At 32.7% G+C, this 115,343-nt stretch carries 111 protein-coding genes and 1 tRNA gene (1 of these 112 running past the window's edge); 61 read left to right on the top strand and 51 right to left on the bottom strand.

The features are described 5' to 3' along the window. From udk to dnaA, 8 genes are all read right to left on the bottom strand, one after another. Positions 1-197, bottom strand: partial view of a uridine kinase gene (gene udk / locus GKZ88_RS21485; RefSeq protein ID WP_115888988.1) — the start only. 412 nt of this gene lie to the left of the window's left edge; only the first 197 of its 609 coding nucleotides appear in the window; the start codon lies at positions 195-197; the stop codon falls past the left edge of the window. A 273-nt stretch (positions 198-470) separates the two neighbouring features. After that, complete coding sequence (locus tag GKZ88_RS21480) at positions 471-1,352, bottom strand: SDR family oxidoreductase (RefSeq protein ID WP_165768099.1); 882 nt, start codon at positions 1,350-1,352, stop codon at positions 471-473. 74 nt (positions 1,353-1,426) lie between these two features. Further along, on the bottom strand, positions 1,427-2,554 hold the full coding sequence (locus GKZ88_RS21475; RefSeq protein ID WP_155104350.1) for a methionine aminotransferase: 1,128 nt from the start codon (positions 2,552-2,554) through the stop codon (positions 1,427-1,429). 45 nt (positions 2,555-2,599) lie between these two features. Next, positions 2,600-3,034, bottom strand: a complete 435-nt coding sequence (locus tag GKZ88_RS21470; protein WP_155104349.1) for an energy transducer TonB — start codon at positions 3,032-3,034, stop codon at positions 2,600-2,602. Positions 3,035-3,244: 210 nt separating this feature from the next. Beyond that, complete coding sequence (locus tag GKZ88_RS21465) at positions 3,245-3,703, bottom strand: energy transducer TonB (protein WP_155104348.1); 459 nt, start codon at positions 3,701-3,703, stop codon at positions 3,245-3,247. Between the two features lie 19 nt (positions 3,704-3,722). Beyond that, a complete protein-coding gene (locus GKZ88_RS21460; RefSeq protein ID WP_155104347.1) occupies positions 3,723-4,436 on the bottom strand; it encodes an SAM-dependent methyltransferase in 714 nt (237 codons plus the stop codon). A 60-nt stretch (positions 4,437-4,496) separates the two neighbouring features. Next, the gene (locus GKZ88_RS21455) at positions 4,497-4,964 is read right to left on the bottom strand and encodes a low molecular weight protein-tyrosine-phosphatase (protein ID WP_155104346.1); all 468 of its coding nucleotides are present in this window, start codon (positions 4,962-4,964) and stop codon (positions 4,497-4,499) included. A gap of 9 nt (positions 4,965-4,973) precedes the next feature. Beyond that, the gene (gene dnaA, locus GKZ88_RS21450) at positions 4,974-6,401 is read right to left on the bottom strand and encodes a chromosomal replication initiator protein DnaA (protein WP_057116951.1); all 1,428 of its coding nucleotides are present in this window, start codon (positions 6,399-6,401) and stop codon (positions 4,974-4,976) included. A 186-nt stretch (positions 6,402-6,587) separates the two neighbouring features. Here dnaA and GKZ88_RS21445 point away from each other — a divergent pair, with 186 nt between their 5' ends. Further along, positions 6,588-6,992: a thioesterase family protein gene (locus GKZ88_RS21445; RefSeq protein ID WP_133524814.1), complete on the top strand. Its 405-nt coding sequence runs from the start codon at positions 6,588-6,590 to the stop codon at positions 6,990-6,992. A gap of 31 nt (positions 6,993-7,023) precedes the next feature. On the opposite strand, the gene GKZ88_RS21440 is transcribed toward GKZ88_RS21445, so the two are convergent. The 3 genes from GKZ88_RS21440 to ribD are packed head-to-tail and all read right to left on the bottom strand — an operon-like array spanning position 7,024 to position 9,326. Then, positions 7,024-7,656, bottom strand: coding sequence for a YigZ family protein (locus GKZ88_RS21440; RefSeq protein ID WP_155104345.1), 633 nt, complete (start codon positions 7,654-7,656; stop codon positions 7,024-7,026). Between the two features lie 25 nt (positions 7,657-7,681). After that, complete coding sequence (locus tag GKZ88_RS21435; protein WP_155104344.1) at positions 7,682-8,284, bottom strand: HAD-IA family hydrolase; 603 nt, start codon at positions 8,282-8,284, stop codon at positions 7,682-7,684. Beyond that, the gene (ribD, locus tag GKZ88_RS21430) at positions 8,277-9,326 is read right to left on the bottom strand and encodes a bifunctional diaminohydroxyphosphoribosylaminopyrimidine deaminase/5-amino-6-(5-phosphoribosylamino)uracil reductase RibD (protein WP_347343907.1); all 1,050 of its coding nucleotides are present in this window, start codon (positions 9,324-9,326) and stop codon (positions 8,277-8,279) included. Before ribD ends, GKZ88_RS21435 begins: the two co-directional genes overlap by 8 nt. A gap of 110 nt (positions 9,327-9,436) precedes the next feature. Between ribD and GKZ88_RS21425 the strand changes: the two genes are divergently transcribed. Then, on the top strand, positions 9,437-9,922 hold the full coding sequence (locus GKZ88_RS21425; protein WP_155104342.1) for a GNAT family N-acetyltransferase: 486 nt from the start codon (positions 9,437-9,439) through the stop codon (positions 9,920-9,922). A gap of 80 nt (positions 9,923-10,002) precedes the next feature. Further along, positions 10,003-10,857, top strand: coding sequence for a peptide chain release factor N(5)-glutamine methyltransferase (prmC, locus tag GKZ88_RS21420; RefSeq protein WP_155104341.1), 855 nt, complete (start codon positions 10,003-10,005; stop codon positions 10,855-10,857). Between the two features lie 104 nt (positions 10,858-10,961). Here prmC and GKZ88_RS21415 read toward each other — a convergent pair whose 3' ends face one another. Continuing rightward, positions 10,962-12,206, bottom strand: a complete 1,245-nt coding sequence (locus GKZ88_RS21415; protein ID WP_196216506.1) for an ABC transporter permease — start codon at positions 12,204-12,206, stop codon at positions 10,962-10,964. A gap of 243 nt (positions 12,207-12,449) precedes the next feature. Between GKZ88_RS21415 and hisS the strand changes: the two genes are divergently transcribed. The 12 genes from hisS (at position 12,450) to GKZ88_RS21355 (ending at position 23,211) form a co-directional block, all read left to right on the top strand. Continuing rightward, positions 12,450-13,880 (top strand): histidine--tRNA ligase, encoded by a 1,431-nt coding sequence (hisS, locus tag GKZ88_RS21410; RefSeq protein ID WP_155104340.1) that lies wholly within the window; start codon positions 12,450-12,452, stop codon positions 13,878-13,880. Positions 13,881-14,000: 120 nt separating this feature from the next. Beyond that, positions 14,001-14,071, top strand: a tRNA-Trp gene (locus GKZ88_RS21405). A gap of 349 nt (positions 14,072-14,420) precedes the next feature. Beyond that, positions 14,421-14,999 carry a nucleotide exchange factor GrpE gene (locus GKZ88_RS21400; RefSeq protein ID WP_155104339.1) on the top strand — a complete coding sequence of 193 codons (579 nt, stop codon included), beginning with the start codon at positions 14,421-14,423 and terminating at the stop codon, positions 14,997-14,999. An 81-nt stretch (positions 15,000-15,080) separates the two neighbouring features. Continuing rightward, a complete protein-coding gene (dnaJ, locus tag GKZ88_RS21395; RefSeq protein WP_155104338.1) occupies positions 15,081-16,190 on the top strand; it encodes a molecular chaperone DnaJ in 1,110 nt (369 codons plus the stop codon). A gap of 165 nt (positions 16,191-16,355) precedes the next feature. Continuing rightward, positions 16,356-17,285: an ATP-binding cassette domain-containing protein gene (locus GKZ88_RS21390; protein ID WP_155104337.1), complete on the top strand. Its 930-nt coding sequence runs from the start codon at positions 16,356-16,358 to the stop codon at positions 17,283-17,285. Positions 17,286-17,363: 78 nt separating this feature from the next. Further along, on the top strand, positions 17,364-18,680 hold the full coding sequence (locus GKZ88_RS21385) for an ABC transporter permease (protein WP_155104336.1): 1,317 nt from the start codon (positions 17,364-17,366) through the stop codon (positions 18,678-18,680). A 100-nt stretch (positions 18,681-18,780) separates the two neighbouring features. Next, positions 18,781-19,944: a sigma-54 dependent transcriptional regulator gene (locus tag GKZ88_RS21380; RefSeq protein WP_155104335.1), complete on the top strand. Its 1,164-nt coding sequence runs from the start codon at positions 18,781-18,783 to the stop codon at positions 19,942-19,944. A 98-nt stretch (positions 19,945-20,042) separates the two neighbouring features. Then, on the top strand, positions 20,043-20,705 hold the full coding sequence (locus GKZ88_RS21375) for a DEAD/DEAH box helicase (protein ID WP_155104334.1): 663 nt from the start codon (positions 20,043-20,045) through the stop codon (positions 20,703-20,705). 15 nt (positions 20,706-20,720) lie between these two features. After that, positions 20,721-21,536, top strand: a complete 816-nt coding sequence (locus GKZ88_RS21370; protein WP_155104333.1) for an alpha/beta fold hydrolase — start codon at positions 20,721-20,723, stop codon at positions 21,534-21,536. Between the two features lie 20 nt (positions 21,537-21,556). After that, positions 21,557-21,775, top strand: coding sequence for a DUF2007 domain-containing protein (locus GKZ88_RS21365; protein ID WP_026727963.1), 219 nt, complete (start codon positions 21,557-21,559; stop codon positions 21,773-21,775). Positions 21,776-21,869: 94 nt separating this feature from the next. Then, positions 21,870-22,673, top strand: coding sequence for a Cof-type HAD-IIB family hydrolase (locus tag GKZ88_RS21360; protein ID WP_155104332.1), 804 nt, complete (start codon positions 21,870-21,872; stop codon positions 22,671-22,673). Positions 22,674-22,683: 10 nt separating this feature from the next. Continuing rightward, positions 22,684-23,211, top strand: a complete 528-nt coding sequence (locus GKZ88_RS21355) for a GNAT family N-acetyltransferase (protein WP_155104331.1) — start codon at positions 22,684-22,686, stop codon at positions 23,209-23,211. Positions 23,212-23,289: 78 nt separating this feature from the next. Here GKZ88_RS21355 and GKZ88_RS21350 read toward each other — a convergent pair whose 3' ends face one another. Beyond that, positions 23,290-23,808, bottom strand: a complete 519-nt coding sequence (locus GKZ88_RS21350; protein ID WP_155104330.1) for a hypothetical protein — start codon at positions 23,806-23,808, stop codon at positions 23,290-23,292. Between the two features lie 473 nt (positions 23,809-24,281). On the opposite strand from GKZ88_RS21350, the gene mtaB reads away from it, so the two are divergent. Beyond that, the gene (mtaB, locus tag GKZ88_RS21345; RefSeq protein WP_155104329.1) at positions 24,282-25,616 is read left to right on the top strand and encodes a tRNA (N(6)-L-threonylcarbamoyladenosine(37)-C(2))-methylthiotransferase MtaB; all 1,335 of its coding nucleotides are present in this window, start codon (positions 24,282-24,284) and stop codon (positions 25,614-25,616) included. A gap of 169 nt (positions 25,617-25,785) precedes the next feature. Here mtaB and GKZ88_RS21340 read toward each other — a convergent pair whose 3' ends face one another. The 9 genes from GKZ88_RS21340 to GKZ88_RS21300 all read right to left on the bottom strand — a co-directional run bounded on the left by GKZ88_RS21340 (position 25,786) and on the right by GKZ88_RS21300 (position 34,035). Then, positions 25,786-26,292, bottom strand: coding sequence for a hypothetical protein (locus tag GKZ88_RS21340; protein WP_155104328.1), 507 nt, complete (start codon positions 26,290-26,292; stop codon positions 25,786-25,788). An 87-nt stretch (positions 26,293-26,379) separates the two neighbouring features. Further along, complete coding sequence (locus tag GKZ88_RS21335; RefSeq protein WP_155104327.1) at positions 26,380-27,096, bottom strand: 3-ketoacyl-ACP reductase; 717 nt, start codon at positions 27,094-27,096, stop codon at positions 26,380-26,382. Between the two features lie 111 nt (positions 27,097-27,207). Then, positions 27,208-27,795 carry a phospholipid scramblase-related protein gene (locus tag GKZ88_RS21330; RefSeq protein ID WP_155104326.1) on the bottom strand — a complete coding sequence of 196 codons (588 nt, stop codon included), beginning with the start codon at positions 27,793-27,795 and terminating at the stop codon, positions 27,208-27,210. Positions 27,796-27,846: 51 nt separating this feature from the next. Then, on the bottom strand, positions 27,847-30,015 hold the full coding sequence (locus GKZ88_RS21325; RefSeq protein WP_155104325.1) for a VWA domain-containing protein: 2,169 nt from the start codon (positions 30,013-30,015) through the stop codon (positions 27,847-27,849). A 70-nt stretch (positions 30,016-30,085) separates the two neighbouring features. Further along, a complete protein-coding gene (locus tag GKZ88_RS21320) occupies positions 30,086-31,054 on the bottom strand; it encodes a hypothetical protein (RefSeq protein ID WP_155104324.1) in 969 nt (322 codons plus the stop codon). A 2-nt stretch (positions 31,055-31,056) separates the two neighbouring features. Next, positions 31,057-31,557, bottom strand: a complete 501-nt coding sequence (locus GKZ88_RS21315; protein ID WP_155104323.1) for a sigma-70 family RNA polymerase sigma factor — start codon at positions 31,555-31,557, stop codon at positions 31,057-31,059. A 167-nt stretch (positions 31,558-31,724) separates the two neighbouring features. Then, positions 31,725-32,402: a type II CAAX endopeptidase family protein gene (locus GKZ88_RS21310; protein ID WP_155104322.1), complete on the bottom strand. Its 678-nt coding sequence runs from the start codon at positions 32,400-32,402 to the stop codon at positions 31,725-31,727. Positions 32,403-32,479: 77 nt separating this feature from the next. After that, on the bottom strand, positions 32,480-33,157 hold the full coding sequence (locus GKZ88_RS21305; RefSeq protein WP_155104321.1) for a hypothetical protein: 678 nt from the start codon (positions 33,155-33,157) through the stop codon (positions 32,480-32,482). Positions 33,158-33,198: 41 nt separating this feature from the next. Next, on the bottom strand, positions 33,199-34,035 hold the full coding sequence (locus tag GKZ88_RS21300; RefSeq protein WP_155104320.1) for a hypothetical protein: 837 nt from the start codon (positions 34,033-34,035) through the stop codon (positions 33,199-33,201). Between the two features lie 294 nt (positions 34,036-34,329). On the opposite strand from GKZ88_RS21300, the gene GKZ88_RS21295 reads away from it, so the two are divergent. The 3 genes from GKZ88_RS21295 to GKZ88_RS21285 all read left to right on the top strand — a co-directional run bounded on the left by GKZ88_RS21295 (position 34,330) and on the right by GKZ88_RS21285 (position 38,724). Beyond that, entirely contained in the window at positions 34,330-35,211 is an 882-nt protein-coding gene (locus GKZ88_RS21295; protein ID WP_155104319.1) for a PPK2 family polyphosphate kinase, read from the top strand. A 192-nt stretch (positions 35,212-35,403) separates the two neighbouring features. Next, complete coding sequence (locus tag GKZ88_RS21290) at positions 35,404-36,855, top strand: hypothetical protein (protein WP_155104318.1); 1,452 nt, start codon at positions 35,404-35,406, stop codon at positions 36,853-36,855. 96 nt (positions 36,856-36,951) lie between these two features. Next, positions 36,952-38,724, top strand: a complete 1,773-nt coding sequence (locus tag GKZ88_RS21285; protein ID WP_155104317.1) for a cytochrome c peroxidase — start codon at positions 36,952-36,954, stop codon at positions 38,722-38,724. A gap of 215 nt (positions 38,725-38,939) precedes the next feature. Here the strand turns inward: GKZ88_RS21285 and GKZ88_RS21280 are convergent, their stop codons facing one another. Continuing rightward, positions 38,940-39,458 (bottom strand): hypothetical protein, encoded by a 519-nt coding sequence (locus tag GKZ88_RS21280; protein WP_155104316.1) that lies wholly within the window; start codon positions 39,456-39,458, stop codon positions 38,940-38,942. Between the two features lie 190 nt (positions 39,459-39,648). Between GKZ88_RS21280 and GKZ88_RS21275 the strand changes: the two genes are divergently transcribed. From GKZ88_RS21275 to GKZ88_RS21265, 3 genes are all read left to right on the top strand, one after another. After that, positions 39,649-41,034: an MATE family efflux transporter gene (locus GKZ88_RS21275; RefSeq protein WP_347343906.1), complete on the top strand. Its 1,386-nt coding sequence runs from the start codon at positions 39,649-39,651 to the stop codon at positions 41,032-41,034. A gap of 158 nt (positions 41,035-41,192) precedes the next feature. Further along, on the top strand, positions 41,193-41,420 hold the full coding sequence (locus GKZ88_RS21270; RefSeq protein ID WP_056196313.1) for a hypothetical protein: 228 nt from the start codon (positions 41,193-41,195) through the stop codon (positions 41,418-41,420). Positions 41,421-41,691: 271 nt separating this feature from the next. Then, the gene (locus GKZ88_RS21265) at positions 41,692-43,629 is read left to right on the top strand and encodes an LTA synthase family protein (RefSeq protein ID WP_155104315.1); all 1,938 of its coding nucleotides are present in this window, start codon (positions 41,692-41,694) and stop codon (positions 43,627-43,629) included. 76 nt (positions 43,630-43,705) lie between these two features. On the opposite strand, the gene meaB is transcribed toward GKZ88_RS21265, so the two are convergent. The 3 genes from meaB to GKZ88_RS21250 form a co-directional block, all read right to left on the bottom strand. Further along, positions 43,706-44,803, bottom strand: a complete 1,098-nt coding sequence (meaB, locus tag GKZ88_RS21260; RefSeq protein WP_155104314.1) for a methylmalonyl Co-A mutase-associated GTPase MeaB — start codon at positions 44,801-44,803, stop codon at positions 43,706-43,708. A gap of 158 nt (positions 44,804-44,961) precedes the next feature. Further along, positions 44,962-45,603 carry an NAD(P)H-binding protein gene (locus GKZ88_RS21255; RefSeq protein WP_155104313.1) on the bottom strand — a complete coding sequence of 214 codons (642 nt, stop codon included), beginning with the start codon at positions 45,601-45,603 and terminating at the stop codon, positions 44,962-44,964. A 57-nt stretch (positions 45,604-45,660) separates the two neighbouring features. Beyond that, a complete protein-coding gene (locus GKZ88_RS21250) occupies positions 45,661-46,068 on the bottom strand; it encodes an Rrf2 family transcriptional regulator (protein WP_155104312.1) in 408 nt (135 codons plus the stop codon). 117 nt (positions 46,069-46,185) lie between these two features. Between GKZ88_RS21250 and GKZ88_RS21245 the strand changes: the two genes are divergently transcribed. Both GKZ88_RS21245 and GKZ88_RS21240 read left to right on the top strand, forming a co-directional pair. Next, on the top strand, positions 46,186-47,097 hold the full coding sequence (locus tag GKZ88_RS21245) for an AEC family transporter (protein WP_155104311.1): 912 nt from the start codon (positions 46,186-46,188) through the stop codon (positions 47,095-47,097). Positions 47,098-47,208: 111 nt separating this feature from the next. Next, complete coding sequence (locus tag GKZ88_RS21240) at positions 47,209-47,847, top strand: peroxiredoxin (RefSeq protein ID WP_155104310.1); 639 nt, start codon at positions 47,209-47,211, stop codon at positions 47,845-47,847. 145 nt (positions 47,848-47,992) lie between these two features. Here the strand turns inward: GKZ88_RS21240 and GKZ88_RS21235 are convergent, their stop codons facing one another. The 4 genes from GKZ88_RS21235 to GKZ88_RS21220 form a co-directional block, all read right to left on the bottom strand. Further along, a complete protein-coding gene (locus GKZ88_RS21235; RefSeq protein WP_155104309.1) occupies positions 47,993-50,230 on the bottom strand; it encodes a cation:proton antiporter in 2,238 nt (745 codons plus the stop codon). Positions 50,231-50,473: 243 nt separating this feature from the next. Further along, on the bottom strand, positions 50,474-51,820 hold the full coding sequence (gene purB / locus GKZ88_RS21230) for an adenylosuccinate lyase (protein WP_155104308.1): 1,347 nt from the start codon (positions 51,818-51,820) through the stop codon (positions 50,474-50,476). Positions 51,821-51,897: 77 nt separating this feature from the next. Then, on the bottom strand, positions 51,898-52,587 hold the full coding sequence (locus GKZ88_RS21225) for an NAD-dependent deacylase (protein WP_155104307.1): 690 nt from the start codon (positions 52,585-52,587) through the stop codon (positions 51,898-51,900). Between the two features lie 16 nt (positions 52,588-52,603). After that, positions 52,604-53,911, bottom strand: coding sequence for a BNR repeat-containing protein (locus tag GKZ88_RS21220; RefSeq protein ID WP_155104306.1), 1,308 nt, complete (start codon positions 53,909-53,911; stop codon positions 52,604-52,606). Positions 53,912-54,150: 239 nt separating this feature from the next. Here GKZ88_RS21220 and GKZ88_RS21215 point away from each other — a divergent pair, with 239 nt between their 5' ends. Continuing rightward, a complete protein-coding gene (locus GKZ88_RS21215; protein ID WP_155104305.1) occupies positions 54,151-54,813 on the top strand; it encodes an RNA methyltransferase in 663 nt (220 codons plus the stop codon). 176 nt (positions 54,814-54,989) lie between these two features. Here GKZ88_RS21215 and GKZ88_RS21210 read toward each other — a convergent pair whose 3' ends face one another. The 10 genes from GKZ88_RS21210 to GKZ88_RS21165 all read right to left on the bottom strand — a co-directional run bounded on the left by GKZ88_RS21210 (position 54,990) and on the right by GKZ88_RS21165 (position 67,052). Next, positions 54,990-55,910 carry a YARHG domain-containing protein gene (locus tag GKZ88_RS21210; protein WP_155104304.1) on the bottom strand — a complete coding sequence of 307 codons (921 nt, stop codon included), beginning with the start codon at positions 55,908-55,910 and terminating at the stop codon, positions 54,990-54,992. Further along, on the bottom strand, positions 55,907-56,473 hold the full coding sequence (locus GKZ88_RS21205; protein WP_155104364.1) for a DUF2306 domain-containing protein: 567 nt from the start codon (positions 56,471-56,473) through the stop codon (positions 55,907-55,909). The genes GKZ88_RS21210 and GKZ88_RS21205 overlap by 4 nt, the downstream gene beginning before the upstream one ends. Positions 56,474-56,644: 171 nt before the next feature. Continuing rightward, on the bottom strand, positions 56,645-58,243 hold the full coding sequence (locus GKZ88_RS21200) for a PepSY-associated TM helix domain-containing protein (RefSeq protein WP_155104303.1): 1,599 nt from the start codon (positions 58,241-58,243) through the stop codon (positions 56,645-56,647). A 91-nt stretch (positions 58,244-58,334) separates the two neighbouring features. Then, positions 58,335-60,494 carry a TonB-dependent receptor gene (locus tag GKZ88_RS21195; RefSeq protein ID WP_155104302.1) on the bottom strand — a complete coding sequence of 720 codons (2,160 nt, stop codon included), beginning with the start codon at positions 60,492-60,494 and terminating at the stop codon, positions 58,335-58,337. A 94-nt stretch (positions 60,495-60,588) separates the two neighbouring features. After that, a complete protein-coding gene (locus tag GKZ88_RS21190; protein ID WP_230392573.1) occupies positions 60,589-60,966 on the bottom strand; it encodes a hypothetical protein in 378 nt (125 codons plus the stop codon). 240 nt (positions 60,967-61,206) lie between these two features. Continuing rightward, positions 61,207-64,551 carry a preprotein translocase subunit SecA gene (gene secA, locus GKZ88_RS21185; protein ID WP_155104301.1) on the bottom strand — a complete coding sequence of 1,115 codons (3,345 nt, stop codon included), beginning with the start codon at positions 64,549-64,551 and terminating at the stop codon, positions 61,207-61,209. Positions 64,552-64,640: 89 nt separating this feature from the next. Next, entirely contained in the window at positions 64,641-64,862 is a 222-nt protein-coding gene (locus GKZ88_RS21180) for a DUF2795 domain-containing protein (RefSeq protein ID WP_007138072.1), read from the bottom strand. A gap of 283 nt (positions 64,863-65,145) precedes the next feature. Beyond that, positions 65,146-65,715 carry a cob(I)yrinic acid a,c-diamide adenosyltransferase gene (locus GKZ88_RS21175; protein ID WP_155104300.1) on the bottom strand — a complete coding sequence of 190 codons (570 nt, stop codon included), beginning with the start codon at positions 65,713-65,715 and terminating at the stop codon, positions 65,146-65,148. 58 nt (positions 65,716-65,773) lie between these two features. Continuing rightward, positions 65,774-66,337: a hypothetical protein gene (locus GKZ88_RS21170; protein ID WP_155104299.1), complete on the bottom strand. Its 564-nt coding sequence runs from the start codon at positions 66,335-66,337 to the stop codon at positions 65,774-65,776. A 7-nt stretch (positions 66,338-66,344) separates the two neighbouring features. Continuing rightward, positions 66,345-67,052 carry an ABC transporter ATP-binding protein gene (locus tag GKZ88_RS21165; protein WP_155104298.1) on the bottom strand — a complete coding sequence of 236 codons (708 nt, stop codon included), beginning with the start codon at positions 67,050-67,052 and terminating at the stop codon, positions 66,345-66,347. Positions 67,053-67,357: 305 nt separating this feature from the next. Between GKZ88_RS21165 and GKZ88_RS21160 the strand changes: the two genes are divergently transcribed. Continuing rightward, positions 67,358-68,023, top strand: coding sequence for a DUF6565 domain-containing protein (locus GKZ88_RS21160; protein ID WP_155104297.1), 666 nt, complete (start codon positions 67,358-67,360; stop codon positions 68,021-68,023). 53 nt (positions 68,024-68,076) lie between these two features. Here GKZ88_RS21160 and GKZ88_RS21155 read toward each other — a convergent pair whose 3' ends face one another. The 4 genes from GKZ88_RS21155 to GKZ88_RS21140 all read right to left on the bottom strand — a co-directional run bounded on the left by GKZ88_RS21155 (position 68,077) and on the right by GKZ88_RS21140 (position 72,397). Further along, positions 68,077-68,868 carry a class I SAM-dependent methyltransferase gene (locus GKZ88_RS21155; protein WP_155104296.1) on the bottom strand — a complete coding sequence of 264 codons (792 nt, stop codon included), beginning with the start codon at positions 68,866-68,868 and terminating at the stop codon, positions 68,077-68,079. A gap of 23 nt (positions 68,869-68,891) precedes the next feature. After that, the gene (locus tag GKZ88_RS21150; protein ID WP_155104295.1) at positions 68,892-69,362 is read right to left on the bottom strand and encodes an FKBP-type peptidyl-prolyl cis-trans isomerase; all 471 of its coding nucleotides are present in this window, start codon (positions 69,360-69,362) and stop codon (positions 68,892-68,894) included. Positions 69,363-69,475: 113 nt separating this feature from the next. Further along, a complete protein-coding gene (locus GKZ88_RS21145) occupies positions 69,476-71,338 on the bottom strand; it encodes an ABC-F family ATP-binding cassette domain-containing protein (protein ID WP_347343905.1) in 1,863 nt (620 codons plus the stop codon). Positions 71,339-71,431: 93 nt separating this feature from the next. Beyond that, a complete protein-coding gene (locus GKZ88_RS21140) occupies positions 71,432-72,397 on the bottom strand; it encodes a T9SS C-terminal target domain-containing protein (RefSeq protein WP_155104294.1) in 966 nt (321 codons plus the stop codon). Positions 72,398-72,846: 449 nt separating this feature from the next. Here GKZ88_RS21140 and GKZ88_RS21135 point away from each other — a divergent pair, with 449 nt between their 5' ends. From GKZ88_RS21135 to GKZ88_RS21060, 16 genes are all read left to right on the top strand, one after another. Then, a complete protein-coding gene (locus tag GKZ88_RS21135; RefSeq protein WP_155104293.1) occupies positions 72,847-73,272 on the top strand; it encodes an adenylyltransferase/cytidyltransferase family protein in 426 nt (141 codons plus the stop codon). Between the two features lie 77 nt (positions 73,273-73,349). Further along, a complete protein-coding gene (locus tag GKZ88_RS21130) occupies positions 73,350-74,018 on the top strand; it encodes a cytidylyltransferase (RefSeq protein ID WP_155104292.1) in 669 nt (222 codons plus the stop codon). A 7-nt stretch (positions 74,019-74,025) separates the two neighbouring features. After that, positions 74,026-74,706, top strand: a complete 681-nt coding sequence (locus GKZ88_RS21125; protein WP_155104291.1) for an inositol monophosphatase family protein — start codon at positions 74,026-74,028, stop codon at positions 74,704-74,706. Then, positions 74,651-76,228, top strand: coding sequence for an N-acetylneuraminate synthase family protein (locus GKZ88_RS21120; RefSeq protein ID WP_155104290.1), 1,578 nt, complete (start codon positions 74,651-74,653; stop codon positions 76,226-76,228). The genes GKZ88_RS21125 and GKZ88_RS21120 overlap by 56 nt, the downstream gene beginning before the upstream one ends. Before the next feature lie 32 nt (positions 76,229-76,260). Next, complete coding sequence (locus GKZ88_RS21115; RefSeq protein ID WP_155104289.1) at positions 76,261-77,553, top strand: sialidase family protein; 1,293 nt, start codon at positions 76,261-76,263, stop codon at positions 77,551-77,553. Between the two features lie 114 nt (positions 77,554-77,667). Continuing rightward, positions 77,668-78,936 (top strand): hypothetical protein, encoded by a 1,269-nt coding sequence (locus GKZ88_RS21110; RefSeq protein WP_155104288.1) that lies wholly within the window; start codon positions 77,668-77,670, stop codon positions 78,934-78,936. A gap of 69 nt (positions 78,937-79,005) precedes the next feature. Next, positions 79,006-80,253 (top strand): oligosaccharide flippase family protein, encoded by a 1,248-nt coding sequence (locus GKZ88_RS21105; RefSeq protein ID WP_155104287.1) that lies wholly within the window; start codon positions 79,006-79,008, stop codon positions 80,251-80,253. Positions 80,254-80,347: 94 nt separating this feature from the next. Then, positions 80,348-81,712 (top strand): O-antigen ligase family protein, encoded by a 1,365-nt coding sequence (locus GKZ88_RS21100; protein ID WP_155104286.1) that lies wholly within the window; start codon positions 80,348-80,350, stop codon positions 81,710-81,712. Between the two features lie 75 nt (positions 81,713-81,787). Further along, complete coding sequence (locus GKZ88_RS21095; RefSeq protein ID WP_155104285.1) at positions 81,788-82,744, top strand: glycosyltransferase; 957 nt, start codon at positions 81,788-81,790, stop codon at positions 82,742-82,744. Beyond that, complete coding sequence (locus GKZ88_RS21090) at positions 82,741-83,334, top strand: serine acetyltransferase (RefSeq protein ID WP_155104362.1); 594 nt, start codon at positions 82,741-82,743, stop codon at positions 83,332-83,334. Before GKZ88_RS21095 ends, GKZ88_RS21090 begins: the two co-directional genes overlap by 4 nt. Before the next feature lie 3 nt (positions 83,335-83,337). Then, positions 83,338-84,429, top strand: a complete 1,092-nt coding sequence (locus GKZ88_RS21085; RefSeq protein ID WP_155104284.1) for a glycosyltransferase — start codon at positions 83,338-83,340, stop codon at positions 84,427-84,429. Between the two features lie 8 nt (positions 84,430-84,437). Continuing rightward, on the top strand, positions 84,438-85,460 hold the full coding sequence (locus GKZ88_RS21080) for a glycosyltransferase family 4 protein (RefSeq protein WP_155104283.1): 1,023 nt from the start codon (positions 84,438-84,440) through the stop codon (positions 85,458-85,460). Beyond that, positions 85,450-86,196 carry a WecB/TagA/CpsF family glycosyltransferase gene (locus tag GKZ88_RS21075; protein WP_155104282.1) on the top strand — a complete coding sequence of 249 codons (747 nt, stop codon included), beginning with the start codon at positions 85,450-85,452 and terminating at the stop codon, positions 86,194-86,196. The genes GKZ88_RS21080 and GKZ88_RS21075 overlap by 11 nt, the downstream gene beginning before the upstream one ends. Positions 86,197-86,237: 41 nt before the next feature. Beyond that, positions 86,238-87,656: an undecaprenyl-phosphate glucose phosphotransferase gene (locus GKZ88_RS21070; protein ID WP_155104281.1), complete on the top strand. Its 1,419-nt coding sequence runs from the start codon at positions 86,238-86,240 to the stop codon at positions 87,654-87,656. A 143-nt stretch (positions 87,657-87,799) separates the two neighbouring features. Next, the gene (locus GKZ88_RS21065; RefSeq protein WP_230392572.1) at positions 87,800-88,567 is read left to right on the top strand and encodes a polysaccharide biosynthesis/export family protein; all 768 of its coding nucleotides are present in this window, start codon (positions 87,800-87,802) and stop codon (positions 88,565-88,567) included. 14 nt (positions 88,568-88,581) lie between these two features. Next, the gene (locus GKZ88_RS21060; RefSeq protein WP_155104279.1) at positions 88,582-90,966 is read left to right on the top strand and encodes a tyrosine-protein kinase; all 2,385 of its coding nucleotides are present in this window, start codon (positions 88,582-88,584) and stop codon (positions 90,964-90,966) included. Between the two features lie 83 nt (positions 90,967-91,049). Here GKZ88_RS21060 and GKZ88_RS21055 read toward each other — a convergent pair whose 3' ends face one another. After that, positions 91,050-91,793 carry a CpsB/CapC family capsule biosynthesis tyrosine phosphatase gene (locus GKZ88_RS21055; protein ID WP_155104278.1) on the bottom strand — a complete coding sequence of 248 codons (744 nt, stop codon included), beginning with the start codon at positions 91,791-91,793 and terminating at the stop codon, positions 91,050-91,052. A 139-nt stretch (positions 91,794-91,932) separates the two neighbouring features. Between GKZ88_RS21055 and GKZ88_RS21050 the strand changes: the two genes are divergently transcribed. Continuing rightward, positions 91,933-93,123 (top strand): DUF5009 domain-containing protein, encoded by a 1,191-nt coding sequence (locus tag GKZ88_RS21050; RefSeq protein WP_155104277.1) that lies wholly within the window; start codon positions 91,933-91,935, stop codon positions 93,121-93,123. A gap of 79 nt (positions 93,124-93,202) precedes the next feature. Here the strand turns inward: GKZ88_RS21050 and GKZ88_RS21045 are convergent, their stop codons facing one another. Continuing rightward, positions 93,203-93,604 carry a hypothetical protein gene (locus GKZ88_RS21045; protein ID WP_155104276.1) on the bottom strand — a complete coding sequence of 134 codons (402 nt, stop codon included), beginning with the start codon at positions 93,602-93,604 and terminating at the stop codon, positions 93,203-93,205. A 241-nt stretch (positions 93,605-93,845) separates the two neighbouring features. On the opposite strand from GKZ88_RS21045, the gene GKZ88_RS21040 reads away from it, so the two are divergent. The 12 genes from GKZ88_RS21040 (at position 93,846) to GKZ88_RS20985 (ending at position 103,853) form a co-directional block, all read left to right on the top strand. After that, a complete protein-coding gene (locus tag GKZ88_RS21040; RefSeq protein WP_230392571.1) occupies positions 93,846-95,030 on the top strand; it encodes a hypothetical protein in 1,185 nt (394 codons plus the stop codon). Between the two features lie 31 nt (positions 95,031-95,061). Beyond that, entirely contained in the window at positions 95,062-96,225 is a 1,164-nt protein-coding gene (locus GKZ88_RS21035) for a glycosyltransferase family 2 protein (RefSeq protein ID WP_155104275.1), read from the top strand. An 84-nt stretch (positions 96,226-96,309) separates the two neighbouring features. Further along, on the top strand, positions 96,310-97,653 hold the full coding sequence (locus tag GKZ88_RS21030) for a dihydrolipoamide acetyltransferase family protein (RefSeq protein WP_155104274.1): 1,344 nt from the start codon (positions 96,310-96,312) through the stop codon (positions 97,651-97,653). 214 nt (positions 97,654-97,867) lie between these two features. Continuing rightward, positions 97,868-98,638, top strand: coding sequence for a 3'-5' exonuclease (locus GKZ88_RS21025; RefSeq protein WP_155104273.1), 771 nt, complete (start codon positions 97,868-97,870; stop codon positions 98,636-98,638). A 92-nt stretch (positions 98,639-98,730) separates the two neighbouring features. After that, complete coding sequence (locus tag GKZ88_RS21020) at positions 98,731-99,342, top strand: fumarylacetoacetate hydrolase family protein (protein ID WP_133524700.1); 612 nt, start codon at positions 98,731-98,733, stop codon at positions 99,340-99,342. Beyond that, entirely contained in the window at positions 99,342-99,686 is a 345-nt protein-coding gene (locus GKZ88_RS21015) for an Hpt domain-containing protein (protein WP_155104272.1), read from the top strand. Before GKZ88_RS21020 ends, GKZ88_RS21015 begins: the two co-directional genes overlap by 1 nt. A 215-nt stretch (positions 99,687-99,901) precedes the next feature. Then, on the top strand, positions 99,902-101,155 hold the full coding sequence (locus GKZ88_RS21010; protein WP_155104271.1) for a CinA family nicotinamide mononucleotide deamidase-related protein: 1,254 nt from the start codon (positions 99,902-99,904) through the stop codon (positions 101,153-101,155). 71 nt (positions 101,156-101,226) lie between these two features. Beyond that, positions 101,227-101,463, top strand: coding sequence for a 50S ribosomal protein L28 (gene rpmB, locus GKZ88_RS21005; protein ID WP_008468080.1), 237 nt, complete (start codon positions 101,227-101,229; stop codon positions 101,461-101,463). A 27-nt stretch (positions 101,464-101,490) separates the two neighbouring features. Then, entirely contained in the window at positions 101,491-101,673 is a 183-nt protein-coding gene (rpmG, locus tag GKZ88_RS21000; protein WP_008253902.1) for a 50S ribosomal protein L33, read from the top strand. Positions 101,674-101,747: 74 nt separating this feature from the next. After that, complete coding sequence (locus GKZ88_RS20995) at positions 101,748-101,900, top strand: DUF4295 domain-containing protein (RefSeq protein WP_008468081.1); 153 nt, start codon at positions 101,748-101,750, stop codon at positions 101,898-101,900. Between the two features lie 188 nt (positions 101,901-102,088). Then, positions 102,089-103,042 carry a signal recognition particle-docking protein FtsY gene (ftsY, locus tag GKZ88_RS20990; protein WP_155104270.1) on the top strand — a complete coding sequence of 318 codons (954 nt, stop codon included), beginning with the start codon at positions 102,089-102,091 and terminating at the stop codon, positions 103,040-103,042. Between the two features lie 202 nt (positions 103,043-103,244). Further along, complete coding sequence (locus GKZ88_RS20985) at positions 103,245-103,853, top strand: Zn-dependent protease (RefSeq protein ID WP_155104269.1); 609 nt, start codon at positions 103,245-103,247, stop codon at positions 103,851-103,853. A gap of 19 nt (positions 103,854-103,872) precedes the next feature. On the opposite strand, the gene GKZ88_RS20980 is transcribed toward GKZ88_RS20985, so the two are convergent. Beyond that, positions 103,873-104,937, bottom strand: coding sequence for a serine hydrolase (locus GKZ88_RS20980; RefSeq protein ID WP_155104268.1), 1,065 nt, complete (start codon positions 104,935-104,937; stop codon positions 103,873-103,875). 263 nt (positions 104,938-105,200) lie between these two features. Between GKZ88_RS20980 and GKZ88_RS20975 the strand changes: the two genes are divergently transcribed. Further along, a complete protein-coding gene (locus tag GKZ88_RS20975; protein WP_155104267.1) occupies positions 105,201-105,641 on the top strand; it encodes a hypothetical protein in 441 nt (146 codons plus the stop codon). Continuing rightward, on the top strand, positions 105,622-105,918 hold the full coding sequence (locus tag GKZ88_RS20970; RefSeq protein WP_155104266.1) for a DUF721 domain-containing protein: 297 nt from the start codon (positions 105,622-105,624) through the stop codon (positions 105,916-105,918). Before GKZ88_RS20975 ends, GKZ88_RS20970 begins: the two co-directional genes overlap by 20 nt. A gap of 161 nt (positions 105,919-106,079) precedes the next feature. Here the strand turns inward: GKZ88_RS20970 and GKZ88_RS20965 are convergent, their stop codons facing one another. The 3 genes from GKZ88_RS20965 to bshC all read right to left on the bottom strand — a co-directional run bounded on the left by GKZ88_RS20965 (position 106,080) and on the right by bshC (position 109,749). Continuing rightward, positions 106,080-106,499 carry a nucleoside-diphosphate kinase gene (locus GKZ88_RS20965; RefSeq protein ID WP_026984871.1) on the bottom strand — a complete coding sequence of 140 codons (420 nt, stop codon included), beginning with the start codon at positions 106,497-106,499 and terminating at the stop codon, positions 106,080-106,082. A 217-nt stretch (positions 106,500-106,716) separates the two neighbouring features. Beyond that, complete coding sequence (locus tag GKZ88_RS20960; protein WP_155104265.1) at positions 106,717-107,988, bottom strand: DUF5009 domain-containing protein; 1,272 nt, start codon at positions 107,986-107,988, stop codon at positions 106,717-106,719. 171 nt (positions 107,989-108,159) lie between these two features. Continuing rightward, the gene (gene bshC, locus GKZ88_RS20955; RefSeq protein ID WP_155104264.1) at positions 108,160-109,749 is read right to left on the bottom strand and encodes a bacillithiol biosynthesis cysteine-adding enzyme BshC; all 1,590 of its coding nucleotides are present in this window, start codon (positions 109,747-109,749) and stop codon (positions 108,160-108,162) included. A 273-nt stretch (positions 109,750-110,022) separates the two neighbouring features. On the opposite strand from bshC, the gene GKZ88_RS20950 reads away from it, so the two are divergent. The 4 genes from GKZ88_RS20950 (at position 110,023) to GKZ88_RS20935 (ending at position 113,723) form a co-directional block, all read left to right on the top strand. Beyond that, positions 110,023-111,300: an MFS transporter gene (locus GKZ88_RS20950; RefSeq protein ID WP_155104263.1), complete on the top strand. Its 1,278-nt coding sequence runs from the start codon at positions 110,023-110,025 to the stop codon at positions 111,298-111,300. Between the two features lie 99 nt (positions 111,301-111,399). After that, a complete protein-coding gene (locus tag GKZ88_RS20945; RefSeq protein ID WP_155104262.1) occupies positions 111,400-111,654 on the top strand; it encodes an autorepressor SdpR family transcription factor in 255 nt (84 codons plus the stop codon). Positions 111,655-111,657: 3 nt separating this feature from the next. Further along, on the top strand, positions 111,658-112,326 hold the full coding sequence (locus GKZ88_RS20940) for an SdpI family protein (protein WP_155104261.1): 669 nt from the start codon (positions 111,658-111,660) through the stop codon (positions 112,324-112,326). A gap of 32 nt (positions 112,327-112,358) precedes the next feature. Further along, the gene (locus tag GKZ88_RS20935; RefSeq protein ID WP_155104260.1) at positions 112,359-113,723 is read left to right on the top strand and encodes an alpha/beta fold hydrolase; all 1,365 of its coding nucleotides are present in this window, start codon (positions 112,359-112,361) and stop codon (positions 113,721-113,723) included. 80 nt (positions 113,724-113,803) lie between these two features. Here GKZ88_RS20935 and GKZ88_RS20930 read toward each other — a convergent pair. Further along, on the bottom strand, positions 113,804-115,343 hold a 1,540-nt coding region (locus tag GKZ88_RS20930), incomplete at its 5' end, for a T9SS type B sorting domain-containing protein (protein ID WP_155104259.1).

Here is a 115,343-nt window from a genome sequence, read left to right as displayed (position 1 = left end):
AATAATTCAAAATCAATAGATCTTGGATGATCAAAATTAATTAATGCTCTTTCGTCAAATGACAAATTGGTTGTTTCTTTATAATACGAATCTTGAGAAATTACGCCAACTTCAGTGTCTGGTAATTCTGTCATGATTTGGTGTACTACTGTTGTTTTTCCACTTCCTGTTCCTCCTGCAAGTCCAATAATGAGCATAAAATTTTTGTTTGATATTTGTTTGACAAAATTAATAATTAAAGTGAATTGTTAAGCATTTAAAATAATTTAACCATATAAGTAATGTAAGTAAATTTAAGTTGCAAAATGTTTAAGCGACATAATGCTTAATTGAACTTATATCACTTATATGGTTAAAAAACTATTAACTGAATGGTGAAAAACATAAAAAAATCCCGAAAGTAAACCTTCGGGATTTCGTGCAATCAGTATAGATTTAAAAAATATTCTGAATTTAGTAAGCACTTGTAATTATTTATTCTTTTTTGCTTTTATCATCATTTCAAGCTGATCCCAAAGTTCTTCTGGAATTGCTTCTAATAAATTGAATTGTCCTGCGCCTTTTAACCATTCGCCTCCATCAATCGTGATGACATCACCATTCACGTAAGCTGAAAAATCAGAAACTAAATAAGCCGCTAAATTGGCTAGTTCTTGGTGATCTCCAACACGTTTCAAAGGCACTTTTTTGGCCATATCAAACTTTTCAGCAAGATCTCCCGGCAATAATCTGTCCCAAGCTCCTTTTGTAGGGAATGGCCCCGGAGCGATGGCATTAGAACGGATTCCATATTTTGCCCATTCTACAGCAAGACTTCTTGTCATGGCTAAAACTCCTGCTTTTGCAGTTGCACTTGGCACCACATAAGCAGAACCTGTCCAAGCATAAGTTGTTACAATATTTAAAATCGTTGCTGATGTTTGTTTGGTGTCAATCCAATGTTTTCCAAAAGCCAGTGTACAGTTTTTAGAACCTTTAAGTACAATATCGATAACCGTATCAAAAGCATTTGCAGATAAACGTTCTGTTGGCGAAATAAAATTTCCCGCAGCATTATTCAAAAGAACATCTACTTTTCCGAAAACTTTTAAAGTTTCCTGAAGCATATTTTCTACTTCTTCATAATGACGAACGTCGCATTGAAGCGGTAAACATTTTCCGCCTGTTTCACTTTCAAGTTCTGCTGCAGTAGTTTTTAGTTTTTCTAAATCTCTGGAAGTAATTGCTACTTGAGCACCTAATTCTAAGAAATATTTGGTCATTGCTTTTCCTAAACCGCTTCCGCCGCCTGTGACTACTATGACTTTGCCTTTTAAGGCGTCATCGCGCAACATTTTATCTGTATAGCTCATACTTTTCTTTTTTTACAATATTAATTAAAAAAATAGGATGCACGCATAATATTGTTATAAAATTTTGATAAACTTTATATATCACACAGTTTTTTTGCGGCAGCTTCTAAGGTGAAATTATCTTTGGCGAAACAAAAACGTATCAATTTCTGGTCTTTATGATCAGAATAAAAAGTTGAAATTGGAATCGCTGCAACGCCGTGATTGATGATTAGATTTTTGCAGAAAGTAACATCATCTTCATCTGAAATATTAGCATAAGAAGCTACTTGGAAGTAAGTTCCTTCGCATGGTTTTAGTTCAAAGCGGCTATTTTGAAGCAGTTTTTGAAAATAATCTCTTTTTTCCTGATAGAATTTTCCAAGCAAATTGACATCAACAACATCTAAATATTCGCTGATGGCAACTTGAGAAATACTGTTGACGCTGAAAACCAAGAACTGATGTACTTTCTTGATTTCTTTCATTAAATATTCCGGTGCAATCGTGTAGCCAATTTTCCAGCCTGTAATATGGAATGATTTCCCGAAAGAAGAAACCATAATACATCTGTCTAAAAGAAAACTTTTGGTATGTGCCGAAATATGTTTTTCTTCGAAAGTAATGTATTCGTAAACTTCGTCGGATAAAACTAAAAGATCCGGATATTTTGAAAGTATTTTTTCTAATTGAAGAAAATCGGCTTCGTTTAATATTTTTCCTGTTGGATTATGCGGATTATTGATGATAATCATGCGGCTTTTCTCTGAGCAGGCTTTTTCGATGGTGTCCCAATTTGGAGTATAATCATCGTTCAATGCAACCCGAATTGGTTTTGCTTTGCAGAGTAAAACAGGAGATTCATACGAATCATAACTCGGATCGAGAATAATCACTTCGTCATTTTCTTTTACTAAAGCTAAAATTGTAGTAAAAATTCCCTGTGTCGCGCCTGCTGTAACTAAAAGCTCTGTTTCAGGATTAATTGTTCTGTTATAAGAATCCTGAGTTAGTTTCGCAATTTTGTTCATCAATGGCGGATAACCTGCCATTGGTGTATATTGATGGACGTTTTCCTTTGATAACCGGGCAACAATATCCGTTAATCTTTCATCAACAGGAAAATTTGGAAATCCCTGTGAAAGATTTATTGCATTGTATTCAGCTGCCATTTTTGACATTACCGTGAAAATGCTTGTGGTTATGTTTGGGAGTTTACTCATAATAAAGTTTGATTTTAGGGAAACTTGTGAGTGAATAAGATAAACTTAATTTATTATTATCGGCATAGAGTAAAGGACTCTAACGGTTTTATTGTTTTGTTGTCCTGGGCTCCATTTTGGAAATAGTTGTAAAACTCTTATGGCTTCTGCAGCTGTTTCGTATCCAATGTCTCTTAAAATTTTAATACCGCTTAATGATCCGTCTTTTTCAATAACAAACATGGCATATATCTTTCCTTTTAAACCTTCTTTTGGAATTTTGAAATTTTGTTTTATAAAGGCGTTCATTGCTTCTACTCCTCCAGGGAATTCAGGTCTTACATCAATTCCTGCTGTATTGTAAATTTGATTTTCTTCGGAAGTTTCTTTCGCTTGCGTATCTATAGTGAGAACTTCATTTTTTTTCTTTTCAGGAAATACAGTTTGGGAAAACATGTTTTGTCCCGAACAAATCAAAATAAGGAGGATAAACTTTTTCATATGGTGGTTTTAAGGTTAGTTTACATTTTATGAATGATAAAAATCGTAGGTCGATTGTGAAGGTTAAATTTTGATGACTTGCGAAAGATTTATCGAATTGTATTCAGCTCTCATTTTAGAAATTACCGTTAAAATGCTTGTAGTTACGTTTGGGAGTTTACTCATGATAAAGTTTGATTTTGGAGAAACTTATGTGAGAGATTAAAGATATTAATTTATAACGATAGGAATGGCATAAAATACCCTCACTTCTTTTCCTTTTAATTTTGCCGGAGACCATTTAGGACATAGTTGTAAAACGCGAATAGCTTCATTTCCTGTCCCGAAGCCAATGTCTTTTGATATTTTTGCTTCATTTAGTGAGCCGTCTTTTTCAATAACAAAAGTAGCGTGCACCTTTCCTTTTACAAAAAATGGTTTTTCTTTTGGGACAATATAATTTTTGCTGATGAATTTATAAAATTCGTTCATTCCTCCAGGAAATTGAGGTATGACATCTACTCCTGAAGTATTGTAAACTTGATCGTCATCTTCATTAACAGCTTGCGTATTTGACGGAACATATTCAGCTGGGGCTTCTGTTTTTTGAGTTGATTTGCCTTTCGGAATGGTTTGTGAAAAAACATTTTGGAAGAAGCAAATGACAATAACGATTAACAACTTTTTCATATAGTGGTTTAAACTTAGTTTACATTTTATGAATAATGAAAATCGTCGGTCGATTATGTAAATCTACTTTTAATTTTTTCCAATCAGAAATTTTCATTGTTTTAATGAATTCTGTTGGTAATGTAATGTCGGTCGCAATACAAAGATGTGTTGATGGATTTAGAATCTGCAAAAGATCTTCTACCAATTTGTTATTTCTATATGGAGTTTCTATAAAAAGCTGTGATTGATTTTTGTCTTGAGATAATTTTTCAAAATACTTTAATGCCGATTTTTTCTCGTCTTTGTCAATTGGCAAATAACCGTTAAAAGTAAAACTCTGGCCGTTCATTCCAGAAGCCATCATGGCTAATAAAATAGAAGAAGGGCCAACTAAAGGAACAACTTGAATTCCTTTTTCATGCGCTAATTTTACAATTACGGCACCAGGATCTGCAACGCCCGGACAGCCGGCTTCGCTCATTAATCCCATATTTTTTCCTTCTAATAAAGGTTTTATAAAATCTAAATGTTCGCTTGGTTGAGTACGTTTATTAAGAGTAAAAAGCACCAATTCAGATTGCTTTTTTTCGGGATAAACTGCTTTTATTGATTTTCTGGCTGTTTTATCGTTTTCAACAATATAATGGTCGATAAGCTCGATGGTTCTTCTTACCGTTTGCGGTAAAACATCCATCGGATCGCTTTCGCCCATTGTAGTTGGAATAAGATATAATTTTCCGAGAAGTTTCATGTGTATTTGTTTAAAATTAAAAAATTCAACTATCTCTCTTTTAGAAACAATTGAATTGAATTAAGAATGTTTTTTTAGAAGTTGATCAGCAATTAAATCCGTTGCTTCATCCAGCATCTGGTAAACGTTGTCGAAACCATTTGCAGAACCATAATAAGGATCCGGAACATCGACATTTTCATCTGGGAATAATTCGTTTAAAATCAAACGAACTTTATTTTTATGTTCAGGAGTTTTAGCTAAATGAACTACATCGCGAAAATTCGAGTTATCCATTACATAGATATAATCGAATTCATCAAAATCAGCAGGTTTAATTTGTCTGCCTTTTTGCTCGCTTATGTTGATTCCGTTTTTGCGGGCAACATCTATAGAACGCTTGTCAGGACAATGTCCAATATGCCATGATCCTGTTCCTGCAGAATCAACAATAAATTTGTCTGTGGGCAATTTTGATGCTAAAATACCTTCTGCTAAAGGAGATCTGCAAATATTTCCCAAACAAACCATTAAAATTTTTACTGGCATGATTCGCGTTTATAGCGTTAATTTTTTGTTGATGTCTTCGACAAATTTTTTGAATTGTTTGTCTGTAGAAACTAAATTATCAACAGTTTTACAAGCATGTAAAACGGTAGCGTGATCGCGGTCTCCAATTTGTGAACCAATGTTTGCCAAAGAAGCTTTAGTAAATTTCTTTGCAAAAAACATGGCCAATTGTCTTGCCTGAACAACGTGCCTTTTTCTTGTTTTTGATTGAAGTGTTTCGATATCTAATTGGAAATAATCAGAAACAATTTTTTGAATATAATCGATAGAGATTTCTCTCTTTACGTTTTTAACAAATTTCTCTACAACACTTTTTGCCAACTCAATCGTAACTTCTTTTTTGTTGAAAGAAGACTGAGCGATTAACGAAATAATTGCTCCTTCAAGTTCACGAACGTTAGTTTTGATATTGCGTGCAACATATTCTAAAATGTCTTCTGGCATTTCAACACCATCTCGGTACAAAATGTTTTTTAAGATTGAAATACGTGTTTCGTAATCAGGCTGGTGCAATTCTGCAGACAATCCCCATTTAAAACGAGATAATAATCTTTGTTCAATATCCTGCATATCAACAGGCGCTTTGTCTGAAGTTAAAATTACCTGCTTTCCGTTTTGGTGCAGATAATTAAAAATATGGAAAAACACGTCCTGCGTTCCAGATTTTCCAGAAAGAAACTGAACGTCATCAATAATCAAAACGTCGATTAATTGGTAAAAGTGAATGAAATCATTACGATTGTTCTTTTTTACCGAATCAATATATTGTTGTGTGAAAATTTCGGCAGAAATATATAAAACCGTTTTTTCAGGATATTTGTCTTTTACTTCAACACCAATAGCGTGTGCTAAGTGCGTTTTTCCTAAACCAACTCCACCAAAAATCAACAATGGATTAAATGAAGTTCCTCCAGGTTTATTAGCAACAGCCATACCTGCAGAACGCGCCAAACGGTTTGAATCTCCTTCAAGGAAATTATCAAAACTGTAATTTGGATTTAATTGCGACTCAATTTTTAAATTTCTGATACCAGGAATTACAAACGGATTTTTTAGCTCTGGATTTAAGTTTTTAAACGGAGCGTCAACCTCTTGCGGTTTCATAGGCACTCTGTTGGAACTTGGCAGCTGTTCGGTAAACGGCTGTTTGTTTCCATAAGTGTTCTCCATTTTAATTTTATAGAGTAACTTTGCGTTTTTTCCCAGTTCTTTGGTAAGCGCAACTTTCAATAATTTAACGTAATGTTCTTCTAACCATTCGTAGAAAAATTTACTAGGTACCTGAATATATAATGCGTTGTCGGTTAGCTCAACTGATTTGATTGGTTCGAACCAAGTTTTGTAAGCTTGATCTTGAATATTGTCTTTTATAAAGGACAAACAGTTTTCCCATACCGATTGAGCAGTTTTAGTCATAGATTCAGATAAGTTTTTTATTATTGATAAAGATTCTCCTAATAAAAAAGGAGCAAAATTTCTCCGTATTTCGGGATAACAAATATGTGAACAAATTTCTGTAAAAAAAAATATTTTGGTGTCTAATTTTATAAAAAAATGTTGTAAGAGTTATTTTTAGAATTAATTATTTTTAATATATAAAGAATGAAAAATCATCAAACGCAAGTGCGTGTCCGTTACTCCGAAACTGATCAAATGGGAGTAGTTTATCACGGAAATTATGTGCCTTATTTTGAGATCGGACGCGTGGAATGGCTTAGAAACAAAGGGATTTCGTATGCGAGCATGGAAGAAAGCGGGATTGGCCTGCCAATTGTTTCGATGCAAATAAATTATAAAAAATCAGCGCGTTATGATGAACTTCTTACAATTCATACAACCTTCAAAAGTCAGTCTTCTGTAAAGATCGAATTCGACTGTGAGATCTTTAACGAAGCGGGTGAGTTATTAACAACGGCTGTGTTTATTTTAGTATTTATTTCGTTAAAAACGGGCCGCCCAACAGCGCCTCCAGATTACATTTTAGAATTATTTAAAACACTGGTATAATTGTTAAAATGAGCTATGTTTTAGTGTTAATTTATATAATTTTAATGTCGATTTCAAACATTAAATCAAAAATGTCGAATACAGATTCGGCATTTTTTTTTCGCGTTTTTGTGATTATTTTGCCAATTGGAATATCGGAATTTTCCTCTATTTCCATTTCTTGAGAAATAATTTCCAGCTTTTTTTCTTTAATAACCCGCATTACTTTATTCATATTTTTATAATCAAAAGAGATTAAAAAATGAACATCAATTGTTTTTTCAACAATTTCGCAAATTTCAAGTGTCATTTGCGCAGTTGTTCGGTAAGCAGCGATTAAACCGCCAACTCCTAATTTTACACCGCCAAAAATACGAACCACGACTACAAGAATATTCGTTAATCCGAAAGACTGAATTTGACCATAAATGGGTGCGCCGGCAGTATTGCTGGGTTCTCCGTCGTCATTTGCCCTGTATGATATTTTCGGAGCTGTTCCTAATTGATAAGCATAACAGTAATGCACGGCATGCGGATGCAGTTTTTTTAGGTTTTCAATAATGGGTTTTACTTCGTCTTCGTTTTCAATAGGAAAAGCGTAGCCAAAGAATTTGCTTCCTTTTTCTTTAAAAAGAATCTCTTCAGATTCAAATGCAATGGTTTGATAAGTGTCGCTGTATTCCAAAATTAAAATCTAAATGGCTAATTTTTTATAATATTCCTTTGCTAAATAAATCGACAACATCTTCTTGTCCAACTTGCAAATTCCATACATGAAGGCCTAAAGCAACAGCAGCATCTGTGTTTTCTTTTTTGTCGTCAACAAATAAAGTCTGTTCTGGGATTAAATGATGTTCATCAATTAAATGCTGATAAGAATTTGCATTGGGTTTACGTTTTCTAATTTCAAACGAAAAATGAACTTTTTCAAAACAGTTATAAAAGTCAGTATAAAAAGGAATGCCGACTGTTTTTTCAAAAGTGGCAATATGAATAGCATCTGTATTGCTCAAAAGAAACAAACGATATTTTTTTGAAAGCTCCTTTAAGAACTCAAGTCGGTACGCTGGAAAATCGGCTAAAACGGCATTCCAAGCTTTTAAAATTTCTTCAACTGAAGCATTTGGAAGTTCTTTTTGAAATCCGCCTAAAAAATCTTCGTACGAAACATCGCCAGTTTCATATAATAAATTCAAACGATCCATTTCTGAATTCCATTCGGTCATGCCTAATTTTTGCAATCCTGAAATGGTTCCTTGTTTGTTTAAATTGATGAAAATATCGCCAAAGTCAAAAATTATCGTATCAATCATGGTTTGTAATATAAAGTAATTCGTCGTTCTGAATATTGGTTTTGATTGTGTTTTTCTTTTGGATAATCGGTGCTTTTATGCCTTTTTCAAAATGAGTTGCTCCTATGAAAATTCGGGCTTCATCCCATAAATCTTCATCAATAAAAGATTGTAAAGTTTGTCTTCCGCCTTCAATAATTATAGACTGAATTTGATGCTGATACAAAACGTTTAAAATCTGAGAAATTAGATTTTCATTAAAATCAATCTTTTCAAAAATGGTGTTTTCAGTTGAGGAATTGTTTCCGTCTTTTGAAAATACAATTGTTTTTACACTGTTGTCAAAAACAAAACTGTCTTTTGAAATTCGGTTATTCTGATCTAAAACCACTCGTACAGGATTATTTCCTGACCAATCTCTAGTGTTTAATTTAGGATTGTCTTCAATGACAGTTTGAGTTCCTACTAAAATTGCCTGTTCTTCACTTCGCCATTTATGAACCAATTGTCTTGAATATTGATTGGTAATCCAAACCGGTTTGCGTTCCTGATTCATTTCTTTTTCTGGTGCTAAAAATCCGTCTTGACTTTCGGCCCATTTTAAAATGATATAAGGACGTTTTTTTTGATGAAAAGTAAAAAAGCGTTTATTAAGTTCGTTGCATTCGTCTTCAAGAACACCAACCGTAACATTTGCACCAGCTTCAAGCAGTTTTTTAATTCCTTTTCCTGCGACTTTTTCATTAGGATCAACAGTTCCAACAACAACATTCGGAATTTTATTGGCAATAATTAAATCACAGCAAGGAGGTGTTTTGCCAAAATGAGAGCAAGGTTCTAAACTAACGTAAATTGTTGCTTTTTTTAATAGCGATTTATCTTTCACAGATCGAACCGCATTCACTTCGGCGTGCGGTTCGCCAGCTTTTTTATGCCAGCCTTCACCGATAATTTGGTCTTCATAAACAATTACACTGCCCACCATCGGATTTGGATAAGTTGTTCCAAAACCATTTTGGGCAAGTTCGATACAGCGTTTTATGTACTTCTCATGTATATTCACTGTGCAAAAGTAATTAATTTTGACTTTAGTCTCAATAGTTAACAGGATTGTTGGGAAACTATCGAAAAAGTATTTTTACTTTTGTAAATATTACATGAATAAAAAGAATTATGAAAAATTGCATAATTAGAGCAATTAAAAAAGAGGACAATAAAGCAGTTGCTGAATTAATACGTTCTGTTTTTGATGAAATGGAAATTCCTAAAGTAGGTACAGCATACGCAGATCCATATCTGGATTTAATGTTTGAAGAATATAATAAACCGAAATCAGTTTATTTTGTTGTTGAAAATGAAGGTGAAATCGTGGGTTGTTGCGGTATTGCACCTTTAGAAAATGGCGATCCAGAAATTTGTGAACTGCAAAAGATGTATTTTTTGCCAAAAACACGAGGTTTAGGGATAGGAGGCCAAATGATGGAAAAATGTCTGAATGAAGCAAGGAATTTTGGCTTTAAAAAATGCTATATTGAAACGATGCCATTTATGCATGATGCCCAAAAATTGTATAAAAAATCAGGTTTTGAATATTTAGATGCTCCATTAGGATGTACTGGGCACAGTTCTTGCCCGGTTTGGATGTTGAAAGTTTTGTAAAATCTTGTAACAAATTAGATTTTCCGACACTTATTTTGAAAGAAATTGGCTTTTGCTGAAAAAATACTCAGATATTAAAAATGAAAATCAAACAATACCGTACTCAGTTTATAAAAGAATTATCGCCTTTTTATGATGCATATGAAGCGGAGAGTTTTTTCTATTTAATTTTAGACGACAAACATAAATTACGTCAGATTGATTTAGCTTTAAATCACGAACTGAATTTTTCAGAGAAAGATTTTGTGGTTTGGGATTCACTATTGCAAGAACTTAAAAATGAAGTTCCGATTCAGTATTTGCTTGGGAAAACGAGTTTTTACGGTTTGGAGTTTGAAGTAAATGAAAATGTTTTGATTCCGAGACCAGAGACCGAAGAATTGGTGGAATGGATTATCAACGAAAATAAAAATATAGACAAGTCTAAAGAAATCAAAATCTTAGATATTGGAACTGGAAGCGGCTGTATCGCTATTTCATTGGCTAAAAATCTTCCAAATGCAAAAGTATATGCTATTGATGTGTCTAAAAAAGCATTAGAGACAGCTAAAAGAAATGCCATAAACAATAATGTGGAGGTTACTTTTATGCTGAAGAATATATTGGAATTAGATATTTTGAAATCAGATTATGATATCATTGTTTCAAATCCGCCTTATGTTCGTAATTTAGAAAAAGCTGAAATCAAGAAGAATGTTCTGGATTTTGAACCGCATTTAGCCTTATTTGTTGATGACAACGACGCTTTGATTTTTTACAGAAAAATTGCCGAGTTAGCTCAGAAAAACCTTTTGGAAAATGGGCAATTGTATTTTGAAATTAATCAGTATCTGGGTAAAGAAACGAAAGAAATGCTTGAAAAACTGAATTTCAAAAATATCGAACTTCGAAAAGATATTTATGATAATGACCGAATGATAAAAACGAATATTTAAGAGAGTGTTCAGTGTTCAGGTTTTTAGTGTTCAGCCAAAAGATCCTTATAGTTTTCAGCTAAAACTGAACACTAAAAACCTGAGTACTGACCACTAAAAAAAAACTATTCGTATCGCAAAGCTTCGATTGGGTCTAATTTTGATGCTTTTATTGCCGGATATAATCCCGAAACTATAGCAACGGTAAAACTAGTAGCAAAAGCAGCAAAAATAGCACTCCACGGAATAACAAAGGCAAAGTTCATAGCCGTCGCAATGGCAAATCCAAGCAGAATTCCTATTACAATTCCGACCAATCCGCCAATTTGTCCAATTAGTAAAGTTTCGATAAAAAACTGAACAGAAATGGTTGATTTTGTTGCGCCTAAAGCTTTTCTGACACCAATTTCGCGTGTGCGTTCTGTAACAGAAACAATCATAATGTTCATCAACGCGATTGACGATCCTAGAATTGTTATGATCGAAATAATCCAAGAAGCCCAGCCTAAATATTGTGTGATTCCGAGAATACGGTTTATTAAATCGTCGCTTCGGCCAATGCCAAAATTGTTGTCTCGAACCGGATTTAATTTACGAACGCGGCGCATAACGCTGGTGGCATTGTCAATTGCAGGATCTAAAAGTTCTTTTTTAGAAACCATAACGCTGACAGTGTAATTGATATTTGGTGCAGTAAATAAGGAACGGGCCACTTGAATTGGAATTAAAACGCGTAAATCCTGACTGTTTCCAAACGTTGATCCTTTTTCTTTTAAAACGCCAATTACTTTAAAACGTGCGCCCCGAATTGAAATGATTTTATCAATTGGATTTACATCTTTCAATAAACCTTTTTCAAAATCGGACCCTACAATGCAGGAATAGGTATTGTTGTCAATGTCAAACAGATTGAAAGAACGTCCTAAAGTAGTTTCCAGGCCTGAATTCGATATAAAATGTTCATCGACACCTAAAATTTTTATTTCGGGATCTGTTTTTTCGCCTAAAAATTTCACTTCTGCTTTTGAAGTTGCGGTGAATGAAAGTGAGGTTTCTGTAAATGGATATTTGTATTTGTTTTTAAAGGCAACGGCTTCAGGATATGAAATAATCGGATTTATGATTTCACGTTCTTTACCGCCGCGATTTTTTAGATTGTTTTCGTATTGGTTGATGTTGAATGTGTTAGCGCCCATAGAGGCAAAATTGGTCGAAACGGTATTTTCTAAAGCCGTAACAACGGTTAGAATCCCAACCAAAGCGGTAATTCCGATAGCAATAATTAATACGGTAAGAATGGTTCGAAGAATTTGTGTTTTGATGGAACCAAAAGCAATTCGGATATTTTCTTTAAATAATTTTAGCATCATGACCAATTTGTCACGAAAATACGGTTTTTGTTACAAGTTTGTTTTCGAACTGTTATTATTTATTTTAAAAAGTAAGATATTTGCAGACTTAATTAAGTCGAAAGTTGGAAAGTCATAAAGTCGAAAGTCTGAAGAACCAACAATCTAAAGAAAATCTAGAAATAAATTAATTTTAAAGGTTTTAGATTTTAGATCTCAAAGGAATCTAAAATCTAAAATCAGAAATCTAAAATAAACAGAAAGATGGCTTCAAAACCAAGCGTACCAAGAGGGACAAGAGATTTTTCACCAGCTGAGGTGTCAAAACGCCAATATATTATGCAGACCATAAAAAGTAATTTTGAAAAATTTGGTTTTCAACCGATAGAAACTCCTTCGTTTGAAAATTCAGATACTTTGATGGGTAAATATGGAGAAGAAGGCGACCGTTTGATTTTTAAAATATTGAATTCAGGTAATTTTTTCTATGATAAAAGTAAAAAAATTGAATTACCAGAATCTATTGAAGCTTTACAAGTTAATTCTGCAGAAACAATTGATCTTAATCAGAGAATCGAACTGAATAGATTTACTAGCAGAATTTCAGAAAAAGCTTTACGTTATGACTTAACGGTTCCGTTTGCTAGATATGTTGTACAACACCAAAACGATATTGTATTTCCATTTAAGAGATATCAGATTCAACCAGTTTGGAGAGCAGATAATCCTCAAAATGGGCGTTATAGAGAATTTTACCAATGTGACGCTGATGTTGTTGGTTCAAAATCATTGTGGCAGGAAGTAGAATTGGTTCAATTGTATGATACGGTTTTTACGGCTTTAGGTTTAGAAGGCGTTACAATCAAAATCAACAACAGAAAAATATTATCTGGAATTGCTGAGGTAATTGGAGCTTCAGATAAATTAATTGATTTTACGGTTGCTCTTGATAAATTAGACAAAATTGGTGAAGACGGCGTTAAAAAAGAAATGGTTGAAAAAGGAATTTCTGAAGAAGCTTTAGTAAAAGTACAGCCTCTTTTTAGTTTTTCAGGAACTTTTGCAGATAAAATTAAGCAGCTTTCAGAATTATTAGCTGAATCAGAAGAAGGAATGAAAGGCGTTGAAGAACTGAAATTTATATGTGACAATGTTGCAGATTTAGGTTTGTCAACTGCAATTTTAGATTTGGACGTGACTTTGGCACGCGGTTTAAATTATTATACTGGAGCTATTTTTGAAGTTGGTGCTCCAAAAACCGTTTCGATGGGTTCTATCGGCGGTGGCGGAAGATACGACGATTTGACTGGTATTTTTGGTTTGAAAAATATGAGTGGTGTCGGGATTTCTTTTGGATTGGATAGAATCTATTTGGTTTTAGAAAAATTAGAATTGTTTCCAGAAACTGTTGTGGCAGCTTCAAAAGCAATATTCTTGAATTTTGGAGATAAAGAAGCTTTATATGCGTCAAAAGCGATTCAGAAATTAAGAAAGGAAAATATAAAAGTTGAATTGTATCCTGATAATGTAAAAGTTGGAAAACAGTTTCAATATGCAGATAAACGTTTGATTCCGTTTGCAGTAATTGCGGGAGATCAGGAAATTGCTTCAAACACTTATTCACTTAAAAATTTAGTGACAGGTGATCAGGTTTCTGTTGATTTTGACGGATTGAAAAATGCTTTGTTGAGTTAACTGTCTGTAGTAAAGGTTTTTGCTTCTGATTGCGCGGATTTAAAGGATTTTCTTTTGAAATCTCTGCATGAAAAAGTTGCTGGTAAAGAAAAAAAACTTTTAATTTGCCAACCTTAAGTTACGGGCGTAGTTCAAGGGTAGAATAGCGGTCTCCAAAACCGTTGATGGGGGTTCGAATCCCTCCGCCCGTGCAATAAAATATATTATTTGTCTGAAACTTTTGAAGAGTTAAAGGTGAAAAGGAAAGCATAAAAAAAAGCTTCGTCTGTATAAGGCGAAGCTTTTTTTAATATAAGGTAAATTTGAATTAATAATTATTTTTGAGGCCTGAGCCAACCCTTAAATTCAATTTTGATAGGTAATAGATTTGATTTATTTGAGTTTCAAAGATAAAATAAACTATAACGTAATAGTCTTAAAATTATACTAAATTTTTTTAGGGTATATTTGGATTTTAAAAGGCTCAGTTTTAATAAAGTGACAATTTGACATTTTATAAGATTTGGCAGTACTTTTGCAATCCAACAAAAAGAATAAAAAATGAAGTTTAAGAATATTTTTAAAAATAAAAGTAATATGACTACGGAAAATACAGAATTCGATCAGGAATTAGATGATGTAACGTTAGAAAACAATGCCAACGGAGAGCAGTTAATTGTTGAAGAATTAAGTGTTGAAGAGCAATTGGCTCATGACTTGGCAAAAGAAAAAGATAAGTTTTTGAGATTATTTGCCGAATTTGAAAATTACAAAAAAAGAACTTCAAAAGAGCGTATCGATTTGTTCAAAACAGCAAACCAAGAAGTTTTGTTAGCAATGCTTCCTGTTTTAGATGATTTTGACAGAGCGACTGTTGAGATCAACAAATCTGATGATGAAAATCTGAAAAAAGGTGTTGAATTGATTCATGAAAAGCTGAAAAGTACTTTGGTTTCTAAAGGTTTAGAGCAAGTTGAAGTAAGAGCAGGTGATGCTTTTAATGCTGATTTTGCTGAGGCAATTACCCAAATTCCAGCTCCGTCTGACAAATTAAAAGGGAAAATTGTTGATGTTATTGAAAAAGGCTACAAATTAGGAGATAAAATTATTCGTTTCCCTAAAGTAGTTATCGGAAACTAAAAAAAATGCAAGTAAAATTCTAAAGGCCAATTTTTTAACTATTGGAATTTGGAATTTATGATTTGGAATTTAACCTAAATTATGAAAAAAGATTTTTACGAAATACTAGGCATTTCAAAAAATGCTGACGCTGCTGAAATTAAAAAAGCTTACCGAAAAAGTGCTTTAAAATATCACCCGGATAAAAATCCAGGCGACAAAGAGGCAGAAGAAAACTTTAAACTTGCGGCAGAAGCTTATGAAGTTTTAAGCGATCCGAATAAAAAAGCGAAATACGATCAGTACGGACATCAGGCTTTTGATGGTTCTGGAGGATTTGGCGGTGGCCATGGCGGTATGAATATGGATGACATTTTCAGCCAGTTTGGTGACATTTTCGGAGGCGGATTTGGCGGTTTCGGTGGAGGCGGAGGCGGTCCGCGTCGCGCTAAAGGAAGCAACCTTCGAATTAAAGTAAAATTGACTTTAGAAGAGATTGCAAATGGAGTTGAGAAAAAAGTAAAAGTAAAACGTAAAGTTCAGGCTAAAGGCGTGACATACAAAACTTGTTCGACTTGTAACGGTCAAGGGCAAGTAATGCGTGTTACGAACACCATTTTGGGAAGAATGCAATCTGCATCGACTTGTCCTACTTGTGGCGGTTCTGGACAAATTTTAGATAAAAAACCTTCTGAAGCAGATGGTCAAGGAATGGTGGTAGAAGACGAAACAGTTTCTATCAAAATTCCAGCCGGTGTGGTTGACGGTATGCAGTTAAAAGTTTCTAATAAAGGAAATGACGCGCCAGGAAACAGTATTCCAGGTGATTTGATTGTTGTAATTGAAGAAGTTGAGCACGAATTTTTAAAACGTGAAGGCGAAAATATTCATTTTGACTTATATATCAGTTTCCCTGAAGCTGTTTTAGGAGCTTCTAAAGATATTGAGGCAATCAACGGAAAAGTTCGTATTAAGCTGGAAGAAGGAATTCAATCTGGAAAAATATTAAGATTAAAAGGAAAAGGTATTCCAAGCATCAACGGTTACGGAAGCGGTGATTTATTGGTTCACGTAAATGTTTGGACGCCAAAAACATTGAATAAAGAGCAAAAACAATTTTTTGAAAATGCTTTAAACGATGAACATTTTGCTCCAAATCCAGAAAAATCTGAGAAATCATTTTTTGAAAAAGTAAAAGATATGTTTTCATAAACTGTACTTTTTCTAAAAAAGGCAAATAAATATTAAAACCCATTCTAACTTAAATTTAGGATGGGTTTTTTGTGCATTAGTACACAGATTTGCTAGTAATTATTTACTTTTACACTCGCTGAGCCACAATGGTTAAGAGCGACGCAGAAAAATCCAAAATATAGCATGAGCAACTTACTCGAAGTACATAAAGTCGTAAAACAATATGGCGATTATGTAGCGCTTAATGAAGTTTCATTAAATGTGCCAAAAGGCAGTATATATGGGCTTTTAGGTCCGAATGGAGCTGGAAAAACTTCCCTTATCCGAATCATAAATCAAATTACACTGCCAGACAGCGGTGAAGTAATTTTGGATGGAGAAAAATTACAGCCAAAACATGTACAGACTATTGGTTATCTTCCTGAAGAAAGAGGTTTGTATACTTCAATGAAAGTGGGAGAACAATGTTTGTATTTGGCACAGATGAAAGGACTTTCTAAAGCCGAGGCAAAACTGCAGTTAGAATATTGGTTTGACCGTTTGGGAATCCAGGGCTGGTGGAATAAAAAGATTCAGGAGCTTTCTAAAGGAATGGCACAAAAAATTCAGTTTGTGGTCTGTGTTTTGCACAAACCTAAATTGCTGATTTTTGATGAACCTTTTTCGGGTTTTGATCCAGTGAATGCCAATGTTATTAAAGACGAAATTTTAGCATTGAAAGAGCAAGGTTCAACTATAATTTTTTCGACACATAGAATGGAAAGTGTTGAAGAACTTTGCGATCATATTGCTTTAATTCATAAATCGAATAAATTAATAGAAGGAAAAGTAAGTGATGTAAAGCGTCAGTTTAAAACCAATAGTTTTGAAGTTGGAATTCTAACCGATAATGTTGAAGGTTTGATGTATGATATTACACAGAAATTTACGGTTTCGCCGGCAAATTTTAAATCTTTAAATGACGACCTAAAATTAGACATTCAAATAGGAAATGCAACACCAAATGAATTACTGCATCTTTTAACACAAAGAGGTCAAGTAACTCATTTCGTAGAAAAAATCCCAAGTGTAAACGATATTTTTATTCAAACGGTTACTGAAAATAAAAATTAAAATTCCAAAAAATAAATTCCAAATCCCAATGTTAAAACTCTTAAATTGGAATTTGGAATTTGAAAAATTAAGATATTTATGAGCATCATCTCGTTGATTATAAAAAGAGAATTTATTGCCAAAGTCCGCAATAAATCTTTTGTTGTCATGACTTTTTTGAGTCCGCTTTTATTTGTGGCGATAGCTGTTTTTATTGGCTATTTGAGCTCAATGAAAGCTGAAACAAAACGTATTGCAATTCATGACGAAACCGGATTATTTGCCAATGATTTCGTAAAACAAAACAAGAAAAAAGGCGAATATAAATACCTGAATTTATCTGAAATTGATGTAAAAGCCTTAAAAGACAGTATTACAAAAGAGAATTTCAGCGGATTAATTGTCATTCCAAAAACAAATAATTCAAAAGATTTAGAAAGCAAAATTGAATTTATTTCGAATAACAGTCCAAGTATTTCTTTTATAGAAAACACTCAGGATATCATTGGCTCAAAAATTACAAAACTAAATCTGGAAGAAGCAAAACTTGATACTTTGGCTATTCAAAAAGCACAGTCAAATGTGAACATTCATTTGGTGAAAGCGTCAGGAGAAGAAAGCTTAAAAGGTTTAAATGAAATAAAAATTGCTATCGGCGGTGCATTTGGTTATTTAATTATGATGTTCATTATCATCTACGGAAATATGGTAATGCGAAGCGTAATTGAAGAAAAAACAAACCGAATTATCGAAATCATTATTTCATCAGTAAAGCCATTTCAGTTAATGATTGGTAAAATTGTCGGAACTTCATTGGCCGGAATTTTACAGTTTATGATTTGGGCGATTATTGGTTTAGGATTAATGTTTGCTGCTTCGGCTTTTTTTGGTGTAAATGTTGGCCCAACAGCGAGAATTTCACCAGAATTAATGCAATCGGCACAACATGAACTTTCAGGTTCAGCACAAATGTATATTGCTGAATTATGGAATCTGCCAATTGCCAGTATCATAATTGGTTTTGTAGTTTATTTTATTGGAGGTTATTTTCTATACAGTTCATTTTATGCGGCAATTGGAGCGGCGGTTGATAATCAAACCGATTCGCAGCAATTTCTTTTGCCAATATTAATGCCTTTGATTTTAAGTGTATATATTGGTTTTTTTACCGTTGTAAATGATCCGCATGGAACTATTGCCGTTGTGTTTTCAATGATTCCGCTTACATCACCAATTGTTATGTTAATGCGCATTCCATTTGGTGTGCCGTGGTGGCAAATTGCAATTTCGGTATCATTATTGTTTGCTACCTTTTTCCTTGTGGTTTGGTTCGCAGCAAAAATTTACCGAGTAGGTATTTTAATGTACGGCAAAAAACCAACTTGGAAGGAATTGTATAAGTGGCTTAAATATTAACTTAGAGATTCTAAGTTTCTAAGATTCTGAGATGCTAAGATTTTAGCTTAAAAAAAACTCAGAATCTCAGGATCTTAGCATCTTAGTATCTTAAAAAAGAATGAGTAAAATACTAATTGTCGAAGACGAAGCAGCGATCAGAAGAGTTTTGGTGAAAATTTTATCAGAAGAAAATGATTCATATCAAGTTGATGAAGCCGAAGATGGCGTTGCCGGTCTTGAAAAAATAAAAAACAACGATTACGATTTGGTTTTGTGCGATATCAAAATGCCAAAACTAGACGGTGTTGAGGTTTTAGAAGAAGTAAAAAAGATAAAACCAGAAATTCCGATGGTTATGATTTCCGGTCATGGTGATATGGAAACGGCCATTCATACAATGCGTTTGGGAGCTTTTGATTATATTTCAAAACCGCCAGATTTGAATCGTTTATTAAATACGGTTCGTAATGCTTTAGATAAAAAACAATTAGTTGTTGAGAATAAAATTCTAAAGAAAAAAGTCAGCAAAAATTACGAAATGATAGGCGAGAGCGAATCTATTAATCATATTAAAGTGATGATTGATAAAGTAGCTCAAACCGAAGCCAGAGTTTTAATTACAGGGCCAAACGGAACTGGAAAAGAATTAGTGGCGCATCAATTGCATGAAAAAAGCGAACGCGCTAATTTCCCTTTAATTGAAGTAAACTGTGCTGCGATTCCGAGTGAACTGATCGAAAGTGAATTATTCGGACACGTAAAAGGTGCGTTTACATCGGCAGTGAAAGATCGCGCCGGAAAGTTTGAAGCGGCTGATAAAGGAACTATTTTCTTAGATGAAATTGGTGACATGAGTCTTTCGGCGCAAGCCAAAGTTTTACGTGCGCTTCAGGAAAGCATGATTACCAGAGTTGGTGCCGATAAAGATATTAAAGTTGATGTTCGCGTAGTTGCCGCAACAAATAAAGATTTAAAAACAGAAATTGCCGAAGGCCGTTTCCGTGAAGATTTATACCATCGTTTGGCGGTTATTCTAATAAAAGTGCCACCTTTGAATGAAAGACGTGATGATATTCCGGCTCTAATAAGACATTTTGCAGAGAAAATTGCTTCGGAACAAGGAAATGTAGTCAAAGTATTTTCGGCGCAAGCCATACAATTATTGCAAGAATATGATTGGACTGGGAATATTCGTGAACTTCGAAATGTTGTCGAAAGATTAATCATTTTAGGAGGAAACGAAATCTCTGAAAATGACGTGAAAATGTTCGCAAGCAAGTAAAATTAATTTAATGATTTAAAAATTTAATAATTGAAAGATTTTGTTCACGGATTTAATTTTTCAATTTTTTCAATTTTTTAATTTTTCAATCTCAATAGATGAAACTAAAAAAAATAAACGAGAAATTACAAGACGGGCTAATTGAAAACGGTTTAACAGAAGCAAATGTTTTGCAGATGGAAACCTTTTCGACAATAAAAAGCGGTGCCGACTGTATAATTGTTTCTCCAGCGGGAAGTGGAAAAAGTACAACGATTGTATTGAATGTGATTCAGCAATTGGCTGGAAAAAACGAAGAGTCGCCACGCGCATTAATCATTGTTGAAGACAAAGAAAAAGTGCTGGCCATGGAAGAACTTTTTGAGAAGTATGGAAAATATACCAATCTTGAAGTTTATGGTGTTCACGACAAAGGCGATATGGATTATGATAAAAACTACATTTCTACAGGTATCGATGTTTTGATTGGAACACCTACAAAACTAAACGATATGTTCAGTACGGCTGGTTACAATGTAAATCGTCTTAAAATGTTTATTTTAGATGATGCTGATCCTATTTTGAAATTGCGTAATGACCCTAAAATTATGCGTATTTCAAACAGTATTGCAAAAACACAACGAATCATTTTTGCTGAAACTTTAACAGAAAGAATCGAAATTTTGGCAGATAAAATGCTGATCGAACCTTATTTATTTGATATGGATGAAGAAGGTGAGGAAGAACTTGATGAAGAGGAAGACGACGTAGAAGAAGAATAGACTTTTCGATATAATATGGAAATGATAAAAACGCTTAAATTTTTAACGATTGCGCTTCTGGCTTTTTTCGCAATTATTTATGTAATTATTGTTTCTTATGTATATTTTAATCAGGTTGGAATGGTTTTTCAAAGCGCAACGCTTCCAAAAGAATATAAATTTGAATATGAAAGTCCATTTGAAGAACTGAATATCAAATCTTTTGATGGTGTAAATTTAAACGGCTTATTATTTAAGGCTGAAAATTCGAAAGGTCTTGTGTTCTATCTTCATGGAAATGCTGGAACTCTTGAAACTTGGGGTAAAATTGCGAAAAGCTATACCAATTTAGGTTATGATATTTTTATTTTAGATTATCGCAGTTTTGGAAAAAGTGAAGGAGAAATTGAAAACGAAGAACAGTTAAATAAAGATGTTGCAGCGGTATATAAAAGCTTGACCGAAAGATATCCCGAAAATAAAATTATTATTGCCGGTTATTCTATTGGTTCAGGATTGGCTGCGATTTTAGCTTCAGAAAATAAACCGAAAGCACTAATTCTTCAGTCTCCTTATTTTAGTTTCACAGAATTATCTGGAACTAAAGTCCGATTTTTTCCTGATTTTATGAAAAAGTTTCATTTAGAAACGTATCAATATCTTCCAAAAGTTAAAGCTCCAATTTATATTTTTCATGGATTAGATGATCAATTGATTCCAGTTGAAAATTCAGTCAGATTAAATAAAATTTTAGATTCTAAAGGTCATTTGTATCTTTTAAAAGGGCAAGGGCATCTTGAAATGAATGAAAATGAAAGTTTTCAAGAACAATTAAAAGTAATATTACAATAAATAATAAAAAATATAATGTCATGGGATTAATGAAGGTGTTTTCGGGAAGTGAAGTTTTAGCAATTGCTTTACAGGAAAGATTAGAAGAAGCTGGAGTAGAAACAGTAAAAAAAGATAATATTCAATCAGCTCGTTTGGGAGGTTTTGGAGGAACAGATTTGGCAGTTGAGGTTTTTATTCAAGAAACCGATTTTGCAAAAGCAAATCCTGTTATTGAAGATTTCAGAATGAGTATTTAAATAGTATTCAGTGTTCAGCATTTAGTCACAGTTTCATGCTGTAATTGCAAACTGCGACTGAATACTAAATACTGAATACTGCAAACTAAAAAAAATGCAATATAAAATGTTAGTGCTCGACATGGATGACACCTTGTTGACAGACGATCATAGAATTTCAGATTTAAACAAAAAAGTATTATTAGAAGCTCAGGCGAAAGGAGTTTATGTGGTTTTGGCTTCAGGAAGGCCAACTTCGGCAATGACAGCTTACGCAAAAGAGCTTGAGTTAGACATAAACGATTCTTATATGATTTCGTTTAACGGAGCAATAATCAGCCGTGTAAAAGATGATCTTGTTTTATTTGAACAGAAATTAACTGTTGAACAAATTCACGAATTGTATGATTACAGCGTGAAAATGAATACACATATCATTACCTATTTAGATGATGAAATCATCAGCGAAACCGATTCTGAATTTATAGAAATCGAAAAAGAAATCACTGGGATGCCTCATCTTATGGTTTCTAGTTTTAAGAACTATGTTGACAGGCCAGCAGTAAAATGTATTCTGTTAAAAGAACCTTCTGAATTGAAGGAATTAGAAGCAGATTTGAAAGCTAAAATGCCACATTTAAGTGTTTCAATGTCAAAACCTTTTTTTCTTGAAGCAGCGCAGCAAGGAATTGATAAAGCAGCAAGTTTGAAATTTCTGGCAGATAAATTAGGAATTCTTCAAGAAGAAATTATTGCTGTTGGTAACGCAGGGAATGATTTGACGATGATCGAATATGCGGGTCTTGGCGTTTGGGTTGATAACGTGACGCCAGAACTGCGCGATAGAGCAGATTTGATTGTAGCCTCAAATAATGATGATGGGGTTGCTGAGGTTGTTCAAAAATATATTTTGAATTGATTTTCTTCTGATGAAAAATCCAATCGAAACCGAACGTTTACTTTTAAGAGAATTACTTCTCTCGGATGTTGATGGAATGTTTGAATTGGATTCTAATCCAAATGTGCATATTTTTCTCGGTAACAAACCCGTTACCACTATTGAACAAAGTGCAGCATACATCGAAAATCTTCATCAGCAATACAAAGATTTTGGAACTGGACGCTGGGCCGTTATTCTAAAAGAAACCAATGAATTTATTGGCTGGTCAGGCATAAAATTTATTACTGACGAGATTAATAACCATCAAAACTTTTACGAGATTGGTTATCGTTTTATTGAAAAACATTGGGGTAAAGGTTATGCAACCGAAGCAGGAAAAGCTTTTATTGATCATGCTTTCAACGAAATGAAAGTTGATTCTGTTTATGCCTACGCAGATGAAGGCAATCAAAATTCAAGGAAAATTCTCGAAAAACTAGGTTTACAGTTTGTAAACTCTTTTGAATATGAAGGAGAAACTGAAGTCTGGTACGAAATAAAAAATCCAAACTTATAATTTTCTAAGAAATGCGTTCCAAATCTTTGTAAACTTTAGAAAAGGTTGCAAAGATTTGGAAAACGTAGTTTCTTTTTATTATTTTTTAGCTACAGAAACAAAATATTTATTTCCGTCACCCATTGTTAATTTTACACGCTCGTCGCAAAGATCGATTGCATAAGCGGCACTTTCGTAACAGCTGCAAGTTGTGTTTTTGTCTTTAGACATTTCTGTTTTACAGTTGTTGTTTTTGAAAGTTGCTAATTGCGGTGTGTACAAACTAACTAAATCTGTAGAAGCTGTAACTAGCGAAATAATACTTGCTGAATTATTGTTCGTAATTCTGTAAACAATTCTGTCCGTATAATTTACTTCATTTACAGTTACTTTACGAATGTAAGTATAAGCAGTTGATTCTGCACCTGGTTCTTTAACTTCAAATTTAAAACCTACACCACGAATGGCAACATCAAATTGTTGCTGAGAGTTTAAACTTGCCCAAGTCGTTAAAGTACTAATCGATGGAAATGGATTTGTGGCTGGAGCAGCAGTTTGCGCTTGCGAGCTAAAAATGGCTAAGAACATCAAGCAGATTGTGGGTAAAAATGCTTTCATAAAGTGGTGGTATTTGTAATTGATTTTGCCTACTCTCTTTGGTTTTCGGCTTTCCCATTTCATTTTGTTACACAAAACAACAACATAACGATTGAATTTCAAAATTGTTATGTCCGATTTATTATTAAATTAATCAACACTTTCTATGATTTCTAAATCAGCCTAAATTCTAATGTAGAATCAAGTTATCGTAAATGTAAGATTTTTTGAATTTAAATTGCAAAAAAATGTATTTAATCGATGAAATTTGCACTTAATCGATAATTTTGTCATTTAATTCTTATTGAATTGTATAACGTAAAGTTCTAAAAAAATATTGTTTATCAAAATATTTAGTGAATTTAAGTGTATTTTATTTTTAATAAAGACAATTTGTTGAAACGAAGTCGATTATTGATTTTCTTTTACAAATATTGTTCGTAAATTTGCAACCTTAAATTTTTTGACAACGATTTCATTAATTTAAGAGAATTATGGAAAATAGAAAGAAAGTTGCCTTTTATACGCTGGGTTGTAAACTGAATTTTTCAGAGACTTCTACAATCGCCAGAAATTTCAATGACGAAGGTTTTGACCGCGTCGATTTCGAAGAAGTTGCCGATATTTACGTAATCAATACTTGTTCTGTTACAGATAATGCAGATAAACAGTTCAAGCAAGTTGTTAAAAAAGCCATGAAGCTTAATGACAAAGCTTTTGTCGCAGCAGTTGGCTGTTACGCGCAGTTAAAACCAGAAGAATTAGCCGCTGTTGATGGTGTCGATTTGGTTTTAGGAGCTACGGAAAAATTTAAAATCACCGATTATATTCATGATTTAAGCAAAAACGATATGGGTGAAGTTCACTCATGCGAAATTGCTGAAGCCGATTTTTACGTTGGAAGTTACTCAATTGGTGACAGAACACGTGCTTTCTTAAAAGTTCAGGATGGATGCGATTATAAATGTACGTATTGCACGATTCCGCTGGCAAGAGGAATTTCTAGAAGTGATGCTTTAGAAAATGTTCTTAAAAATGCCAAAGAAATCTCTGCTCAAAATATTCGTGAAATTGTTTTAACCGGTGTAAATATTGGTGATTACGGAAAAGGAGAATTCGGGAATAAAAAACACGAGCATACTTTTTTAGATTTAGTTCAGGCTTTAGATAAAGTCGAAGGAATCGAACGTTTAAGAATTTCGTCAATTGAGCCGAATTTATTGAAAAATGAAACTATCGAATTCGTTTCTAAAAGCCGCACTTTTGTACCTCATTTTCATATTCCGCTGCAATCAGGAAGCAATGATATTTTAAAATTAATGAAACGCCGTTATCTGCGTGAAGTTTATACTGAACGAGTAAGTAAAATTCGTGAAGTAATGCCGCATGCGTGTATTGGTGTCGATGTTATTGTAGGTTTTCCAGGTGAAACGGATGAACATTTTTTAGAAACGTATCATTTTTTAAATGATTTGGATATTTCTTATCTGCATGTTTTTACCTATTCAGAGAGAGATAATACAGAAGCAGTTGCTATGGACGGAGTTGTTCCGGCAAATGTTCGTGCAAAAAGAAGTAAAATGCTTCGCGGATTATCAGTTAAAAAGCGCCGTGCTTTTTACGAAAGCCAATTAGGAACTAAAAGAACTGTTCTTTTTGAAAGTGAAAATAAAGAAGGATACATTCACGGTTTTACCGAGAATTACGTAAAAGTAAAAACACCTTGGAATCCGGAATTAGTAAATACTTTACAAGAAATCAATTTAACTAAAATTGACGACGACGGAAGTGTTCGTATGGAGTTTGTAAATAAATTGGCGGAAGCTTAAAATATATTTGAAGTATTTTGTCATTCTGAGGAACGAAGAATCACACAAGAAACGCTACAAAGATTGGCGATTAAGCAGGCGGAATTACTGATGTGATTCTTCGTTCCTCAGAATGACAAATAAAAAAAAGCCCTTTTTAATTTAAAAAGGGCTTTTTTGCTTTTAATAATTATTCATTATCCTGAACCACTAATTTCAAAGAATTAATATAATCAGTATCAAATTCTATAACTCTGATTTTTTCTGGATTGAAACTTAATTCTCCGCCAAACTGACCTCTAATATCTAGAAAGTCAATCAAAAGTTCTTCTTCTGTCAAAGAAATCAATTTACCTAAATAAGCCGATTTAGCTGACTTTTTAGCAATTTGAAAAATACCGTTTTTGTTACTGATATAGTTTAAAATCGATTCCAAATCTTTAATCGGGATAATATCTTCAGAATTGATTTTTAAGCCTTTTAACCGAATTACTTTTTCGGTAAAAGCCAAATCATGATCGCGATTAACCGCTAGAATGTTTTTGTTTTTCAAAATCACAAAACCATCCAAAATAAAATCAACCGGATTATTTCGCAGTAAAATCCAGTCATCAGAATAGTCAATAAGAAATCCGGTAAAAACCTGTTTTTTATCCTCAAATTCTATTTCGACTAATTGTCTTAAATATTGTTCCATCGTATAAAGTTTTTTAAATTCCAAAAATTAAATTCCAAATTCCAATGGCTGTGTAAATTGGAATTTGGAATTTCAAAATTGGAATTTTTAAGGATTAGTAGACCAGATACTGCTGTTTTTAATAAATACTCTTCGGTTCAATTTCAGTTGTGCAATAATTAAATCTGCCATATCTTCAGACTGCATTACTTTTTCAGGATTTCCATCGGTTAATTTTAAATCAATGGCTAAATCTGTTGCTACAGTACTTGGCGTTAAAGCAGTAACACGAATGTTGTGTTTTCTCATTTCCTGCATCAAAGAATCGGTTAACCCTAAAACGGCAAATTTTGAGGCGCTGTATGCACTTGTCAAAGGATTTCCGTTTAAACCTGCAGTCGATGAAATATTAATGATGTCGCCTGTTTGTCTTTCAATCATGTTTGGAATAACGGCGCGTGTCGTGTAATACGTTCCCATTAAATTTACCTGAATGATTTTTTCCCAATTGCTTGGCTCTAATTCTAAGAATTTTCCAAAAGAAGCTATTCCGGCATTATTAATTAAAATGTCAATATTTTTAAATTCGGCGAAAGCTTTTTCAACAGCTGCGTTTATCGAATTCATATCTGAAACATCAGCTGCTAAAGCCAACGATTTTACGCCTAAATTATTAGTTTGATCGGCAAGCTGGTCAACATCCGCCTGAGTTCTTGCAACTAAAATTACATTTACACCTTCTTTGGCCAGTGCCAGTGCAATTGCTTTTCCAATTCCTTTTCCTGCTCCGGTAATTAGAGCGGTTTTATTTTTTAAGTCTGTCATGGTCGTATTTTTTGAAATGCAGAAAGCATCATTTGAGTTACACAAAAATACAGTTTTTGCTTCCTAAAATGATGCTTTAAATGCTTTCTTAATCTAAGTTTAACACCTTTTTTATTCCTTCAGAACCATATCAATGCACATTACAGCTCCTAAGATTAATTGTCTCAGCGGACTATCAGCAGCGATGGTATCTTCAATTTGAAGTACATAATTATCAGCACTTGTAAAAAACTCTTTTCCTAAGCCGGCCCATTTTTTACTTACCTGTGCTAATTGCTTATCTTCATGTGTGAATTTAAAATTCCAGCCCGTCCATTTTCCCTGAAGTGTTGCAACAGGTTTTTCGTTTTTATCCAAAATTTCAAATCGGCCACCAATGGAGAAAATCTTTTGTTTGAAAGTTCCAATTAGTCTGTCTTTTTCGTCCAGAACTTCAACAGTGGATCTGAATATGGCAACTCCTCTTTTTACTGTAATTAGTTTTTCGCCTGCAGCAGTTGTGATTTCAACATTAAAAGGAGTTGCTCTTTTATAATCGGTAAAACGTAAAACTTTGGTAAAAAATCCCAAGTTATTTTCACGACAGTTCATAATGATCTGATTGTTTTCTGGATTATAAATATCGTAATTGTTTGAGGCTTTAAACATTCCGACATGTTCTTTTACTAAAAATAGATTTTGGCTTAAAATTGGGTTCATATGCGTGTAAAATTGATTTTTAAATTGAGCCCAAATGTAATAAAATATCTATTAATTATATTGTTTTGCACCTTCCACCAAACGAATAAATTCCGCTTTGTAACCTTCACCATCATTTGAATTTCCCTGCTTTGCCAGTTTTACAATTTCTTCTGAAGATTTGTCTTTGATTAATTTTGAATCTCTCAATTTCAATCCAAACCAAGCTACGGCGGCACTAAATTTCATGTCATCGCTTGATTTTTCCAAAGCAACCGATTTGTTCGCAATTACCTGAACCATTTCGATGCTTTTATCGCCGTCAGGTTTTTTGTAACGGAATTTTATAGTCGCCAATTCATTATTATAATTGTTTGTATTAGGTTCAGTTTTAGTGTATTTCAAATCATCTGGCTGTTCGGCTAAATAATCACTTTTTACGCCAGCTGGAATAATTTCATACAAAGCCGTAACGGTATGATTGCTTCCTAATTCGCCCGCATCAATGGCATCGTTTTTAAAATCTTCTGGACGAAGTTTTCTGTTTTCATACCCAATCAAACGATACGCCTGCACTTGTTTTGGATTAAATTCGATCTGGATTTTTACATCTTTCGCGATGGCAAACATCGAACCTTTAAATTCTTTTCCTAAAAAACGATTTGCTTCTTGAATGTTATCGATGTAAGCATAATTTCCGTTTCCTTTATCGGCAAGAATTTCCATTTTGCTGTCTTTGTAATTCCCCATTCCGTAGCCTAAACAAGTCAGGAAAACGCCTGTTTTTCTTTTTTCTTCAATCAATTTTTCCATATCAGAATTAGAAGCACTTCCAACATTGAAATCTCCATCAGTTGCCAGAATCACACGGTTGTTTCCTCCTTTAATGAAATTTTCTGATGCAGTTTTATAGGCAAGTTTAATTCCTGCGCCTCCAGCTGTACTGCCACCAGATTGCAATTGGTCTAAAGCATCAATAATTGTTTTTTTCTCGTCTCCAGAAGTTGGCGGTAAAACCATTCCTGCAGCGCCGGCATAAACGACAATCGCAACTTTATCTTTTGGACGTAATTCGTTTACCAATATTTTTAAAGATTGTTTTAATAAAGGCAATTTATTCATGTCGCTCATGGATCCCGAAACATCAATTAAAAAAACAAGGTTTGAAGCCGGCAAATCATTTGTTGGAATATTTTTTCCCTGTAAACCAATTTTCAAGATTTTATTATTTGAGTTCCAAGGCGAATCACTTACTTCAGTATTTATAGAAAACGGATTTTCATCTTTTGGCTGAGGATAAGTGTATTTGAAAAAATTTACCATTTCTTCAACACGAACTGCATCTTTAGGTACTTGTTGTCCGTTGTTTAAAAAACGCCTGATATTCGTGTACGACGCATTATCAACATCAATCGAAAAAGTAGAAAGTGGCGCTGTTTTTGGACTTTCAAAAGCATTTTCGACAAAAGAATCATAATCTTCCTGAGTTGGTTCAGCCGGAATTGGCGTAATTATATTTAATTTTTTATCTAATTCCTTTTCTGTAAGGTTTTTATAGATTTCATTTTTGGTTGAAATTACGACAACGCCATTTGAAGCTTTACTTCCATAAATTGAAGTTGCATCTACATCTTTTAGAACTTTTAAATCTTTAATGTCACTTGGATTAATTTTAGCCATTTGATTGGATTTAGCTAAAACTCCATCAATGATATACAAAGGTTCATTTTTTGGTGAAAGAGTTGCATTTCCACGAATTATAACTGTTGGACTTGGATTTGCAACATATCCAACATTACTTTGAACTGCTACTCCAGCCACTTTTCCTTGAAGCCCTTTCGAAATTTCTCTTTTTTCTTTTCTTCTTTCGGCTCGTGCATAACTTCGGTCTTCATATTCTGAAGTACTTGTTCCATAACCCACAACTACAACTTCATTCAAGGTCTGAGCATCTGAGAAAAGTTGAATATTGATCGTGTTTGAATTTTGAACCTTTTGCCTTTGCGTTTTGTATCCAATATATTGAAAAATAAGCATATCTCCTGTTTTAGCTTGAATGCTGTATTGGCCGTCAAAATTAGTTACCGCAGCTGCTTTTGAGGTTTCATTGATAATATTAGCGCCTGGAATGGGCTGTTTTGTTTCATCTGAAACAATTCCAGTGATAGTTCTTTCTTGCGCCATACTTATGAAACATATAAGCATAGCAATGGCTGATGAAATAAGTTTTAGACTTTTCATGATAATAAGTTTTAAAATTAATTTTCGGATTTTGCTTTGTCAAAGCTGCAGACTTTGACAAAGCTTGGAATTATTTCCTCGGAGTTGGTTTTCCTGTTTTTGTGGTAATTATGACAACCCCTTTTTTGCCTTTTTCGCCGTACTTTTCAGTAGCTTCAAGGTCTTGTAAAATAGTTATTGTTTTAATGTCCTGCTGATTTAACGGTGCATACGGGCTTGTAGGGTTTTTGCCGAATAAATCATTTTCTGAATAATATACGCCATCAATAATGTAAAGCGGTTCGTCAAGAATTACTAATGATTCTACATTTTCAGGCTCTAAATTTTTCATTTCTGCCTGCATCATTTTATCTCTTTTTACGTCATCATTATGAGCCATCGCATTGCCGTTTAAGATTACTAAAGGCGCGCTTTTTTTAGCTTTTGATGCTTGTTTGTCAGCAAAAGCAACTTTTGCTGCTTCTTTTTCAGGATAACCAATATAGCCAACTTGAGAGTTGTTTTCTTTTTTAGAAACTACGTCGTCACTTTCTTCTTCAGCGCTTTCTTCTTCAGCAACTACAGTTACAGCTTGGGTTCCAACGCTAATTGGCGCAGATACTAGAGCTTCAGTGTTTGAACTAGAGCCTGTTGTTTCTTGAATTGCAACGCTTTCTTTATGTTTTATCTGGTTTTCTAAAATTGCTTTACCTTCTTCTTTTGTAACTAATTTTGAATCTGATGAAACGGGTGCACTATTTTCTTCTGTCCAATTATTTTTAGTTGTTTGATTTTGTGTGTCCTTGGTTACAACTTGATCAGCGTTTTGTATGCTTTCATTTTTATCTGTTTTCAGAAATTGATAACCTAAAGAGATTACTAATAAAAGAGAAGCGGCAACTGCAATTTTTTTCCAGAGCGAAATGGTTTTTTTATCTTCTTTTTTGTCGAGTTTGTTTTCAACGCGCGACCAGACTTTTTCCATTCCCGGAAAATCTTGGGCGGGTGCATTTTCAGCAGCTTCTTTAAATTTATCGAATATTTTATCTTGATTGTCCATGACTATTTTGCTTTTTGATAATACAATTTATTAACCAGATCTTTTAGTTTGGTTTTCGCGGCGTTCAATTGTGATTTCGAAGTGCCTTCTGAGATATTCAGCATTGCCGCTATTTCCTTATGTCCAAAACCTTCGATAACAAAAAGGTTAAAAACAGTTTTACAGCCATCCGGAATATGGTTTAATAAATTGAGTAAATCCTCTTCTTCCAGTGCGCTCATTTCCTCAGTAAAAGGCTGTGAAAGCACTTTTACATCATCAAGATACATATTGAAATTCGTGTTTTTCTTGATGGTTGCCAAACAGTGATTAACCGTGATTTTTCTGCACCAGGCTTCAAAAGCTTTGTCTTCTTTGAGCTGTTCCAGTTTCGTGAAAATAGTATAGAAAGCGTCGGCCAGAGCTTCTTCAATTTCTTCTTCTTTTTTCAAGTATCGTTTGCAGACGCGATACAGCTTTGGAGCCATATGCTCATAAACCTGACGCTGCGCATCGCGGTTCATTTTTTTGCAGTTAGAAATTAGTGTTTCGTTTATCACAATGTTGGTCTTTATTTATAAAGAGAGCGAAAAAGATAAAAAGGTTGGGATGAAGATGAAATAAATATAAAAATAATTTAAATTAGTTTGTAAACTGTTGTTTTTGTGGGTTTTATTTCGAATTTGATTTTTTATGTTTTTGCTGTCAAAAGAAGCAAGTCCCATAAAAAATGACAGACAATCAGGATTTTAATGTTTCTGTATTTCTCGTATTGAATAGCAAATACAAGTCCGATAACAATTGGTCCAATCACATTCAGTAATGTTCCATAACCAATATGGAGCAATCCAAACAGAACGCTGGAAATGATTATAGCTGGAATTTTGTTTTTAAAAAGCAGTTCCAGTCTTGGCAATAAATAACCTCTGAAAATTAATTCTTCGGTAATGCCAGCCGTTACGCAGGTGAAAAAAAGTAAAAAATAACTCTTTTTAAAAAGGGCTAAAGCTTTTTGCAATACGGCGCTTTCTGCAGTTATATTAAACAACATGATTAAAAGACCAGTAATATAAACCGCTACAAATAATTTTATGAATGTTATAACTAATGCTTTTGCGAAAGAAGGAAATGGATAATTTGTTTCTTTCCAAAGTAAAAAAGGCTGTTTTTCTATTTTTAACGAATATAAGAATAACAGCAAAAGCGAAATCCAAATGGCAAATCTCGAAATGTAGAATAGAATTTCTTTGCTGATTCCTAGACCTTTGAATAATAAAGGAGAATATAGCGCCAGAACCGGAAGAAGTACAGAAATTATAATACTGCTAATTAAGAGTGGTTTTTTGGCAGAGTTTGAAATGTTGAGCATTTATTTTGGTTGTAGGTTTTGAGGCTTAGATTTTGATTTTTTTACAATTTCATCATTTCGACAAAATGAAAATTAATTTAGAAATTGGTTTCTTTCGATTTATCAATTTCGAAAGGAACTAATTTGCCATTTTCCCATTTATTAATTCGTCGTTTTACTTTTCTGAATTTATAAGAATAATCCAATTCATCTGTATAAATTATTCTATCTTTTAGAACAGGATTCATGTTGGCTAAATCCCTGGTTTCCTTATGCTCTTCAAGTTTTTTTGTTTTAGGATTGATGATGAACAGATGTCCTAGTGACAATGGCCAACCATTGGAAACCGTTTCTTGTAAATAAATATCGGTTTGTCCGTCAAAATTGTAATCTTTGTAATAGATGTCGAATTGAATTGGATGCGCTTCGATATTATTTTGTTGATCATTTTTAATCCATTTTCCATTGCGCTTTGTATATAATTCTATAGTATAAATGCTATCCGTTGGGCAAGAAACGATAATAGCATTTTTTTCTTTTTTAGATAATAGATAACCGGATTTAAAATATATAAATGGTTCCCAATTCTCAAACTCCAACGTGTCTTTTTTAATTGCTTTTGCAAGTAACGTTGCTACAGCTTCTTCCGCAGTATTTGTTTGGGAAGTTTTATAAGTTGATTTTTTCGGACTATTTTCTAAATTTTTGTTTTGATCTTTTTTACAAGAAAGAAAGCAAATATAAATGGATAAAATTAAAATGTATCTTTTTTTCATTTCCGAGTGATTATCATAAATGCTTAAACTTTGCGTAACTCTTATTTAACCGGCAAAGTCAACTTAAAAATCTTAGTTTCTAAAACATCCGTATCATTATCTTCACAAAGTAAAAACTCAATTTTGTTGTTTTCTTTTTTGTAGAAAGTCAAACCTTCAAATTTATTAGTTGAAGTTATTTTTTGAGTAAAATCGATTTTCATGGTTTTAAGATCTATTCTTCCAATGAAACTTCCTAGAATTTCGCCGTCGTCGTAAGTTGATTTTGTGTCTTCGGCAGTTGAAAGGAAATAGATTTTGTCTTCGACCAAAATCGCGTCTGTAAAACTGGAACGAACGCCTTTTATTTTTGGCAGTTTATAATTGACCGAAATTAAAGCAAATTCTTCTCCAAGACTTTTGGCATGAATGGTAAAAATGGTGTTTTTGTTTGAAATTCCGTTTCCGCGATTGAATAAATACCAGTTTTCGCCGTCAAAAATTGCACCTTCTAAATTGAAATCTTCTGGTTTTATTTCGCCGAAACTTTGCATCAAAGCGTATATATCAACCAAATTATTTTTCTGTAAAACCTTTTTGTTTTTAAGATCAAATTCAATCATTTTGTTTCGGTTTTCGGTTGAACCGGAACCAAAAACATATAAAGTATCATTATGATTTGTAATAGATTCAAAATCGGGTTTTAAGTTTTTGGGAATATTTTGCGTTGGATTATCAATTAAAGGATGTTGATTTAATTGCTGATTCTGCATGTTGTATTCGTACAGAAATCCGCTGTTGTCGCCAATAACGTAAAGTGCATCATTATTATAAAATAATCCTGATGCTGATCCGATTCCGATGATTTGAAATAATATTTCTAATGTGAATTTTTCCATGAATGTTGTTTTGAAAATGATTGCCTAGCCCTGATAGTAATGGAAATACTTTGAAAAGAAATTGTATTTTTTCCTGACAGAACAAAGCGACCAGCGGAAGCTCTTGTTATGGCTTTGGAAAAAAGCAATTTATTGAAAAGTATTGCAATGAATAGCAGGAATATGCTTGGTAAAATTACTATATTTATGATACAAAAAATTAAAATATGAAATCGCTATTTCAAAAAAGTCATTAAAAATAAATAACGAGAAAGCGATAACATATTTTACCTCTTAAAAATATAATCAAAAAATATGAAATCAATAGACCCGAAAGATTTTAAAGTTACAGATAAAATAAAATTAAAAAAGATTCCGACTTTATTAAATATCGATGCAGATGATGATGAAAAGGAAGAAAAACTGGATAAGGTTCAGGCAAAATTGAGCGATTTGCAGGATGTTATGTATGCGCACAATAAATATGGGGTTTTGATTTGTCTTCAAGGAATGGATACTTCGGGAAAAGACAGTTTGATTCGGGAAGTTTTTAAAGAATTTAATCCGCGTGGAGTAGTGGTTCATAGTTTCAAAACGCCAAATTCAAGCGAATTGGAACACGATTATTTATGGCGCCATTATGTTGCTTTGCCAGAAAAAGGAAAGTTTGCGATTTTTAATAGAACGCATTATGAGAATGTTTTGGTAACGCGTGTTCATCCGGAATATATTTTGGGTGAGAATTTGCCGGGTATTAATTCGGTTGAGGATATTACGCCTGATTTTTGGGAAAATAGAATTAAGCAGATTAATAATTTTGAAAAACATATTTCGCAGAACGGAACTATTGTCATGAAATTTTATCTGCATTTGAGTAAAGAGGAGCAAAGAGAACGTTTGCTGCGTCGTTTGGAAGAAGGAAAACACAATTGGAAATTTTCGCCCGGCGATTTGAAAGAACGCGAACATTGGGACGAATATCAAAAGTACTACGAAGAAGCGATCAACCAAACGTCTAAAGAACATGCGCCTTGGTATATTGTTCCGGCTGATGATAAAGAAATGGCACGCTATATTGTAGCCAAAATTATTTGGGAAGAAATGCAAAAATATACTGATATTAAAGAACCGGAATTGGACGAAAAAATAAAGGCCAATTTTGAGCTTTATAAAGAACAATTAAAAAAAGAGTCTTGAAGTAAGGCTCTTTTTTTTGTTTGAATGTTATTGAAAGTTTATGAGTATTTTGTATTACTAAATTATTGTTAATTTTTTTGTCGATATATTCTTCTTGTGGTAAAAGTCTTGTTTTTTTGATAATATCTAAATGATTTTCAGTTAAAATGGTAGGATTTACTTTGTAAAAAATAAAATAAACCACTTTAACTTATGAAACGAATTATTCTACCTTTAATTATTTTAGGTTCGATGGTTACATCTTGTAACAACGATTCTAAGGATGACACTGTACCAACAAGTGTTGTATTGAAAGATCAATCTGTAACGCCAAGTTTATTGAAAGCGCAGGCAGGATTTGAAAGTTTAAAAATTTATTCTCTTTTTAGTTCAGATGATGTTTTTCCAGACAGTCCAAGTTTTGTTTTTGGAGGTTCTGCAGATGGTTCTGGTTTATTAAAAAACACTGACGAAACATTTACTTTTTTAGTGAACAACGAAGATAATTTTGCGGTTTCAAGAATTACTTTAGACAAAACATTCAAACCTACAAAAGGGGAATATTTGCTGAATTCAAGCGGAGGAACTTGGAGATTGTGTGGTGCAACTATGGCTACACAGGCAGAACATGGTTTTGGCCCAGTGTATTTGACTTGTGGAGAATCTGGTGAAGAATCTCGTACACATGCTTTAGATCCTTACGCAAGTGCTGGAAATGCTTCAGTATCAAAAGAATTATCTGGATTTGGCCGATTAAGTGCCGAAAATGCTTTGCCATTGCGTTCTAGTGCCTACAAAGGCAAAACAGTTGTTGTAATTGGTGATGACGATTCTGGAACTTACGGAGGTCAGGTTTTTATGTATGTATCGAATACTGTGGGTGATTTGACTAATGGCTCTTTATACATGCTGAAAAGAAATGACGACAATCAAAGAGAGAAAGATATGGAAGTTAGTCAAACGTATTCCGTTTCTTTTGTAAAAATCGATAATCATACAACGCTTACAGGCGCTCAGATTAATGCAGCGGTAAATACTTTGAAAGCAGTCAAATTTGGCCGTGTAGAAGATTTGGATTACCGAAAAGGTGGTGACAATGCAGACCGTGAATTGTATTTTAACGTAACTGGACAAGCTACAACAGGAACAAATGCTGATGGTTCAAGAACGAAATACGGCAGAGTTTACAGATTAAAACTTGATGCTGCTGATCCTTTAAAAGGTACTTTGGAAGTTATTTTGGACGGAGATAACAGAAGCGGAATTGCAGGTAAATTTCAAAATCCAGATAATATCTGTGTGACTAAAAACTACGTTTACGTGCAGGAAGATGCAAACGGATATGGAGACGAAACGCATGATGCTTATATTTATCAATACAACATTGCTACAAAAGATTTAAAAGTTGTAGTTGAATTAGATCACCGCCGTACTGCTGCTGATGCTGCAAAATACAATGTTGGAGGTACTTCAAAATTTGGTGATTGGGAATATGGCGCTTTGATTGACGTTTCTGATCAGGTAGGAATTGCGGATACTTTTATGTTAAGTGTACAGCCGCATACTTGGACTGGTGCAAAATATAAAGGAGTTGATGGCGGAACAAACCGTCCAAACGAACAGCAGGCAAGTCAAATTGTTGTCATTAAAGGTTTAGCGAGATAAAGTTTAAATCATTAAAAAACAGTTATCCACTATTTCAATTTTGAGATAGTGGTTTCTGTTTTTAGGATTATACCTCTTTTTAATTGTCATAAAATCATGAAAAAAATATATGGTCTGCTGTTCTTGGTGCTCTTTGCTAGTTGTGAAAAAAAGAGCAAACATCAGGAAATAAATGAATTGTTTCAGGCAGATATTACTTTGTTAATTGAGAAAGTAGCCAAGCTGAAATATTCTGTTCAGGAAGATTCGACTGAAGCACAAATTCAGAGACAGTTTCTGGAAGCGCATCAAAGCTACAAAAAGGTCGAAATGATAAGTGAGTATTATTCGCCCGCGGTTTCAAAATCGATTAATGGTCCTGCGATAAGTGAATTTGAGGAAAATGATAAAGTAACAGTTCCGCCAGAAGGATTTCAGGTTATTGAGGAATTGGTTTTTCCAAAATACAGCAAAGCCAGTAAAAAAGAATTAATTCAGGAATTGGGAGTTTTATCGGCCAATTTGATTCGGTTAGAAAAAGTTTCAAGTTCCAATGAATTAACGGATGCACATGTTTTTGATGCCATGAGATTAGAAGTTTATAGAATCATAACTTTAGGAATTACAGGTTTTGATTCTCCCGTTGTTCTTAATTCGCTTCCTGAAGCTCAGGTTGCATTAGAAACAATCGAAAAATATTATCGCATTTATACTGAAAATCAAAATGGAGGAAATTCTAAAAAAGTACTTCAGATTTTAGAAAAAGGAAAAAAATATTTAAAATCGAATACCAATTTTAATGCTTTTGACCGTGCTTATTTTATCAGTGAAATTTTAAATCCGTTAAGCAGAGGACTTTTTAAAACACAGGCTGAATTAGGAATTCCGTTAATGAAAGAACAGCGTGGCTTAAAAGTTACGGCTCAGACTTTATTTGATCAAGATGTTTTTGATGCCGAGGCTTTTTCGGGATTTCCAGACTATAAAACAACACCAGAAAAAATTGCGCTAGGCAAAAAACTGTTTAATGATCCAATTCTGTCCGGAAATAATACACGTTCCTGCGCGTCTTGTCATCACGCAGATAAAGCATTTACAGACGGATTAGAAAGAGCGGTTTCATTAGATGGAAAATCGATGATTCAGCGCAATACGCCAACGCTTGCGAATATTGCTTTTCAGCGTGTGTTTTTTGCAGATTCAAGAGTTAGTTACCTCGAAGATCAAGCTGTCGCGGTTATTAAAAATGAAAACGAAATGCACGGATCGCTGGAAAAATCGGTTTTGGTATTAAAACAAAATACTGCTTATGCGGAGTCTTTCAAGAAAGCTTTTCCAAAAGGAGAAATAAACGAATTTGCAATCAAAAATGCTTTAGGCTCTTACATACGTTCGTTAAGTCATTACGATTCTAAATTTGACCGTGTGATGCAAAACAAAATAGTTTTTACTCCCGATGAAAAAGCAGGCTTTAATTTATTTGCCGGAAAAGCAAAATGCGCAACGTGTCATTTTATTCCGCTGACAAATGGAACTGTTCCTCCAAATTTTGACCGATCTGAAAGTGAAATTTTAGGTGTTCCCAGCAGAAATAAAAAACTCGACGGCGACTTGGGAAAATTTGTAATTACACAGGCAGCCATTCATAAAAATTCATTTAAAACACCAACTATCCGAAACATTGAACTTACAGCACCATACATGCATAACGGAGTTTATAAAACGCTGGAAGAAGTTATAGATTTTTATAATGAAGGCGGCGGACTTGGTTTAGGATTTGATGTTCCTAATCAGACTTTGCCAGAAGACAAATTAAATTTAACCGATAAGGAAAAAAAGCAATTAATTGATTTTATGAAGACTTTGACGGATAAAAAATATTCTGAATAGTTAATTAGATAATGTGTCAATTTGATAATTAGATAATTTTTCATCTTTGTCAAAGTTTTAAACTTTGACAAAGATTTCTTAATCAAAATCTAAAACAAACCCGACAGGTTTTTAAAACCTGTCGGGTTTACTATTCTATAAAAACACCAAACCCGGCAGACTGTGCAATCTGCCGGGTTCATACCAAAAACAAAAAATAAATTAAACCTTAATTTTTATAAGTCAAAACCATAAGCAACACGCAATGCTACCTGATTGGTTTTGAAATCGTGATAATCTTCGTAACGTACGCTCAAATCGATAGATTTAGTAGCGTATCCAATTCCCGGCGCCCATAAAAAAGTAGTTTTGTCATAACCATTTGTCACTGCAAAACCGGCACCTACTTCACCTAAAACGTAAAATTGGTCTTCCCAAATAAAAGCTTTAAAACCAGCTTTTGCAGGAATAAATCCAAGATCTTTGATGTTATTTCCAAGATCATCTTTACCCATAAATAAATTAGTAAAACCTGTTGTTAAGGTTAATGATGTTCTTTTCGATAAATCATATTGTAAACGAACATCTCCTCCAAGTGACCAATCATAGTCATTATCTGTTGGAATTCCTCCGTTTAAACCAATACCTAATTTAAAACCCTGATCGTAATTTGTTGCTGCGTTGTCTTGAGCGAAAGTTGTGTTAGCGGATAAAAAAGCAAATGCAGCGAGGCAGATAATTTGTAATTTTTTCATGGCAAATATTTTTGAATTATTAATAATGTAAAAGTATAATCAAGGGCTTTTGGGCTTGTTATATAATTTTTAAAAATCGTTACATAATATTAGGGTGTGCTTAATTTTGCCTTAAAAATGGGATATATTTTTATTGATAGGACAGAATTCATCGCTTCTGATTATCTTTGCCGACTAAATAAAAATAGAAGTGAATTTAAAGCAATACACTAAGGAGTTTTCGTATAATTTAAAACTGGCATATCCTGTAATTTTAGGAATGGTTGGGCATACTTTAATAGGTATGGTCGACAATATTATGGTAGGTAAAATTGGAGCTACTGAATTAGCAGCAGTTTCATTGGGAAATACGATGATTTTTGTGGCAATGTCAATAGGAATTGGTTTTTCGACAGCAATTACGCCAATTGTTGCCGAAGGAGATGCCGAGAAAAATGATGTCAAAATTCGTTCTGCATTTCATCATGGTCTATTTTTATGTACGATTTTAGGATTGTGTCTTTTTGGGATAATTGTTTTGGCAAAGCCAATAATGGAAATGCTGGATCAGCCTGCTGATGTAATTACATTGGCAAAACCCTATCTGGACTGGGTTGCTTTTTCACTAATTCCTCTAATAGTGTACCAAGGTTATAAACAATTTGCCGATGGATTATCGCTTACAAAATATTCGATGTACGCAATGGTTATGGCTAATGTCTTGCACGTAGGAATCAATTACATGTTGATTTACGGAATTTGGATTTTTCCTAAAATGGGAATTATAGGTGCCGCGCTTGGAACTGTAATTTCAAGAATATTTCTCGTAATGTTCATGCATATTATGCTTTCCAGACGAAATGACTTAAAACGATTTTTCAAGGATTTCAGTTTTAGCGAAATAAAAAAAGCAACCATAAAAAAAATAATTAGCATTGGATTTCCATCTGCAATGCAAATGCTTTTTGAGGTAGTTTTATTTTCTGCTTCGGTTTGGCTTTGTGGTAATATTGGGAAAACAAGTCAGGCGGCAAATCAAATTGCTTTGAGTTTAGCTTCCATGACATTTATGTTCGCAATGGGATTAAGTGTAACTTCGATGATCAGAGTCAGTAACCAAAGAGGTTTAATGGATTATAAAAAACTGGTTGTTGTAGCAAGATCTATTTTCCTGTTGGCGGTTATACTCGAAACTGTTTTTGCAATTTTGTTTATCGTTTTTCACCAATATTTGCCGTACATCTTTTTAAATATGGAAAATACTGGACAGGTGCTGGATAATAGCGAAGTAATCAGTATTGCATCAAAATTGCTTTTAATTGCGGCAGTTTTTCAAATTTCTGACGGAATTCAGGTTGTCGTTTTGGGCGCTTTGCGCGGTTTGCAGGATGTCAAGATTCCCATGTATATTACTTTTGTGGCGTACTGGATTATTGGTTTTCCAATTTCATATTATCTGGGAGAATACACAGAACTGAAAGCACAGGGAGTTTGGATTGGGCTTTTGGCAGGTTTAACAGCAGCAGCTATTTTTCTGTACATTCGCTTTCATTACTTAACAAAGAGATTAATCACGAATTCAGTTTCAAATAGCTAAATTTGAAGTGTAAATTATATTAGCCACAGATTTCACAGATTAACACTGATTTAAGTGTTTAACTTTTTAAATAAAATCCTTTTAATCTGTGAAATCTGTGGCAAAAAAACTAGCCCGTTTAGCAGACAATTGTAAAATCTAAAATAAACTTATATAAAATGGAATTACCTAAATTTTTACTTGGAGACAATACTGATTTTCCAGATGATATCTTCATCGTTCATCTTGATTATCCTCGCTTTATTATCAATTTAAAAGATGATGAGGTTGAATTTTTAGAAGAAGCCGAAGATCTTGACGAAGCAGAATTAAATGCTGAAATGGAAGGCTTGATTGAAAAAGCAAACGAGTTTTACGACAGAGAAATAAACCGTTACGAAGAGTAAATACAAAAGGATATAGGTGCATATGTAGAGGCGCACAGCAGTGCGTCTTCTATGTACCGATCTTTTATTTAACACCGAAAATTTCTCGCAATAGCAGATTGTAAAGATTTTTTCACGCAGATTTTGCAGATTATAGCAGATTTAATTTTAAAATTTGCTATAAAAATCGCTGCATACATCTGCTTAAATCTTTTAAAATCTGCGTGAAATAAAAAACTTACGGCTCTATATTATCCCTGTTTCAACCAAAAAAAATAATGCAAATCATCTAATGAAAAAATTAAGTTATTTAAAACCTATTTTCAATTTTATATTAATCGGATTGCTGATTACCACTTTAAGCCGATTTTTTTTATTTCTTATTTTTAAAGAAAGAGTAGAGCAGACCCCAGATTTTTGGTATATTTTTCCAATTGGTTTGCGAATGGATTTGATTTTGCTTTGTTATTTGTCATTTCTGCCGGCTGTTCTAATTACTTTTCTTCCAAATAAATGGCTGAAATTCACCAATAAGTTTTTAGTAATTTACAGTTTCTTATTTCTTTTTCTGATTCTTTTTGTAGAATTGGCTTCACCCGATTTTGTAAAACAATACGATACACGTCCAAATAAAATTTTCCTAGATTATCTTATTTATCCAAAAGAAGTTATCGGAATGCTTTTAAAAAGTTATCTGACTTCAATCATAGTGACTTTTTTAATTCTTGGAGTGGTGCTTTATTTTGCCTTCAAAAAAGGAAAAAAGCATTTTCATACAAGTAATTCAGAATATAAATTCAAATTAATGGTTTTTCCATTACTTGCTTTTTTATTGTTTTTTGGAGCGCGTTCAAGTCTTACTTCAAAACGCCCTATTAATGCCAGTAATGCTGTTTTTTCATCAGATCAATTAACGAATACGTTAGGGTTAAACTCATTTTACACGGTTGCTTTTGCTGCTTATTCGATTAAGAACGAAGGAAACACAAAAATGTATGGTAAAATGGATGAAGCCGAAGCCATTGCACGTGTAAAAAAATACATGATAGCGGGTCCAAATGATTTTACCGATGCTGAAATTCCGTTTTTGCATGTACAACAGCCTGATTCTGTTATGAAAAAGCCATACAATCTGGTGATATTTTTACAAGAAAGTTTAGGTGCAGAATATGTTGGAATTTTAGGAGGAAAACCGCTGACGCCAGAATTTGATAAATTATCAAAAGAAGGATTATTGTTTACCAATTTATATTGTACAGGAACCAGAAGCGTACGCGGAATTGAAGCGGTTGTAACTGGATTTTTGCCTTCTCCATCTGAAAGTGTTGTTCGACTAGGAAACTCGCAGCAAGGGTTTTTTACACTTGCCGATGCCTTAAAACATAAAGGTTATGATACCAGTTTTATATACGGAGGAATGGCTAATTTTGATAATATGGCTTCATTTTTCAACGGAAATGGTTTTAGTGATATTGTAGATCAAACTGATTTTGAGTCAGATGGAAATAAATATGCTTTTAAAGGAACTTGGGGTTATTCTGATGAAGATTTGGTGACGAAAGCCAATAATTATTTCAAATCAAAAGGGAATAAGCCATTTTTTTCTTTGATGTTTTCGACTTCAAATCATGAACCATTTGAATATCCGGAAGGAAGAATAAAACCTTACGATAAAAAACCGGCAACAGTAAACAACGCCATGAAATATGCCGATTTCTCAATTGGTAAATTTTTTGAAATGGCCAAAAAAGAAGAATATTTCAAGAACACCATTTTCATTGTAATCGCAGATCACAATACAAGAACATACGGAAAAAATTTAGTGCCAATAAATAAATTCCATATTCCGGCATTTATTATGGGACCAGGTGTTCCAAAAGGCGCAGTTTATGATCGATTGGCAAGCCAGATTGATATTCCGCCAACATTATTAAGTTATTTAGGAATTCCGTTTGAAACCCCAATGGTAGGCAGAAACCTAAGTAAATTAGATCCAAAAGTACAAGGAAGATCAATTATGCAGTTTAATGATATCAACGCTTTTAGAGTCGAAAACCAAGTTGTGATTATGCAACCAAATTTGAAACCTCTGCAATTTGAAATCAAAAACGACACGACTTTAATTCCGGTAAAATTAAATGAAGAATTAGCAAAAGATGCTTTGGCTCATGTAATTACGGCAGGAAATTTATATAGAGAAAATAAGTATAAGCTTAGAACTAAAAAATAGTTACAAAGGTTCAGAGTAACAAAGTGACAAAGGTTTAAAGAAGCAGAGAAAAATACTTTGCCACTTTGAACCTTTGTCACTTTGTCCCTTTATCAAAATAAAATTTTAATAAATCAGAAGCAGCTGCAAAAGGTGAAATTTCATCATTTTGCACTGCTTTTTTATTTTGTTCTAAAAGCGAAATGATTTCAGGTTTATTGAAGAAGTTTGATTTTAATTGTTCATTGATGGTTTCCATCATCCAGAACTGATTTTGTTCATGTCGTTTTTCCTGAAAAAATCCTGTTCCTTTGGTCAGTTCTAAATAATCAGAAATGGTATTCCAGATAGCTGAAATTCCATCTTTAGTAATGGCACTGCAAGTTGTTACTTTTGGCTGCCAGTTTGATTTTTTTGGCGGAAATAAATGTAGCGCTCTATTGAATTCGAGTTTCGCTTGATTCGCTTTTTTGATATTGTCTCCGTCGGCTTTATTGATTACAATAGCATCTGCCATTTCCATAATACCGCGTTTAATACCTTGAAGTTCGTCGCCGGCACCTGAAATTTTCAATAAAAGAAAAAAGTCAACCATACTGTGAACGGCAGTTTCGCTTTGACCAACACCAACAGTTTCAATAATTATAGTATCAAAACCTGCAGCTTCACACAAAATAATGGTTTCTCTTGTTTTACGTGCAACGCCGCCTAAATTTTCTCCAGAAGCACTCGGACGAATAAAAGCATTTTCGTCTTTTACCAATTCCTCCATTCTGGTTTTATCGCCTAAAATACTTCCATGCGAAATCGAACTGCTTGGATCAACGGCAAGAACAGCCACTTTTTTTCCTAATTGCGTCAGATAAGTTCCAAAAGCTTCAATAAAAGTACTTTTACCAACGCCGGGAACGCCCGTAATTCCTATTCGAATTGATTTATTTGCGTGAGGTAAACAGCCGCTTATCATTTCTTCTGCTTTTGTCGCATGTTCCGGATTGGTACTTTCAATAATTGTAATTGCGCGGCTTAAGGCAGTTCTGTTTCCCGAAAGAATTTCAGAAATTAATTCTGATGCTGAAGGCTGTTGTCTGCGTTTGTTTTTAATGTCATTTATAGCCGAAACATTGGTGATTTCAGGAGATGAAATCCCAGCTTTTTCAGTTAAACTGCTCGACTGTTTCTTTACACTTGACAAAATACTTTTTTAATATTGTAAAAGTACTGAAAACAAAAACAGTTTCAAAAGTAGATTAGTACCTAAGAAACTGTTTTTTGTTAAAATATGTATTATATGATGAAGATAAAAAGACTTAGGATCTTAGCATCTTAGAACCTTAGTATCTTTAAAAAAAATTAGTAAGCAGCCGTAAAACGAACTTGATGATGCTTTGGATTTTCTACTTCATCAGCAATTACAACCGCTAAATCTTCTACAGATAAAATACTTCTTTGTTCGTCGTTAAAAACAGGATTTTCTAAACCTAAACGGTATTTACCAGTTCTTCCTGTTGTAATTCCCTGATGCATTTCAAAAGCCGGACTAAAAAAGGCCCAGTCTAATTCTTTTTCTTCTTTTAAGATATTTAAATAATCTCTTGCTGCAGTTGCTCCTGCATAAAATTCTTTTGGAAAATCTGGAGTATCAACTGCCTGTAAGCCTGGAGCTACAAATAAACTTCCTGCACCGCCAATTGTAATAAAACGTTTTACGCCCGATTTTTTTACCGCTTCTTGAATTGCTTTTGATCCGGCAATAAAATCATCATAAATATTAGGGTTTGTCCATCCAGAATTATATGCATTAATAACAGCATCATTTCCTTTTAAAATTTCTGCCAATTCGTTAACATTAAAAATATCAGCGCTTTTCCAGTTAATGCCAGAAGTGTCTTTTGGGTTTCTTGCAATAGCAGTAATTTCCTGATTTCTGCCTGCTAATTCGTTTAAAATTGCTGTTCCAACGAAGCCTGTAGCTCCAATAATTGCTATTTTCATAGTATATAAATTTATTTAGTAATGAAAAATGTTACAGTTTTGTATAAAAAAATAGTTCTAAAATTGGTTCGAAAAATCTTCTAAGGATATTTCTTCCAATTGTGCGCTCACTTTTTGATTCATTTCTGCATATAAAGCATCCAGATTCTGATTGATTTTTTTTCCAACAGGACAATCTGGATTCGGCTGATTTTTGGCATAACCCAAATTAATAGTTTCAAAAGTCATTTCAAAAATCTCTTTTAATGTCAGTTTAGATGAATCTACGGCCAATTTTGTTCCGCCATTTTTTCCTTCTTTACTTTCTACAATATGATGTGCTTTTAGGTTTGCAATTTCTTTTCGAACCAAAACCGGATTTAAATTAATACTCCCCGCAATATATTCTGATGATAAATAATCATTTGGGAATTTATTGAGTAGAGTAAGAATGTGAATCGTTATGGCAAATTTACCTGAAAGCATACTGTAATAAAATATGTTACAAATGTAATGAGTTTTATAACACAAAAAATAATTTTAACTAAAAATTAATTTCTTCTAACAATTTTTAAATCCCTATTTTTGTCCTGAAGCCTTGATATGAACAACTTTATTATAATATTCTTCTTTTTATTTTTAGGATTGCTTTTACAAAATGTAAAGCGATTTCCAACTCATATCTATAAGACAATCAATAAAATTGTTATTTACGTATGTCTTCCTGCTATTACTTTATACCATATTCCGAAGATAAAATGGAGCAATGAACTGCTGTTTCCAATAGGAGCGGGGTGGATTAGCTTTTTTCTGGCTTTTGTGTTTTTTCATTTTTTAGGGCGACGATTAGGCTGGTCAAATAAATTGATTGGTTGTTTGGTTCTAACAGCCGGATTAAGTAATTCTTCATTTCTAGGTTATCCAATTGTAGAAGCTTTATTTGGGAAAAAAGGATTAGAAACTGCAGTTTTGGTAGATCAGCCGGGGACTTTTGTTGTGGTTTCGACTTTAGGTGTTTTTGTGGCAGCATTTTATTCTAAAGGAAGTCCTGATTTTAAAAGTATTGCTAAGAAAATCATCTTTTTTCCGCCGTTTATTACCTTTGTTGTTGCATGTTTCTTGAATATTTCTGATTACAATTTAGATGTAAATATTCAAACTTTATTATTGAAATTAGGAAGTTTGGTTACGCCATTGGCTTTATTTTCAGTAGGATTGCAATTGACATTTGATCGAAAAAGCAGACATTGGAAATTTTTACAACTCGGACTTTTATTCCGACTTATTGTAACGCCGCTTATCATTTTCATTTTGTATGTTTTTATCTTTAATCAGCATTCAGAAGCGATAAAAATTACAATTATAGAAATTGCAATGGCACCTATGATTACGGGTGCAATTCTTGCTTCTACCTATGGTTTAAAGCCAAAATTAAGCAGTATGATGATTGGTTTCGGAATCCCAATTTCCTTTATAACCCTTGCTGTTTGGTACTTCATAGTTGGTTTTATTTAAAATAAAATACTAACTAGATAGATAATGTAGAATTTTAACTTTTTTTTAATTCGAACGTGTTTTCTAAAGGTTTTTTTTAGTTAATTTTAGAGGAACTAAAAAATATAAATTATGTCAACATTAAGATTAGGCGATATAGCTCCAGATTTTCATGCAGAAACCACGCAGGGACCAATCAATTTTCACGAATATTTAGGTGATTCATGGGGCGTTTTATTTTCGCATCCAGCAGATTTTACTCCGGTTTGTACAACTGAATTAGGAACTGTAGCGAACTATGTTCCGGAATTTTCTAAAAGAAATACGAAAGTTATTGCTTTGAGTGTAGATGGTTTACAATCGCATTTAGAGTGGATTAAAGACATTAATGAAACTCAAAATACAGAGGTTAATTTCCCGATTATTGCCGATGAAGATAAAAAAATAGCAACGCTTTATGATATGCTTCACCCAAATGCGAGTGACAAATTTACTGTTCGTTCTGTTTTTGTGATTGGTGCCGATAAAAAAATCAAATTGACACTTACTTACCCAGCTTCAACAGGAAGAAATTTTGACGAACTGCTTCGTGTAATTGACAGTTTACAGTTAACTGCAAATTATAGCGTTGCTACTCCAGCAAACTGGAAAGATGGTGAAGATGTTGTCATAGCGCCAGCAATTCCAGATAGTGATATTCCGGCAAAATTCCCAAAAGGACATACACCAATTAAGCCTTATTTAAGATTGACGCCACAACCGAATAAATAAGATTCTAAGATACTGAGACACTAAGATTCTAAGTTTTTTAATATAAAAAGCGTTAAGATTTCATAATTGAAATCTTAACGCTTTTTTTTCGAAGCAAGCCGAAAGACACTACGAATAAAACTCAGAATCTTAGAATCTCAGTAACTTAGCTTCTCTTAGTCAACTCATTCATTTTTTTTCTGTCTCCCACAACCCAGATAATATCATTTTGGCTTAAAATAATATTTGATTCAGGGTTTAAGATTCGGTTTCCATTTCTTTCAATTCCAACGACCAAACCGCCCGTTTTTCCTCTAAATTGACCAATGCTTTTTTGAATAAATTCTTCTTGAGAAACCTCTAATTGACGCAATACAATGTCAGATTGTTCAACTTCAGCTCGAGCTTCGATTTCGTTTTGATTTAGATATTTTGCAAATTCGGTTACTTGAGCATCCGTACCAATTACACAAATTTCGTCACCTGGAAATAAACGCTCATTTTTAGTCGGGATTGGAATGGTAATATCGCCTCGTTTTATTTCTGCAATATTAATTCCGAGCTGTTCGCGAATTCTCAGTTCTTCAAGTGTTTTTCCTGCCAAGTTCGATTCTTTTCCAATATCAAAAAAGGACATGTGACCGTCCCACGGCATTAAATTAGCATAACGTCTGTCGATTTTTTTGTTTTCACGATCATTCAGGTTTTTCAGAAAATGATTTTCAATTTTATGATACTGTTCGTTTAATTTTTTCGGAAAAATTTGGTACGCTCCAATGGCAATGATCAAAGCAACAAAAGCGACTAAAGGTGAAAAGAAAATATTCAACAGAAATCCGACGAAAAATAAACCAAGGCTCATTCTAATTAAGATCAGCATTAAAAGTGCCCCACGGTATTTGCGTTCTTCCCATAAAATTTCGACTTCATCAACTTTTACCCTGCGAAGCGAAAGTGCCCATAAAAATGGTGCGATTATTACTAAAGTTATTAAAGCAGCAAGTGTGTTTCCAAATCGGGTATCAGCCACTAAAGGCGCAACAAATTTCGACGATAATAAAATTATGGCTGTAATAATTATGGTATGCAGTATAATTTGTGTGACCGAAGCTCTCAGAACAATTTGCCATGTACTCACCGATTTAATTGCCTGCGCGTTCACGCTATAACGATTAATATTTTTAACCCATCTTTTAGGCATTTTCTGTTCTAAATATAAAGCGAAAGATTCTGAATATTTAATTAAAAAAGGCGTCGTAAATGTAGTAACTGCCGAAACGGCTACAATTATTGGATACAAGAAATCGCTTGTAACTTTCAACGTCATTCCGAGTGTAGCAATAATAAAAGAGAATTCCCCAATCTGTGCTAAACTCATTCCGGTTTGTACGGATTGTTTCAACGGCTGACCAGACAATAAAGCTCCAGTTGCAGAACTTAGTGCTTTTCCAAAAATAGTAACCAAGGTGATAATCAAAACAGGAAGCGCAAAATCAACTAAAGTTACCGGATTAATCAACATCCCGACAGATACAAAGAAAACAGCTCCAAATAAGTCTTTTACGGGCTTAATCAAATGTTCTATTTTTTCGGCCTGAGTGGTTTCGGCAATAATTGAACCCATAATAAAAGCGCCCAAAGCAGGTGAAAAACCAACATTTGCCGCAAACATTACCATCATCAAACACAAGGCAAGCGAAATAATCAGCAACATTTCGTCACTTAATAAATGTTTTGCTTTTTTTAGAAGAGTAGGAATAATAAAAATCCCGCCTAAAAACCATATGATCAAAAAGAATACTAATTTTAAAACAGACTGCAATAATGCTGTTCCAGAGATTTGATCGCTAACCGCAATTGTTGACAACAAAACAAGCATCAAAATGGCCACAATATCCTCGACAATCAGCGCTCCAAAAACAATTCCAACGAACTTTTTTCCTTTTACACCCAATTCATCAAATGCCCGAATAATAATGGTTGTGGAAGAAATTGAAAGGGTAGCGCCAAGAAAAATACTGTCCATTTTTCCCCAGCCCATCCATTGGCCCACTAAATAACCAATCAATGTCATAAATATAATCTGGGTGATGGCGGTGACGGAAGAAGTGCCTCCCACTTTCATCAGTTTTTTAAAACTAAATTCAAGTCCTAAACTGAAAAGTAAAAAAATAACACCAATTTCGGCCCATACTTCGACACTTTTCATATCGGTTATGGAAGGGAAAAAATCGAAATGGTTTCCGGCCAAAAATCCTGCAATCAGGTAACCTAACACCAATGGCTGTTTCATTTTTTTGAATATGAGCACAGCAATTCCAGCGGTCATCAGGATTAATCCTAAGTCGCTGATTAAAGGTTGCAAATGGTGTGTAGTTTCAGCAGCGGCGTTTAAGGCAATCATATAGAAGTGGTATTTTAGTTTCAGGAGCTATTTCCAGCCTTACATTTCAAGCTTTTGCTCAAAAAACATATTTTTAACGCCGTTACAGGAGCTTCCGCTGGTCGCTCTGTAACAACAAAAAAATATAGTTTTTCGAGCAAAAGGCTTTTCATTTCAGTCTGGGCTAGTTTTCCAATCAGATTTAATAAAAAAAGCTATCTCGATAAAGATAGCTTTTTTTTGGGAAAATATTTTAGGTTTTCTTTAAATTCCTGTGTAATTGCTAGGAGTTATTTGCATTAATTCAGCTCTAACCGCATCAGAAACTTCTAAAGTCGCAATAAAATTATGAATTGCATTTTTATCAATAGCTTCATTTGTTCTTGTCAAACCTTTTAGAGCTTCATACGGATTTGGATACGCCTCACGACGTAAAATAGTCTGAATAGCTTCAGCAACAACTGCCCAGTTTCTCTCTAAATCTTCAGCAAATTTGCTTTCGTTTAAAAGCAATTTATTCAAACCTTTTAAAGTTGCTTCAAAAGCAATGATCGTGTGTCCTACTGGAACTCCAATATTTCTTAAAACAGTACTGTCTGTTAAATCACGCTGTAATCTTGAAATTGGCAGTTTCGCTGATAAATGCTCGAAAATAGCATTAGCAATTCCTAAGTTTCCTTCAGAATTTTCAAAATCAATTGGATTAACTTTATGTGGCATTGCCGATGAACCAATTTCTCCAGCTTTGATTTTTTGTTTAAAATAATCCATAGAAACATACGTCCAGATATCACGGTCTAAATCGATAATGATATTGTTGATTCTTTTTAAACCATCAAAAAACGCTGCAAAGTGATCGTAATGCTCAATTTGTGTTGTTGGAAAAGAATGTTGTAAACCTAAATCAGTTTCAACAAATTTAGTCCCGAATTGTTTCCAGTCAATTTGAGGATAAGCAACATGATGTGCATTGAAGTTTCCAGTTGCACCGCCAAATTTAGCTGCAAACGGAACGTTGAACAACAAACGCATCTGCTCTTCTAAACGCTCCACAAAAACCAAAATTTCTTTTCCTAAACGAGTAGGAGAAGCTGGCTGTCCGTGCGTGCGTGCCAACATTGGAATGTCTTTCCATTCCACACTTAATTCTTTCAATTTAGAAATTACAGAAATTAAGGATGGCATATAAACTTGCTCAAAAGCTTCTTTTGTAGAAAGCGGAATAGCAGTATTATTAATATCTTGAGATGTTAATCCGAAGTGAATGAACTCTTTGTGTTGTGATAAACCTAGTTTTTCAAAAGCATCTTTAATAAAGTATTCAACCGCTTTTACGTCATGGTTGGTTACTTTCTCTGTTTCTTTAATCCAAAGCGCATCTTCAGTCGAGAAATTTTTGTAGATATTTCTTAAGCTGTCAAATAAATTTGAATTCACGCCAGAAAGCTGTGGCAATGGAATTTCGCATAAAGCAATGAAGTATTCCACTTCAACCAAAACACGGTATTTTATTAAAGCTTCTTCAGAGAAAAAAGGTGCTAAATTTTGAGTTTTATTTCTATATCTTCCATCAATTGGTGATATAGCATTCAATTCGTTTAGAGTAGTCATTGTTATGTTGTTTTTCGAAAGGTGCAAATATAAACAGAATTTAGCGATTAGAAGTAATTAAAAGAGCATTTATACATTCAAAATGAATTTAAGCGCGCTCTCAAATCGGCAACACCTTCTGATGCAAATTTGGCAATCGTTTCTACTTTATTTCGAATATTCGGAATCGCAATTGGTTTCGGATCAATATAAAAAACAGGAGTTGTGCTTGACGCATACGCAATCAGGCCTGCCGCAGGATAAACTTGCAGTGAAGTGCCAATTACAGCAAAATAATCTGCTGTTTCTGTAATGTCAATTGCTTCTTCAAGAGCAGGAACTTCTTCGCCAAACCAAACAATATGTGGTCGCAATTGATGTCCGTTTGCATCAAAATCGCCAGTATATAAATCTTCAGTCCAATCTAAAATCAGATTTTTATCTCTAATGCTTCTTACTTTTAATAATTCACCGTGCAAATGCAAAACTTTTGTGCTTCCGGCGCGTTCATGCAAATCGTCAACATTTTGGGTAATAACATGAACGTCGAAATCTTTTTCTAATTCGGCTAAAATAATATGACCTAAATTTGGCTTTACTTCTTTTAATTGCTGACGCCTTTTGTTGTAAAAATCCAAAACTAATTCTTGATTTTTATGCCAGCCTTCTGGAGTTGCAACTTCCATAACATCATGACCTTCCCATAAACCGTCACTGTCACGAAAGGTTTTGATACCGCTTTCTGCACTAATTCCGGCACCGGTTAAAACGACAAGTTTCTTTTTCATTTTTCTAATATTTGTATTATTCAGGCAAATGGTTTACTTCTAAAACCCTTACCATTGTGGGTTCTGATTTTGCCAGACCTTCTCCGTCAACCTGATTCACATTTTGAAGAAAGATATGAAGTTTTTTTTGTTTTTCCCAAAGTGAAATATCATAATTCGGTTCCCATTCACCTATGGATGCTGTGGTTAAGTCAATTATTTTCCATTCACTATTATTGCTCAAATTAGTGTAGGTCATCGAAACTTTATTTTCTCTTTCGCTGTCTCTAAAAAGAAGATATAAATTTCGGTTTTTTCCTTTTTCTTGAATTACTAAATCCGGTCTGGAAATCGGTATTTTTTTTGTGCCTCCGCCGCCTAAGGAAAAAGAAGTTTTTCTGAATGCTGTGTTTGTTTTTTTCCAAACGCCATTTTCCAAATACACAATCTGAAATTGCGGAATATTATTTTCGTTCCAATAATTGGCGATATAAGGGTTTCCGTTCTCATCGGCAGTCATCGAAGTTTGGTTAATCAGACTCGATTTTTCTGGAATTTTCCATGCAATTTCTGCAGAAGCGATAGTTATAGGCAAAGTGTATTTTTCTCCATTTGATTTTTTCCAAGTCAAACCGCCATCTTCTGAGCGGGCATAACAAATATCATGATTGGTCGAGACATCCCAGCTTTCTCTCCAAGTCCATGAAAGGTGAATTGTACCTTTTTTATCTACTTTTGCCTGCCAGTAAGCGCTTCTCTGATCTTCGCCATTTACTAAATTACTTTGGATTTGTGTCCATTTTTTGTCTTTTACTGAATAAGAATTAATAATCATATTTCCTCTTCCCGAAGCACCAGAACGGTAAAAGAATACTAAATTTCCATTTGGTAAATTGTGAAATTCAGGATACGTTACTTTTTGTTCGGCATTTCCTGTCATCGATTCTTCTTTTCCTAAATCTAAGCTCAAAGGCAATTTGCTTTTTGCATAGCGAAGTCTGGTGTCATGATGATCCCAGCTTAAATGCAAATATCCTTCTCCGTCAACAGCAATACTGATCGTGTTATGGGCATCTTTTATATTTCCTGTAAAAGGTGTTTTTACAAGTTCCCAATTTGTGGTTTTCAATTTTCTTTTGCCTAAAATAACATAACCTTCATTATCATAATAGGCTATAAACTGAAAATTTTTGAAAGTGGTTAAAGCGTTTTTTCTGAATTTGACCGTATTGATAGAATTGCTGCTCCAGCCATATCCAACAGGAATTTCTGTATTATGTTTTGAGGCGCAGGAAGATAAACTCAGCGATATAAGAAATAAGATTTTGTAAAAATGCGGTTTCATTAAAAGGTTGGTTTTTGATAGTAGTTAATAGGAAACGGAATTTTGTTGTTTTCCCGAATCAGTAAAAATAACCGATTTGTAAAGATTGACCAGCCAAACCATACCAGTTTAATTTATGAAAGACTTAAAATGAAGATGTAATTTTAAAATAAAATTGTTTAGCTGAAATAATATTGCTACTGAATGGGTTTTGTCCGATATGGCAAAATATTATTATTTTTGCCGGAAACATAAACGAAATGATTGATTTAGATTACCTGGCGTTTCTTGAAAATATATTAACGGACAACCGCAAAGAAAAATTTTTAAAAGTACTTGGAGACAGAACAAAACATTTCACTATTGCTGTAGAAGATGTTTTTCAGATGCATAACACAAGTGCTGTAATGCGTAGTTGTGAGGTTTTCGGAATTCAAGAACTGAATGTAATCGAGCAGCGTTATGGAAAAAGAATAGATAAAGAAATCGCAATGGGAGCCCAAAAATGGGTAGATATCAATCAATACGATTCGATTACAAATTGTGTTTCGACTTTAAAAAATCAAGGCTATCAAATCATTGCGACTACACCGCACGAAAATGACTGTTTGTTGGAAGATTTTGATATTACAAAACCAAGCGCCTTATTTTTTGGAACAGAACGAGACGGATTATCTGAAGAAATATTAGAAAAAGCTGATGGTTTCTTGAAAATTCCGATGGTCGGTTTTACCGAGAGTTTAAATATTTCTGTGTCAGCCGCAATCATTATTCAAAACCTGACAAATAGATTACGTAATTCGGATATCAAATGGCAATTGTCTGAAGAAGAAATTCTAGAAAAACGTTTGGCTTGGGCGAGAAATTCTATAAAAGATATTAAGCGAATCGAAGCGCGTTATTATGAGGAAAATCCAAAATAAAGGTTTTTTTTAAGTTTCTAAGGTTCTGAGTTCCTAAGATTCTAAGATTTCTCAAAATATTGTTTTATAGAAAAACCTCAGCTAGAAACACTACAGTGGGTCTAGCTGAGGTTTTTTTAAAGATGCTTAGCTTCAAAGAAACTTAGCATCTTAGTATCTTAGAATTTTTTCTAAAATTATCTTCCAAAAGTATCATAATTATCTGTGGCGTATTTTTCAAAGCGTTTTAATAATGCGATATTTTGCGTTTCAGTTTCGGTTAATTGATTGTTGACATTTTCTGAAATAGGAACATACCATGGTACATATTCGAAAAATTGACGAATCGTGCTCGATTTGAAAGCATAACCATGTCGGGCAAAAATGGTATTTCTCAGAATTTCTAAATCCAGTTTCTTTAAATTCTTTAATTGACTTTCTTCTAATTTGGTTGTTGAAGAATTGATCGTTAAAATAGCACTTGATGCAGCTCTGAAAAGCTCAGAACTGGACTCATATTCGTCTTCTTCATTTATCGAATCTTTTTCAATTTCATCCTGTGATTGTTCTTCCGTTTGCTCTTGTTCTTCCACTTTTTTAGGATTTACATAATCAACATACACATCGTCTTCAGGAAGCATGAAATTCGGGTCATATTTAAATTCTCTTTTAGCAAGCGTGAATTTCCTTTTAGTTACTTCTCTTGTTGGGTCATTGGCTGTCCAAGTTCCTACCAGTAAAGTATCTTTTTGGATTTCAAAATTAAAGACGCCATCATTTTTAGAATCTCCATATTCTTTAAGTGTAAAATAAAATGTATTTCCTGTTTTGGTCATTTGACCTTTTATAGTTTTGCTTTTTCCATCAATAATTCTTTGACCAATTACTTCTGATTCGGTAATTTTTTTAATTAAAATATTAATTGTGTTTGCATACTCGACAACAGGTCTTGTAGTATCTCGCTCTTCAATCAAAAAAGTTCCTACATAAGAACCATATAAATAGGTTCTTATTTCTTTGTTTTCTGCTAAAAGATGAGGTTTTTTAGTGTCTTTTTTTTCTTTAGAATTACATGAAAATAATAAAATGGCAACAAATAAATAAAGAAGGTTTTTCATTTTTTGGATTGATTATAGAGATAATATTCAGCGATTAATAAATTAGGAACCCACCCGAGCCAAGCTATTATTTGATAAACATCCATTGGTGAAGGTTGAAACAAATATACAAGAAAAACCTTCCAAAAACGTAAGGTTATAGCTGAAAATGTTAAAGCAAAACTTCGAAGCATAAAAGCCTTGTGAAGTTTGATGTTTTTGTTTTTAATGGTTGAAAAACCTTTCAGCGTAAAGTAAAACCATAAGATTGATAAAGTGACAAAAGATATTTTTGAATAAAAACCGCCATTTGCAAAAATGCCAATAAATAAACCCGAGGGAGCACTTAAAAACAGTATAATAAACACATACAGTTTGCCTATGTTTCTATGAACAACAGGTTTCTTGTTTAGTAATACTGAATTAAACTGAGTAAATCCGGCAAGTAAAACAAAGATGGCCGAATACACATGTATGTAAAAGAAAGTAGTGTAAAAAGGGATTTCGGTAACCTCCGTCTGTTTTATTTGAAGAAAAGCGACATCATTCCTGAATGGGATGTATTGAAAGGTAATTTTGATCATTAAAATGAAAAAATAGCTAAAGCACAATGTCATTAAGAAAGGCAACGAAAGCTTTAAATATTTTCTCAACTTTATTTTTAAGATTATTTGATGATCAAATTTAGAAAAAGATTCTGAGTTATTAAGTTTCTTTTCTTAGAATCTTAGTAGCTCAGAATCTTAGCATCTTTTTTATTTTTTCAGAAAAAGAATAAAACCTAAAATACTCACGATTAAAATTGAAAGCGCAGCTAAAACAGTCGCTAAATCCCGAATGTTTTTCCCAGCCCAATCCATAAATAAAAATTTATGTAAAATAGCAAAAGAATAACCTTCAACTTTATCTGAATTATTGATAACTGCGGCCAGTCTTGAGGTTGAAGTCTCAATAAAATAAGTTGTTTTTTCGGGTGTGTCATAAGCTAATTTTACGACCGGAAGCCTTTTGTTTACAAAACCATATTCTCTGCTTTCAAAATCGGTTAATACTTTTGATTCTAACAATTTTACATTTTCCAAGGAAGGCTGAGAATCATCTTCAGAAGTATCAACCATTTCACAACAAGATGCTTTTGGCGCTCCATCGGTAAAATAATATGCTAAAAATTCAGCATATTCTAGATCCATATTTGGTGCAATTTGATTTGTGGCTGCGTTGATATAAATTACTTCAGATTTTGGATCTTCTTTTTTATTCCATTTAGAATCTGATTTTGGTTTTTTGAACCTTTTTGTTTCTTTTTCAGTTAATTGACAACGATAATAAATAGAATCATTTAGAGTGATAAGACTGCTGTTTTGAAAACGGCTCCAGTCTAAATTAAGATTGTTATTTGCCAGTGGAATTTCTTTTGTTTCAAATGTTGGTTCGTAAATCATTTGCGATAAAGTATATGGCGCCCATTTTGTCGTCGCATGATAAGCACCGCTAAAAGCAAAAGTCAGCGTGAAAAGTGAAACCCAGATTCCAATTTGGCGGTGGTATTTTCTCAAACCTTTTTTTGGCGCTACACTATCCGTTTTTTTGAATTGTTTCCAAAGCAAACCATAGATTAAAATACCGCTCAAGGCTGAAAATCCAATAATAGATAACAGAAAAATCATCGTAATAATTCGGACACTGTTATTGCTGATCGCATCTATAAACGACCAATTGTGGAATGTATCAAAAAACCAGATGAAAAATTGTCGAGAAGTTGGATTGTAAGTTGCCAATTTGCTCGATGAAGTTTCTACATAAACCTGCATGGCGTCAGGACGGTCAAAACTTAATTTGTAAACCGGCAAATACCGATTTACATATTTATATTGCGAAGTAAATTCGGTTAAAATTTCACTGTTTTTTACAGCGCTTTTTTGGTCATCTAAAAAATAACGTGAAAGCCACTCGGCATATTTTTGATCTCCGTTTTCCAGCTTTTTGGCAGTTGAAGCATTATAATACCAAAGTTCGCCCAGAATTGTTTTTACCTGATAATAAGTAGCATTATTGAAAGTTACAATTCTGAAATTTTTGAATTGCGATATTTCGTTTTTCAGCAAAACTTCCTGAATAGAATAATGCAACTGGCTTTTGTCAATAATTTGCTGTTCGATCTTGTCATGCGCAATTTCTGGTTTGAAAAAATGCGCCATAAACGGATGCATTAAACCAGAGAATGTCCAAAAAATTACAGGAATAATCGTAATTAATCCAATAACACGATGCCATTTGTACATGTGCTGTTTGATTTTTTTTACGATTTTAGAATCTTTCTTCTTCGAAGATTTTTTGTTTGTTTCTTTACTCATTAGTTCCTTTTTTTTTGCCACAGATTTCACAGATTAAACGGATTTTCATCATTAAGGAATCTTTTTAATCCTTAAAATCTGTGGCTAAATATTATTTTTTTAATGAAAAATTATATTGGATTCCAAATACAAAAGTTCTCGGCGCTGCTGCCGTATAAGTGGGCTGTGCATCTGCGGAATTGGTTCTTGAAACATTATAGGCATATAATTTATCGGTAAGATTCAATACATTTCCGTAAACCTCAATTTTTTTCCATTGGTAACCAATTCTGGCATTGAATATATTGTAACCGTCATATTTTACCGTATTAATCTGATCTTGGTAATAACTGCCTACCAGCTGCCATTCTAAAGATGTTCTTAAATTTGGAAGCCAGTTTGGGTAATAACTTACTTCTGAATTTCCTGACCATTTTGGCGCTGACGGCATTTCTTTTCCATTCAAATCCTGAATAGGATCTGATGGTTTGTCGGAAAGTTTGAAATCAATGTAAGTATGCTGTGCATAAGTTCCGCCTAGGCGAATGTTGAATTGCTTTGATGGTCTGTATGAACCTCCAAACTCAATTCCTTTGTGGCGCGTTTCTCCAGCCGAACGATAATCTGTTGAATTATCTGGCAGTTTTATGTTTAATAACTCATTTTTGCCTTCCATGTAATAGAAAGCATAATCAAAATTCAGTTTGTTTTCTAAAAATGACAGCCATCCGCCAATTTCATAGTTGTCAAAATCAGCTGGTTTTAGGTTGTAATAAAATTCGGCTGGAACACCTGTTGTTCCTCCGGTTCCTGGTTTAGCTCTAAAAATTGAAGTAATTCCTGGAGGTGCAAAACCTTGAGAATAATTCCCATAAAATCCTGCAAATGCTGTTGGATTGTAATTTGCTCCAGCTTTAAAAGTTGCTTTGTCATACATTTTGCTTCCAGACGAAAGATCAATAGCATTGTTATAATTCACTTTCATATTGTCGTAACGACCGCCAAGCGTAATAATTAATTTTTCGATTGGATTAAAACTGATTTGCGCATAACCGGCCGTATTAAAAATATCGGCTGTATAATCTGCCAATTTAGAATCTGGATGCTCGGCAATAATTTCATACGAATTGACAGTTTGTTTTCCTGGATCTCCCGGATTTAAATTGGCTTTTAAATCAATTACATACGACCAATACGTTACAGGAGAATAATCGTATAAAGCGCCGGCAACAATTTTGGTATTCAGAAAATCAAATTTTTGAGTATGCTGTCCAATCGCGCCGTAGCTTTTGAAATTATTTGAATTTACTTCGCCTTTAGCTGTGGTCGGATTCACTGTTGGACTCCATTTAATTCCGTATGAGGGATTTTGGCCTAATTTATTATCGCGAAGATAAGCCGTGATATAACTGCTTGAAGTATTATTCCAGTCATGTTCCAGCGTCAGTCGTGTCCGTAAAGCATCGGATTTTCTATAGGTAAAATCAGAAGTGCTTTTGTAAGTTCTGTTGTTAAAATCGTTTTCATTTACTGAACCGCTCATATCCGAATAATATTTTCCGTACATCGTGTTGCTGATCAATCGGGTAGAAGGTGAGATTTGGTAATCAATTCTTGCATTCAGATTGTCTTTGTTATAATCAGAATAGGTCATCCATCCATTTTCCTGCAGACTTGAAATCCCTGCAATATGAAATCCTACTTTTCCGATTGTTGCGCCGCCGGCAGCCTGAAATCTTCTGTAGCCATAATTATCAGCCTGAATTCCAAATTTAAATTCTGGATCAACGGGTGGTTTCAGCGAAATCAAATTAATAGTACCGCCAACAGCTTCAGGCCCGTATAATGAAGAAACAGGACCTTTAACCACTTCAATACTCTGCAGATTGTATTGGTTTATTTCCAATAATGCATTATGATTAAAAATTCCCATAGGGCGAATTGGCAATCCGTCTTCCAAATATAAATAGTAAGCATTTGTTGTCATAGGCTGGCGAATAGACATCATATGCTGTTCGTTTCCTAAATTTACCATCAAAACGCCAGGAGTTTTGTTTATGATTTCGTAAACCGCAGTTGCTTTGGTTTCGTTAATCGTTTTTGCATTTAGTTTGCTTATGGCAACGGGCGTTTCTTTTCTTAAAGTTGCTGTACGATTGGCAGTTATAAAAACGTTTTCAAGCTCTTGTGATTTTGTTGTGTCTTGCTCTGTTTTGTTTTGCGCAAAAACACATTGCCCTATAATCAATAGGGTAAAGTATATTTTTTTCATTTTAAATTATATAAATTTTAAAAGTAACCGATATTCTTTGGCTTGAGGCCACAGAAAAAGCTTTCAGTTTTTGCTGAAAAGCGAGTTTAAAAATTTATATAAAATAGGATGGAGGGTGAAAAGTGGAATTTGCTATTCCAATAGGTTTTTTATTAAAAGAAGCGAAGTTTTTTGCTTCTGATTCGATAAGTGCTGTTAATTTGAAATTATTTGAAATAGAAGCCTGAATGTAAATAACTTCTGCTTTTTCTTTCAGATTGTTTTGCATTCTTTTTTCGTTGTCAGCGTATTTTTTTAAGCTTTTTTGAAGTTCACAACGGCCGTTACAGGTGTTGAAAACCATTTTACGCTGCACACAAATTGTTTTCGAGATTTCTTCCTGATTTAATTTGAATGAGGTATAAACAAAGAAACTGCCAAAAGAAGGTACTAATAGCATGCAGGAAAGAAATATGACGAAAAGTCGTTTCAAAATGTGTTTCGTTGTTTTCGAGAGCAAAAATACATTATAAATATTATTTACAAGAACGATTTTTGTCATTTTGTATAAAAAAGTCTTTTTTTAGCCTCAGTCTCAGTTTTCAGTCTCAATGCGAAACTAGAAACTTTTTTAAATAAATAAACCCGACAGGTTTTAAAAACCTGTCGGGTTTGATATGTAATTTGAGTATTAGTCTGAAAACTGAGATTGCGACTGAATACTAAAAAAAAATTATTTAACTAAAACCCAAGCTCCAGAAGCTAATAAAGTTTCTGCTTTTTTGAATTTCATTTCTTCCGTTTTGCCAGTTGCAACTTCTTGAACAGTAACTGTATCATTTCTGTTGATTTTTGGCATATCTCTCACAATAGTTTCTGTAACCTGACGCTGTTGTGTTTCTCCAGCTTCACGGTTCATACTTTCGCTGTTAGGAATTTCGTCTTTGCTTAATTGAAAATTTTCTTGCTGACGAACTTCTCTAGCTTCGTGAATTTCAGAAGTAACGTTTTGAGCTGGTAAATCACCTTTGAACAAGAATGAAATAACCTCTTTATTAACGTTGTCTAACATTCCTCTAAACAAGTTGAAAGCTTCTAATTTGTAGATAAGCAATGGATCTTTTTGTTCGTGAACAGCTAATTGAACAGATTGTTTCAATTCGTCCATTTTGCGTAAGTGTTTTTTCCAAGCTTCATCAACAATAGAAAGTGTAATGTTTTTCTCGAAATCAGCGATTAATTGAGCACCTTGGCTATCATATGCTTTTTTCAAATCTGTTACAACATTCAAAGTTTTGATTCCGTCTGTAAAAGGAACAACGATTCTTTCAAAATGATTGTTTGGCTCTTCATAAACTCCTCTAATAATTGGGAAAGCTTCTCTTGCGCTTCTTTCTGTTTTTTCAGTATAGAATGCTAAAGCTTCTTTATATACTTTTCCTGTAACTTCAATATCAGTTAATTTTACAAAATCGGCTTCCAAAATTGGAGAAGTGATTCCGAAATAACGAATTAAATCAAATTCAAATCCTTTAAAGTCATTGGTTAATTTAGTATTGCTTACGATTAATTCGCAAGTATCATAAAGCATATTAGCAATATCCAGTTTCAAACGCTCACCAAATAATGCGTGACGACGGCGTTTGTAAACTACTTCACGCTGTGAGTTCATAACGTCATCATATTCTAATAAACGTTTACGAACACCAAAGTTGTTTTCTTCTACTTTTTTCTGAGCACGTTCGATAGATTTAGTCATCATAGAATGCTGAATAACTTCACCTTCCTGTAATCCCATTCTGTCCATCACTTTCGCAACTCTTTCAGAACCGAATAAACGCATTAAGTTATCTTCAAGAGAAACATAGAATTGAGAACTTCCTGGATCTCCCTGACGACCAGAACGACCACGTAACTGTCTGTCAACACGACGTGAATCATGACGTTCTGTACCCACGATTGCTAAACCTCCCGCAGCTTTAACCTCTGGAGATAATTTAATATCGGTACCACGACCAGCCATGTTTGTTGCAATTGTTACAACTCCAGCTTTACCAGCTTCTTCAACGATTTGTGCCTCTTGCTTGTGCATTTTAGCATTCAATACGTTGTGCGTGATTCCTCTCATTTTAAGCATACGGCTTAATAATTCTGAAATCTCTACAGAAGTTGTTCCAATTAATACGGGTCTTCCAGCTTGTGATAATTCAGTAACGTCTTCAATAACAGCATTGAATTTCTCACGTGTAGTTTTATAGATATAATCTTCTTTGTCAATTCTTGAAATGCCACGGTTAGTTGGAATTTCAACAACATCTAATTTGTAAATCTGCCATAACTCGCCAGCTTCTGTAACCGCTGTACCAGTCATACCACCTAACTTGCTGTACATTCTGAAATAATTCTGTAATGTAACTGTAGCAAAAGTTTGTGTAGCGGCCTCGATTTTTACGTTTTCTTTCGCTTCGATCGCTTGGTGAAGACCGTCAGAATAACGACGTCCGTCCATGATACGACCTGTCTGCTCATCGACAATCATAATTTTGTTGTCCATGATAACGTATTCTACATCTTTTTCAAAAAGAGCATACGCTTTTAAAAGCTGCGTCAAAGTGTGAATACGTTCGCTTTTTACTCCAAAATCTTGGAATAATCTTTCTTTAGCTTCCGCTTCAGCGTCTTTGTCTAACTTTTGTTTTTCGATTGCAGCGATTTCTGTTCCGATGTCTGGTAAAACGAAGAAATCTGCATCAGTATCTCCTGAAAGATATTGGATACCATTATCTGTCAATTCTACCTGATTGTTTTTTTCTTCAATCACAAAATACAAAGCTTCATCCACTTTATGCATTTCGCGATTGTTATCCTGCATGTAATGATTTTCGGTTTTTTGAAGTAATTGTTTAATTCCTTCTTCACTCAAAAATTTAATTAATGCTTTATTTTTAGGTAAACTTCTGTAAGCTCTTAATAATAAGAATCCGCCTTCTTTAGTATTTCCTTCTTTGATTAATTTTTTAGCTTCTGCCAAGAAACCATTTGCTAACTGACGTTGTTGTGCAACTAAGTTTTCGATTTTTGGTTTCAATTCATTAAACTCATGACGATCTCCCTGAGGAACTGGTCCTGAAATAATAAGCGGTGTTCTAGCATCATCAATTAATACAGAATCGACCTCATCGACAATTGCATAATTGTGTTTTCTTTGAACTAAATCGCTTGGCGAGTGTGCCATGTTATCTCTTAAGTAGTCAAAACCAAATTCGTTGTTGGTTCCGTAAGTGATATCAGCATCGTATGCTTTTTTTCTTTGTTCTGTACTTGGCTGGTGATTGTCGATACAGTCAACAGATAAACCGTGGAATTCGAATAATGGCGCTTTCCATGTGCTGTCACGTTTTGCTAAGTAGTCATTCACCGTTACTAAGTGAACTCCATTTCCAGTCAAAGCATTTAAGTAAAGTGGAAGAGTAGCAACCAAAGTTTTACCTTCCCCAGTCTGCATTTCGGCAACTTTACCTTCGTGCAATACCATTCCGCCAATTAACTGAACATCATAGTGAATCATGTCCCAAGTAATATCTTTTCCGGCAGCATTCCATTTGTTAGCCCAAACAGATTTTTCTCCGTCAATAGTAATGTACGGTTTTGTTGCAGAAAATTCACGGTCTCTTGGAGTTGCAGTAACTTCGATAAAAGAGTTTTCTTTAAAACGGCGCGCTGTTTCTTTTACTACAGAAAACGCTTCTGGAAGAATTTCCAATAAAGTTTTTTCAGAGATTTCATAAGCTTCTTTTTCAAGAGCATCTATAGCATCATAAAGATCTTCTCTTTTGTCGATGTCTTCGATGTTTTCTACTTCCGCTTTAAGCGCAGCAATTTTAGCATCTTTGTCAGCTCTGGCTTCTTTTATTCTGTCTTTAAAATAAACGGTTCTAGCTCTTAATTCGTCGTGAGACAAACTCATTAGGCTGGTTTCGAATGTTTTAATTTTGTTTAAGTAAGGTTGTAAAGCTTTGACATCTTTTTGTGATTTATCACCTACAAAGACTTTAATAATACTGTTTATGAAACTCATGATTTATTAGTATTTCTTTATTATATAATGTTGTATTTTGAACCAAAAAAAAAGTCTCTGTGATGAGACTTTTTCCTTTGGTTTATTTTTTAATATTCATCCTCATTCCAAAGATAATCTTCGTCTGTTGGATAATCAGGCCAAATTTCTTCCATTGATTCATATATCTCGCCTTCATCTTCGATTGACTGAAGGTTTTCTACTACTTCTAATGGAGCACCAGCTCTAATAGCGTAGTCAATAAGTTCATCTTTGTTAGCAGGCCATGGCGCATCACTTAAATAAGATGCTAATTCTAATGTCCAATACATCTGTTATCTGTTTAGTTTGTGCAAAAATAAATTTTTTACTGAAAAAGACAAGTAAATTTTGATTTATTTTAATAAAATTTAAGAACGTCCTGTTTAAATCCCAAAATTTAAATTCCAAATTCCCTAAAAGGCAAGTGAAATCTCAATAAATGATAATCAATTTTCAATTATTTAAATTCCAAATTCCTTTTTTTAGAACTTCATTTTTCTTTAAAAATTCAAAAGAATTTATTTTTTATTCTTTGGAATTTGGGATTTCAAAAAATTGAAATTTTAAGGAAATTTATTTCCTAGGTATCCATTTCACTTCCTCCGCTTTTAAGTCAAACGACAACTTCCGTGCCAAGACAAAAAGGTAGTCAGAAAGTCGGTTTAAGTACTTGATTGCTATTTCTGGAACGTGTTCATTATGGCTCAAATGCACTGCCAAACGCTCTGCGCGACGACAGATACAACGTGCTATATGACAATGTGACACAGTAGGATGACCGCCGGGCAAAACAAAATGAGTCATTGGCGGAAGGCTTTCTTCCATTTTATCTATTTCGTTTTCGAGCAATTCTATATCTGAATCAATTATGCCGAGATTTTTTAAGCGAAGTTCTCCGTTTTTTAAAACTTCTTTTTCTTGAGGAGTTGCCAAAATGGCACCAACAGTAAAAAGACGATCCTGAATTTCGATTAAAATGGTTTTGTAATGAGAATCCATTTCTTGATCCCGAATTAATCCGATATACGAATTTAATTCATCAACAGTTCCATAACTGTCAATTCTGATATGATCTTTAGGAACGCGTGTGCCTCCAAAAAGAGCCGTTGTTCCTTTATCACCTGTTTTGGTATATACTTTCATTTTTTTTAAGATGCTATCCCGAAGCTTCGGGACTGAGGTGCTCAGTTGTTTAGTTTTTTTAGTTTTCTTTGAAACCGAGTTCGTCATGTAGTTCGGTTAATTTTTTAACAGCTTCTTTATTGAGATTGCCATCAGCTCCATCAGCAATATTTGCGGAAGAATGAAGCTGGTTACAGCTCAAACAAATTTGCGTTTGGCAAATAACAGTGTCGTTTTTAAAATATATAAATGCAAGTCTTGGTTCGTAACAACCTGCAATATTTGGGTTTTTATATGTTTTTTTATTTGCAATGATTGCACTTAATCTTGAAATCTGTTTCTGATTAAGTTTTTTTGTTTGACTGATGGTATTTATATATCTTCCTTTTTCATTAATAGGATAAAAAAAATGCTCGCCCGCAAAACCTATATAATTTACTCCAATTACAGAGTCACATTTAATATCTTTAGAATAGGATAGAGTAGAGTCTATTTTTATATTGACAGTTTTATCCTTAAGCCAAAATATTTTTGTTATGGGTGCTTTTGGTGGTAATACAGGATATTGATTCTCTTTTTTTGTAACATTTTTACATGATGTCAAAACCAAAAAGACAAGTACAAAACATTTTATGATTCGCATTTATTTTCTAAATCTTATTTGTTTGAAATTCTTTGGTCGTGTCACTTTCAATTAAGCCGTCACGCAAACGAATAACGCGATGCGCATAAGCTGCAATATCTTCCTCATGCGTTACTAGAATAACAGTGTTTCCTTGAGCGTGAATATCTCCAAAAAGCTTCATGATTTCTACAGAAGTTTTACTGTCTAAGTTTCCTGTTGGTTCATCGGCTAAAATAATCGACGGTTTGTTTACTAAAGCGCGGGCAATGGCAACACGCTGACGCTGTCCTCCAGAAAGCTGATTTGGCTGGTGATCCATTCTGTCCGCAAGATTTACTTGACTTAAAACTTCAACAGCTCTTGTATTTCTGTCCGATTTTGAATATCCGGCGTAAATCATTGGCAGCGCTACATTATCTAAAGCCGTTGTTCTTGGCAAAAGATTAAAAGTTTGAAAAACAAAGCCAATTTCAGTGTTTCTGATTCCGGCCAATTCATCATCACGCATTTGGCTGACATCTTTTCCATTTAAAACGTATCGTCCCGAAGTTGGCGTGTCCAGACAGCCTAGCAAATTCATTAAAGTTGATTTTCCGGATCCAGAAGGTCCCATCAATGCAACATATTCTCCTTTATTTATTTCAAGATTAATTCCTTTTAAGACATAAACAATTTCGTTTCCAAGTACAAAATTTCGTTTGATGTCAGTTATTTTAATTAATGGATTTGCCATTTTGTTTTACAATTTTGGTTTTAAAAGTACAAAACACTTTTCAATAAAATTGATAAGTAGTAGATTATTGGTTTTTGTTACAAAAATCTCTTTCGTTTTCAAAATGCATTTAGCTAACCAAAATTATACATTGTTTTAGTAAGTAAGTCGTTATATGATTTTAAATAAATTTTATATTAATATCATTATTTTTGATGTTTTATAGTTTTATGATGTTTTTAATATTTGAAAGGTGATAATAATGTAATTTTTTAGATTATGGTTTAGGTACATTTGTTTATCTATTAATTAAAATAATCAGAATTATGAAAAGAATACAATTATTATCAGGAATAGCATTGATCGTTTTGAGTTTTACGTCGTGTAAAGATGAAAAACAAGAAAAGGCACAAAAAACTGTAGACTCTTACGTTTCCTACGTTGATTCAGTTAAAAATGTTGCAGCGGAAGATTTGAAAGCCGACTGGAAAAGTGTTGATGCTGAATATGACAGAAGAGCACAAGAAGCTGAATTGGCTTTAGCAGATTTAAAAGATAAAACAGCAGCAACTGAAAAAGTAAATACAAGTAAAGTTAAATACGAAGAATTTAAAAAAGAAATGACCGCCGTTTTTGCCCCGCCACCACCAGCTCCAAGTCCTAAACAGCAATTGCGTAATGCTTTGTTTGGTGAAGGAAAAATTGGAGATGATATGAGTTTTTCTTGGGTAAATGCCCAAAATATTCATAGTGTATACCAGCAATTTGTTCATACGGTTGAAAATAATAAAGATAATTACTCTAGAGAAGACTGGGATGAAGTTAAATTATTGTATGAAGCATTGGATAGCCGAAAAAATACAGTTGAAAAAGAAGGTTTGACTGCTGAGGACAATAGAAAAATTGCCGGTTTAAAAATTAAATTTGCTCCAATGTACACCGTTAACAGAATGGGAGCGAAGTCTGAAGAAAATAGAGACGCAAAAAAATAAGTTTTTAAAATTTTGAATTAGTAAAAAAGACGATCACTTCTGATCGTCTTTTTTTATGTTCTAATTATAAAATGTTCTTTTTCCTGTTCGTATCTAAAAAATACAAATCCCCATTGAAAGGTATCAATTGTTACCGTTACTTTTGGATGATTTTTAATAATCTCCCATGCTTCCTCCATTTCTTGAGACCAATGAATGTCATCAAAAATCCAAACTGAATCATTCTCAATAGTAGGCAATAAAAGATCAAAATACTTTAAAGTTGCATTTTTTGAATGGTTGCCATCGAAGTATATTAAATCGAAAGTTTCAGTCTCAGTTTTCAGTCTCAACTGAATATCTTGAAGATAGTCGTCAAATTCTGTTACAATTGAATCTGCATTATGACAATCAAATTCGGTTAATTGATTTTGGGCAACATTTGCTGTATTTCGACAGCCTTCTAATGTAATAACTTTTGCTTTTTTATTTCCTAAAGCTAAAGCTGCGGTTGCTAAACCCAAAGAAGTTCCTATTTCAAGAATATTGTGAGGCTGAAAGTAATTGGTAACACGGAATAATAATTCGGCTCGTTTTGAAGAAATTCCAGCTGTTGATGCAATTTTCGCGATTTGTCTTCGATTTGATTTAAAGACTTTTGAGCCTGCGCCAAAATCAGTTACTTCGATAAATTTTTTATTTTCTAAAAGTGATTTTCGATACTTTTTCAGAATCGAATATTCGGGTTTAGATTTCTTATCGTAAAAGCACTTCGTAAGTAAATTAAAAACAAAAGGCGAGTGAACGGCATGTTCGTTTTTAGATTTCCAAAGGAATTTTAGATATGATTTTACTTGAAATAACATTTTGAAACGCTATAGTTCTGTAATTAGTTTACAGAAATTAATTTAACATCAAAAATTAAAACGGATCCGGCTGGTATTGAGCCAACATTGTTATCGCCGTATGCTAGATGCGCTGGAATCAAAAGTACTCCGTTACCACCTTCTTTGAATAATGGGATTCCTTCTGTCCATCCGGCAATGACTTTGTTTAATGGAAAAGTAGCTCCTGCGGTAGTGCTTTGATCAAATGTTTTTCCGTTAGTTAAATATCCTTTATACGCAACAGTTACAGACGATGTTGCGGTAGGTTGTTTACCCGTTCCAGGCTCAGTAATTATATAATACAAACCTGATTCTGTTTTTTTAGCAGTTAAATTATTTTTAGCTAAATAATCAATAATTTCTTTGTCATTTTCTGCTGAATAATCCTTAGGAGGTGTATTCAAATCTTTATCAGAACTGTTACAAGAAATAAAAAGTGTAAGAGCAAATAGTGCAGATAATAAATGTTTCATTGTGGTGTTTAAATTTTTTTTAATATCGGTAAATATATTTAATTCGTTTTTTAGTCTAAGTTATTTGGCTTGTTTTTAACAATTATAAACTTGAAACCTAAAACAAAAAAAAACTATCCCTCAATCTTAGCTGAAAGCTCAAACCATCGTTCCTCTTTTGAGTCAATTTTATTTATAATGTTTTGCAGTTCATTTGCTTTTTTCTCAATGTCAGCATCAGCTACTTTTCCGTCAGAGAATAACTGTTCGATTTTAGACTTTTCGATTTCTAGATCTTTGATCTCTCTTTCTAGTTTTTGATATTCTTTTTGCTCATTGAAGCTTAAATTTCCAGTAGGATTATTTTGTTTCCAATCTTTCTTTTCAGCTTTGTTTTCTTCTTTTTGGGCAACATCAGCACTGTCTTCATAGGCTCTGAAATCAGAGTAGTTTCCGGGGAAATTCTCGATTTCGCCCTGTCCTCTGAAGATAAATAAATGGTCAACAATTTTATCCATGAAATAACGGTCGTGAGAAACTACCAATAAACATCCTGGATAATCTAAAAGAAAGCTTTCCAAAACATTTAGCGTTACAATATCCAAGTCGTTTGTCGGCTCATCAAGAATCAAAAAGTTCGGATTCTGAATTAAAACCGTACATAAATACAAACGTTTTAATTCACCACCGCTTAATTTTTCAACATAATCGTATTGCTTTTTTGCATCAAAAAGAAAACGCTCCAACAGCTGTGAAGCCGAAATAATTTTCCCTTTTGCTAACGGAATATATTCTCCGTATTCTTTAATAATGTCAATAACGCGCTGTCCTGGTTTCGGATTAATTCCGCTTTGTGTGTAATATCCAATTTTGATAGTATCTCCTTTTACAACACGGCCACTGTCTGGCGGAATTGTTCCTGTCAAAAGATTTAAGAAAGTTGATTTTCCAGTTCCATTTTTACCAATAATTCCAATTCTTTCACCACGCTGAAAATCAAAACTAAAATGATCCAGAATAACTTTGTCCTTGAATTTTTTAGAAAGTTTGTGAAGCTCAATAATTTTGCTTCCCATTCTTTCCATATTGATTTCAAGTTCAACTTTATTTTCTTTTCTACGGCTTTGCGCTTTTTCTTTAATTACGTAGAAATCGTCCTGACGCGATTTAGATTTGGTTGTTCTCGCTTTTGGTTGACGGCGCATCCATTCTAATTCTTTTACAAATAAGTTTTTAGCTTTGTCAACACTAGCGTTTTCAGAGGTAATTCGTTCTTCTTTTTTCTCTAAATAATAAGAATAGTTTCCTTTGTATTGGTATAATTTTCCGTTGTCAAGCTCGATAATTTCGTTACACACACGTTCTAAAAAGAAACGGTCGTGCGTTACCATAAACAAGGTGATATTTTCTTTGGTAAAATAGCTTTCAAGCCATTCGATCATCTCAAGATCTAAATGGTTGGTAGGCTCATCCAGAATCAATAAATCTGGGCGATTGATTAGTATGATAGCCAGAGAGAGACGTTTTTTTTGTCCTCCCGAAAGATTTTTTACTTTAAGTTTGAAATCTTCCAGTTTTAATTTGAACAAAATTTGTTTGTACTGTGTCTCAAAATCCCATGCATTATGCTGATCCATTCCGTCAAAAGCTTTTTGATAAGCTTCTTCATCATTTGGGTTTTCTAGCGCTTTTTCGTAAGCTTCAATTATCTTAAGTGTTTCATTGTCTGAAGCGAAAATACTTTCTTCGATTGTAAGTTCATCCTGAAGATTATTGTCTTGCGAAAGAAATGCCATTCTGATTCCTTTTCTTAAAACAACCTGACCTGTATCTGGTTCGTCTAAGCCATTAATAATGCTCATAATGGTTGTTTTTCCAGAACCGTTTTTGGCAATAAAAGCAATTTTTTGGTCTTTATTTATTCCAAAAGAGATGTTGTCAAAAAGAACTCTTTCGCCAAAAGATTTCGATATATTTTCTACAGATAAGTAATTCACTTTGTAAATTATAAGTTATAAATTATAAGTCGTGATTAATTTGAAAATCACAACTTTTTTGCAAAAGTAAACTATTATCTGCCCATTTGCGAATTATTTGTGAACATAGGAATTTAGAACGGGACTCAAATCTAAATAATGAATTTGTGCAGGAACATTTATAATTGGTTTCCGAATCAATGTTTCGTTTGTTATATAATAATGGAGCCCATCTGTTGTTGTAATTCCTTCTATTTGATGAAAAGAAAGCTGAAGGTCAATTCTGCGTTTGTTTCCAGATAGAAAATCATTATTCTTGAAATCGTATAATAGATAAAGAAAAGGCTTTCCAAGTTTTGAATAGCCACAAAGAACAATAAGTTTTTTTGATTCCATATAAACTGCACCAGTCACCAGACCTTTGGTGTCCAATGTTTGCTTTAACTGTGCGGTATGATTTCCAGGTTGATTTGGCAAAGTATAAACACTGGTTTTTGATGATTTCCATTGTTTAGTAAAAAGAAAAATACTGTCTTTGGTCACTATAAAAGCTTCACAGTCAAAATTTGTTGTATTTGGTTTTTGGGGTGAAAAATCAGTTTGATTTGAATAAGTGAATGAAATTTTGTCGATTATTGGTTTTTCGTCTAAAAAAGTTTTTTTACCGATCTTTAAAATATTTAGATCGTTTCTGTTTCCGGCAGCGTTATTTCCAAAATCACCAATGTAAATATGAGAGCTGTCCTGTGAAATCTCTTCCCAATCATGGTTTGTGACCTTATTTAAGATAATTCTTTTTTGAATTTTGCCCAAAGTATCTAATCCATAAATATGAACGTCATGATCATCATTGTGTGTCCAAAGCAAATTGTCAAATGAAATTAACCCAGAAGTTTCTTTGATTGTGTCGTTTAATTTTAAAGAATATTTTGGTTTCAATTTGAAAGATTCATATTTACAGCTTCCGTTATTTACAATAGCAGTTTCATCATAATTGCTTGCAAGAGAATCAGTACAGCCAGTTATTTGAGAAAAGCCTGAATTAAAAACCAATAAGAAAAAGAAAATTAATTTTTTCATTTATAAATATGCAATTCAATTGATTAAGCAAAAGTAATTTTTAATATCCTGAAAATATTCGAAAATTCTTCAAAATAATAACTTAATAAAATGCAATTTTTTAAAAATTACACTGTTATCTGTTACTGCTACAGTACGGTTAATGTTTGTTAAGTTAAGACAATTCTTTCTTTATACCTTTCAGTATTCAATTTAGAAATGTATTTTTGCAAAAAAATTAGAAGGGTATTCTTGCTTTTCTTTGTTTAATCTACTGATTGTTAGTGAATTGTTTTTAAGTTTGATTTTTTTAGTGACTTTGTTAAAGTATTATTTGATAAAAAAAACTTAAAATTTGTCAATATATTTGCCGCTAATGTGAATTTTCTGCTTTCAAATTTTGGGAGTTGGAACGGCGAAGCCGTGTGTTGAAAACAAATATAAATTGCAGAAAAAATATTTAAAAAAATATGAAAATAGGAATCACATTTAGTGCATTTGATCTTTTGCATGCTGGTCATATTAAAATGTTGGAAGAAGCAAAACGTAAGTGCGATTATTTAATCGTTGGTTTACAAACAGATCCGACTTTGGATCGTCCAGAAAAAAATAGCCCAACACAAACTGTGGTTGAAAGATATATACAATTAAAAGGCTGTAAATTTGTTGATGAAATTGTTCCTTATGCAACAGAGCAAGATCTAGATGATATTTTACGTGCTTTTAAAATTGATGTTCGCATACTTGGAGACGAGTATAAAGATAAAAACTTTTCGGGAAGAGCGTATTGCGAAGAAAAAGGTATCGAATTGTATTTTAATACAAGAGATCACCGTTTTTCTAGTAGTGGTTTGAGGAAAGAGGTTGCGGTTAAGGAACTAAAAAGAGTTATGTAAAAATAAGTAGTGAAATATTTAGCATTGTTACCCTTGTAATAAAAGCTGGATTCTTGAGACTGAATATACAATAAATTATGAAAATTACGGCCGTTATCCCTGTTAGAATTGGTTCAGAAAGAGTTAAAAATAAAAATTTAAAAGCTTTTGGTGACACTTCTTTGTTGGAATTGAAAATTGATAATCTTTTGAAAGTGAAAAGTTTTGATGAAATCATTGTAAATACGGATTCAGATGAAGCTATTGAAATTGCAAAATCCAAAGGAATTTCATATCACCGCCGAGAAGATTATTATGCTTCGTCTAAATGCACAAATAGCGAGTTTTTGCAACATTTAGGATTGGTAACTAAAACGGATATTTTTGCGTATTGCCCTTGCACAACACCTTTTATTCTTCCTTCTACTATCGAAAAATCAATAGAGAGTTTTATTGCAACTGATATATATGATTGTTTAGCAACAGTTTCCAGTATAAAAGAATTTTTATGGCAAGATGGAAATCCAATAAATTATGAAAGAGATAAACAACCAAATAGTCAAAATTTGCCTGATATTATGGCATTGAACTTTGGTTTGAACTTAATTTCGCGCGAAGCTCTTATTAAATATAAAAATATAGTTGGATTAAATCCGCTATTTCAAGTTACCGATGAAATCGAAGGTTTGGATATTGATACTCCTTTAGATTTTTTTATAGCTGAGCAAATCTATAGTAAAGGAAGTGATTTTTTTAAAAAAATATGAGCATAATATGAGTATTTGCGAAAAAATAGAAGAAATAATAATGCTTAATTTATCTGAAATTCTTGCTTTAAGGGATGAAAAGATAACTAAAGCTGACGGTAGTTATGTGTCTAAAGGAGATTTTTTCTGCGAAAATCTCGTAAAAGATTACATTAAATCTAATTTACCAGACTTTTTTTTGGTTTCCGAGGAATCTCCTGAAATGAATGTATTAAATTCAAAGCAAAAAAAAGTAATAATTCTTGATCCAATCGATGGAACTGAAAATTTTGTTTCTGGCCTGAAAGAATGGGGAGTCGCTCTTTGCGTGTATATAGATGGTAAGCATCAAGAATCATTATTGTTACTTCCTGAACTTGGTTGCAGCTTAAAAAGCGGAGATAATTTTAAGAAATTTGAATCAAGAATTTGCGGTATTTCTTCGAGCTTAACAAAAGAAGAGATACTTCAATTAGCATCAGGTTTTGAATATAGAATTATAGGATGTTGTGTTTATAATATGTACAATGTTATAACCGGAGCATTTTATAGTTTTGAAAACCCAAAAGGAGCAAAAGTTTGGGATATTATCCCAGGATTAAATTTAGCGATAGAAAATGGCTTGTCAGTAACAGTTAATAATAAAGAATATCATGGAGAACTTCTCGAACCAGATCAAAAATATATTTTCAAAATCCAAAACCGATAGAGTTTATATACTTGGTAAAGGAGCTAGTTTAGGAAAAATTGATAAATCGCAATTAAAGGATGGTGTAGTAATTAATATTAATGATTCAGAAAGATTTTATTCTGGAGATATTGCTTTAGTTCATAGTTTATGGGCATATCAAAGTATTAAAGAAAATGGATTCAAAGCCAATTTTTATATTTCTGATAAATTAATGCCTGATTCGACTAACAGTCTTCAAGTAAAATATTTTCCAGATACATACGAAACCGCAGAAAGTTATAGATTTTCTGTTCATGGTGATGAACTTTTTATTTCCGATTTTTTGTTTCTTTCTGCCATTCGTCTAGGAATTGTGATGGCAAAAGAATTAAATAAAAAATTAGATTTATATTTTTTAGGATTTGATTTTGGATCAGATCCTAATTCAAATTCAACAGTGATAGAAGATTTTTCAGGTCATAGTCAACAATACAGAGATGCAGTACTCAGTACCCAGGAAGATACTTTCATCAGAATAAAATCATATATAGAGACAAATGTTCCTTCGGTAAATTTAATACATGTTGGACGGAAGCCTTATAGTGATCTTTCTATAGGTTTATTTAATCAAGGAAACTTTGCAAACTACGCTGAGCACAAAACCAATAATGAACTTTATTTGGCGATTAAAGATAAAATGGCGGAAGGAATTCCAGTTATTGTTGCGGAATTAACGAACAATCATATTGGAGATGAAAAAAGACTTCGCACAATGATTCGTATGGCTAAAGATGAGGGTGCAGATATAATCAAAGTTCAAAGAAGAGATGTGGATACTTTTTACAGTGAAGAGGAGTTAGCAGCTCCTTATAAATCTCCATTTGGAACTACATTGGGAGATTATCGACATGCAGTAGAATTAACGGATGATTTGTTTAAAGTTTTAATTGATGAATGCAGAAAAAATGAAATCTTTTGGTTTACGTCCGTCTTAGATAAAAATTCCTATGAATACATTTTGCAGTTTAATCTACCTTTAATTAAATTACCAAGTACTATTTCAAATCATAGAAATTATCTAAAACATGTTGCAGAAACTTTTGATGGCGATATTGTAATTTCAACTGGTTTTACTGATAAGGAATATGAAAAATTTGTATTAAATGAATTTACTGTAAATAATCGCTTGTTGTACTTATTGCAGTGTACTTCTTCTTATCCTGCACCTCCTGATGCTTGTAATATTGCTGTAATTCGTCATTACAATGAAATACGTAATAAAAATTTTCCAAATATAATCCCAGGTTATTCAAGTCATGATGTTGGCGCTTTGGCGTCACAAATGGCAATTAGTGCAGGAGCATTGATGATTGAAAAACATGTTAAGTTAGGTAACTTAGATTGGGTACATTTTGATGGTGTTGCTTTAGATCTTACAAAAGGAGAATTGAGACATTTTGTTGAGGAAATAAAAAAAGCGACCATAATTTGCGGTAAAAAAGAAAAAAAAATTCATGGTAAAGAGCACCATAAATACAAACCCAATAACAATAGCAATTAAATTTAGACTAATATTTTAATTTGATTTTATTTATGAGATATTTTACCTTAGTTTTTATTTGTATTTTTTTTAGCTGTAGTACTGAAAATTCAATTACTGATAAACCTACTCCCAATAATAACGCAAACGTAGCGAAATCAATTCTAGATAAAGACATAGATATCGATACAGCAATTAAAAATGGAGATTTATTAATGCAAAAACAGGTAACAGTATCAAAATTCGACTCTGAAGTTTATGCACATGACTCTAAATTAATAATAGACAAGGGTATTGGTTATTGCGCTTATTACGGAAATGATCTTAAAAGTGGTGAAGCTGAGAAAGGGCAATCGGTGAGGCTCTCAGTTTTTAATATAAAAAATCCTAGTGAAAGAAAAGTTTTTGATGTCTTTAAAGAGAATTTTAACTATAAAACTCTAGTGACTGACCCTAATTTACCATGTTACACCCCGGTTCTTTTCCTGACAGATGAAGGCAAAATAAGGATATTAAGCAAGGTGTACGAAAAAAACGTACAAAAATATTATTATAGAGACTTTTCTCCTGATACTGAAACTTTTTCAGACCCTCAAATCTGTAAGTTGGCGATCGCAAATTCAAAAGAATTGGTTGATTTTGATATTTTTAATGTAAAGTCACATTTAAAATATTTATTTGGAAATGATTATCAGTTAAAAAGTGATTATATGTTTGCAACTTCAGAACCTATTAAAATTGAAAATGGATCAATGATAGGTCTTACTGTAGGAATTTTTACTGCAGATTGGAAGGCAGATCAAGGAACTACAATACTATTAAAAACGTTTGATTTTGGCAAAACATTTGAATGTAGTGGTGCACCAGACTCTAGAAAAATTGATCCTAAATACAGTAGCCAATGTGTAGAAGGTGCTTTTAGTTTTATAACAGGTAATGATATGATTATGATAGGACGTAATAGTCTAGGCGGAATAGTAGAGTGCTACAGCCATGATGGTGGGGAGACTTTTAATATTCCTATTTCATTGAATGAATATTGTGGTTTTAATGCTCGAGCTACAAAGCCAAATTTGATGAAGATAAAAGGAGGGTATTTAACTATGTGGAATATCAATGAAAGTTTTGGAGACTATACAGACAGAACAATACTTGATGTGAGATATAGTAAGGACGAAAATATGTGCAATAGTAAATTAAAAATTAGAATAAAAAATGCATTTGGTTGTCATTATCCATCCTTATTTGTTTATAATGAAGAATACTATCTAACCTATACAACAGATTCGAGAAGATTTAATAAAAAGAGTACTGGTGAAATAGTTTTTGTTAAACTTGATTTATAGTTATACAAGAATCAAATTATATTTATGCGGAAGATAGAACATAGATATGTAATATGTGATAATTATTCTAAGAAGTAAACTTTCGAAGCGTTAAAAAAAAATAAAAAGAGTAGAATGATGATATTGGATAAAAATTATGAGTATTATTTATCTTTAAAAGATAAGTTAAATTTTGTTTATAAAGGAATTCAATATAACAAAGTACTTTCGTTTGATATTGCTAGAATTGCATTTCTAAAAGAAAAAGATTATACTATTCGAGAAATTCTGCGCAATTTTTTATTTTCTGTAGATTTGGCTCCTTTAGTGAAAGCATGTAGCATAAAGGAAAAAATAATAATATATTCAATAGGCAGGAATGATTATAAATTTCAAATTGAGCAAACAATATCTGGTATTTCATCTATTGAGACAATTTTAATAGAGAAATTAGAAAAAAAAAACAGCTTTAAACCCTTACAAATATTAGTTACATTTTTTCATACTTATAAATCGTTAAGAGGAAAGATAAGTTTGTATGAAATTATTTTTTTAACAAGTAAAATTGTTTTTTATAAGAGTATACATGAGCAGCTTTTCTTAATTTTTAATATTCAGTGCAAAAATAAAATAAAATTAATTTCTTTTAACAGTGCATTCAATATTGAAAATTTAATCTGTCAATTTTTTAATTTAAATCATCATCCCACATTTTCTTTGTCTCATGGTTTTTTTGTACCATACAAAAAATTTATCCCAACTGATATAGTCAATGGAGAAAATATAGTTTCAAATGAGATTATAGTTTGGGGAAGCTCTTCAGTGACTGATCTAAATGATAATTATGATTTTCCAACTAAAAGAGTGCTAGTAGGAGGGAATCCAAAATATCCATACAAAAAAATTAGATTAAAACAGACTTTTAAAAAATGTATCGTACTACTTGGTAGAGGAATTTATAACGATAGTAATTTAGAAATAATCAAAATTCTAAAAGATTTTATTAGTGAAAATTCAAGTATTATTTTTGAATTGAAGCTACATCCGTCCTTGAAAATTGAGCTTTATCGAGAAATTTGTAATGGAACTAACATTGAGATAATCGAAGACAATAAGACTTTATTTGATATTTTTAATGAAAATATTTATGACTTTTCTATTGTAAATAATTCGACTACATATTATGATGCTTTATATGCAGAGATGATATGTTTAAGATATGAATTATCAGAAAATGAAGAATTCAAAGGGTTAGACGATAAATTCGTAGATTCAGAAACACTAAAAAACCGTATTAATTATTTCATGAATATTGATAGCCATAAGCTTAATAGTGAAACAGAAGAATTGTTAGAGTCTATATTAGGAATGGGAATAAATAATTACAAACAAATTCTAGATTAATTTCTACAATATCTCTGGAAAATTTGTTTCAGTGAAGGAATACTTAAATTCCTAATAATAAATATTTAAATGATTTTAAAAAAAATAAATTTTAATTCTTCCTTAGTTTCAAATTTTTTCTCTTTGATTATACTGCAAGGTGCCAATTATCTTTTTCCACTGTTAACTGTCCCTTATTTATTTAGAACTCTCGGGGTAAACACTTTTGGATTAATAAGTTTTGCTACTGCATTTGCTCAATATTTTATTATTTTAACAGATTTTGGGTTTAATTTGTATGGAGTCCAATATATCTCGAGTAATAGGGAAAATAAAGAGTTGCGTGATACATTTTTTGTGAATGTAGTGATAGCACAATTTTTATTGTTTTTAATAAGTTTAGTGATGCTCGTTGGCATTATTTTTACTTTTGAGAAGTTTTATGAAGATCGATGGATATATTTACTTTCTTTCACAACAGTTTTTGGGACAGTTTTGATGCCTACATGGTTTTTTCAAGGTATTGAACAAATGAAATACATTACTAAGATAAATATTATAACACGTACGTTATCTATTATTCCTGTTTTTTTCTTTGTAAAATCAGATATGGATTATTTATTAGTACCAGTTTTCTATGGTATAGGATCAATTGCCTCAGGACTCATAGCACTTTATGTTGCTTATAAGTATTTTAATGTAGACTTCCATATGTCAAAAATAACAGTTTTAGGGATAAAAGAATGTTTGAGTAACAGTTCACAGTTTTTTATTTCTCGAATCTCGGTTTCATTATACACAGTCAGTAATAGTTTTATATTAGGTTTAGTAGGTGGAAATATAGTAGTTGGATATTATTCAGCAGCTGAAAAACTATACACAGCATTACAAAGTATGTATGGGCCACTTAATAATGCATTGTATCCTTATATGGTTAAAAATAAAAACATTGCTATGTTTAAGAAAATTTTTACTGTTGTAGTATTGCTTAACTGTATTGGGTTGCCTATATTTATTTACAATTCAGACTTTATAATGTCATTAATTTACAAAAATGTGGCAAAAGAAAGTATAATCGTATTTAAAATACTATTAGGGGCCTGCTTAATTTCTGCGCCATCAATTCTCATTGGTTATCCATTATTAGGAGCTTTAGGGCAAGCACGATATGCTAATTTTACAGTCATTGTTTCATCTATATTCCATGTAACAATGTTAGTGTTATTGTTGGTTTTTAATTCTATTACGGTTTATACCGTGGCTTGTTTGGTAGTTATAACCGAATTGCTAGTTTTAGTATTAAGATTACGTGGTGTTAAAAAATTCATCACCATATAGCTAATTAAAAAATTTTATAATTATTTTATTTTTTTAAAGTTAGTTTATATTCTAATAAAATAAATAATTCGCTAAGCTTTAAAAAGAATTTAAAATGGGGGTGTTACTTTTTTCTTTTATTTCAATAATTTTTGTACTACAAATTTTTTTGCAAAAAGGATACAAGAAATTGTTATGGTTTTTTGTAGGGGTGTTGTTTTTTCCATCTTCCATCGTAATTATTACAAATCCTAATATACCCTTTCCAAGGGTCATGATTATTAGTTTAATGCTTGCTTTTCTCTTACGGAGTAAAAATGTTAAAGCTCAATTTTATAAATTCCCACTTCATTTTTCAATTAGTTCTATTGCGATAGTTTTGTTATTTATTGGATTATTTGATAGTCGTCTTGATTTTTTTACCAGACTTATACGTCCAATTAATTATTTTTTAGAAAATTTTATTATCGTTTTTTTGACCTTTTTTTATGTAAAATCAATGCATGAAGTAAGAAAAATTTATAACTTTATTTTAATATGTTTTTTATTCTTTAGTCTTTATGGGATTGTTAATTATTTAACAGGAATTAGTTCATATACGAGTTTTATTGCAGAAACTTATAACACTCGGGATTTTGGAAATGGATATAGTATTAATGGAGACGAAAGATTACGTATTTCATCATTTGCTTGGCACCCTATTTACTATGGTTTTTTAGTTGCATGTGCTATTCTTATATTGATTTTTATCTATAGTGAGAAAAGAATGCAAGTTTATAGTACTTTTTTTTATAGCACATTGTTTGGTCTCTTAATTATGAATTTATTTTGGACTAACTCTAGAACACCGTTATTAGCCCTAATTATAGGACTATGCTATTATTATCTTTTTGCTTTCAAATTTGGGAATAAAATTAAGATTGCATTAACGGGAATTATTGCTCTTTTCTTTGTTATTTCCGTTTCCCCAAATGCCTTAAAATTAGTTGATGAGAGTATAAATACATTTACCGCTAAGGGATCAAAATTGGAAGGCAGTTCTTTGGAAATGAGGGAAATGCAAATGGGAGCGTCGCTTTTAATTTTTAATCAAAACCCTATTTTTGGAAATGGATTTAATTATATTACTGAAAATTTAGGATTTTCTAGTGATGAAAAAAAACGTTCAAGTGATAATGAATTTCAAGGTTTTGAAAGCTATTCTTATAAATTATTGATTGAACAAGGTCTTATCGGTATTTTAGGTAATGTGGCTTTTTTTATTTCGATTTTAGTTTTTTTCTTAAAAAAGCGTAAAAAAGTTAATTTGCTTGGAAAAAAAATTATCCATTTATCATTAGGTATGTTTATAACATTTCTTTTATTCATATTTGGTACGGGTGATATGGGAGTATTTTTGATATTTATGTCCTTATTAGGTGTAAATATAAAGGCGATTGTTTTATTAGCCAATAGAACACAAGAAAATATTCAATCTTAAAAATGAAAGATCTTGTTTAAAAATATATGCTAATAGTTATTAGTTGTTTAGATTGATTAAAGGGTAAAGTTTTAAATGAATAAAAATAAACTTGCAATTGTTATTCCAGCTTACAAGGAAATTTATCTTGAAGAAGCTCTAGAGTCAATTTCGTCACAAACATGTAAAAATTTTACAGTTTACATCGGAGATGATCATAGTCCATATGATTTATTCAGTATAATAGAAAAATTTTCAGATAAAATTAATATCAATTATTTTCAATTTGAAAAAAATTTAGGAGGAACTGATTTAGTTAAACAATGGGAAAGATGTATAGAGTTAACTAATGATGAGGAATGGATTTGGTTATTTTCTGATGATGATGTGATGGAAAAAAATTGTGTGGAAAATTTTTACAAGACTTTACAAACAGATACTGAAAGTGATTTGTTTCATTTTGATGTAAAAGTAATTAATAATTCAGGAAAGATATTAGAAGCTAGTAACCAATTTCCTCAGAAATTAGGTATCGAAGAATTTTTAATTAAAAGATTAAATTATCAATTACATAGTTTTGTCGTTGAATATATTTTTAAAAAGAAAGTTTATTATGAAAATTTTAAATTTCAGAATTTCGATTTAGCTTGGTGTAGCGATGATGCAACATGGGTGAAATTTGGCTTAAATAAGGGTATCACTACAATTTCAAATGCGTTTGTGTTATGGAGATATAGTGAAATTAATATATCGTCAAACCTTAAAGACGAAATGATTATATTAAGAAAACTTGAATCAGCAATACAATATATAACTTGGTTAAGATCTTTTAATTTTAAAAACTATAATAATAAAAATAACGACTTAAGAAAAATTAAATGGATTCTGGGTTCCATTAACAAAGCATCTTCTTTTTCATTTAATTTCAAAATAAAAGTTTATGTCAAAGTTTGGAAAAAAATGAATAATGGATTTAGTTTTAAAGTTTTGTCTTGGATGTTGTTGTCATTGTGCAGAACAGAGTTGGAATCAATTTTAAGAAAGAACAAATGATTTTAAGTAAGCAAGATTATAGAAAATATGTAAAATCTGATGAAGAAGCATTTAATATTTCGACAAAAGGTTTGAGATTTAAAGTAGTTTTTTACCTTAAATGTTATTTTTATTCCGAAAGGTATATTTTATTATCATATCTTAAGGTTTTGAGAAAATTAGAATATCTATATAATGTTAGAAATAAAAATATTTATGATAAATTTCTGTATATATATTATTTTAGAAAAATCAGAAAAAAATCAATTAATCTTCAAATTAATATACCTATAAATACCTTAAAAGAAGGAGCTTTAATTTTGCATATAGGTACTATCGTTATTAACGATGGGGCAAGAATTGGTAAAAATTGTATCCTCCAGCCGGGTGTAATAATCGGTCAAAAAGATTTAAAAGAGAATGTTCCTGTAATTGGCGATAATGTTTATTTTGGTCCTGGTGCAATGGTTATTGGTAAAGTTAATATCGGTAATAATGTTATTATTGCCCCTAACACAGTTGTAATTAAAGATGTAGCAAATAATTGTGTAGTTTCTGGTGTGCCAGCAAAAGTAATTAAGCAAGATGGTTTAAAAGTCTCTTATAATTAGAAAATGAAAATACTTTACATTTGTTCTGAATTTTATGCAGGAATGATGCCCTTTGGAGCGAATATTGTTAATACAATGGAAGAAAGTGAACATGATATTTTTGCAGTCTTTGTATCTTCTCCTCAATGTGATTACAAAACGGCAATTTTAAATAGTGAATCTAAAAATTATATATTTATAAATACTCCAATGAATAAATTTGGAAGGGGTAATTTTAGATTGTTTGCATTTCCAGTAATAAAAGTGATCAATAAAATTTGCAAAGAGAATAAGATAGATGTTATTCATTTGCTTACTGAAGATGGTTCATTAGCTTTTTATTTGAAGTTTTTATTGAGAAAATCTAAAGTATATTATACTGTTCATGATTTGATTCAGCATGAAAGTAAACCTAAAAATTTTATAAAAAAATTAATACATTATTTATTAGTAGAGAAAAGAGCACAGTATTTAAGAGATAATATTGAAAATCTTGTTACCTGTAGCAAAAATCAACTTAATGAACTTGTAAAAAAATATGAAAAAAAAGCTGTATTTTATCATAGTTTTCCATCATTGGTTACATCCTCAATTAAAAATGGAAATAAAACTGTAGCAGAAGTAAAAGGTATAAAAGATTATATTCTTTTTTTTGGGAGAATTGAACTTTATAAAGGCATTCACATATTGTACAATGAATATTGTAAAAATCAAAAAATATTTAATAAACCTCTTGTCATAGCAGGTAGTGGTGATTTATACTTCCAGAGAATTAGAAATAAAGAAGAAGATATTGTTTTTATTAATCGATATATTGAAGATGAAGAATTAAATGATTTGTTTTCGAATGCTTATTGTGTTATTTATCCATATATTTCTGCTACACAATCAGGTGTTTTGTCTCTAGCTTATTACTATAATAAACCTATTATTGTTTCTAATGTTCCTTTTTTTAGAGAATGCATAGTTGATGAGGATTCTGTATGCTTTTTTGATCCCACCAAACCTGAGACCTTAACTGAATCATTTTCTAAGATTAAGGATATTAAAGAAATAGAAAATAATTATTATGATCCTAAAGAACTCAGACTTCAATTAGAAAAAAGTTATTTGTAATATTAAATTTGAAAAAAGAAGTAATGGTAATAATAAATCTTTACAAAAACTTTATTGAGTATGGTGGAGCTGAAAAAGTAGCAATTGATGTACACTATGGTTTAACAGAGCTAGGTTATGAATGTTATTTAATGGGAGGTAATTCATTTGAAAGTAATAACTCTAAATATAATATTGAAAAAAAACAATACAAAAAATTTAGTGCGTTAAATGCTTTTAATTTAAAAAATACTACAATAATTTCTCATCACAGGAAAAATACTACGATATTATTCTTTTTAAATAAACTATTGCGTCTTAATATTAGGCTAATACACGTGGCTCATAATGAATTTGATAATCTTAAATTTTTTTCTTACTACCCTAAAGAAATTATAACTGTTTCTCAGAGAGTTAAGGATAATCTAGTTTCCTTTTTTAATGTTAATCCAAATAATATAACAGTCATCTATAATGGTTTGGCTGATTTATATGACCAGCTTAGAGATACGAATTTATCCACAGATAAAATAAAAATTTTATACGCTGCTCGAATAACTAAAGTAAAGGGACAAGTAGAGTTGGTGAATAATTTAAAAGGAAAATTAAACAATAATATTCAAATTGATTTTGCTGGAACAGGTGAGGATGATTTAGAATTGCAAGCAATAACGAAAGAAGATAAAAATTTTAATTGTTTAGGATTTACTAATTTATCTAATGAATTTTATAAATATAATTATGTAATGTTATTTAGTTCGAATGAGGGATTGCCATTAACTTTGATAGAGTCGTGTTCATTTAAAACACCTGTTATTTGCAATGATATTGGTGGTAATGTGGAAATTATAGATGACGCGGTAAATGGTTTTGTTGTAAATGACTATTCTAGTTTATTGGATTTAATTAATAATAAATTACCAGAAATTAATCCTGAGTCTTATGCGACGATGTCAGACAATGCAAGAGCTACTTTTGAGAAAAAATTTTTAAAAATAAAAATGATAGAAAATTATAAAGAATATATTGAAAAAGGGAAGCATGTTTTTTAATATTTTAAATATTTCTGTACGTTCAATAAAACTAGATGATTTACTTAAATTATTATGTAAAGGGGTTTTAATAACGCCTAATGTCGATCATTTAGTTAAGTTGCAAAAAGATAAAGAATTTTATAACGTCTATAAAAAAGCTGATTGGGTTATTTGTGACAGTAATTTTGTAAATCTAGCGGCTAAAATTTTGGGAACTTCGTTGTTAGAAGTTATACCAGGATCATCGCTTTTACCAGCATATTATAATTATCATAAAAATAATAGAAACATTCAAATTTTTCTTTTGGGAGCAAAAGAAGGAGTTGCTTTAAAAGCACAAAAAAACATTAATCAAAAAGTTGGATGGGATATTGTTTCTGGTGCCTTTTCACCATCATTTGGTTTTGAGAATAATGAGATTGAATGTAATCAAATCATTAAAATTATTAATGAGTCAAAATGTAATGTTTTAGTAGTAGGTGTTGGTGCGCCGAAACAAGAAAAGTGGATAATGAAGTATAAGGAAAAGCTACCAAACATTGATTTATTTATGGCTTTAGGTGCTACGATAGATTTTGAAGCAGGAAACATAAAAAGAGCACCTGTTTTATTTCAAAAATTATATTTAGAATGGTTTTATCGATTTCTCGTCGAACCAAGAAGGTTGTGGAGAAGATACTTTATTGAAGATCCCTTGTTTTTTTGGTATATATTTAAGCAAAAAACAGGAATTTATAAAAACCCATTTGAATAAGTTATGATTAAATTCATAAAAGATAAAATTTTTTATAAAGTATGAAAATTTTAGAAGAACTCTCAGAGTATCGTTTTTCTCGTTATTTCAAAGTTATATTTTTGTTATGGGATGTGGTATTGTTGAATACGGCTATAGTTTTGTCAGCATTACTGCGATTTGGAACTTTAGATAAACTGTTTTTGAAAGAAGTACAGACTATTTCTTTATTAAGTAATTTAATATGGATTGGGCTTTTGCTGTACAAAGATTCTTTTAGGATTGTTAGGGTTGAACGAATTGAATCTATACTAAAAAGAACTGTTAAAAAAGTAATTATTCATATTGCTATAACAGCTTTTTTTGTTGTTGTTTTAAAATATAGTGATATCTCCAGATTGAGATTAATTTACTTTTATTGTATTTTCTTTAGCTTACTTATGATTTCTAGATATTTATCAATGAAACTTCTTAAGTACATTAGATCTAAAGGATATAATTTTAGAAGTTTTATAATTATAGGAGCTAATGATACTGGCGAAAGAATGCGTAGAATTTTAGCAAAGGATTTAACTTATGGTTATCGTTTTCTAGGTTTTTTTGATGAAAAAGTAGATCCTTTTGCCTTTATCTCACATCCTATTTTAGGTGGATTTGATCAAATTGAAGAATTTATTATAAGTGATAAGGTGGATGAAATGTATGTAGCATTACATATTGATAACATTACTGTAATAAATCAATTGGTAAAAATTTGCGAACAACATATGGTACGTATTAAATTTATTCCAGATTTTCAGTTGTATACAAGATCAAACAAAGTGGAAATTACTTTTTATGAAAATACTCCTGTACTGATGTTTCGACGAGAACCATTGGAAGCAGCAGTAAACCGTTTTTTAAAGAAAGTTTTTGATATTTGCTTTTCATCTTTTGTTTTGGTCTTTATATTTCCATGGCTATTTCCCATTATAATGCTTATTATAAAGATAGAATCTCCCGGGCCTGTATTTTTTAAACAAGAACGTTCCGGCAGAGACAATCGATCTTTTACGTGTTTAAAATTTAGGAGTATGCGGTTGAATGGAGCTGCTGACAGTAAGCAAGCTGTGAAAGGTGATCGACGCGTTACTAAATTTGGCGCTTTTATGCGAAAAACAAGTATCGATGAATTGCCTCAGTTTTTTAATGTTTTTTTTGGAGATATGTCTGTAGTAGGGCCTAGACCTCATATGGTAAATCATACTAAGCAATATAGTGAGCTAATTAATAATTATTTAGTGCGCCAATATGCTAAACCTGGTATAACCGGTTGGGCACAGGTTAATGGTTTTCGCGGCGAAACTAAAGAACTTGTTGATATGGAAAATAGAGTAGAATACGATATTTGGTACATCGAAAATTGGAGTTTGCTTTTAGATATTAAAATAATAATAAAGACCGTATTTAATGTGTTTAAAGGAGAAGAAAATGCTTTTTAAGCTTTTTTTCTAAATTTCTTAATACAGAAATTATCTCAACACTAGTATTTAAGAAGCAGAATTGCTTGTATATAAATGTTTTTTTAATCCTTATATTTGCCCCGTAAATTGTAGACCTAATGAAATTGAATTCTTCCTTTTTTATGAAAGCAGTTGGTTTTTTATTGCTTTTATTTTTATGTTTTTCCTGTGGATCCAAAAAAGATGTAGTTTATTATCAAAATATTGATGGAATGATTGCACAGCAAAATCCAAATTCTTACGAGATTAAACTTCAGCCTGACGATTTATTGATGATTTTAGTATCTGCTGACGATCCTGAAGTTGCAATTCCTTTTAATCTAAGAACCTATAGCACGACAAATAATAGCAGACTTGATATTACTAGAGGACAAGAAACTGTACAATTGTATTTAGTAGACCAAAATGGTTATATTGAATTTCCCGTGTTAGGGAAATTAAAAGTGGCCGGATTAACTCGTACTGAAGTTCTTAAGTTGTTACAAGAAAAAATTAGTGTTTATATTAAAAACCCAATTATTAACCTTCGCATTATGAATTTTAAAATTTCATTGCAGGGTGAGGTTAATCTACCAGGAACCTATCCAATTGCTTCAGAAAGAGTTACTTTAATTGAAGCTTTGAGTATGGCAAAGGATCTGACTATTTATGGGCGCAGGGATAATATATTAGTGATAAGAGAAATTAATGGTGTGAAATCATATAACAGGGTGGATATTACAAAATCTGATTTTATAAATTCACCATTTTACTATTTGGCTCAAAATGATGTAATCTATGTTGAACCAAATAATACTAGAGTAAATTCTTCTGCGGTTGGTCCAAATACCTCAGTTATTATATCAGCGATTTCTATATTAGTGTCGCTATCTGTCCTAATCTTTAAATAAAACTGAAATAGAAAATGCAAAAGCAAGATTTTTATAATGATCTAATTGATGATGAAATCGAAGATATTAATTTAAGGGAACAGTTAGATAAATATTTAATTCATTGGCGTTGGTTTTTAGTAAGTGTAGTTATTGGATTAGTATTAGCTTTTTTATATCTGCGTTACACGATGCCAAATTATCAGGCTGTCACTACAATATTGGTTAAAGACGAAAAAAAAGGAGGAATGCTTTCAGAATTGTCTGCTTTTGCCGATTTAGGTTTAGGTGGAAGCATGAAAAATAATGTTGACAATGAAGTTGAGATTTTAAAGTCTAGAACCTTGGTTGAAAGCACTATTAAAAAATTAAATCTTAATGTTGGACTGTTTGTAGAGGGAAAAGTAGTCGATCGTGATATTTATGAAGATACTCCAATCAGCGCTTATTTTAGTAATAAGACAGTTTTATTTGATAAGGAAAAAACTGTTTTGAATTGTAAACTTTTAAACTCAAATACTTTTTCGTTAGAAAATGAAGCAGATGAAAAAGAGTTGTTTATTTTGTCTTCAAAAACGGAATTTAAATTTGGAGAAAAAATCGCTACGAAAATTGGTAGCTTAGTTATTCTTAAAACAGCATTTTATGGTAAAAACCATACTGGTAGATTTAAATCAATACATATTGTAATTAATCCATTAGATGAATTAACAGAAAGTTTTAGAAAGAAATTAAGCGTGGATCCAATCAGTAAAACAAGCAGTGTAGTAAATGTTTCAATTTCTGATCCTGTTGCTAAAAAAGCGGAAGATTTTTTGGATAATATGATTCACATCTACAATGAAGATGCAGCCGAAGATAAAAATTTTATTTCTGAGAACACCTCTAGGTTTATTGCTGGTAGGTTAGCATTAATTGCTCAGGAATTAGATGGCGTTGAACAAGATGTTGAAACATTTAAAAAAAGCAATAAACTTACAGATATTGAATCTGAAGCGAAACTTTTCATAGAAGGTTCAACAGAATACGATAAAAAAGGAGTAGAAACGGAAATTCAGCTAAATGTGATCTCTTCACTTTTAGATTTTATTAAAAAAAGCACGAATTCTGATTTATTGCCAGCTAATATGATTTCTGACAATGATGATGCGAGCGGACTAATTTCTTCTTATAATCAATTAGTGTTAGATCGCAACAGAATTTTAAAATCTGCTACTGAAGAAAACCCTTCTGTTGTTAAATTAGATCAGCAAATTTCATCTTTAAAATCAAATGTTGCAGCAAGCTTGAGACGTATGCAGGCTAATTTGCAAATTCAAAATCGTGATATTAAAAGTCAGGAAGGGATCTTAAACAACAAGATTGGAAAAATTCCGGTGCAAGAGCGTCAATTTAGAGTAATTGCTAGACAGCAAAAAGTAAAGGAAGAACTTTATCTATATTTATTGCAAAAAAGAGAAGAAACGGCTATTTCGTTATCTGCTACTGAGCCTAATGCTCGTGTAATTGATGTTGCAAAAGCAGAGAAAGATCCAATAAGTCCAAAGAAAAAAATTATTTATTTGGCTGGAATGCTTTTAGGATTATTAGTTCCATTTGGGGTTGTTTATGGTAATAATTTATTAGATACAAAAATTAAGAGCAAATTGGATTTGGAGGGGAAAACACAAATTCCATTTATTGGAGATGTACCAACTTCAGATGATATTGCCGAGTTGATAAAATCAGAAAGTCGAACAAGTTCTGCAGAAGCAATTCGTATTGTGCGAACGAATTTGGAGTTTATGCTTACTAAAGTTCCCGAAGGAATTGCAAAAACTGTTTTTGTGACATCAACTTTTCCTTCTGAGGGTAAAACTTTTATATCAGTAAATCTTGCTGCGACTTTTGCTTTGTCAGGAAGAAGAGTTTTGTTAATTGGTGCTGATATTAGAAACCCTAAGTTTGGTGAGTATATCAATGTACCAAGTTTAGGTTTAACAAACTATTTATCATCAACAGATAAAGAGGTGAAAGATTATATCATCAAACATGAAGCTTATAAGAATTTCTTTATTTTGCCATCGGGTGTGATTCCTCCAAATCCGGCTGAATTATTGATGAGCAACAAAGTGGATCAGCTTTTTGCAGAACTTAAAAAAGAGTATGATTATATTATTGTAGATACGGCGCCAGTTAGTTTGGTTACCGATACATTATTAATTGCTAAAAACGCTGATACTTTTGTTTATGTAATGCGTGCAAACGTACTAGAAAAACGTATGCTGAATATTGCTAATACATTCTATAAGGAGAAGAAATTGCCTAACATGTGTATCGTCCTCAATGATACAGACTCAACAAAAGGTTATGGATATGGTTATGGTTATGGTGTGAAGGCAGAGAAAAAACCTTGGTACAAAAAAATCATTTCTAAATAATATAAAGTGATTTCAATAAAAAAACGGCTCAAGTAATTGAGCCGTTTTTTTTTGCGATATTTTTAGATTTAAATCAATAGGATTTAGAATCTGAAAAATTGGTTATTAGCAATAATTTCTTTTAAAACTTTAATGTTATTGTTGTCAATTTTCACTTTCTGATTGAATGAAGCAATGTGATTATTGTGATGAACATCTGTTCCAACAAAATTATACATTCCTTTTTTTAGAAGCTCGTCGGCAACTTTTGTGATTTCAGAGCCATAGTAACCAACAGTTGCAAGCAGATTAAGCTGAAACAAGCAGCCAGCCTTTTTTAACTTATCATATTCATTAAAATTTTTATGATAAAATAGATAACGCTCAGGATGTGCTAAAACGGGAATGTATCCTGCAACCTGAAGATCAAAAAGAATTTTATACAATTGAACAGGTGCATTCATGTACGACATTTCGACTAATACATAATTGTCTTTTAGTGTCAACAGGTTTTCGTTTTGAAAATGAGTTTCGAACCAATCATCCATGAAATATTCTGCAGCAGCCTGAAACGGAATCTTAGTGTTTTCGGCTTCCAGTAAAATTTGGGTTTCTTTATGTTTGGCAATAATTGATTCGGGTGAATTATTCCAAATGTAATGACTAATATGCGGCGTTGCTATAAATTGAGCAACACCCATTTCTTCAAAAGACTTTGCAAGTCTCGTTGTGTCTTCTATCGTTTTTGCACCATCATCGATTCCTGGCAATAAATGTGAATGGATATCTACATAATTACCCGCTAGAAGGTCCTTTAAATACGGTTTTGATTTTAAGAATGATAACATGCTGCAAAAGTAAGTAAACTACTCTATATTTTCGAACGTAAAATGGTAAACTTTTAATAATATAGGTTTTGGTTGGTAAACTAATTTTTCTATCTCAGGTATTATTTTATATTTGTTTGTGCTAATAATTTAAGGTTTTATGAAAATAAAAGAAAATTTATACAATCAAAGAATCGTTTCAATAGATGCTTTGCGAGGAATTACCATTTTTGTAATGATTTTTGTAAATGAGCTGGCAAGCATAAAAAATGTACCACAATGGATGAAACATATGCCTGCAGATGCTGATGCAATGACTTTTGTCGATGTGGTTTTTCCTGCTTTTTTGTTTATTGTTGGAATGTCAATTCCATTTGCCTTTAATGCTCGGCTGATAAAAGGAGACAGCACTAAGACGATTTGGACGCATACGCTTAAAAGAGCATTGGCTTTGATTATTATTGGCGTATTTATGGTCAATGCGGAATATGGCTATGATGCTTCAAAAATGTTTATTGCTCCGGCTTTTTGGGGATTACTAGCTTATGCAATGCCAATTCCAATTTGGAATAAATATTCGAAGGATTTTCCAATTTGGTTAAAATATACACTTCAATATGGAGGAATGCTGGTTTTGGCTGTTTTGTATTTTCTTTATATTCAGGATAACGGAGAAAGAGGAATGACGCCAAAATGGTGGGGAATCCTTGGTCTTATTGGCTGGGCATACCTTTTTACAGTTGTTTACTACTGGCTGGTTTGCGGTAGATTATGGGCAATGATTGCTTTTTTAGTTTTTTGCGTTGCAGTAAATTCATTGAATCTAATCGAAGGTTCCATAATTCATCAATCATTTTGGTCCAGTTTTGTTGCTGGACATTTAACGCATGCTTCTTTAGTAAGTGCAGGAGTTGTTATTTCGTTATTGTTTTTTGATAAGAAAATCGAAACCAAAATTAATTGGTCAGTAATTGGTTTCGCTGTTTTGTTTTTTGCTGTGGGTTATTTGTTGCGACCTTACTTTGGAATTTCAAAAATAAAAGGAACACCATCATGGACAATGTTCTCGGCCTCAATTTGTACGGTGTTGTTTTATTTTTTGCATTGGCTTATGGAAATTAAAAAACAAACAAAATGGAGTGAATTTTTTATGCCCGCGGCAGCAAATCCGCTGTTGATTTATATTTTGCCGGGTGTAATCTATTATTTCACTTTAGCTTTTAGTATTCATATAATTCCAGATTATTTTCGCGAAGGAATTCCAGGAATTATCTGGTCGTTAGTTTTTTCGACGATTATGCTTTTGGTGATGAAAATTTGCAATAAATATAAAATTCAGCTGCATTTGTAGAGGAAAAAAAATTCAAGTTTCAAGTTTCAGGTTTCAAGTTTTGTGCTGAACCTGAAACTTGAAACCTGAAATAAAAAAATCACCTGACTCTCTTAAAAGCAATAGGCCCGATTCGATCTTTATTATCAACAAAAGTTCCTTCGAGAGTATTGCCATCTTCAGATAAAATTAAAGTATGAGTTCCAGCGGTTGCCCAGCCATCAATAGGTAAAGTCACATTTACGGTGTATGTAATTGTATTTCCTACTCGTTTTCCAGTACCGCTTTCTACAAATTTTTGTCCTTTCCATTCTAAATAATGAGAAAAGATAACTGTTCCATTTTGTTCAGAAATAATGGCTACTGCATTTGCAACGCCAGAATTAATATCTGTCCAAACACCATTAATATTGATCTTTCCATCCGTAGATTTTTTTTGGCTGTAGCCGAAATTGAAAAATAATGAAGTTATTAAAAGCAAAAGGTAAAGTCTTATTTTCATGTTTTTAATTTTGAATTATAACAGATTTAATTTCTAATAAAGCTCCAGAAACAGGTTTGTAATTCACAAAGTTAAAAAACGGACGAATCATAATTAATTATTTGTTTTGAAATAAGTATTCATTCTCTCAAAGATACTTTTTCTAAAGTATTTAATTTTCTCTCAGTAAATCTTTTTAAAATAAGGCTATTGTCTTAATAAAGTTCTAAATTTGTAAGAATGCATTCTTAAAGTATTTTTAATGAGTAGTTTAAAAATAAAATTTATAATGTTTGTAATTTTTATTTCGCCATTTTGTTATTCACAAAATGATAGTACTGCCGTGGAAAGTCAAGATATTTTAGATGTTATTTATAAAATATTTAAAAAAAATGATTCAATAGCAGAGCGCAAAGATAGAAAGCTGGCTTTTTCATTATTACCTGTACCTGTTGGAGCAAACAATTCAAATGGACTGGTTGTTTCTTTCCTGACTACATTTTATTTGGGTGAAGATCATGAGACTACAAATATGTCTCAGGTTTCATTTTCTCCCTATTTTAGTTTTAGCAATCAATATGTTTTTCCTATTCAATCCTACATTTATACAAAAGACAATAAGTGGAATTTTATTGGTGATTACCGTTATATGATTTATCCACAGCTCACTTATGGGTTAGGTGATAATAATTCGAAAGAAGAAATGTCAACTTTAGACTATAAGCAGTGGCGTTTTTATCAATTTATTACACGTAAAGTAGTTGGGAATTATCGGTTGGGAATGGGTTTTCTGTATGACAATTATACTAATATTTCTGAAGAGTCCAATATTGATGAAGAGACGGATTATGTTAAATACATGAACGGAGATTTTTCAGATGAAACCTCGTTCGGATTTGCTTTTCAAGGCTTGTATGATTCCAGAAAAAACATCGTGAATCCAGAACAAGGGATGTATATTGAAGCTGATTTAAGAATAAATACAAGCGGTGTAAACGGAGACAAATGGCAGTCATTGTATTTTGATGCACGAAAATACCATTCCTTCAGTAAAACGAAACATCGTGTCTGGGCTTCTAGGGCATTTTATTGGTCTACTTTTGGAGGAAAACCTCATTATCTTGATTTGCCAAGTATTGGCTGGGACCGTGACGGAAAAACTGGACGAGGTTTTACAAAAAACAGATACCGAAGCAACGCATTGATTTATTTTGAAACAGAATATAGAACTGACATTACCAGAAACGGTTTTTTTGGTGCTGTCTTTTTTGCCAATGTTTCATCGGTTTCAAAATTGGATACGTATCAATTTGACAAATGGCATCCAGCTGTTGGGACTGGAATCCGAATTAAATGGAACAAAAAAAACAACAGTAATTTGGCACTGGATTACGGAATAAGCAAAAACGATTGGTCTTTGCGATTGGGTTTAACAGAAAATTTCTAACTTCCCCAAAAATCACCAGCCCACAATTTTCATGCAATTATCGGTAATAATTCTTAATTATAATGTAAGATACTTTCTGGAACAATGCGTTTTAAGTGTTCAGGAAGCAATCACTATGCTTGATGCTGAAATTATTGTTGTTGATAATAATTCAGAAGATGATTCCTGTTTGATGATGAAAGAGCGATTTCCTTCTGTCAAACTTATCCAAAACAAAGAAAATTTTGGGTTTCCGAAAGGAAATAATATAGGTGTTGCAGAAGCAAAAGGAAAATATATCTGTATTTTGAATCCCGATACAGTTGTCGCCGAAGATACTTTTACTAAGATTTTGGCTTTCGCCGAAGAAAAAAAAGAACTGGGAATAATTGGCTGTAAATTAATTGACGGAACTGGAAATTTTCTGCCAGAAAGCAAACGCGGCATTCCAACGCCTTGGGTAGCCTTTACAAAAGTTTTAGGTTTGTATAAAATCTTTCCGAAATGGGAAATTTTCAACCAGTATTACGCACAGCATTTGGACCAAAATCAAACCGGAAAAGTTGAAATTTTAGTGGGTGCATTTATGTTAATGGAGCGCAAACTTTATACAGATTTAAAAGGATTTGATGAAAATTGCTTTATGTATGCTGATGATGTCGATTTGTCGTATCGTTCATTGCAAAAACAAAAGATTAATTATTATTTTCATGAAACTGCAGTTTTGCATTATAAAGGAGAAAGCACCGTTAAAGACGAAAAATACATGAAGCGTTTTCAGGAAGCAATGAACTTTTTTTATCAAAAACATTTTCAGAAATCATTCTTTTTTAGCGCTTTTATTCAAATTGGTATTTGGTTTTTCGCCTTTGTTAAAATGTTTCAGGGAAAATCAAAGCGAAAACTTGTACTGGAAAAGTATATTTTTTATTCTTCAAATAGTATTTTGTCTGAAAAATTAGCTGCAATTCTAAAAAATAAAGTGGAGTTTTTAGATTTCAAAAAAGAAAAAATGGTAAATTCGTGCCACGTTTTTAAGGGTAAAAAGGTTGAGATTATTTTAGATAATCAGTACGTTTCATTCAAAAAATGTATCAAAATCATAGAAACTCTTAAAGATAAGAACGTTACTTTTAAGATTTTCCCCAAAAACACAAATTTTATTATTGGAAGCAATTCGCGAAATGACAGGGGGCAAATTGTAAAAATTGAGTAAAAAATTATATTAAATGTAATTTATATTTAAAAAATTCGGTAATTTCGCAATCTGAAAATCAAAATCACCCTTGAGGTTAACAATATGGCAAGATTTGAATTAAAACTTCCTAAAATGGGAGAAAGTGTCGCTGAAGCAACTATTACAAACTGGTTGAAAGAAGTTGGAGACAGAATTGAAGCTGATGAAGCTGTGCTGGAAATTGCGACTGATAAAGTTGACAGTGAAGTGCCAAGCGAGGTATCAGGAGTTTTAATTGAACAATTATTTGGCAAAGATGATTTAGTTCAGGTAGGACAAACTATTGCAATTATTGAAACTGAAGGTGATGCTCCAGCAGAAACAAAAGTGGAAGAAACAGCAGTTCCGGTTGCAGCAGCAGAAATTGAAAAAACAATTGAAGCGGTAAAAGAAACGGTAAGTGCTCCACAGGATTTTACTACATCTGATAAATTCTTTTCGCCATTAGTTAAAAATATAGCAAAAGAAGAAGGCGTTTCTATCGCTGAACTTGACAGTATTCAAGGTTCAGGAAAAGATGGACGTGTTACAAAAGAAGATATTTTAAAATATGTTGAAGACCGCAAAGCGGGAGTTGTTCAAGCTCCAAAAGTGGTTGAAGAAGCTCCGAAAGCAACGGTTGAAACTGCAAAAACAGTTCAGACACCAGAACCAGCAGCTCAAAAAAGCCAGCAGGCAGTTCCAGTTTCAGTAAATGGAGGCGACGAAATTATTGAAATGGACAGAATGCGTAAACTGATTTCAGGTTACATGGTAGCATCTGTACAGACTTCGGCACACGTTCAGTCGTTTATTGAAGTTGATGTAACGAACATTGTAAAATGGAGAGATAAAGTGAAAACGGCTTTTGAAAAAAGAGAAGGCGAGAAGCTGACTTTTACGCCAATTATGATGGAAGCAGTTGCAAAAGCATTAAAAGATTTTCCAGGAATGAACATTTCTGTTGATGGCGAATATATCATCAAAAAGAAAAATATAAACTTAGGAATGGCGGCAGCATTGCCAAACGGAAATTTAATTGTTCCTGTAATTAAAAATGCAGATCAGTTAAATCTTGTTGGTATGGCAAAAGCGGTTAACGATTTAGGAAACCGTGCTAAAGCTGGAAAATTGAAACCAGACGATACTCAAGGCGGAACGTATACGGTTACAAATGTGGGAACTTTTGGAAGCGTTTTTGGAACTCCAATTATCAATCAGCCACAGGTTGGAATCTTAGCACTTGGTGCAATTCGTAAAGTGCCGGCTGTTATTGAAACTCCTGAAGGCGATTTTATTGGAATCCGTCAAAAAATGTTCTTGTCACACTCTTATGATCATAGAGTTGTTGATGGTGCATTAGGTGGAAGTTTTGTAAAAAGAGTAGCAGAATATCTAGAAGCTTTTGATGTAGACAGAGATTTCTAGTCGATTCATAAATAAATTTAGAACCCGGAAAATAAAATGTTTTCCGGGTTTTTTATTAACAGGAAAAGTCGAAACATGTATTTTACCTCGGATTGATTATCGCTGTTTTTGAAAGTTAAAATTTATGAAATAGCCTTTTTGTGGGCAAAAAAATAAAAATAGGGGCGGAAAATTCGGCTTTTAAAATTATATTTGTAATCTTATAAAAATTAAAATGGAATTAAAATTAAACAAACCAATTTGCTTTTTTGATCTTGAAACAACTGGAATTGACATCGGTAAAGATCGTATCGTAGAAATTTCAATTTTTAAAGTTTTTCCAAACGGAAATAAAGAAAGTAAAACTTGGCTAGTAAATCCAACTATTCCAATTCCTCCTCAAACAACAGCTGTTCACGGAATAACCGATGAAAAAGTGGCCAACGAACCAACTTTTGCTGAATTAGCGCCGCTGGTTTATAATATGATAAAAGATAGTGATTTGGGAGGTTTTAACTCAGATCGTTTTGATATTCCGCTTTTGGCCGAAGAATTGCTTCGCGCCGGAGTTGATTTTGATATGAAAAACAAAGTTTCTGTAGATGTTCAGACCATTTTTCATAAAATGGAAGAACGTACTTTAAGTGCAGCACTAAAATTCTATTGCGGAAAAAGTCTAGAAAATGCACACTCAGCAGAAGCAGATACTATGGCGACTTACGAAATTTTAAAAGCGCAGTTAGATCGTTATCCTGAATTGGAGAACGATATGAAAGTACTTTCAGAATTTACAACCCGAAAAAAAATCGCTGATTTTGCCGGAATGATCGCTTTTGATAAAGATGACGAAGAAATATTTACTTTCGGAAAACATAAAGGAGCAAAAGTGGAGAAAATTTTAGAAACAGAGCCTGGATATTTCAGCTGGATTCAAAACGCTGATTTCCCTTTATATACCAAGAAAGTTTTAACTGGAATTAAATTAAGAAAATTAAATACTAAATAAGGTTCTAAGATACTAAGGTTCTAAGGTTCTAAGTTTTTAAGCTTGAATTCTTAGAACCTTAGAACCTTAGAATCTCAGTACCTTTAAAAAGAATGAAGATTATTTGTATCGGTAGAAATTATACCAATCATATTGCGGAATTAAAAAATGAGCGCCCGGCAGAACCTGTAGTTTTTATGAAACCTGATTCGGCAGTTTTGTTGAAACAGCATCCTTTTGTAATTCCAGAATTTTCTGAGGAAATTCATCACGAAATAGAGATAATTGTTAAAATTAATAAAGTAGGAAAGTATATTGAACCTAAGTTTGCACATAAGTATTATGACGAAATTAGTGTAGGTATCGATTTTACTGCCAGAGATTTGCAGGATAAATTAAAAGCAAAAGGATTGCCTTGGGAAAAAGCAAAGGCATTTGACGGCTCGGCAGTCATTGGAGATTTTTTACCAAAAAGTGATTTCGTTTCTATGGAAAATCTTACTTTTGAGTTAACAAACAATTCTAAAACGGTTCAAAAAGGAAATACGGGTTTGATGTTGTGGAAAATTGATGAGCTTGTATCCTATGTTTCTCAGTTTTTTACACTAAAAATTGGCGATATTATTTTTACAGGAACGCCTGAAGGTGTAGCTTCTGTAAAACCAAATGATGTTTTAGAAGGCTTTTTAGAAGATAAAAAATTATTCAGAATACAAGTAAAATAATGGCTTTAAAGTACAACCTTTCGAAAGTATATGCGCTTTCAGATAATGATCCAGAATTTGTAAACGAAATTCTTAAATTATTTGTTACTGAAGTTCCTGAAGATTTAAAACAAATCAAAGAAGGAATTAAGAAAAAGGATCATAAATATGCCTATTCCTATGCGCACAAAATAAAGCCTACATTAGACTTGATGGGCTTGAATGTGGCTTTTGAGGAAATTCTGCAAGTTGAAGCATGGACTAAAGCAGAAGGCAAGAAAAAAGATATCATCGAAACTTTTAAAAGTATTAGAATACAAGTAAAAGAAGCGATAAAAGAGATCAAAAAAGATTTTGATTTGTAAAATTATGGCGTGACCCTGTTTTTGCCCTTTAAAAAATTAGGGCAAAAACAGGGTCGGGTTATCCACTATATCTTTTGTTCCAGAAAAAATCATTTAACGAGCACTTGACGTTTGTCACAAAAGGATGCCGTTTCTACCCCTCACGCATATCGGAACACAACAACCTACTTTCTGCTAATGGTTTACAATTACTTAAGCACAAAAAATACATTTAAATGAAAGCAACCATTATAACTATTGGAGACGAAATTTTAATAGGTCAGATTATTGATACGAATTCTGGTTTTATTGCAAAATCATTAGATCGAATTGGGGTCGAGGTTACAGAAATGATTTCGATAAGTGATGATAAAAAACACATTTTAGATACATTTTCCCAGCTTCAGAATAAAGTAGATATTGTTATCATAACCGGTGGTTTAGGTCCAACAAAAGACGACATTACTAAAAAAACTTTCTGCGAATATTTTGATGATGAACTGGTTGTGAATCCAGAAGTTCTGGCGCATGTTACACAGCTTATTGAAGGTTTTTATAAAAGACCAATTTCGCAGCTGAACAAAGATCAGGCATTAGTGCCATCAACATGTACAGTGCTTCATAATCAAGTTGGAACCGCACCGGGAATGTGGATGAAGAAAGAAAATACCGTATTTGTATCGCTTCCGGGAGTTCCGTACGAGATGAAATATTTGGTTGAAGAAGAGATAATTCCTAAAATAGTTCGCGAATACAAACGTCCATATATCATTCATAAAACTATTTTGACATATGGTCAAGGGGAAAGTTTAGTTGCGGAGCGTATTGAAGAATGGGAGAATAATTTGCCTGATTTTATCAAATTGGCTTATTTGCCAAATCCGGGAAGAGTGCGTTTGCGTTTATCTGCAAGAGGAACTGATAAAGAACAATTAGAAAAAGCAATCGAAGATAATGTTCAATCTTTAGATGCGATAATTCATGATATAATAGTCGGTTACGAAGAAAATGAAACCATTGAAACCGTAATCGGCAAACTGCTTTCTAAGCAAAATAAAACAATTTCAACTGCAGAAAGCTGTACCGGAGGAAGAATTGCTTCGCTTTTGTCTTCTGTGCAAGGTTCGTCAAAATATTTTAAAGGAAGTGTGGTTTCGTACGCAACAGAAGCTAAGGTCAATGTTTTGGGCATTTCGCAGGATTTAATTGACCAATATTCGGTTGTAAGTGCACAAGTTGCATCGGCTATGGCTTTGAGCGTGAAAGAGATGCTAAAAACAGACTATGCAATTGCAACAACCGGTAACGCCGGACCGTCAAAAGGAGACTCAGATGCCGAAATTGGTGCTGTTTTTATAGCTTTGGCAACACCAGATGATATAATTGTAGAAGAATTTAACTTTGGCCAACCACGTGAAAAAGTGATAGATAGAGCTACAATTAAGAGTTTGGAAATATTACAGAAAGAAATTTTAAAAATTGTGCAATAATTTTTTGCTACAATGGTTTATTTTTCTTTTCTTTGCACCCTGATTTTGAATAACGATAAAAGATAAGTATAATGTCAAGAGTTTGTGACCTTACAGGTAAAAGAGCGATGGTAGGAAATAACGTTTCTCACGCTATGAACAAAACTAAGAGAAAGTTTTCTGTAAACTTAGTTAAAAAGCGTTTTTATCTTCCAGAAGAAGATAGATGGATTACTCTTAGAGTAGCAGCATCTACGATAAAAACAATTAATAAAAATGGAATCACTGCTGTTTTGAAAAAAGCACAGTCAGAAGGATTTATCAAATAATCTTTTCCTAAATAAATATATAGCAAGATGGCAAAGAAAGGTAATAGAATCCAAGTAATTTTAGAATGTACTGAGCACAAGACTTCTGGTGTTCCAGGAACTTCTAGATATATTACAACTAAGAACAAAAAAAATACTCCAGACAGATTAGAGATTAAGAAATTTAATCCAATCTTAAAAAGAGTAACTGTTCACAAAGAAATTAAGTAATAATTAGAGATTTTTGTAAATCTCAATGGTTTTGCCATTAGAGTTTTATAAAAGCTTCAAATAACATTTGAATCATGGCAAAGAAAACCGTAGCATCGTTACAAACATCTTCTAAGAGATTATCAAAAGCCATCAAAATGGTAAAATCTCCTAAAACTGGTGCATATACATTCGTAGAATCTATTATGGCTCCTGAAGAAGTTGATGAATTCTTGAAAAAGAAATAATTACAATTACATTATATAGAAAAGCTACTTTCATTCGGAAGTAGCTTTTTTATTACCTATATTTGTGTATAAATTTAAAGAATCGCAACAATTGGCTCTTTTTTAAAAAACAATTGCACTTTCTTTAAAGATTTAGGTTTTTGATCTGAAAATCAAGAAATCTAATAATCAAATAATCTACAAAAAAAATGAGTTTTTTTAAAAAATTATTCTCTACCGAAAAAAAAGAGACTTTAGACAAAGGTCTTGAAAAAACAAAAACTACTTTTTTCTCAAAGTTAAGTAAAGCCGTTGCCGGAAAATCTAAAGTTGATGATGATGTTTTAGATAATCTGGAAGAAGTTCTTGTAGCTTCTGATGTTGGTGTAAATACAACTTTGAAAATTATCGAGAGAATCGAAAAACGTGTTTCGGAAGATAAATATTTAGGAACTGACGAATTGAATCAGATTCTTAGAGACGAAATTGGAGCTTTATTGTCTGAAACCAATACTGGTGAAGCAACAGAATTTGAAGTTCCGAAAGATAAAAAACCTTACGTTTTAATGGTTGTTGGAGTAAATGGTGTTGGAAAAACAACAACGATCGGGAAGTTAGCATATCAATTTAAAAAAGCGGGACATAAAGTTGTTTTAGGTGCTGCTGATACTTTCCGTGCTGCTGCAATTGATCAGCTGCAAGTTTGGGCAGATCGAGTAGATGTGCCAATCGTGAGACAAAATATGGGAAGTGATCCGGCTTCGGTAGCTTTTGATACTTTACAATCTGCTGTGGCTCAAAATGCAGATGTTGTAATTATTGATACTGCTGGACGTTTGCATAATAAAATCAACTTAATGAATGAGCTGACAAAAGTAAAACGCGTGATGCAGAAAGTTGTAGCTGATGCACCTCATGATGTTCTTTTAGTTCTGGACGGTTCAACTGGTCAAAATGCTTTTGAACAGGCAAAACAGTTTACAGCAGCGACAGAAGTTACTTCGTTAGCCGTTACTAAATTGGACGGAACAGCAAAAGGCGGTGTTGTAATTGGTATTTCTGATCAGTTTAAAATTCCGGTAAAATATATTGGTGTTGGTGAAGGAATTGAAGACTTACAAGTCTTTAATAAATATGAATTCGTTGACAGTTTCTTTAAATAATATTATAATGTTTGATTCTTTAAAAAATATATCAGCAGTTGCTTTTTATTTTGCAAGCGTTGTTTGCTTTGTTTTGGCAAATTTGCTGCGAGAGAGCAGTCTTTCTTTTTACTATGTTTTATTAGTTCTAGGTATAGGTTTCTTCTTTATGGGAGTTCTTAAAAGATTGCGTAATAAGCAATAATTTATAAACGGATTTGATATGAAATACTGTTTTCTTGTTTTTCTTTTTATAGTGCTTTCATGTACACAGAGGAAAAACGGGAGTGTTGATAACAGTCAAAAAGCAGTTCAAAAAGTAATTGTGATTCAGCCTTTAGGCAGTTTTAAAAAAGAACAGGCCCAAAGAGTTTTTACAGAAATTAAGACTATAAATCCTAAAGTAGTTTTAAGGTCGAATATTTCATTTCCGGAAAATTCATATTATAAACCTAGAAATAGATATCGTGCTGATAGTATTATTAAAAGCCTTAAAAATAACATCGGAGCAGATTCTATAATTGTTGGATTATCAAATTCTGATATAAGTACAACTAAAAACGAGATAAAAGACTGGGGCGTAATGGGTTTAGGTTATAAACCGGGAAAGGCCTGCGTAGTTTCTGATTTTAGATTATCTGTCAAGAGTAAAAATCAACAATTTTATAAACTAGTGCTTCATGAACTTGGTCATACGGCAGGTTTGCCTCATTGCAAAATAAAAAGCTGTTTGATGCGCGATGCAGAAGGAGGAAATCCGCTGGATCAAGAAAAAAGCTTCTGCAAGGATTGCAAAAGCTTTTTGAAAAGTAAAGGATGGCAACTAATTTAAATTGCAGATTTCTGATGTTTTACTGATACAAAGCATTAATCTTTTCCCACAAAGTTTTATCGAAGTCAGACAGAGCAAGATTTTCATTGTCGGCAGCGTCTCCCATTCTAATTACAACCATTTTTTTACTTGGAATCACATAGATTTTTTGATCGTTTTTTCCTAAAGCCATAAACATATCGTTTGGAGCTGTTGGAATTACGCTTCCTTGAAAAGTGAGCTGTGACTGCGGAAGGTGATAAGAAGTTTTTCCGTTTATCCACCATAAATAGCCATAACCTAAATTGATATTTTGAGAAGTTGTGGTTGCTTCGTTAAAATAAGCTTCGTTTAAGATGGTATTGTTTTCCCATTTTCCTTTATTAAGTATTAAAAGTCCGAAACGTGCCATGCTTCTTGATGTGCTTGTGTAAACACTGTTTACGTCAATTTGAACCCAAGTGCCATCCATTCCGATTTTGTCTCTTAATTTGCTGTTGAAATAGGTTTCCCAGCTTTGTCCGCTTGCTTTTTTTACCACATCTTGAAGTTTTACATATACATTGTGATACGCCCAGCGTGTTCCTGCATCGGCTTTATAGATTAAACTGGCTGGATCTACATCATCTGTACTGTCATCAAGACCAGATGTCATAGTTAATAAATGTTTGCAGGTAATTAAATTTTCTTTTGCAAGTGTTTCGTTAGTCCATCCTGTACCCAGATATTTTGAAACTTTATCATTTATATTTAATAAATTTTCTTGTTGTGCAATTCCGGTAACGGTTGAAGTCAATGTCTTTCCGGCGCTGGCCCAATACCAATTTGTGGATGCTGTGTGTTTGTTGAAATAGTTTTCTAAAACTATTCGGCCATTCACTAGAATAATAAATGATTTCGAATTTTTAAGCTGCAAGTAATCCAAAAGCGGTTGGACGGCATTTTGATTCCATTTTAGATCAGCTATTGATTTTGTTTCCCAATTTGTTCCAGTTAAAGGCGGAAAATACATACTTTCGGCTGGGGCGGTGTCAGGTTCAGCGGTTTCTTTGCTGCAGGCTGTAAACAATAAGATTGTCAGGATGATACAAAAAGTTTTAGTCATGTTTTTTTGGTTTTGGTTTGGGGTTTGACCAAAAATATGGAAAATAGTTTAATGGGTTTTGTAAATTTTTATTTCTTTTATATGATATAAAGTTACCTTTGTAATTCACTAAATTTTCTTTTGAAAACGGGAGCCCTAGCCCTGATGGAAGCGGCATCCTTTTGTGCCGGGGTTCGGCGCAAAAGATACAGCGTACAGCAGGAAACAGCTCCTAACTCTTCGACTCCGCTCAGAGTGACAATATTGAATTTAAAAAACAAACTATGAAAAACACTTTTATGATTTTGGTTTTATCACTTTTGATGATAAGCTGTAAACAAGAAATTAAACCAGCAGACATCGCAAAACTAAATGGTTATTGGGAAATTGAAAAAGTGGTTTTTGATAAAGGTGAAGAGAAAGCTTATGGGATGAATGAAAACTTTGATTTTTTTAAAATTACGGGTACGAAAGGAACGAGGACAAAAGTAATGGCACAGCTTGATGGAACTTTTTTGACGACTAATACGTTTGAAAATTTATCCGTTCGATTTACAGATAAGGGGACGTTTTTAGATTATAAAACGAATTATGCAAAGTGGAGCGAGGAATTGATTTCGATTTCGGATAAGGAATTTGTGGTAAAAAATGACCAAAATAAAGAATATCATTATAAAAAAGCAGCACCTATTAATATTTTGAACGATGGCAAAAAGACTAAATAACGAAAGTACAATTGGGGCTGTTTTGAAGCAGATTATTCAGGTTAATAAACTACAGCCCGGAATGGATCAGATTGACGTAAAAGAGGCGTGGGGAAACTTAATGGGGAATGGAGTAAAAACATACACAAGAAATGTTGTTTTGAAAGGAAGCACGCTTTATGTTGAATTAGGTTCGGCTGTTTTAAGAGAAGAATTAAGCCACGGAAAATCTAAAATCATTAAGATGATTAATGAAGAGTTAGGGCGTGATGTGGTGAAGGATGTAGTTTTACGTTAGACTTGCTTAGACTTCTTAGAATTTTAGACTGACTTAGATTATTTAATAAAAAAATAAATTGATTAAAAAACAAAACCCACTTCATTGAAGTGGGTTTTGTTTTTATGTGATTCTAAGAAATCTAAATCAGTCTAAAATTCTAACTTTCTAAGAAGTCTAAATTAGAATTGCTCTCTTCCAGCAAAGTGGAATGCACCTTCGATAGCAGCGTTTTCGTCGCTGTCAGAACCGTGAACTGCATTTTCTCCGATAGAAGTTGCGTATGCTTTACGAATAGTTCCTTCAGCAGCTTCAGCTGGGTTTGTAGCTCCAATTAAAGTTCTGAAATCTTCTACTGCGTTGTCTTTTTCTAAAATTGCAGCAACAATTGGTCCGCGTGACATGAATTCAACTAATTCTCCGTAGAAAGGTCTTGCAGCGTGAACAGCATAAAATGCTTGAGCATCAGCTACAGTTAATTGAGTTAATTTTAATGAAACGATTTTGAAACCTCCATTAGTAATCATTGCTAAGATATTCCCGATGTGTCCGTTTGCAACAGCATCTGGTTTAATCATTGTAAAAGTTCTATTTGTTGCCATTTTATTGTGCTTTTTAAATTTTGTGCAAAAGTAGACTTTTTTTATGAATTGATTTTAATAAATTCATAATTAAAAGATAGCAGAATGATGTTTTAACTAAGAAATGTTTTTTTAAACCGTATTTGTAGAGATGCACAGCAGTGCATCTAACGCACAGTTGATTTATAATGAAAAAAAGACGCACTGCTGTGCGTCTCTACATATATGGTAGAAATTTTTAAACTTTGAATATTAATTTATTTCTGTAGAAAATCCACAAAATAAAAGTCCAGATGCATACGTAAATCAGTGCGCCTGCCAACGAAGCGCTCATAGGATTGCTGAAAAATGGTGCAATACCAAAGTTATACAGATAGCTTAAAAGATTGATTTTTTCTTCAGGTTTATGCGGATTTTGAAATTCAATCATTATCAGAGCCTGCGGAATAATCTGTGATGTGAAGAAAACAATCATAGGGTTTACGCCCCAGATTAAAAATGGTTTGAAGCCTTTTTTATAATCTGCAATATCGATTATATAGTATAAAATAGTAAAGAATATTGTTGCTAATCCAGTTGTATATAAAACATAACTGCTTGTCCAGATGGATTTGTTTATAGGGAAAACAACGTCCCAGATTAAGCCGAAAAAAATTAGTGCAGTTCCTGCAATCCCCATTTTTTGGGCTTTTTGAATTTTGGTTATGTCAAGCTGTAAGACTTTGCCAATCAGTAATCCTATAATTCCGTTTACAATTGACGGGATTGTACTTAGAATTCCTTCTGGATCCCAAGTTACTGTACCGTGGTACATGTGTCCTTTTAGTAAAACACCGTCAAGCCATGCAGCAAGATTTGTTCCTTTTTCGAGATTGGCTTCTCCGATTCCGGGAACAGGAATCAGCGTCATTACTGCCCAATATCCTAGTAATAAAACAGCTCCGGTAATGATTTGCGTTTTTTGAGATGTTTTTAAGTATAAAAGGGAAACCACAAAATAGACAATTGCGATTCGTTGTAAAACGCCTGGAAGCCTTACATCTTGATACGCTTCGATACCGCTGTAAGCCAGAAACAAATAAATAAACAGAATTGAAAAGGCTAAAATGTTTTTGATTTTTGAACTGAAACTTCTCATTAATGCATAACCAACTCCAATTGTTATAGCTAAACGCCCAATTAAAAGCGGTATTCCTTCAAGGCCAAATAACTGAATTTTACCGAAAAAATTAAAGAAGATTCCGAGGCAGAACATTCTTAAAGAACGAATCAAAATTTTATTGAAGGTGGTGTCGTCATAAAATTTATCTGGCATTGCAAGCGGAATTGCAACTCCCATAATAAATACAAAAAATGGAAAAACTAAATCGGTTGGTGTGCAGCCGTTCCATTCGGCGTGCAATAATGGCGGATAAACATGGCCCCAGTCTCCGGGATTGTTTACAATTGTCATTAATAAAATAGTTAGTCCACGAAAGACATCTAGCGAAATTAAGCGTTCTTTTACCATTGGTTTAGGGTAAATTGGTTAGTTAATATTTTTAAAAATCGCTATTTGGTTTGAAGAATAATAATTCTGAGAAGATAGGTGGTTATTTGGTTCTCGAGAATTATTATGTTTTTTTGCCACGAATTCACGAATTTATCAAATTAAAATTCGTGAATTCGTGGCTGTTTTTTTTTAAATTGTTATAATATTAAAATTCATTTCTAACGGTTTCAGTTTCTGTATTAAAAGCGGTATTAACTGTTCGCCTTTTTCCAGATAAAATTCAGAAAAATTACTTTGACGTTCCTGTAAACTGTTGTTTGGGAACAGCTCACATTGTAAATCGGTTATGCGCTGTAATTGATCACTTAATTTTCTTTTTTGTGCTTTTAATAATCGCTTTTCTAAATTCTCTAAACCTTTTGTCTGTTTTGTTTCCTGAGCTTTTACGGCACCAGAAAAAGATTTGTCAGTTTGATTGGCCAGATTAAAAAGATATTCAAATTGTGTTTTCAATATCTCTTTTTGAGGCGTTAAATCAATTGGAAAATCAGAGATTTTATACGTTATAGCATTTACTAAATTTTCTTGTTTTGTAAATAAATCTTTCCAAGTCAATCCTAAATTATCCGCTTTTTTAGCTTGTTTTTCTGTTGAAAGAAGAACCGAATTACGCACTAAAAGCATTGGGAAAGTAATATTTACAGCATCAAAAAATGATTTTAATTCCAACCAATAAGCAATTTCTCCGCCTCCGCCAATGTAGCATAAATTAGGAAGAATAATTTCCTGATACAACGGACGCATAATTACATTTGGACTGAATTTCTCTGGATTTTTTTCTAGAACCTGAAAAATTTCGTCTTTGGAAAATGATATTTTGGTATTGTTAACGAAGTATTTATCGTTTTCAAAAATGATCCTTTCGCGTAAATGATCTTCAATGTAAAACAAATTAATTTCACGCGGATTTACCTGAACTGTATATTCTTTTAGTGATTCAATTGTTTTTTGAACCGCGTTAAAAGAGGTCTGTTTTTCTAATTCTTCCTTAATAAACGGAATAAAAGCTTGTTTTAAATTAGCATCGTCCGCATCTAAAATTACCAAGCCATAATTCGCAAATAAACTGTTGGCTAAAAAACGAGTTGCATCGGCTAGATTATCGTGTTTTAAATACGCATCTTCAAAAAGCTTTTTTAATGTATTTGCATTAGTATTCGAACCTAATTCTAAGGAATAAATTTCGAAAAATTCGGCTAAACCTTCAGTTGAAAGTCGGCCAACTGGGCCTGTACTTTCTTTGTTCCATCTGAATTTTTTTCCTTTGAAATTGAAATAGTTGATTTCTTCAAAATCATGATCTTCAGTTGCCATCCAATAAATCGGAACAAAATTATTTGACGGATATTTTGACTTTAATTCTTTGGTCAAATTAATTGTCGAAATAATTTTATACAAAAAATACAAAGGTCCGCTAAATAAATTTAATTGATGGCCGGTTGTTATAGTAAAAGTGTTTTCTGATGCTAAAAGTTCGATATTTTGTCTGGTCAAATCCGAAATATCAATATTTTGATATTGCTTTTTTAACGTTTCAACCAAGGGAATTCGGTTGCTGTTGTCAAAATTCGATTGTTTTTCCTGGATTTGTTTTTCGAAATTCTCCAATGTTGGAAAATTATTATATAAAGATTGCAGCGCTGGTTTTTGATCTAAATAATCTTGTATCAAGGCAGAGAAATATCCTGAAGTTTGATAGCTGATACAGTCGGTAGGCATAATTTTAGATTTATTTTTGATAGCTGTAAATTTAATGAAAATATACAGTTAAAAACGTTTTTAACGATTGCTTATGATTTGATTTTTTGTTAACGTTTATTAAAGTTCATAAAACCAAGTTTTTAGTTTTAATCAAAATGTCTTTTTATAAAATGTAAAACTCATTGAATTTGTTAAAAAGTAATTGGTGTTCTGAAACTATTTCTGTAAAATATGAATTATTAATAATGAAACTATATTTTTGTAATCAAAAAAAAGTTATATCTATTTTACATGAAAACTAACCCCGATCAGAAGAACTCTTTAAAACATGTTCTTTTTGGAAGCTTAATAGGCACCACAATTGAATTTTTTGATTTTTATATTTATGCCAATGCTGCAGTATTGGTCTTTCCTCAATTATTTTTTCCAAGCGCCGATTCGACTATGGCGACGCTGCAATCTTTAGCTACTTTTTCAATCGCTTTTTTATCGCGTCCTTTAGGCTCCGCTTTTTTTGGGCATTATGGAGATAAAATTGGACGTAAATTTACTTTAGTCGCTGCTTTGTTAACTATGGGAATTTCTACAGTTGCGATTGGATTTTTGCCAAGTCATGCCAGTATTGGTATTGCGGCTCCTTTATTGTTAATGCTGTGCCGATTTGGACAAGGTGTTGGTTTAGGAGGAGAGTGGGGCGGAGCTGTTTTATTGGCGATTGAAAACGCACCTCCAAATAAACGTGCATGGTACGGAATGTTCCCGCAATTAGGTGCTCCAATAGGATTACTGCTTTCAGGCGGTACTTTTTTATTCCTGACCGACTCAATGAGCAATGAAGATTTTATGGATTATGGATGGAGAATTCCGTTTATTGCCAGTTCACTTTTGGTAATAGTTGGCTTTTACATTCGAACAAAAATTAACGAAACACCATCTTTTGAAAATTCTAAAAAAGAGAAGGAAGAAGTTAAAGTTCCATTTTTAACAATTGTAAAGTCATATAAAAACCAATTGATTTTTGGAACATTTGCTGCGATTACAACGTTTTTAGTTTTTTATTTAATGACTGTATTTACTTTGAGCTGGGCAACGTCTGATTTAGGAATCGTAAAACGAGACGGATTATTGATACAATTATTTTCGGTATTGTTTTTTGCACTTTTTATTCCAGTTTCGGCTGTAGTTGCAGATAAAATAGGTCGCCGTAAAATGCTTATTATAGCTACAATTGCGATCGCTATTTTTGGATTTTTCTTTTCTTATTTTTTAAGTACTGGAAATATTGCTTTAGTTGCCACTTTTGCTTGTATCGGTATGGCTTTAATGGGATTCACTTATGGGCCGTTAGGAACGTTTTTGTCGGAATTGTTTCCAACAAATGTTCGTTATTCGGGCGCATCTTTGACTTTTAATTTGGCCGGAATTTTGGGCGCGGCTTTTGCACCTATGATAGCAATTTATTTAGCCTCCACCTATAGTGTCAGTTACGTTGGTTTGTATTTGACTGGAGCTGCTTGTATTTCTTTATTTTCATTTTTAGTAATTAGTAAAGAAGAACATAAATTTTAAAGATTATTTATAGATATCAAAAAGCAGTAATGTAAAAAATTACTGCTTTTTTTTTGCTAATTAAAAAAGTATTTAGATATTTGTCTAAATATGTAAATGATGAATGACGTTTTTAAAGCATTAAATGATGCAACGCGAAGAGAAATTTTAGAGCTTTTGAAAGAAAAGGATTTATCAGCAGGAGAAATTGCTGATGCTTTCAATATTTCAAAACCTAGTATTTCGCATCATTTAGACATTTTAAAACGCGCCGACTTAATTACATCCGAAAAAAACGGACAATACATCTTTTATTCTATAAATACCACCATTATGGAAGATGTTTTGCAATGGATACTAACCTTTAAAAAATAAAAAATGAATTTAGAATTAAAAAAAGAACTTCCAATTATTGGAATTGTTCTGATCCCCTTTGCGTATTTGGCATTTATTTGGAACAGTCTTCCAGAAAAAGTACCAGTTCACTGGAATATGAATGGCGAAATTGATAGTTGGGGAAGCAAGTCTTTTTTGGTTGTAATCGTTTTTATTCTTCCTGTACTAATGTATGCTGTAATGTTTGCTGCAGCAAAATTAGATCCTAAAAAAAGGATTTCTTTAATGGGAAAAAAGTTTTATAACTTGAAGTTTTTTATGGTTTCGTTTATGTCCGCACTGGCCGTATTTCTTCTATATGTTTCAAAAAACCAGTCGGCTTCAAATCCAAATTTAATGTATATTCTGGTAGGGATTTTATTAATGGTTATGGGGAATTATTTTAAAGTGATTCAGCCCAATTATTTTATCGGAATCCGAACTCCATGGACGCTTGAAAGCCAGGAAGTTTGGAAAGCTACGCATACATTTGCTGGGAAGCTTTGGTTTTTTGGCGGTTTGATTATCGTTCTTGGCGGTATCATTTTTTCGGGTTTTATTTTCGCAAAGGCCTTTGTTGGGATCGGATTTACTTTAGCCTTTGTGCCGGTCGCGTACTCTTTTATCAAATTTAAACAATTGGAGAAAAAACAAGAAAATCATAATTCTTAATTATTAATAGCACTTTATTTATTTCAATACAAATGATAAAAACAATACTTATTATAATTACCGCTTTATTTTCATTTATAATGAACGGGCAGGAAATTACAGGACAATGGAATGGACTTTTGAAAGTGCCGGGCACTCAATTAAGAGTCGTATTTCATGTTAATAAAACAGAAAATGGATATAGTGCGACAATGGATAGTCCCGATCAGAAAGCTATAGGAATTCCGATGGAAAAAGCATCTTTCGAAAATTCTGTCTTAAAATTAGAAATGCCGAAAGCTCAGATTTCGTATGAAGGAACTTTGAATAAAGACAATATTATTATTGGAAAATTTACGCAGGGAGGACAATCTTTAGAACTTAATTTATCGAAAGAAATTATTCAGAAACAAGTTTTTGCGAGACCTCAGGAACCTCAAAAACCGTATCCGTATTATACTGAAGATGTGAAATTCGAAAATAAAACAGATAAAGTTGTTTTGGCTGGAACTTTATCGCTTCCTAAAAAAGAAGGCAATTTTCCAGCTGTAATTTTGATTAGTGGAAGTGGAGGACAAAATAGAGACGGAGAAACTCTAGGACACAAACCATTTCTGATTTTAGCCGATTTTTTGACCAAAAATGGTTTTGCAGTATTGCGTTTTGATGATCGCGGTGTTGCTCAATCTACAGGAGATATTTCAAAAGCCACAACTGCTGATTTTGCGAGAGATGTTCAGGCCGGAGTTGATTATTTACAAACCAGAAAAGAAATTAATAAAAATAAAATTGGATTAATTGGTCATAGCGAAGGCGGGGTAATTGCGCCAATTGTTGCTGGAAATTCAAAAGCAATCGATTTTATTGTTTTGCTGGCAGGACCTGGACTTCGTGGTGATAAATTAGTGCTTCTGCAAAAAGAAGCGATTGAAAGAGTAAATGGAGTTTCAGAAAGTGACATTCAAAAATCGCAGGAAATTTTTAGAGGTGCTTATGATATTATCATTGCATCTGAGACAAATGATGAAAATTTGAAAAAAAATGTAAAGGATTTCTTTGCATCAAAATTGAATGAGGATTATGCAAAATCATTAACCGCACAAATTACAAATAACTGGATGTATTATTTTTTAAGAATGGATCCGGCGGTAAATTTAGCAAAAGTAAAATGCCCAGTCTTAGCACTTAACGGCAGTAAAGATTTGCAAGTTCCTGCAACTGTCGATTTAGAAGCTATTAAAAAAACGTTGCTAAAAGCAGGAAATAAAAATGTAACAACGAAAGAACTTGCTGATTTAAATCATGCGTTCCAAGAATGTAAAACAGGTTCTCCTGAAGAATATGAAAAAATTGAACAGACTTTTTCGCCTTTGGCTTTAGAAGAAATATCCAGCTGGATGGTGCTGCAGACAAAATAAATAAATTTTCGGTTTAGGAATTGAAGTTCGCATTGATTTAAAGAGAAAAATTTAAATCAATGCGAACTTTGTCATTTAATTTATCTTTTCAAACTAAAATGACCTTTAAATTCTGTTCCATTTAATCTTGTAACAATAAACCAGTAATCTGAAGCTGGCTGTTCTTGTCCAAGATAATTTCCATCCCACGAAGTATTTTTATTCAGTTCTTTAATGAATTTCCCATATCGGTTAAATATTCTAATTCCTGTATTTGGAGCCAAATAGGCAAAATTAATTGTCCAATCGTCATTATAGCCATCACCATTTGGAGTAAAGAATTTTGGAAAAGGAAGTTCTTCAACAAGATTAATGCAATTTCCAGCCGTTGCTTCTAACACTGAAATTTTTACTGGAATTCGGTCGCTTTCGCAATTATTTATTGTTTCTGAAACGTAATAAGTCACTCCATTTTCAAGCAAAGTTGATTCTGATAAACTTATATTAGAAGTTATACTTTCGAACCATTTCAGATTCTCTCCAGAAACCTCAATGTCGCTAAGTTTTGCTTTCTGCTGCATACAGAAAATCTGAGGTGAATCAACAATTGGATTTTGTGTGTCTTGAATTTTTACAGAAACTGCAAATCTTTGGCTCTCACAATTGTTTAGCGTTTGCGTCGCATAATAAACGCTGTTTTTTAATAGAGCGGTTTGAGGTAAAATAGTTCCAGCATTGGCCGAATCATACCATTTAATATTTGTTCCCGAAACAGAAAGATTAGCAATTACTGCATTTTCATCAACACAAAATTCCTGGCTTTTATTTCCAGTTGGAATAGCAGTGTCATAAACCCGAATTGAAACGGCTGTCTTGTCACCTTCGCATCCAATAGTCTGTGAAGCGTAGTACGTTTTATTATCTTCTAAAACCGTAGTATTTGGTAAAGCCGATGCAGACAAATTGGTACCGTACCATTTTATATTCTGTCCTGATATTTGAATATTGCTTAGTGTTGCATTTTCATTTTTACAGAATACCTGATTTGCATTTGCTGTTGGGGCAGACGGCGTATTTACAATTGAAACAGTTATACCAAATCTTGGCCCCTCGCAATTATTTACGGTTTGAGATGCGTAATACATTCTTCCGTTTACCAGATTTGTTGTTTCGGCTAATAAAGAACCGTTGGTAAGTGAATCATACCATTTTATTGAAGTTCCTGTTACCTGAATATTCGCAATTGTAGAATTTTGACCAGTGCAAAACGACTGATTTGCATTTCCTGTTGGAGGGGAAGTAACTTGAATATTGATTTTCACCGGAACTCTTTCACTTTCGCATCCGTTTATAGTTTGTGAAGCATAATAGGTTGTTTTGTCCTGAAGCACAGTTGTCGTTGGTACAAGTGTTCCTGCTGTTAAGTCACCGTACCATTTTATATTTTGTCCAGTAATTTGAATGTCATTCAATTTTGCGTTTTGTTCAACACAAAAAGTCTGTACAGCGTTTGCGGTTGGCAATGGCTGACTTGAAATAATTACAGTTTGATTTTGTGTTGCTGAATTTCCGTTACCATCATTATAATTCCAAACAATGGTGTACGTTCCTGGTAAACTGTAAGATAATGGACTTGTAGTT

It is taken from the genome of Flavobacterium sp. LC2016-01, from assembly GCF_009711135.1.
Lineage (GTDB): Bacteria > Bacteroidota > Bacteroidia > Flavobacteriales > Flavobacteriaceae > Flavobacterium.
This window is presented reverse-complemented; position numbering and strand designations above follow the sequence as displayed.

Coding starts and splice junctions, on each gene's coding strand:
- GKZ88_RS21125 (WP_155104291.1), top strand. CDS start 74,026: ATGAGTATTTGCGAAAAAATAGAAGAAATAATAATGCTTAATTTATCT.
- GKZ88_RS21270 (WP_056196313.1), top strand. CDS start 41,193: ATGGAATTACCTAAATTTTTACTTGGAGACAATACTGATTTTCCAGAT.
- GKZ88_RS21225 (WP_155104307.1), bottom strand. CDS start 52,587: ATGAAAAAGAAACTTGTCGTTTTAACCGGTGCCGGAATTAGTGCAGAA.
- GKZ88_RS21455 (WP_155104346.1), bottom strand. CDS start 4,964: ATGCCAGTAAAAATTTTAATGGTTTGTTTGGGAAATATTTGCAGATCT.
- GKZ88_RS21370 (WP_155104333.1), top strand. CDS start 20,721: ATGGAAATGATAAAAACGCTTAAATTTTTAACGATTGCGCTTCTGGCT.
- GKZ88_RS21165 (WP_155104298.1), bottom strand. CDS start 67,052: ATGGCAAATCCATTAATTAAAATAACTGACATCAAACGAAATTTTGTA.
- dnaA (WP_057116951.1), bottom strand. CDS start 6,401: ATGACTAAAACTGCTCAATCGGTATGGGAAAACTGTTTGTCCTTTATA.
- GKZ88_RS21110 (WP_155104288.1), top strand. CDS start 77,668: ATGATGATATTGGATAAAAATTATGAGTATTATTTATCTTTAAAAGAT.
- GKZ88_RS21330 (WP_155104326.1), bottom strand. CDS start 27,795: ATGAACCCAATTTTAAGCCAAAATCTATTTTTAGTAAAAGAACATGTC.
- GKZ88_RS21300 (WP_155104320.1), bottom strand. CDS start 34,035: ATGGAAAAATTCACATTAGAAATATTATTTCAAATCATCGGAATCGGA.
- GKZ88_RS21010 (WP_155104271.1), top strand. CDS start 99,902: ATGAAAGCAACCATTATAACTATTGGAGACGAAATTTTAATAGGTCAG.
- GKZ88_RS20960 (WP_155104265.1), bottom strand. CDS start 107,988: ATGGTAAAAGAACGCTTAATTTCGCTAGATGTCTTTCGTGGACTAACT.
- GKZ88_RS20940 (WP_155104261.1), top strand. CDS start 111,658: ATGAATTTAGAATTAAAAAAAGAACTTCCAATTATTGGAATTGTTCTG.
- dnaJ (WP_155104338.1), top strand. CDS start 15,081: ATGAAAAAAGATTTTTACGAAATACTAGGCATTTCAAAAAATGCTGAC.
- GKZ88_RS20980 (WP_155104268.1), bottom strand. CDS start 104,937: ATGACTAAAACTTTTTGTATCATCCTGACAATCTTATTGTTTACAGCC.
- GKZ88_RS21285 (WP_155104317.1), top strand. CDS start 36,952: ATGAAAAAAATATATGGTCTGCTGTTCTTGGTGCTCTTTGCTAGTTGT.
- GKZ88_RS20935 (WP_155104260.1), top strand. CDS start 112,359: ATGATAAAAACAATACTTATTATAATTACCGCTTTATTTTCATTTATA.
- GKZ88_RS21265 (WP_155104315.1), top strand. CDS start 41,692: ATGAAAAAATTAAGTTATTTAAAACCTATTTTCAATTTTATATTAATC.
- GKZ88_RS21150 (WP_155104295.1), bottom strand. CDS start 69,362: ATGAAACATTTATTATCTGCACTATTTGCTCTTACACTTTTTATTTCT.
- rpmB (WP_008468080.1), top strand. CDS start 101,227: ATGTCAAGAGTTTGTGACCTTACAGGTAAAAGAGCGATGGTAGGAAAT.
- GKZ88_RS21460 (WP_155104347.1), bottom strand. CDS start 4,436: ATGAAACTTCTCGGAAAATTATATCTTATTCCAACTACAATGGGCGAA.
- GKZ88_RS20985 (WP_155104269.1), top strand. CDS start 103,245: ATGAAATACTGTTTTCTTGTTTTTCTTTTTATAGTGCTTTCATGTACA.
- GKZ88_RS21130 (WP_155104292.1), top strand. CDS start 73,350: ATGAAAATTACGGCCGTTATCCCTGTTAGAATTGGTTCAGAAAGAGTT.
- rpmG (WP_008253902.1), top strand. CDS start 101,491: ATGGCAAAGAAAGGTAATAGAATCCAAGTAATTTTAGAATGTACTGAG.
- secA (WP_155104301.1), bottom strand. CDS start 64,551: ATGAGTTTCATAAACAGTATTATTAAAGTCTTTGTAGGTGATAAATCA.
- GKZ88_RS21245 (WP_155104311.1), top strand. CDS start 46,186: ATGAACAACTTTATTATAATATTCTTCTTTTTATTTTTAGGATTGCTT.
- GKZ88_RS21135 (WP_155104293.1), top strand. CDS start 72,847: ATGAAAATAGGAATCACATTTAGTGCATTTGATCTTTTGCATGCTGGT.
- GKZ88_RS21470 (WP_155104349.1), bottom strand. CDS start 3,034: ATGAAAAAGTTTATCCTCCTTATTTTGATTTGTTCGGGACAAAACATG.
- GKZ88_RS21050 (WP_155104277.1), top strand. CDS start 91,933: ATGAAAATAAAAGAAAATTTATACAATCAAAGAATCGTTTCAATAGAT.
- GKZ88_RS20965 (WP_026984871.1), bottom strand. CDS start 106,499: ATGGCAACAAATAGAACTTTTACAATGATTAAACCAGATGCTGTTGCA.
- GKZ88_RS21105 (WP_155104287.1), top strand. CDS start 79,006: ATGATTTTAAAAAAAATAAATTTTAATTCTTCCTTAGTTTCAAATTTT.
- GKZ88_RS21310 (WP_155104322.1), bottom strand. CDS start 32,402: ATGCTCAACATTTCAAACTCTGCCAAAAAACCACTCTTAATTAGCAGT.
- GKZ88_RS21055 (WP_155104278.1), bottom strand. CDS start 91,793: ATGTTATCATTCTTAAAATCAAAACCGTATTTAAAGGACCTTCTAGCG.
- GKZ88_RS21465 (WP_155104348.1), bottom strand. CDS start 3,703: ATGAAAAAGTTGTTAATCGTTATTGTCATTTGCTTCTTCCAAAATGTT.
- GKZ88_RS21350 (WP_155104330.1), bottom strand. CDS start 23,808: ATGAAAGCATTTTTACCCACAATCTGCTTGATGTTCTTAGCCATTTTT.
- GKZ88_RS21240 (WP_155104310.1), top strand. CDS start 47,209: ATGTCAACATTAAGATTAGGCGATATAGCTCCAGATTTTCATGCAGAA.
- GKZ88_RS21120 (WP_155104290.1), top strand. CDS start 74,651: ATGGAGAACTTCTCGAACCAGATCAAAAATATATTTTCAAAATCCAAA.
- GKZ88_RS21070 (WP_155104281.1), top strand. CDS start 86,238: ATGAAAATTTTAGAAGAACTCTCAGAGTATCGTTTTTCTCGTTATTTC.
- GKZ88_RS21415 (WP_196216506.1), bottom strand. CDS start 12,206: ATGATGCTAAAATTATTTAAAGAAAATATCCGAATTGCTTTTGGTTCC.
- GKZ88_RS21040 (WP_230392571.1), top strand. CDS start 93,846: ATGAGTAGTTTAAAAATAAAATTTATAATGTTTGTAATTTTTATTTCG.
- GKZ88_RS21140 (WP_155104294.1), bottom strand. CDS start 72,397: ATGAAAAAATTAATTTTCTTTTTCTTATTGGTTTTTAATTCAGGCTTT.
- GKZ88_RS21235 (WP_155104309.1), bottom strand. CDS start 50,230: ATGATTGCCTTAAACGCCGCTGCTGAAACTACACACCATTTGCAACCT.
- GKZ88_RS21200 (WP_155104303.1), bottom strand. CDS start 58,243: ATGAGTAAAGAAACAAACAAAAAATCTTCGAAGAAGAAAGATTCTAAA.
- GKZ88_RS21210 (WP_155104304.1), bottom strand. CDS start 55,910: ATGAAAAACCTTCTTTATTTATTTGTTGCCATTTTATTATTTTCATGT.
- GKZ88_RS21030 (WP_155104274.1), top strand. CDS start 96,310: ATGGCAAGATTTGAATTAAAACTTCCTAAAATGGGAGAAAGTGTCGCT.
- GKZ88_RS21250 (WP_155104312.1), bottom strand. CDS start 46,068: ATGCTTTCAGGTAAATTTGCCATAACGATTCACATTCTTACTCTACTC.
- GKZ88_RS21170 (WP_155104299.1), bottom strand. CDS start 66,337: ATGCGAATCATAAAATGTTTTGTACTTGTCTTTTTGGTTTTGACATCA.
- prmC (WP_155104341.1), top strand. CDS start 10,003: ATGAAAATCAAACAATACCGTACTCAGTTTATAAAAGAATTATCGCCT.
- GKZ88_RS21355 (WP_155104331.1), top strand. CDS start 22,684: ATGAAAAATCCAATCGAAACCGAACGTTTACTTTTAAGAGAATTACTT.
- GKZ88_RS21035 (WP_155104275.1), top strand. CDS start 95,062: ATGCAATTATCGGTAATAATTCTTAATTATAATGTAAGATACTTTCTG.
- GKZ88_RS21175 (WP_155104300.1), bottom strand. CDS start 65,715: ATGAAAGTATATACCAAAACAGGTGATAAAGGAACAACGGCTCTTTTT.
- GKZ88_RS21090 (WP_155104362.1), top strand. CDS start 82,741: ATGATTTTAAGTAAGCAAGATTATAGAAAATATGTAAAATCTGATGAA.
- GKZ88_RS21320 (WP_155104324.1), bottom strand. CDS start 31,054: ATGGACAATCAAGATAAAATATTCGATAAATTTAAAGAAGCTGCTGAA.
- GKZ88_RS21305 (WP_155104321.1), bottom strand. CDS start 33,157: ATGAAAAAAAGATACATTTTAATTTTATCCATTTATATTTGCTTTCTT.
- ftsY (WP_155104270.1), top strand. CDS start 102,089: ATGAGTTTTTTTAAAAAATTATTCTCTACCGAAAAAAAAGAGACTTTA.
- GKZ88_RS21400 (WP_155104339.1), top strand. CDS start 14,421: ATGAAGTTTAAGAATATTTTTAAAAATAAAAGTAATATGACTACGGAA.
- GKZ88_RS21290 (WP_155104318.1), top strand. CDS start 35,404: ATGAAACGAATTATTCTACCTTTAATTATTTTAGGTTCGATGGTTACA.
- GKZ88_RS21280 (WP_155104316.1), bottom strand. CDS start 39,458: ATGAAAAAATTACAAATTATCTGCCTCGCTGCATTTGCTTTTTTATCC.
- GKZ88_RS21445 (WP_133524814.1), top strand. CDS start 6,588: ATGAAAAATCATCAAACGCAAGTGCGTGTCCGTTACTCCGAAACTGAT.
- GKZ88_RS20970 (WP_155104266.1), top strand. CDS start 105,622: ATGGCAAAAAGACTAAATAACGAAAGTACAATTGGGGCTGTTTTGAAG.
- GKZ88_RS21065 (WP_230392572.1), top strand. CDS start 87,800: ATGAAAGCAGTTGGTTTTTTATTGCTTTTATTTTTATGTTTTTCCTGT.
- GKZ88_RS21180 (WP_007138072.1), bottom strand. CDS start 64,862: ATGTATTGGACATTAGAATTAGCATCTTATTTAAGTGATGCGCCATGG.
- GKZ88_RS21095 (WP_155104285.1), top strand. CDS start 81,788: ATGAATAAAAATAAACTTGCAATTGTTATTCCAGCTTACAAGGAAATT.
- GKZ88_RS21255 (WP_155104313.1), bottom strand. CDS start 45,603: ATGAAAATAGCAATTATTGGAGCTACAGGCTTCGTTGGAACAGCAATT.
- GKZ88_RS21390 (WP_155104337.1), top strand. CDS start 16,356: ATGAGCAACTTACTCGAAGTACATAAAGTCGTAAAACAATATGGCGAT.
- purB (WP_155104308.1), bottom strand. CDS start 51,820: ATGACTACTCTAAACGAATTGAATGCTATATCACCAATTGATGGAAGA.
- GKZ88_RS20975 (WP_155104267.1), top strand. CDS start 105,201: ATGAAAAACACTTTTATGATTTTGGTTTTATCACTTTTGATGATAAGC.
- GKZ88_RS21325 (WP_155104325.1), bottom strand. CDS start 30,015: ATGAAAAGTCTAAAACTTATTTCATCAGCCATTGCTATGCTTATATGT.
- GKZ88_RS21085 (WP_155104284.1), top strand. CDS start 83,338: ATGAAAATACTTTACATTTGTTCTGAATTTTATGCAGGAATGATGCCC.
- GKZ88_RS21020 (WP_133524700.1), top strand. CDS start 98,731: ATGAAGATTATTTGTATCGGTAGAAATTATACCAATCATATTGCGGAA.
- GKZ88_RS21220 (WP_155104306.1), bottom strand. CDS start 53,911: ATGAAACCGCATTTTTACAAAATCTTATTTCTTATATCGCTGAGTTTA.
- GKZ88_RS21075 (WP_155104282.1), top strand. CDS start 85,450: ATGTTTTTTAATATTTTAAATATTTCTGTACGTTCAATAAAACTAGAT.
- GKZ88_RS21160 (WP_155104297.1), top strand. CDS start 67,358: ATGAAAAGAATACAATTATTATCAGGAATAGCATTGATCGTTTTGAGT.
- GKZ88_RS21045 (WP_155104276.1), bottom strand. CDS start 93,604: ATGAAAATAAGACTTTACCTTTTGCTTTTAATAACTTCATTATTTTTC.
- GKZ88_RS21195 (WP_155104302.1), bottom strand. CDS start 60,494: ATGAAAAAAATATACTTTACCCTATTGATTATAGGGCAATGTGTTTTT.
- GKZ88_RS21360 (WP_155104332.1), top strand. CDS start 21,870: ATGCAATATAAAATGTTAGTGCTCGACATGGATGACACCTTGTTGACA.
- GKZ88_RS21115 (WP_155104289.1), top strand. CDS start 76,261: ATGAGATATTTTACCTTAGTTTTTATTTGTATTTTTTTTAGCTGTAGT.
- GKZ88_RS21215 (WP_155104305.1), top strand. CDS start 54,151: ATGATTGATTTAGATTACCTGGCGTTTCTTGAAAATATATTAACGGAC.
- GKZ88_RS20950 (WP_155104263.1), top strand. CDS start 110,023: ATGAAAACTAACCCCGATCAGAAGAACTCTTTAAAACATGTTCTTTTT.
- GKZ88_RS21380 (WP_155104335.1), top strand. CDS start 18,781: ATGAGTAAAATACTAATTGTCGAAGACGAAGCAGCGATCAGAAGAGTT.
- GKZ88_RS21365 (WP_026727963.1), top strand. CDS start 21,557: ATGGGATTAATGAAGGTGTTTTCGGGAAGTGAAGTTTTAGCAATTGCT.
- GKZ88_RS21340 (WP_155104328.1), bottom strand. CDS start 26,292: ATGGAACAATATTTAAGACAATTAGTCGAAATAGAATTTGAGGATAAA.
- GKZ88_RS21480 (WP_165768099.1), bottom strand. CDS start 1,352: ATGAGCTATACAGATAAAATGTTGCGCGATGACGCCTTAAAAGGCAAA.
- GKZ88_RS21100 (WP_155104286.1), top strand. CDS start 80,348: ATGGGGGTGTTACTTTTTTCTTTTATTTCAATAATTTTTGTACTACAA.
- hisS (WP_155104340.1), top strand. CDS start 12,450: ATGGCTTCAAAACCAAGCGTACCAAGAGGGACAAGAGATTTTTCACCA.
- GKZ88_RS21295 (WP_155104319.1), top strand. CDS start 34,330: ATGAAATCAATAGACCCGAAAGATTTTAAAGTTACAGATAAAATAAAA.
- GKZ88_RS21015 (WP_155104272.1), top strand. CDS start 99,342: ATGGCTTTAAAGTACAACCTTTCGAAAGTATATGCGCTTTCAGATAAT.
- GKZ88_RS21060 (WP_155104279.1), top strand. CDS start 88,582: ATGCAAAAGCAAGATTTTTATAATGATCTAATTGATGATGAAATCGAA.
- GKZ88_RS21025 (WP_155104273.1), top strand. CDS start 97,868: ATGGAATTAAAATTAAACAAACCAATTTGCTTTTTTGATCTTGAAACA.
- GKZ88_RS21475 (WP_155104350.1), bottom strand. CDS start 2,554: ATGAGTAAACTCCCAAACATAACCACAAGCATTTTCACGGTAATGTCA.
- GKZ88_RS21385 (WP_155104336.1), top strand. CDS start 17,364: ATGAGCATCATCTCGTTGATTATAAAAAGAGAATTTATTGCCAAAGTC.
- GKZ88_RS21335 (WP_155104327.1), bottom strand. CDS start 27,096: ATGACAGACTTAAAAAATAAAACCGCTCTAATTACCGGAGCAGGAAAA.
- GKZ88_RS21435 (WP_155104344.1), bottom strand. CDS start 8,284: ATGATTGATACGATAATTTTTGACTTTGGCGATATTTTCATCAATTTA.
- GKZ88_RS21205 (WP_155104364.1), bottom strand. CDS start 56,473: ATGATCAAAATTACCTTTCAATACATCCCATTCAGGAATGATGTCGCT.
- GKZ88_RS20945 (WP_155104262.1), top strand. CDS start 111,400: ATGAATGACGTTTTTAAAGCATTAAATGATGCAACGCGAAGAGAAATT.
- GKZ88_RS21375 (WP_155104334.1), top strand. CDS start 20,043: ATGAAACTAAAAAAAATAAACGAGAAATTACAAGACGGGCTAATTGAA.
- GKZ88_RS21315 (WP_155104323.1), bottom strand. CDS start 31,557: ATGAACCGCGATGCGCAGCGTCAGGTTTATGAGCATATGGCTCCAAAG.
- GKZ88_RS20995 (WP_008468081.1), top strand. CDS start 101,748: ATGGCAAAGAAAACCGTAGCATCGTTACAAACATCTTCTAAGAGATTA.
- mtaB (WP_155104329.1), top strand. CDS start 24,282: ATGGAAAATAGAAAGAAAGTTGCCTTTTATACGCTGGGTTGTAAACTG.
- bshC (WP_155104264.1), bottom strand. CDS start 109,749: ATGCCTACCGACTGTATCAGCTATCAAACTTCAGGATATTTCTCTGCC.
- GKZ88_RS21155 (WP_155104296.1), bottom strand. CDS start 68,868: ATGTTATTTCAAGTAAAATCATATCTAAAATTCCTTTGGAAATCTAAA.
- GKZ88_RS21425 (WP_155104342.1), top strand. CDS start 9,437: ATGAAAAATTGCATAATTAGAGCAATTAAAAAAGAGGACAATAAAGCA.